Consider the following 114666-nt stretch of genomic DNA (forward strand, 5'->3'; position numbering starts at 1 on the left):
CGGCAAAGGACAGCCTGATGTACTGGTGCCCTGCAAAGGGATCAAAATCGCCGCCCGGGGTCAGGGCCACTCCCGCCTCCTGCAAGAGGACGGCGCAGTAGTCCGAGGCCGTTTCAAATTCGGCCAACACCTCCTGGGCGAGCTTCCCGTAAAGGTAGAACGCTCCGTCGGCAGGGGCCGCCTGGCTAATGCCGAGCTTGTGCAGCCCCTCCAGGACCAGGGCGCGGGTCCGGGCGAACTCCGCCACCCGTTCCTCGGCCTCCCGGTAGCTGGATTCCTCGAATGCCGCGAGCACCGCCTGCTGTGCCGTGGCCGGGGCGCACAGCGCTAGGTTTGAGGCCAGCGCATCCACGGCCTCGACCAGGTCGTCGGGCACCAGCATCCAGCCCAGCCGCCAGCCGGTCATGCCCCAGTATTTGGAGAAGGAAGAAACAACGATGGCGCTGTCCGAATACTTCCAGGCGGTCTGCGAACGACGCTCGGGGTCAAACTCGATGCCGTGGTAGATCTCGTCGCTGACCAGCCGCACCCCCTGCTCGTGGCACCAGCTGGCAAGCTGGTCCAATTCGGCTTCGGAGAACATGGTGCCGGTCGGGTTGTTCGGTGAGGCGATGATCAGCCCGTCCAGTCGTCCGTGTTCGGCCCGGGCCTTTTCCAACAGTTCGACACTGGGTTGGAAACGTTCGGCCGGCCCGGTGGGCAGATCCACGACTGTTAGCCCCAACGCCTGCAGGATGTTGGCGTAGGCCGGATATCCGGGCCGCGCCAGCGCGACCACGTCTCCCTGGTCAAAGGCGGCTAGGAACGCCAGCTGGAAGGCTCCGGAGGAGCCGGTGGTCATCACCACGTTCTCCACCGGCACCGGCACCGCGTACTGGCGGTGGTAGTGCCCGGCCACCGCTTGGCGGGTGGAGGTCAGGCCGCGGGCGGGGGTATAGCCAAATTCCTGGTGTTCGCCGTGCAATGCGGCGGCCCGGTCGTTCACGGCCCCGGGGGCGCCGCCACCGGGTTCGCCAACGCACAAGGAGATCACGTCCTGGCCGTGGGCGCGCAACACCGCCACCTGCTCGACAATCTTCATGACTTCAAAGCCCGGAACCTGGGCGCGGCGGGAAACCTTCATTTCTTGGCCTGCACCTTGAATTCGCGCGGGCGCACCGGGTGGCGGGAGAGGATGGAGATGCGGTTGAACGCATTCATGGAGATGGCCAGCCACTGGATGACGGAGAACTCCTCGTCGCTGAGCACCATTCGGGCGCTGGCCAGTGCGGCGACCCGCTCGTCATGGCACGGCAGCTCCGTCGCGGCTTCGGCGATGACCAGGGCGGCGCGTTCGCGCTCGTCAAAAAGATCCGCGTCCTCCCACACCCCCAGCAGGGCGATGCGCTGCATGCTCTCCCCGGCCTCCAGGGCGCGGCGGGTGTGCAGGTCCAGGCAGTAGGAACACCCGTTGATCTGTGAAACCCGCAGGTTCACCAGTTCTGCCAAGCGGGCGCCAATGCCGGCCTTGCGGTACGACTCCCCCAGCTGCTCGGAGAAGGCGACGATGGAGCGCCACAGCTCGGGATTGGACTTGTCCAGGAACAGCGGATCAGAAACAGCCATAAGCCGAGTCTAGTATGCGCCCCCGCTCCCCGAGCCAGCGGATGCCGGCGGGCCGTGCCGGTTCCGGCACGGCCCGCCGGCGTGAGTCCCCAATTTCCTTTCGCTCCCGGTCAGCGTGCGACTGCCCGGGTCCGAGGGGCTAGGTCAGCTGCAAGGTGGTCAGGCAGGTCGCGTCCTCATCGGAGACCGTGGAAATGTTGGTCGTTCCGCTCTTGCCCTGTGCCTCGACCGTCAGAGTCCCCTCCATGCCGCGTGGCAGCCAGAGCCCCACAAATCCGTTGTCGAAGGTTTGCATGGATTCGTCCACGAGCTTCTGCCCGGTCTTGTTGTCGGTGACGGTGACCTTCACGTCGGAGTTCTGCATCTCCCCCAGGCAGGTGGTCAGGCTGTGGAAGTGGCAGTCGTGGGTCTGCTGCTGGTAGGGGGCGAAGGACAGGTAGAACTTGTCCTCCGGCATCGGCAGGGTGACTTCCTGCTGGTCATCCATGAGAACCAGTCCCGCGGGCCGCACCGAGGCGATCAGGCTTTGGCTGCGTTCGCTCACCGGCAGGGCATCCAGCCGGTCGATGATCTGGGTGGTGTTCAATCCGTCGAGCCCCTGGGCGGTCAGGAACTGCTGCGTGGAGTCGGCGGCCTGCACGCTGGTGGTGGGGGCCGGTTCCGGGGTGCTGCTGCACCCGTTCAGGGCCAGCGCCCCCACGGCGAGCACTCCTAGGACACGGGCTGTGTGTCCGGTGGCGGTGCGGTGGCGGGTGTGCTTGGTTGTTGTCGGCTTTGCCATGGTGGTTCCTCGTGCTGGGGTGCGCGGTGGGCCAGGGGCCCACCGCGCGTGGAGTGGAGTGTTTTTTTGGGGGTCGGTTACAGGCCGGCCAGCATGTCCTTCATCTGCTGGATTTCGGCCTGCTGATCGTTGACGACCTGTTCGGCCATATCGATGGCCGGTTGGTAGGACCCGTCGCGAATCTGGTCCTCGGCCATGGTCACGGCCCCCTCGTGGTGGGCAATCATCTGCTCAAGGAACAGCTTGGAGGCGTCCACCCCTTCGGTTTCCTGCAGGGCCTGCAGGTCTTCCTCGCTCATCATCCCGTCCCCGTGGCCCATGTCGTGCATGTTGTGGGACTCTTCCACGCCCCACTCCTGCTGCCAGGACTGCAGTTTCTCGATTTCCGGGCCCTGGGCTTCCTTGATCTGCTCGGCCAGGTTGGTCACCTGCGTGTCGATGCCCTGCTTGGCCAGGACGATGTCGCTCATTTCGATGGCCTGTTCGTGGTGAACGCTCATCATCGCGGCAAAGGACTTGTCCGCGTCGTTAACGCTTGCTGCCGGGGCGGAGGTGGCGGTCTGCTCCGGGGTGGCCCCCGGGTCCTGATCCTGGGTGGCGCACCCGACCAGCACTGGGGCAAGGCCCAGGCTCAGGGCAGCAAGAACGGCAGTTGGCTTCTTCATGTGGGTTTTCTCCGTGATTTCGCATCGCTGAGGGCACGAACGGATCGAAAGTCCGCGTGCCGGGGAATGGGTTTTCGACTCCCGCCGGAAGCGCAGGAAGGCGCGCGGGAGCCTGCCGATCAGGTGCGGCTAATACACAACGCGTGCAGCGATGGGCTTGGCCGGAAGCGCCGTGCCCGGAGGCGGTACCCTGGTCCTGCCCGGCAGAAACCGATGCGGCGGGCCCAGAAGGCTGGCAGCACGCCGAGGGTGAGGAAAAGCAGCAGCAGCGCGGCGACACAGGCGGCGCTCACCACCTGCTGGTCACCGCTTTTCTGGCATTCGGCGCATCCCACGGCAGAGGTATCGGCCAACAGATGCTGGTTGTCAGTGGCCGCCGGCGTCTGTGCCACCTGCCCGGCGGCGGTGAAGGGATGGGCCTCATGGGCAGGTGCGGTGCCGTGCAGGTTCAATCCATGCATCAGCAGCAAACCCACCACGACGGCCGCGGCCAGCAGAATCCCACGCAACATGCCGGGCAGGGTGCCGGGCACCGAAGGCGCCGGCGGCTGCCGCAGGACGGGTGGGATGCTCATATTTGCAGATTCTAGCCACACGGACTGTGAGCCCCCTAAGCAGTGAAGTTCCGTCTTCACGCCGGCGCGTGGGCTGACAGGGGCCTTGTCTGTTCCTGATGATTCGCTCACCCTCAGTGGATTTAATACCCCTAGGGGGTATAATCTCGGGTGTGGTGGAGGAAAAGAAAAGCACTCAAGCCGCCACCGGCAGCTCTAACCAGGACGGGCAACCACAACCCATGGTTTCCACAGCGAACGCGAAAGGGGCATCATGAGTACCTCCGAGAACGAAGAGCACCAAGGCCGCCACGGCCACTCAAGACAACCGCAATCTTCAGCGCACGCGGAACACCGCCAAGGGCGCCAGGAACATGCCCTACATGCCGAAGCAGGGCATTCCGCCCAGCACGCGGAGCACTTGGAGCACCAGCATCCGGCGGATCACCAGGATCACGCCGGGCACGAAGACCATTCGGCACACGCCAGCCACGGCGAACATGGTGGACATGGCGGACATGGTGGCCACGGCGACCACGCCGCCGTGTTCCGCAAGATGTTCTGGATCAGCCTGGTGCTGTCCATTCCCGTGGTCTACTTCAGCCCGATGTTCGCCGACCTGCTCGGCTACCAGATTCCCCAATTTCCCGGGGTCCAGTGGATTGCCCCGATCCTGGGCACCGTCATCTACTTCTACGGCGGCTGGCCCTTCCTCTCCGGAGGTGTTTCTGAACTGAAGTCCCGCCAGCCGGGAATGATGCTGCTGATTGCCATGGCCATCACCGTGGCCCTGATCGCCTCCTGGGCCACGAGCCTGGGCATTGGCGGGCTGATGCTCGACTTCTGGTGGGAGCTGGCGCTGCTGGTGGTCATCATGCTCTTGGGACACTGGATGGAGATGCGCGCCCTGGGCGCGGCCTCCGGCGCGTTGGACGCGCTGGCCGAACTGCTACCCGATGAGGCGGAGAAGGTGACCGAGAACGGCACCGAAACCGTGACCCTGGACCAGTTGCAGGCCGGCGATACCGTCCTGGTCCGCTCCGGCGCCCGCGTTCCGGCCGACGGACGAATTGTGGATGGCGGCGCGGAGTTCGACGAATCGATGATCACCGGCGAGTCCAAGACCGTCTACCGCGACGCCGGGCAGAACGTGGTGGCCGGAACGGTGGCCACGGACAACTCGGTGCGCGTTGAGGTGCAGGCCACCGGCGAGGACACCGCGCTGGCCGGAATCCAGCGCCTGGTCTCCGAGGCCCAGCAGTCCTCTTCCCGCGCCCAGGCGCTGGCCGACCGGGCGGCCGCCTGGCTGTTCTGGTTTGCCCTGGGTGCCGGCATCCTGACCTTCATCATCTGGATGCTCATCGGCCAACCCGATGACGCGGTGGTGCGCACCGTGACGGTGCTGGTCATTGCCTGCCCGCACGCGCTGGGCCTGGCCATTCCGCTGGTGATTGCCATCTCCACCGAACGCGCCGCGCGCTCCGGGGTGCTGGTGAAGAACCGCATCGCACTGGAGCGCATGCGCAACATTGACGTGGTGCTCTTTGACAAGACCGGCACCCTGACCGAGGGCGCCCACGCGGTGACCAGCACCGCGACGGTTTCCCCGGTTTCCGAGGGCGAGCTGCTTTCCGTGGCCGCCGCGGCGGAAGCCGACAGTGAGCACCCGGTGGCCCGCGCCATCGTCGCGGCCGCCAAGGAGCACCCGCAGGCCTCGGCCCACCAGCTGCACGGCAGTGACTTCTCCTCGCAGACCGGCCGGGGCGTGCGCGCCACGGTGGACGGCGCAGAGGTGCGCGTGGGCGGACCGAACCTGCTGCGCGAGCTGGGCGTGGAATCCCCGGCGGAAATTGCCCAGGAGATCAGCACCTGGACGCAGCGCGGCGCCAGCATCCTGCACGTGCTACGCGAGGGAAAGGTGATTGGGGCACTGGCCCTGGAGGATCAGGTGCGCGAGGCCTCCCGCGACGCGGTGGCGGCCCTGCACCGGCGCGGGGTCCAGGTGGCCATGATCACCGGGGACGCCCAGCAGGTGGCGGACGCGGTCGCGGCCGAACTGCAGATCGATGAGGTGTTTGCCAACGTGCTGCCGGAGGACAAGGACAGCAAGGTGGTTGAGCTGCAGCGCCGCGGCAAGTCGGTGGCGATGGTCGGTGACGGGGTGAACGACGCCCCGGCCCTGGCCCGCGCCGAGGTGGGCATCGCCATTGGCGCCGGCACCGACGTGGCCATGGAATCGGCCGGGGTGGTGCTGGCCGGCAACGACCCGCGCGCCGTGGTCTCGATGATTGAGCTCTCCCGCGCCAGCTACCGCAAGATGCTGCAGAACCTGGCTTGGGCGACCGGCTACAACGTGGTGGCGGTGCCGCTGGCCGCCGGCGTGTTGGCCCCGATTGGCTTCGTGCTCTCCCCGGCGGTGGGTGCGGTGCTGATGTCGCTGTCCACCATTGTGGTGGCGCTGAACGCCCAGCTGCTGCGCCGCGTGGAGCTGGACCCGCATAAGCTGGCCGGGACGGCAGGCCGGACCCCGCAGCGGGAGCCGGCCACGGCCGGGCAGCGCTAGCAGCCTCGCCCCCACCGGCCCCAAGCGCCCCGGCGGCAACCCGGGCAGGGAGCCGGTCCCCCGCGAATCGAGGCGCAAGCGGCGGTGGCCGGTGTCCTGCGCCAGACACCGTCCACCGCCGCCTGGTCCCCGGTTGCCTTCCCCGTGACCGGCAACACACGAAGGGCTGCCCAACGCCCGGGCGCCCCGCAGGCCTCGCGCCGCCCGCTGGCTACACTGGCAGGGTGAGTGATCAAGCAGAACCCGCCAATCCCCCCGCCGTTTCCTCCCCGACCCCGCGCCGCGGTCGTCCCCGGGATGCCGCGCGCGATCAGCAGATCCTCACCTGCGCCCAGCAGGTGCTGGCCGAGCAGGGGTTTGCCCAATTCACCATGGATGAGGTGGCCGCGCGCATCGGCGCCTCGAAGGCCACCGTGTACCGCCGCTGGTCCTCGCGCACCGAGCTGCTGGCCGCGGCGATCAGCTCCCTGGAATGGAACACCGCGGCCCCGGACACCGGGTCGCTGCGCGAGGACCTGATCCAGCTCACCGCCATCTGGTTCGCCCAGGATCCGATGCGCGATGCGATCTTCGTGAACCTGTTGGCGGCCCTGCCCAGCGACGAGCAGCTGCACGAGCTGTACATGGCCAATATCGCCACCCCGCGGGCGCACCTGGTGCAGACCGTGGTGGAGCAGGCACGGGCCCGCGGGGAGCTGGGCGCGCAGTCCAGCACCCAGTCCACCCGGGGCATCCTGCCGGCCATGGTCTTCCACCGTCTGGTGGTCGAACGCCGCCCGGTGGACCGCGCCTATGTGGAAAGCGTGGTGGACGAGGTGATCCTGCCGGCGATGCATCACCAGAAGTAGCCCCGCCCCCTGGCTGCCGGCGGTGCCGGAGCTCACCCCGCCACCGTATTGCCATTAACGAAACTGCTCAGTATCGTTAATGGCAATGCGGTGCCCGCTGCAGTGCGCCGCCCCGTATCCACATCCCTTGGCAGGGAACAGATGGCAGGCAATGACTAAAAAACTTCTGGAGAACCGCGAGACCACTCGCACCGGCGGCTTCAAGCTCGTCTTCGCCGGACTCATCCTGGCCGTGCTGCTCAACGCACTGGACCAGACGATCGTGGCCACCGCACTGCCGACCATGGTCGGTGAACTGCACGGATTCGACCAGCTGGCCTGGGTGATCACCGCCTACGTGCTGGCCTCCACCATTGGGCTGCCGATCTACGGCAAGCTCGGCGACCAGTTCGGGCGCAAGCCGGTGTTCGTCTTCGCGATCGCGGTCTTCCTGGCCGGCTCGGTGCTCAGCGGGATGGCCGGATCCATGCCGCTGCTGATCGCCTTCCGCGCCCTGCAGGGCCTGGGCGGCGGCGGGCTGATGATCGGCGCGCAGGGCATCATCGCGGACCTGGTCCCGCCGCGGGACCGCGGCAAGTACATGGGCCTGCTGGGGGCCGCGTTCGCGGTCGCCTCGATCAGCGGGCCGCTGCTGGGCGGAATCATCACCGAGGCGTGGGGCTGGCGCTGGATCTTCTACATCAACCTGCCGTTGGGCGCGATCGCACTGGGCTTCATCCTCAAGTACCTGCACGTGCCCGGCACCCCGCGGCGCACCGGAACCCTGGACTACGCCGGCATGGTGCTGCTGAGCATCGCCTCGGTGCTGGTGGTCCTGCTGACCAGCTTCGGCGGCGAGCAGGGCTGGGGCTCCGCGCTGGTGCTGGGGTTGGGCGCGGGCCTGGCGCTGACGGTCATCGCCTTCGTACTGGTGGAGCGCCGCGCCGCGGCCCCGGTGATGCCCGGCAGCCTGTTCCGCAACGGGCAGGTGCTGCTGGCCACCACCATCGGCGTGCTGGTGGGCGTGGTCATGTTCGCCACGATTTCCTACCTGCCCACCTACTTCCAGCTGGTCAACGGCGCCAGCGCGGTGATGTCCGGGCTGATGCTGATCCCCATGACCCTGGGCAACGTGGTCGGTTCGATGGGCAGCGGCTGGCTGGTCTCCCGCACCGGACGCTACAAGGTCTTCCTGGTCTCCGGGCCGGTGCTGATGCTGGGCGGGCTCGCGTTCCTGGGCACCATGGGCGTGGACACCGGCTACCTGTTCGCCGCCACCGGCATGCTGCTGGTGGGCTTCGGAATCGGGGTGATGATGCAGAACCTGGTGGTGATTGTCCAGGCGCAGGTGCCGCATCAGCAGCTGGGGGTGGCCACCAGTGCGACCAACTACTTCCGCATGATTGGCGCCTCGACCGGCATCGCCGTATTCGGTTCGGTGTTCGTCTCCACCTTCACCGGCAACCTGAACGCCTCCGGGGTGCAGCTGGATGCCGCCGGCGGCGGGGTGGGTTCACTGACCCCCGAGCTGATCGCAGGGCTGCCGCAGCGCAGCCAGGAGTTGGTGGCCCAGGCGGTGGCCGGATCGATGCCGCAGATCTTCCTGATCGGGATGTTCCTGGCCGGGGCCGCACTGCTGCTCTCCATGATGATCCGCGAATCCCCGCTCGCCGCCCGGTAGCGGAGGATCCGCCAACACGCACAGAAGGCCGCGGGGCGTAGGCAGTGACAAAGTCACTAGCTACGCCCCGCGGCCTTCGCGGCAGGCTCGGCCCGCCGTCAAAAAATGTCGAGACGCCTAGTCGCCGTCGGCGGCCAGCTGGCCGCAGGCCCCGTCGATTTCCTTGCCGCGGGTATCGCGCAGGGTGGTGGGCACGCCCAGCTCATCCAGGCGGTGCACGAACTTGGAGGTGATGTCCGGTTCGGAGCGGGTCCAGATGGATCCGGGCACCGGGTTCAGCGGGATCGGGTTCACATGCACCCAACCGCGGCCGCGGGCGTTGAGCTTCTTGGCCAGCAGCTCGGCACGCCACTCGTGGTCGTTCATGTCCTTGATCAGCGCGTATTCAATGGAAACCCGCCGTCCGGTCTTCACGTAGTAGTCGTGCGCGGCGTCCAGCGCCTCGTCGACCTTCCAACGCGAGTTCACCGGGATCAACTCGTCACGCAGCTCGTCGTCCGGAGCGTGCAGGGACAGGGCGAAGGTGACCGGGATGTTTTCATCAGCGAGCTTGCGGATCGCCGGGACCAGCCCAACGGTGGAAACGGTGATGCCGCGCGCGCTCATGCCCAGCCCCTCCGGGGCGTCGGCCACCATGCGGTGCACCGCGTTCATGACGCGCTTGTAGTTGGCCAACGGCTCACCCATGCCCATGAAAACGATGTTGCCCACCCGTTCGTCCGGGTGCTTCTGGCCGCCCAGCCCGCCTTCGGCGATGACGCGGTTGGCCTGGACAATCTGGTCCAGGATTTCCGCGGTGGACATGTTGCGGGTCAGCCCCGCCTGGCCGGTGGCGCAGAACGGGCAGTTCATGCCGCAACCGCACTGCGAGGAGATGCACAGGGTGATGCGGTTCGGGTAGCGCATCAGCACGGACTCGACCAGCGAGCCGTCAAACAAACGCCACAGGAACTTGATGGTCTTCCCGTCATCGGTGGTCAGCCGCTTCACCTCGGTGAGCAGGGTCGGGAACATCGCCTCGGCCAGTTCCTCGCGCCCGTTCTTGGGCAGGTCGCTCATCTTGTCCGGGTCGGTGGTGTAGTGCTGGAAGTAGTGCACCGAGAGCTGCTTGGCGCGGAACGCCGGCAGCCCCAGTTCCTTCAGCTTCTCCTGGCGTTCGGCCAGGGTGAGGTCCGCCAGGTGGGTCGGCGGCTGGGAGACGCGGCGCTTGGCGGCGAACTGCAGCTGCGGGCGGCCATCGGCGCCCATCTCCTGCTTCCAGCCTTCGGGGGTGGGCACCACCTGGGTGCGGCCCTCGGCCTTGGCGCGGGACTGCGAGATGCGCAGCTGCTGGGCGCGCTGGGCCGCGGCCTGCTCCTGGCGCAGGGCCTTGCGTTCAGCCGCGGAAAGTGTGGAAGAGTCGATAGAAGTCATCGTTTCCATTGTTTCATGTCTTGCCTGGCAATGGGCGGTGAGTTGCCGCACGCCGATGGCGGGCGCTCAGCGCCCGGGTGCCCCGGTGCCCTGCGCCCAGCGCATGGTGAAGGTGCGGGCCACCGCGGTGCGGAAGCGGTCGTTGGCGGCCAGCGCCGTAAAGAGCCGGTCCCGGACCGGGACCAGGGCGGTGGGCAGCGGACGGCCAAGCAGCATGTTCAGGTGGGCCTGGTATCCGGCCCGGCGGGCGGCGCGCAGCCTCATGCTGCTGAAGTGGTTTAGCTGCTGCGTCGTGGCGCCGGTGGTCAGCAGCCGGGCCAGCTGCTGCGCGTCCCCCAGCCCCAGGGTCATACCCTGCCCGCCGATCGGGCTGACTTCATGGGCGGCGTCCCCGATCAGTACGGTGCGGCCGTGCACCATGCCGGGAACCCGCCGGTTGGCGGTGCAAAAGGTGCTGCGCATGGTGCAGGCGTGTTCCTCCAGCCGCCAGCCGGTGCGTTCGTGGACAATCCGGGGCAGGTCCCACGGCCCCTCCAGGGCGGCGTGGCGGCCCACGTGCGCCACCCAGCGGCGGCGGTGCTGGGGCAGCGGAAACGATTCGATGATGCCATGCGGGTGCAGGAAGAGGGCGGCGCTGGGCCCATAGCCGGTGGTGTCCGGGTAGTCGCCCATGGTGTAGGTGTCCGGCAGTGCCCGGCCGGACACCTGTAGGTTCAGGGCGCGGCGCACCGCAGAATTGGTGCCGTCCGCGCCGATCAGCCAGCGGGACCGCAGCTGCTGCGCGGCGCCCGGCGCACCGGGCGCGTTCTCCTGGCGTACCGTGATGCTCAGGTCTCCCTGGCCGTCCTGGCTATGCCCCAGGTAGCCGGTCCCCTCCTGCAGAGCGTGCCGGTCCAGTTCGTGCAGGCGCTGGCGCAGCAGGGTGACCGTCTGGTTTTGCGGCAGCGACAGGACGTAGCGGTGCGCTCCGCCGATGACCGAGAAATCCAGGGCCCCGATGACCTGGTTGCGGGACAGCCCGGCCCCGTCACGAATTTTCACGCCCTGGTTGCGGGCGGCCTCCCCGACCCCCAGCCGGTCCAGCACGGCCAGCCCCGGTGGGTGGATGCCGATCGCCCGGGAGTGCTCTCCCACCCCGCGACGCTCATCGAGCACCCGCACCCGCCACCCGGCCTCGGTGAGCAGGATGGCGGCGGCCAGACCGGTGGGCCCGGCCCCCACGATCAGCGCATCAAGCTTCATGGGGCGCTTCGGGCTGGTAGACGGCCAGGTTCCTGAACGGCGCGGCCGTCTCGGCGCGCCAGCCCGCAGGCAGCTGCCGCGCCAGTTCCACATGGCTGAAGCTGCGCCGGATCGAGGCGAGCCCGTCCCGGCGGATGAAGGAGCTGCCGGCCAGCGGCAGGGTGCCGGCACCGAACAGGGCCAGGGCCAGCCGGCTGCGGCGGATGTCGGCGTGCAGGGCCAAGTGCCTGGCCAGGCTGGCCGAGTCCTGCCACAGGCCCTGCAGCTGCTGCCCATCCAGGTGGTGCAGCAGGTGGTTGGAAACCACCACGTCAAAGCGGCCCGGTTCGGCCAGCAGTTCATGGCTGTAGGCCTGGCGGAATTCCAGGGCGCCCGCGGGCAGATCACGGTGCCCGGCATGCTGCGCCGCGTAGCGGTAGGCCCGTTCATCCGCGTCAATGCCCAGCACCCGGACCTGCAGCCCGTCGGCGTGGGCCCAGCGGGCCAGGGCGGTGGTGATGTCCCCGCCGCCGCATCCGATGTCCAGGATGCTCGCTGGCCCGCCGGCCGGAAGCAGTGGGCGGATCCGCTGCCGGTAGAGGGACCGCCACCCGGAGACCACCCGGTTCACCAGCCAGAATTGCCGGTAGGTGCGCTCCAGCAGCTGGGGGTCGCAGTCGGGAAGGTCCATTTGTTCCAAGGCGTCGGGTTGGCGTCTCATTCCACCTCGATTTCCCGCTCGGGCAGCAGGGTCATCAACGCGCTTTCCACGGTCAGCCCCGGGCCGAAGGCCATGGAGCACAATTTCTCCCCCGCGGGATCCGCCTGAGGCAGGTGCCGGTCCATGATGTCCTTTAGGACGAACAGCACGGTGGAACTGGACATGTTCCCGTAATCACGCAGCACGTCGCGCGCCGGGGCCAGTTGCCGGTCATCCAGACCCAGCCGTTTTTGGACCTTGTCCAGGATGGAGCGTCCACCGGGATGGATGGCCCAGTGTTCAATGTCGGTGGCCGCGGAGTCGATCTGCGGGTCGTGGGCCAGCAGCGGGGCCAGCGCGCCGGTGATGTGCTCGTCGATGATGTGCGGGACATAGGTGCCCAACACCATTTCAAACCCCTCATCGCCGATGTTCCAGGCCATGGATTCCTCCCCCACCGGGGTCAGCACGGTTTCAAAGGCATCCAGCCGCAGCCCCGGGGCGCCGGTGTCCCGGCCGGTGATCAGCGCGGCCGCCGCGCCGTCCGCGAAGAGCGCTGATCCCATGATGGTGTCCGGGTCGTTGGAGGAATGCACGTGCAGCGTGCACAGTTCCGCGCACACCACCAGCGCCACCGCGTCCGGGTTCGCCTTGCAGTAGTCGGCCGCCGCCCGCAGGCCCGGGAAGGCCGCGTAGCAGCCCATGAACCCCAGGTGGTAGCGGCGGGTGGCCGGGTTCAATCCGAGCGCCCGCACAACCTGGTAGTCCGGGCCAGGGTTGTAGAAGCCGGTGCAGGACACGGTGATCAGGTCCGTGACCTGGGAGGGATCCACGTCAGGGCAGGCTTCCAAGGCCTTGCGCGCCGCCTCAATGTACAGCGCCGGCGCCTTGGCGGCGTACACCTCGTTGCGGGTGCGGGTGCTGGGGCGGCGCAGCTCATTGGTTTGCCCGTCGTAGAACACCGCTTCACCCTCCACCGGCTTGTCCCGGTCAAACTCCTCCACCACGGTGTAGCGGGTGTCAATGGCCGCGGAGTCAAAGGAGGTGGAGATCAGCCGCTGTCCCAGCCGGGTCAGCCCGGGCTGGGCGGCAAAGACGTCACGAACCTCGGGCTGGTGCAGGACAGTGGACGGCACGGCCGTCTGAATGGTTCTAAGCATGACCGACATGGGCCGAGCCTATGCGGTGGCTTCGGGGCGGTAAAGGACGTTCAGCAATTCCCAGTGGATCCGAACCTTCACCCCACACACCTGGCAGCACCTAGCCTCTGCCTCGCCGTGCTGCCGTTGCCGACGGTTCCCGTGCTGTCCACCCCCAGGGCGTCGACCTCGGCAACTTGGCCACCGCAGCTGAACTGGCCGGTTGAACACATCTCGGCCCGCCTCGGGCACCGGCTGTCAACCGGGCTTTCACCGGCCCGCGTCCGCAGCCTCTTCCTCGGCCTGCAGCTTCTGCATGGTCACCTCCAGCAGCGCCGCCGTGGTGCGGATGAACGCACTGATCCAGCCGAACAGCACGGCCACCGCCGCCAGTTCAAAGCCGGTGAGGTTGAAGTAGTCCCAACGGGCCCAGAGCATCATGGACAGCACCAGCCCGCCCAGGGCGGCCAGGGAAAGCAGGTGGAAGATCGCCGGAAAGCCGGGGAACAGGAAGATGGAGCCGGCCAACAGCACCACCAGGGCGGCGCTGGCCGCCCACACTCCGCTGGCGTGCAGGTCCCCGAGGGTGTTCACCGGCACCACGGCGGCGAGCATCACCCCACCGGCCACGATCAGCAGGCACCAGCGCACCACCTTCGGCCGGGGCCGGAAGACCCGTGAGAGCCGCTGCCCGCGCACCCGGGCCCGCCGGTCATAGGCCTGGGCCAGCCGGCTGAGGTCCCGCAGCAGGAATTCACTGAAAGTCGCCAGCACCAGGCCGGTCACGAACAAGGTGGTGTTAAACGCCCAGAAGGAGCGCACCCCGCTGTCGAAGGTGCCCAGGGTGGAGAACATGGTTTTCCACCAGATCGGGTTCTCGGCCACCAGCATGCTGAGCATGACCCCGGAGACCATGAACCCGCCCAGCACCACCGACAGGGTATGCGAACTGGTGCGGGCGGTGGCCTCCAGGGAAATGTAGGCGCTCAGCCCCGTCCCGAGCCCCACCATGACACTGCCGGCGAACATGTCCACGGTCAGCCCGAAGAAGGAACGCTGGATCAGGTAGAAGAAGACGTTCAGGGCCATCACGGCAATCGCGGCGTGCACCAGCAGCAGGGCGAACATGGCGTTCAGCTCCCGCCAGCGCGGCAGTTCGCACAGCCAGCGCTCCCGCTGCACCAGCAGGTGCCGGAATCCCCAGACGCTGCTGCCGGCCGCGGCAACGCCCCCGGAAATGGCGCCCAACGCCCCCACAGACAGCCCGCCGTAGAGGGTGGGTCGACCACCGGCGAAGAGCAGCAGGCCCACGGCCGTGCCCAGCAGCGAGCAAATCAGTCCGGCCCAGAGTGCCTGGCGCTCAATGTCCAGTTCAACGGCAGGCGAATGGCGGGTATCCGAAGGGCTGAGGGTAGACACCCCTCTATTGTGGCTTTTTGCCGCCGCGTTTTCATTTTTGGGTCCAGCCCGGACCGCCACGGCCAGCTCCCGGACCCCTCCCCGGCCCGCCTCGGTGCCCTGCCCGCCGGGGAATGCGGGCAAAACACGGTGGCGGCATTGACATGGCGCGCGTCACACTGTTGGCTAGAAGAGTAAATGACCCTTAACTGAAAAGCGGGTCGCTTCTTACCTCCACCCGATGGGAAGTGACTGATGAGCACACCAACTCCGGACACCGCACCGAGCATGAGAGCCCTGGTCGATGAGCTGCGCGAAAAACTGGCGCGCAGCGCCCTGGGCGGCAGTGAAAAGTCCCGGGCACGTCACGTGTCCCGCGGCAAGCTGCTGCCGCGCGAACGGATCAGCCGGCTGCTGGATGAAGGCTCGGATTTCCTGGAGGTCGCCCCGCTGGCGGCCCACGGACTCTACGACGATGCGAGTCCCGGCGCCGGGATGATCACCGGCATTGGCCAGGTCGCCGGGCGCGCGGTGATGGTGGTGTGCAATGACGCCACGGTCAAGGGCGGAACCTACTTCCCGATGACCGTGAAGAAGCACCTGCGGGCCCAGCAGATTGCCCTGGAGCACCGCCTGCCGTGCATCTACCTGGTGGATTCGGGCGGGGCCTTCCTGCCCATGCAGGATGAGGTGTTCCCGGACCGCGAGCACTTCGGGCGGATCTTCTACAATCAGGCCCAGCTCTCCTCGCGCGGCATCCCCCAGCTCTCCGCGGTGCTCGGCTCCTGCACCGCCGGCGGGGCCTACGTGCCGGCGATGAGCGATGAAACCGTGATCGTGCGCGAGCAGGGCACCATATTCCTGGGCGGCCCGCCCCTGGTGAAGGCCGCCATCGGCGAGGAAGTCAGCGCGGAGGAGCTGGGCGGCGGCCAACTGCACGCCGAGGTCTCCGGGGTGGTGGACCACCTGGCCGAGAACGATGAACACGCCCTGTCGATGATCCGCGACATGGTGCGCACCCTGCCCGAACCCGCGCCGGGCCCGGAACGCGACTGGAACGAACCGGCCAAGGACCCGGCCGGGCTGCTGGAGGCGGTCCCGGTGGATGTGAACGCCTCCTACGACGTGCACGAGGTCATCGAACGCATCGTGGACGGCGGGTCGGTCAGCGAATTCAAGCCGGACTACGGCACCACGCTGGTGACCGCGTTCGCCACCATCTACGGGATGAAGGTCGGAATCCTGGCCAACAACGGGGTGCTGTTCTCCGAATCGGCGATGAAGGGCGCGCACTTCATCGAGCTGTGCGACCAGCGCGGCATCCCGCTGGTGTTCCTGCAGAACATTTCCGGGTTCATGGTCGGGCGGGATGCGGAGGCCGGGGGCATCGCCAAGCACGGGGCGAAGCTGGTCACCGCGGTGGCCACCTGCCGGGTTGCGAAGTACACGATCATCATCGGCGGCTCCTTCGGGGCCGGGAACTACGCCATGTGCGGGCGGGCCTACTCCCCCCGCTTCCTGTGGATGTGGCCCAACGCCCGGATTTCGGTGATGGGCGGATCCCAGGCCGCCGGGGTGCTGACCACCATCCGCGCCGAGGCCCGCGCCGCGGCCGGGGACCCGATGAGCCAGGCCGAACAGGATGACTACGCGGCCCCGGTGCTGGCCGACTACGACCGGATGGGCAGCCCCTACTACTCCACCGCCCGGTTGTGGGATGACGGGGTGATCGACCCGGTGGACACCCGCCGGGTGCTGGGCATGGCCCTGTCCCTGTCCGACGGTGAACAGCTGCCGGACACCAACTTCGGAATCTTCAGGATGTAGCCGTGGACCTGTTTGACAAAGTTCTTGTGGCGAACCGCGGTGAAATCGCCGTTCGCGTGATTCGTACCCTCAAGGCCCTGGGCATCCACGCGGTCGCCGTCTACTCGGCCGCGGACGCCGCCGCCCGGCACGTGCAGGAGGCCGACAGCGCGCACTACCTGGGCCCGGCTCCGGCCACCGACAGCTACCTTGACATCGACAAGGTGGTGCAGGCCGCCCGGGACAGCGGGGCGGCGGCCGTGCACCCCGGCTACGGTTTCCTCTCCGAAAATCCGGTGTTCGCCCGGGCCCTGCAGGCCGCGGGCATCACCCTGATTGGCCCGCAGGTCTCCGCGCTGGAGGCCATGGCGGACAAGATCAAGGCCAAGGAGCTGGTGGCAAGCCGCGGCGTGCCGCTGGCCGCCGGGTTTTCCGCCGCCGGACTGGATGATGAGCAGATCACCGCCCGCGCCATTGAGGTGGGCTTCCCGTTGCTGATCAAGCCCTCCGCCGGCGGCGGGGGCAAGGGCATGGTCCAGGTCCACCGGGCCGAGCAGCTGCCCGGGGCGCTCGCCGCAGCCCGCCGGGTGGCGGCCACCGCGTTCGGGGATGACACGCTGCTGCTGGAGCGGCTGATCGAAACCCCACGCCACATTGAGGTGCAGGTGCTCGGGGACACCCACGGGAACATCGTGCACCTGGGTGAACGCGAATGCTCACTGCAGCGGCGCCACCAGAAGGTCATCGAGGAGGCCCCCTCGGCGCTGCTCGGCGACCTGCCCAACGGTGAGGCGCTGCGCGCCGAACTGGGGGCCGCAGCAGTCCAGGCGGCCCGGGCGGTGGACTACGTGGGGGCCGGCACCGTGGAGTTCCTGGTCTCCGCCCAGCGCCCGGAGGAGTTCTTCTTCATGGAAATGAACACCCGCCTGCAGGTGGAGCACCCGGTCACCGAACAGGTGGTGCGGGTTCGGGGGCGCCAACTGGACCTGGTGGAACAGCAGGTGCGCATCGCCGCCGGGGCGCCGCTGGACTTCGGGCAGGAGGCGGTCAGCCTGCACGGCCACTCCATTGAGGCGCGGCTGTACGCCGAACGCCCGGAACACGACTTTGTGCCCTCCACCGGCACCATCACCGGGTACCGCGAACCCGCCGGCGCCGGGCTGCGCCTGGATTCGATGCTGGCCACCGGGGCCACCGTCTCCGCGCATTATGACCCGATGCTGGCCAAGCTGATCGCCACCGGAAGCGACCGCGCCGCCGCCCTGCAGCGCCTGCGCACGGCGCTGGATGAGCTGCTGGTCACCGGGGTGCACACCAACACCGAATTCCTGGCCGCCCTGCTCGATGACCAGCAGGTGCGCGCCGGGCAGCTGGACACCGAGCTGATCGCCCGCTTCCTTGACCGCTGGCAGCCGGCCGTCCCGGATTTCGCCGACTACGCCCAGGCCGCGGCCGCCTGGCTGGCGGCCCAGCCGGTGGGCCGCGGCCCCTGGTCCGGCACCGGGTTCAGCAGCACCGGGCCGCTCAGCCGCACCCTGCTCCTTGAACACGACGAGCACTCATGCCAGCTGCAGGTGACGGCCACGCCCGGCGGCTGGCAGCTGCGCCACGAGGACCAGCGGTGCGAGGTCAGCACCGGTGCGGGCCCGGTGCTGGTGGATGGCCGGGCGCTGCGCGCCCAGCTGGACCCCCAGGGCACCGCGTGGGTGCAGCGCGGGGCGGCGACGTTCGCGCTGCGCCGCGTGGACCGCGCCGAGCAGCTCTCCCGCTCCCTGGCCCTGCTGCAGCGTGCCGCCTCACCGCTGGATGCCCAGCTGCTCTCTCCCATGCCCGGGGCGGTGTGCGTGCTCAACGTGCAGGACGGCCAGCAGGTGCAGGCCGGCGACGTGCTGTTGGCGGTGGAGGCCATGAAGATGGAACACGAGATCACCGCACCGGCGGACGGAACCGTGAAGCTGCTGGTGGGCCTGGGTGACCAGCTCACGGCCCGGCAGCCGGTGGCGCAGATGCACTACGCCGAGGCGGCCGAGGAAGGATGAGCAGCATGGGCCCGGCATGGCTTTTCTGTCCCGCAGACCGTCCCGAACGCTACGGCAAGGCGGCCGAACGCGCCGACGTGGTGATCCTGGACCTGGAGGACGCGGTCGCGCAGGACGCAAAACACCAGGCCCGGCAGTGGGTGGGCGAATCCGCACTGGATCCGGCGCGCACCCTGGTGCGGGTCAATGCCGCCGATTCCCCGCACTTCGCCGAGGACCTGGCCATGGTGCGCACCAGCGGCTACACCCAGGTGATGCTGCCCAAGGCCGAGGACCCGCGGGTGCTCGCCGAGCTGGAGGGGCTAAGGGTGTACGCGCTGATTGAGACCGCGCGCGGGGTCTTGGCGGCCGAGGACCTGGCCGCCCATCCGGCGGTCCACGGGCTGATGTGGGGCGCCGAGGACCTGGTCGCCTCCCTGGGCGGGACTTCCTCCCGGCGCGCCGACGGCGCCTACCGGCAGGTTGCCGTGCACGCCCGCGCCCGCGTCCTGCTGGCGGCCCGCGCCTGGGACAAGCAGGCGCTGGACTCGGTCTACCTGGACATCCCCGACCTGGCCGGGCTCGCGGCCGAGGCGGAGGACGCGCAGGCCAGCGGGTTCACCGCCAAGGTGCTGATCCACCCCTCCCATGTGCCGGTGGTGCGCGAGGCGTTCGCCGGCACGCAGCGGCGGCAGTGGGCGCAGCGGGTGCTGCAGGCCGCGCAGAACGAGCGTGGAGTCTTCAGCTTTGAGGGCCAGATGGTCGACGAGCCGGTGCTGCGCCAGGCGCGGCAGATCCTGGAACGGGATTAGCCCAGCATCTCGCGCACGCCACTGGCCAGCAGGGTCAGCGCCCCGGCGAACGCGATGATCACCACGAAGGCGCGGCTGACCTTGTGCGGGATTTTTGGGGCCAGCCAGTTGCCCAGCAGGATGCCGCACACCATGGCGATGGCGCAGCCCACCCACTGGCTCCAGTGCAGCTGCGGCATCCCGCCCTTGGCGATCAGCGAGGCAATGGAGAGCACAAAGAAGTACAGCTGCACCGAGATCGCGAACTTCGCCTGCGGCCAGCGGCTGGCCACCGCGTAGGCGGCAATCGCCGGACCGGAGACCGCCGCGGTGACCGACATGAACCCGGACACCGCCCCGGCTCCAATGGCCAGTCCCTTGCTGTCGGCGGATTTCAGGTTCCGCAGCAGGAAGCTGGATCCCAGGGCCAGCATCACCATCAAGGCGATGGCGATGGAAAGTTTTGGTCCGCCCAGCTGGCTGGCGACCCAGGCGCCGGGGATGGTCATGATCACCGCCGGGACCAGCAGCAGCATGACCTTGCGGTATTCCACCTCACGGAACACCTGGGCCAGGATCAAGAAGCTGCTGCAGGTGCCCAGGAAGTTCACCAGCATGACCCCATCGAAGGGGCCGAGCACCATCACGATGAAGGGTGAGGAGACCAGGGCGAAACCCATCCCGCTCACCCGCTGGGTCGAGGCGCCCACGAAGGTGGCGGCGCTGAGTGCGAGAATTGCACCGATTGTCACCGTACCCACCGAGCGCGCCCTCCCAAAAGACATTGTCCGGGACTGAAACCAGCCCCGGACAACGCTACCTCATTGGCTGTCAGGGCGACCGGGGCCTAGTTCCCCGGCCCCGGCTCGGCCGGCGCACACTGGGCAACCGTGGTGTAGAAGCGGGGGCGGCGGTGCCGCGCCCGGATCAGGAACAGCGCCCCGGGGGCTAAGATCCCGGCGCCGACCAGGAACACCAGCCCAAACCCGCCCAGCAGCGGGGCGAGCCCGCGCAGGGTGCGGCGGAAGTACCAGACGCAGGCGAACGCGGTGATCCCGTAGTAGAAGCAGATGATCATGCCCAACGCCAGGATGGTGTCATTCAAGACGTTCAGGGAAACAAAATGCCGCTGCTTTACGCAGCATTTCGTTCTCCATCTCCAGCTCCCTGATGCGTTTGAGTGCTTGGGGCATCTCCTTGCGCTCATCGGGATCAGCAGAGGAACTCATTCCAGGGGACTGGAACCGGGCATCACGCACACAGGTCTGCAGCGCGACTCTTCTATGTCTGTCAATTCGCAACCGGAAGCTCTTCAAGGAGTGCTACTGCATCGCGCTTGAACTCTTCGAAGTAGATTTTGGGGACGATGACTCTCTACTTTTCAACACAACTTTACAAAAGTTATGCGGTCGAAGTGTCAACCAAACCTTCAGCAGGCCCGTCCATGCGTAAGGCCGGAACAGGATATGCCAGTTTCTCGGCACACCCTGCTGAGTCGTTTACCTGCTAGCGCCCCAGAGCTTCGACGGCCGCTTGGTATGCTGCTGCCCTTTCTGGATTCCGAGGCTTGCGCTTCCTTGTTGACAACGCTCGGGGATCAGTCGTTTTGCTCCCCCGCACCGCTCTCGCGATAGCTGCTGTCACTTTGTCATTAGGTTCTTCCCCGATCCAGTGCTCGAGTGCACTTTCGACATCGTTTGCCACCACGCGGTCGAACTCGGGATCAGTGCGTGTTGCGTGGAGCACGATAGCCGCACCGAGCGCTTCTCTTGCAGATCCTACTAGGAGCGGTTGCAAGACGGCTTTCACCTCGTTTCGTGTGTCAGCTTCAAGAGGAATAGTGATGAAAAGCCACTTGGTGGAGTGCTTCTCGGAAGCGCTGTCGAGCGTATCGTCGAGGATCGCTCGAATGGCGTCGGCGTACAGCCCTGGATCGGCCACTGCCAAAGCTTTCGCGAATGCAGAACGAGAAGCGTCTGGGACTGATGCCTCGGCTGTTTGATCCAGATAGGTTGCCCAGGTCGTTTTCGCTCGTTCCGATTCCAGCTCATCGCCACGGTCTGCGACGACCTTCATTGCATCCCTTGATCCGCTTTCTAGCGCAACCGTGACAGCATTGTCGAGTTCGAGGTGGTGCGTCAACGCATCAACACGCTTTATGGTGTTGCTGTCAGGACCCTCACTAGCGACTAGGTCGTCGATCCGGGTGATGAATTGGTCGGCAACCTCCATACGGAGAAGCTGAAGATCAACGAGCGCCCAGAAATCTGCGGAGTCAAACTCGTTGACATAGCGCGCGAAGTTGCTGTTGACCGACGTCATGACTGTTGCAGACCACGCGAGTTTCGCCGTTGTTGCCAATGCGCGCTGCCGATGTGTGCCCCCGTGCGCCGCGACCGAGGTGAGAGCGTTGAGCAATTCGCTTTCTGTGGTAACGGAGACGAACCCTGTCCCAATTACATCGGCCGCGGCGGTTGTCACTCCGTCTGTGAAGTCATAGTTGGTGCTGAACCAAGGCATCATTTCAGAGATCGCATCGTCAGCCCAATGTCTGAGCTCGTCGGAGGAGAATATGGATGCAGTGAGCCGACCAGCATCTTCCGGGGATCCGGAGACGCCAAACTGGGAGACCCATTTGTCGTGAATTACCTGTCGTGCGGCAGATTCGAGTCGTCCAGCCAGAGTGGCGAGGTTCAACGCAGTGTCGACAAGGTCGACACCGGCACTGTCTGTTCCGTCATTGTCCGTAGACCAAGAGGTAAAGATCGCCTCAGCGAGCTTCTTCTGCCCTTTGGCTCCATGCTCTGCCATCGCTTTGATCACGGGAAGAGCCATCGAGCTGGCAAACGTGCCTCCCGCGACCCAACCCGCGATCACATCGGCGGTGCGCCCTGTCGAATATACACGCTTTGGGCCATCGCCCGCGCCCCAACTTTGAATTCTGGATGCGGCTCGAATGGCGAGGGCTACAGCTCCACTGAAGACTCTCGCGACCGGTGCACTGTCTTCTTTTACAGCTGTGGCACTCGCGGGAAGGGAGGTGTAGGTGAGGTAGGACAGCTGCTTTTCCGTCAGCTCCAACTTCTCGATTGCAACTAACGCGATCGCACATTCGTAGGTGTCTGCAGCGCTGCCGAGTGCCGTGAACAAAAGTACTTCGTCAAGAGGTGCAGCAGGTTCAGTGATGCGGAAGGCAATGTCTTCGACCACGATAAGGTCTTCTTCATCTGCGGTGAGATCATCGTCATCGCTCGCAGCCAGTTGAACTGCTTTCGAGAGAAGGCGGCTCGCAGTGCCGGTATCTAGATCCTCATGGTTCCAGTCAGCAAAGGATTCCCACGAGTCGATGATCTCGATTCGCCGTTCCACCCACGTTTCAAACTCATCAGCACTGACTGCGGCGGAGATCAACTCACGCGCGCTCCAAACTTCCCCGTCGCTGTTTTCCTCGCTAGCATTGAGGACCGCCTTCCCAAGTAGACTGGCTGCTCCCGACGGTGCATTGCCAAGTATCGCGATTGCCCCGGCTACATCTGTAAGCGCATGCGGCCTTTGGCTGACGACGGCGCCAACTACTCTCGCGATCTCCGCGCTCCGCAGGGCTTCATTTCTCGTTGCTGCGGCAAGGAGCGCGGCCACCCCATTATCTTGTTCTGCCGGGACAAGCTCACGAAGCACTGCAACAAGAAGTTCCCTGAACGATTCAGTGGATTCCATTCCGCCAGCGCGTGCTTCCTCTGCCAACCGCGCTAGCTCCGCAGACTGGTTGTTAGCGAGAGCCTGTCGCAGCGCTCGCGCATGTACGTTTCCGAGCAGTTGACTAAATCGATCTTGTCCCAGATAGAGGAAGGGCACATAGTCTACTTCCTCGGGGCCCCACCCAGCGGTTCGGGCGAGGTACCGGAATAATGGTGCGTTCTGCAGGTCGCTGATATCGAAGCCCGCCTTCGCGAGTGTGCTGTTCTCTTCAGCAGAGGCGTCAACCGAAGATGCTCGGGATCCCAATTCAATGAGATCCACGTCATTGAGTGCAGCTCGGAAAAACGCAGGATAGTCAGTCTTGAGAACTACCACTCGCGCGAGTACCTCGAGGTTCTTTGTCACAAGCCCATCTCGGAGAGATCTGGCGCCTGTGCGTAGTTCACGAGCGTGCGCAAGTCGGTAGTCGCTGCTGAACGCATTCAGAAGTCGAACTACGTGACGGGGGTCTCTCACATCATCGTGAATCAACATCATGATCACGTCATCCATCTTCTGGCCGGCTCTTTCTGCGAGGGTGGTCGCCTGCTCATTGAGCAACGATCGGGCAAAGTCCCGCAGATCGAAAGTCTCGTGAACTGGAACTTCCTGCCTTAGGGTGAACAAGCGGTTGAGGAATTCGTGTGCGTCAGGGGTGCTCGCACCGTTGCCGTCCTCAATGGCAGACCGCACGATTTCCTCGTCAATGGAGACGATGAAGATCGGTTGTCGGTCCTTCTTACACGTAAGCTGGAAGCTCCGAATCGCGTTCAACGCGGCAAGTATCTGCTCTTTCGAGAGCCGATCGATGTCATCGACGGCCACGACGAGCCGAGTCTTGGCTTTATCAACCAGTGCTGCGAACGCTTGTTCTTGTTCGTCAGCTGCCTCGACCTTTGCTCGTTGCGTCACGCGCGCTCCGGATGCGAGTAGTCCTCCGAGGTTCACAGATCCAATGTCGATGCTGCTGCCGAGCCAGATGAATGGGGCAAAGAATGCGCCAGTCGTGACGAGCGGGATCACAAAGCTTGAGGTGGTTTTCCAGTTCTCGGGTGGCACCAGGAATGAGAGCAGCCCGATCAGCGCTGCCGCGCCGACCACTGCCAGCGCAATGTAGACGAGGAATCTGCTACGCGAAAGTCGTAGCTTCTCCTGTAGCTGGGTTGCGATTCGTCCGAGGGGCGAGAGCGCAAAGTCCGAAACGGTTATTGATTGTGCGCTTCGCAGCGGTTCCAGGATCTCGTCAGCGTCCTTCGAGGAGACTTGTTTGGACGCAACGAGGGCTTCGGCGAATGCATATACGGCTGCGCGATGGAAGCCCACTGGTTCGTGACGCTCTGCCGACATCCTAATAAGGCCAAGGTTTCTGTCGCCTAGCAGCTTCGCACGGAGCAGCTCGATGATCGTGCTCTTACCCACGCCAAACTGACCGAGTAGGCCAATCATGCGCCGATGATTAGTGGGCTCGCTCACCATACGGTGCAAGTTGTCCGCGATGTCATCGTGTCCAAATGCGTCCTGGGACACTTCACCAACCGGTGCGTCAACGACAAACCAATTCCCGCTTGGGCGCACCTTTGCGCTCATTTACACCGCACCTTTCCACACGCCAATACAACGCCATCTGTTCTCTCCACAGTAGCGATGACCCCAGCCACATGGACGGAGGTTAGGATGTGTCTGAAAATTGTCGCGCCCAGGCTATAACTGCGTTGAGGATAACTGGGGCACGGTAGTGTTAGTCTCGTTACAATTGCCGACCCTCAGCACTCCACCGAACCATTGTCAGGCACTCCCTAGTTAAGCAGGGCTGACGCGAACATGTCATGTAGTCCCTCGGGTTGAACCTAGCACGCTCAAGCGAAGCTCAGCACTAGAGTTGAACCAAGAGACTCACTACACCTGCGTTGTTCATATTCACCTGACACGCATTCATACATGAAACTATCGTTGTGCTCGACTGACCTAAACCTTTAAAGCCACGTCAGCTTTTCCTGCCCCAGCTCAACCCATCGTCAAAAGTGCTGCACGCATCAAGCCGAAAACTTCACTGGCCCGCGCCATCGGAGAAGGAGCTGCTCACCATTCCGCAACTGGCCAAGGCGCTGTCGGTGTCCGCTTCCTCGCTCTACAACCACGTCGGCGGCAAGGATGAAATCATCGAGCTGATGCGCGGTCAGGCCATGTCCCGGGTCCAGCTGCCCGAAGCGCCTGGCGGCCACTGGCGGGAAACCCTGCGGTTGATCGCGGTGTCCTACTTCGAGTCCTACTCCCGGCACCCGAGGCTAATCCCCCTGTTCACCAGCCACACCGTGCGGGACCGCACCACGCTGCGCGTCTATGACGCCCTGGCCCAAACCCTGGCCGGTGCCGGCTTCGACCCGGCGGCACGGTTGACGGCGATCACCATCATTGATTCCTTCGTCCTGGGCTCGGCGCTGGATGCGGCCGCCCCCGATGAGGTCTGGGCAGCCGATGTCGATTCCTCAGCGTCATTCACCGAAGCCCTCGAAGAGGGGCTGGGGTCGGCCGAACGCGCCGAGCAGACCTTCGGGCAGGGCCTGGACATCATCCTGGCGGGGCTCGAAGCCCGGGTTTCCGCGCGGGGGTAGCGGGCCCCTGATCCGCGCCGGGTTCAGATCAGCTGGTGGCCGGGCGCTGCGGCGCGGAGGCGAAGAGGTTCAGTCCCAGCGCGCGGGAGAGGTGGCCGATGGCCAGCTGGGAGCGCACCGAGTTGCCGGCATTGTCCAGCAGCGGCGAGAACGCGCCGATCGCGCCCTTGCCCGGGGCCATGGCCACAATGCCGCCGGAGACCCCGGACTTGGCGGGGATGCCGATTTCAAAGAGCCATTCACCGGACTTCTCGTAGAGGCCATTGGTGGCCACCACGGCCAACACGTCCCGGCACACGTCCGCGGAGATTACCCGCTCCCCGGTGACCGGGTTGACCCCGCCGTCGGCGAGCGTGGAGCCCATGATCGCCAGGTCGTGGGCAGTGACCTTCAGCGCGCACTGACGGGTGTAGATGTCCACGATTTCCAGCGGTTCGCCCTCCAGCTGCCCGTGGGCCTTCAGGAGCCGGCCCAGCGCCTTGTTGCGCTCGTTGCTTCGGGATTCGGAGCGGTAGACCTCGCCGTCCATCTTCAGGTGGCGTCCGGCGAAGGCGGAGAGGCATTCGCGGATGTTCTCCCACTTCTCGGCCGCGGTCTGCCCCGGAACCAGCGCCGCGGTGGCCAGCGCCCCGGCATTGACCATGGGGTTCATGGGATGCCCCTCGTTCAGTTCAATGGCCATCACCGAGTTGAAGGACATGCCGGTGTTGTTCACCCCGATGTAGTCGCGCACCGCGTCATGTCCCAGCTCCTGCAGGACCAGCGCGTAGACGAACATCTTGGAGATCGACTGGATGGAGAACTCGTAGTTCACGTCCCCGGCGCACAGCACGTTGCCGCCGACGTTGGACAGGGCCACGGCAAACAGGGAGGGGTCCACTTCACCGAGGATGGGAATGTAATAGGCCAGCATGCCTTCGTCGATGTCGGCGTAGCGGGCGTGCACATCCTGCAGCAGCTCCTCGATGCGAGCCTTTTCCGGCAGGGAGCCGGTGGAGACTTGCTGTTTGACATCACTGTAGTCATTTGGAATCACTGACGCCCCCTGTCCCTTGCCGTACATGGTCCGCTCCTGCCTCTACAGGCTATACCGGGGCGCCCTGCCCCGCCGCCGAGTTGAGTTCGGTGTTTCCAGTATCCGTGCCCGATCGGCGCCACCACAAACCACGGTGTGCCGCGCGCCTAGCCGCGGACCAGGGAAACGATCTGCCCGGTGGCCCGCCCGGAGGGGGCCAGCAGGTGCCCCAGGTGCTTGTGCACCCTGATCACCGTGGAGCGGTCCGCCACCCGGGCGCCGGGAATCCTGGATTCCAGGACCGCCTCCAGCCGCAGCGCGTCGGCCCGGCTGCGGCTGGTGAGCGCGACGATGAGGTTGAATTCCCCGAAGGCCACCCCGGCGAACTGGATCTCGGGCATGGCCAGCCACGCAGCGTCCCCCTCCACCAGGGAGGCGACCGGGACCTGCAGGAAGTACCAGGTCACCGCCGGCCAGTTCGAGTACTGCTGGGCAACGTGGATGCGCAGATCCAGTGCCTGCTGCATGCGCAGCGTGGCCAGTGCGTCACTGGCCCGCTGCCCGCTGATGCCCAGCTCCCGGGACAGCTCGGTGTTGCTGGCGCGCACGTCCCTTTCCAGCACCCGCACGATGCCGGTGGCCAGCTGATCGGGCACCACCTTGGCGGCGGCCGCCCGCGGCGGGCGGAAACGCGGAATGCTGTTGACCTGGGCTGCGGAAAGGGCCTGCACGGTCCAATTTGCACCGAGCTTGAGAATGGAGTTCAGGATGTAGGTGCGGGTGGAGCGCACCCCGGGCAGGGTTCCCAGCCGGGTGAGGATGTATTCGGCCAATTCGTCATCGTCGCGTGCGGTCAGCGTCATCACGATGTCCCGGCTGCCGCTGGTCAGGTCGATGGAGATGATGTCCCGGTCAAGGCTCGCCTGCCCAGCGGTGCGCAGCACCTGGCCGGGATGGCACTGCACCTCCACGATGGCGGTGCTGCCGCGGTGTCCGGCGTCCTCCATGGCCACCGACCAGGCGCAGCCGCTGGAGATGATGCGTTCCCAACGCCGGGCCAGGGTCACCGAGTCCAGCCCGAGGATCCCGGACAACGCCGTCCACGGGACGCGCGGCTCGATCTGCAGCGCATTAATAATCTGCAGGTCGATCTGCTGAAGCTCGAAATTCTTCATACTTGCCCGCCCTTGGGGAATTTTCCTTCATTTTAACCACAACCATTGCTCGGCCTGTCATTGTAATACGGGTCACGTCCGAAGGACGCACACGCAGAAGGAGAACGACATGGACACCACTGGGCACCGCTTGGGCACACGGGCGGTGGGAACGTACCGGCTACTGGTTCCCATCCTGATTGGCCTGGAGTTCTTTTCCGGGCTCGTGCAGGGATGGATTGTCCCGCTGCTCGGGGAGATTTCCCGGGTCTACAGTGTTCCGCTGGGCCTGACCAGCTGGGTGCTGGCCGTGGGCCTGCTCTCCTCGGCCGTCAGTGTCCCCCTGATCTCCATCCTCGGCGACCGCTTCGGCCCGCGCCGACTGCTGGTGGTGGCGGTGAGCCTGGCCGCAGCCGGTTCCATCCTGATCGCCCTGGCCCCGAACTTCGCCTGGCTGCTGGTGGGCACCGCGATCCAGGGCCCGGTCGCCGCGTTCCTTCCGCTGGCCATGGCGCTGCTGAAATCCCACCGCCCGCAAAGCGCAAACCGGGATGTGGGTCTGATCGTGGGCACGCTGACCTTCGGTGTTGCCGCCGGCAGTATCTTTGGCGGCATCGCCATGGACGCCATCGGCCGGCTGCACACGGTGCAGCTGATCCCGGCGATCGCCCTGGCCGTCTTCGTCCCGTTGGTGCTGTTCTTCGTCGCCGAATCCCAGGCCGATGCCACCCGCAGTGTTGACTGGCTGGGCGCCCTGTTGCTGGGCATCGGCCTGGTGGGACTGATGTACGGCCTGTCCGAAGGTTCGCAGTCCGGCTGGCTGGCAGCCGCCACCGTGCTGCCCATCGCGGTGGGCGTGGCCGCGCTGGTGCTGTTCCTGATGGTCGAACGCCGCGCGCTCTCCCCCATCGTGGACATCCCGGCGATGCGGGCGGCCGGGCTGGCCAATCCGATCTTCATCGGCTTCCTGGTGGCGCTGACCATGTTCGGCAACCAGTCCCCTCCGGTCATGTTCCTCACCGCCAATCCGGCCGAGCTGGGCTACGGCAACGCCATGCCGGCCTCCGGGGTGGGACTGGTGGTGGCCGTCTCGGCCGGCAGCCTGACCCTGGGCTCGTTCCTGTCCAGCATGATCTCCAAGAAGCTGGGCCGCACCAGCACCCTGGCCCTGTCCTGCCTGGCGGCGGCTGCCGCCCTGTTGTGCATGGCCTTCGTCCCCTCCTCCACGCTGCTCTTTGCCCTGTGGCTGGCGATCTGCGGGGTGGGCACCGGCATCGTGGTCGGCATCCTGCCCGGCATGGTCATTGAGCGTTCCCCCGAATCCGCCGCGGGCTCCGTGGCCGGGGTCTACAACACCGGACGCACCATTGGCGGTTCGCTGGCCGGCGCGTTCGTCGCCTCGGTGACCACCATGCTGGTGATCAACCCCGGCAGCGGGGCCGAAGCGGCGCCGGCACCCTCCCTGGCGGCCTTCCAGGTGGTGTGGGTCTGCTTCGCCGCCGTGAACGTGGTGGCCGCCGCCGCCTCCCTGTTCATCGGGCGCAAGGGTGCCACCGCGCCAGCGGAACCGGCCAATGTTGCGGCCCCGGACGCGGTCGCCAGCTGATCCCGCCGCAACCGTTCACCACCTGGCACCCCTGGACACCCGAACCTTTCGAACATCCCCGACCAGCCGACATCTTTGAACAAGGAGTTCCCGTGAGCAACACCGAAGAAATCCGCGACCAGATCCTGGCCACCATTGAACAGCGCCAGCAGCAGCTGTTGTCGCTGAGCCACGGCATCAGCAGCCACCCCGAATTGGCCTTCGAGGAATATTGGGCCTCCTCCGCCGTGGCCGAACTGCTGGAGAACGCCGGGTTCGCGGTCCAGCGCGCCGCCTATGGCCTGCCCACCGCCCTGGAGGCCGTCTACGGGCAGGGCGAATTCACGGTGGCGGTGGTGGGCGAATACGATGCCCTGCCGGAAATCGGACACGGCTGCGGCCACAACATCATCGCCACCGCCGGTGTCGGAGCCGCCCTGGCCTTGAAGCCCGTGGCGGACCGTCTGGGACTGCGCATCAAGTTCCTGGGCACCCCGGCCGAGGAAATTGGCGGCGGCAAGATCCTGATGCTGCAGCAGGGCGCCTGGGATGATGTGGACTTCTCCCTGATGGTCCACGGCAACACCGGGGTCCAGTACCGGTGCCTCAGCCAGGGCACCCAGGCCTATGAGCTGCTGGATGTCACCTACACCGGGCGCACCGCCCACGCCGCGGCGGCACCCCACGAGGGAATCAACGCCGGCTCGGCCGTCACGCTGGCCCAAGTCGCCTTCGGGCTGCTGCGCCAGCAGCTGAAGTCCAGTGTGGTGGTCTCCTCCTTCGTGGTCAGCGGCGGCACCGCCACCAATGTGATTCCCGGGGAGGCGAAACTGCAGGTGGAGATCCGCGCGACGCAAAGCTCGGACTGGGAAGATGCCCGGCAACGGGTGCGCGCCTGCCTGGAGGGCGCGGCGATCGCCACCGGCTGCCAGCTCTCGGTGGTGCAGCCCGAGCTGCCCTATGAGCCGATGCGCCAGGACCCGGCGCTGGCCCAGTACTGGGATCAGAACCTGGAGCGGCTGGGCTACCAGATCAGCGGGGAACAGCCGCCCACCGGCGGCTCGACCGACATGGGCAACATTTCCCAGTACCTGCCGGCCATCCACCCGATGCTGGCGGTCAGGAACAGCGACGCGGTGATGCACACCTCCGATTTCGCCAGGGACGCGGCCAGCACCGACGGTGATGAGGCGGCCCTGAACGGGGCGCGCGCCCTGGCGTTGACCGTGGCCGATGTGGCCAATGACCCCGAACTAGTGCAGCGCCTGCGCGCGGCCCGCGAGCAACGTCCCTCCGCAAAGCTGTCCAACCGGTCCGGGGACGCCGTGCCGACCCAGGTCGGCTCCCCGGCCTAGATCAAACCGTTCCCGCCCGGTGGTGGCCAGCACATCCCCGGGCGGGAGGGCAAAGCCTCAGGCGGTGGCGGGAAATGTGTAATCCCCTACACTGTTTTGCAGGTTACTGCGCGCCGGGGCGCGGGCACCTAAGGTTTAAAACATGGCTGAAGCAATTACCTTTCACACCCGCAAGTGGGTCCGCCCCGAGGACCTGAACGCCAACGGCACGCTGTTCGGCGGTTCGCTGCTGCGCTGGATCGATGAGGAAGCGGCAATCTACTCGATCATCCAGTTGGGCAACAAGCACGTGGTGACCAAGTACATGTCCGAGATCAACTTCGTGGCCTCAGCGAAGGAAGGCGACCTGATTGAGATGGGGCTGACCGCCACCGACTTTGGGCGCACCTCCATCACGCTGCGCGCCGAGGTGCGCAACATCTTCACCCAGGCCAAGATCCTGACCATCGACAAGCTGGTCTTCGTCAACATCGGTGAGGATGGCACCCCGGAACCGCACGGCTACGACCACATCACCTACACCCGGGACCGCATCCCGCTGGAGATCACCAAGTCCCTCGTCTAGCACACGCTGAAAGCCCTACCCGGCCCCTTCAGCCACCAGGTTCCCAGCAGCTGACCGGCGTGGTTTTGACGGCAACCACCGTCAAAACCACGCCTTTCTCATGCCCCCGGGCGCGCCGGGCCGCTCGCGGCGAAGAAAATCTTGCCAGCCCTTGCCGCACCACGCGGGTCTCGAGCACAGTAGTAGGTGCCCGGGCACAACAGTGCCGGACATCCATCCAGCTTGCGAGGTCCCCATGAGCCGCATGATCTTTGTCAACCTGCCCACCGCCGACCTGGCGAAGGCCGATGCCTTCTATGAGGGGCTGGGGTTTACCAAGAATGAGATGTTCTCGGATTCCAACGCCACCTCCTGGATGATCAGTGACACGATCACCGTGATGGTGCTGCACCGCGACTTTTTCGCCAGCTTCCTCATCGATGGGGACACCCCCACCGTGGGCAGCGGCACCCGTGAAGTGCTCAACGCCCTGTCCGCCGATTCACGCAGCGAAGTCGATGATTTCGTGGCCAAGGCCGTGGCCGGCGGCGGCGCGGTCTACCGGGAGGCCAGCGAACCGTTCGAGGGCATGTACCAGGCAGCCGTCAAGGACCCGGACGGGCACGTGTGGGAAATCGCGTGGATGAGCCAGGAGGCCATGCAGGACGAGGCCTGATCCATCGATCGCACCGAAGGCACCCTGCCCCAGGCAGGGTGCCTTCGGGTTTTCCATAATGAAGTTCTCCGGATCCCTCCGTGTTGCCCGGCCCGGCCAGTACCTAGGGTTGAGGTATGACTTCGACACCGTTACCTTCTCCCCCGGGCACCTGGCGCCCGCCGCTGCGGTTGGGGCTGACCCTGCTGCAGCTTGCCGTGATGGGCACCCTTGGGGTCGCCGCGATCACGCTGTTGGCCGTCTGGCTTCCGGCCAGCCTGGCCCTGGTGGTCCTGCTGGGCCTGGGCCTGCTGATGCTGGTGGGGCTGGTCTATGCGATCTTTGCCCTGTCATGGTTCGAGACCCGCAGGGTCACCGACCTGTACGAGCTGCCCGTCGCCGAGCTGCGCTGGCAGCCCAGCCAGGGTCCCGGCTTCGGGCAGTACCTGCGCAGCCTGGGCCGCAATCTGTCCAGCGGGCGGATGTGGGCGGCCTTTGGCAGCTTCGCCCTTTCCGTATTGCTGGGTGCCGCCACCCTCAACGTGGCCCAGTGGACCATTGAGTCACTGGTTCTCTCCTTCGCGCCGCTGACCGGGGCCGAGGAGGTTTCGGGTCCGTTCGGCTGGCAGCTTCCGGCCTCCCAGGCCCCGCTGATGCTGATCATTACCCTCGTTGGATGCGCGGCGCTCGTGGGCCTGGCATTCCTGCACCGGGCCATCACCACCGCCATCATCGGTTCGGTGGCCCGTGAAACCGACCTCAGTGCCCGGGCCTACACCAGCTCCGCCCAACGGGCCGGGGCGCTGCGGGCCGCGGAACTGGAACGCACCCGCATTGAACGGGACCTGCATGACGGGGTGCAGCCCCGGCTGGTGTCGGTGGGCATGGCCCTGGGCCTGGCCCACCAGCAGATCGACACCAACCCGCAGGCCGCAAAGGAACTGGTGGCCGAGGCGCACACCTCCACGAAGGCGGCCATCACCGAACTGCGCCAGCTCACCCGCGGCATCTACGCCTCCGTGTTGGAGGACCGCGGACTGGATGCGGCCCTCTCGGCCGTGGCCGGACGGTCCCACATCCCGGTGAAATTGGATGTGGACCTGCCCGGGCGCTGCGAGAAGACCGCGGAAGCGGCCGTCTATTTCTCCATCGCCGAAGCCCTGAACAATGCGGCCAAGCACTCCCGGGCCTCCGAATGCCGGGTTACCGTGCGGTTGCGTGCGGAACAGGGCCAGTCCCGGCTCTGGGCGCGGGTGGAGGACAACGGGGTGGGCGGGGCCGCGGTCCTGCCCGGCGGCGGCCTGGACGGGATCACCAACCGGGTGCTGGCCGCCGGCGGCACCGTCCACCTGGACAGCCCGCACGGCGGGCCCACCGCACTGGAGGTGAACGTGCCATGCGCGTACTGATTTGTGAGGACTCGGTGCTGCTGCGCGAAGGGCTGGTGCGGCTGCTGGAACACTCCGGCCACGAGGTGGTCGCCGCGCTGCCGGACGCCGGTGGGCTGAGCGGTTTCATGCAGCAGGCGGACCCCGCCCAGTTCCCCGAACTGTGCATCCTGGATGTGCGCCTGCCCCCGAGCTACACCGACGAGGGGATCCGCGCGGCACTGCAGCTGCGGCGCAGCTACCCGCAGCTGCCGCTGCTGGTGCTCTCGCAGTACGTGGAGGAACGCTACGCCGCCGAACTGATTGCCATGCAGTCCGGGGCCCTGGGCTACCTGCTCAAGGACCGGGTGGCGGACGTGGCCGAGTTCATTGAATCCCTGGAACAGATCCGTTCCGGCGGAACCGTGCTCGACCAGGAAGTGGTGGCACAGCTGTTGACCCGACGAAACCATGACGACCGCATGCAGCGGTTGACCGAACGCGAACGCACGGTGCTGGCCGCCCTGGCCGAGGGCAAGTCCAACCAGGCGATCGCCAGGCTTCTGCACTTGTCCGAAGCCAGCGTGGAGAAGTACATTACCTCCATTTTCCAAAAACTCGACCTGGAAGCCGATGGCACCGGCAACCGGCGCGTGCTCGCCGCCCTGGCGCATATCCAGGACACGGGCACCGGCAACACCGATAGGAGCACCCCATGACCACCCCCACCACTCCACCGCCCGTTGGGGACACCCGTCAACGCCGGCCCCTGGGCCCCGTGGGCATTGTGCTGGCCGTGCTGGGCGGACTGATCCTGCTCGGCGTGATCGCCGGAGCCGTCAACCAATCGGTTGCCACCCTCTCCCGCAGCCACACGGTGCTGACCGCCGATGCCAAGGGAACCACCGACCTGAAGGTCAACGCGGAGGCCGGACAGTTCACCCTCGAATTCGCCGACACCCCCGAGGCGGTGCTCGATGTGCGCAGCTCCCGCGGCTCCTGGTCACTGGAGCGCCGCGGCAACACGCTGGAGGTGAAGCCGCCCGGCGGATGGCAGAGCTGGTGCTTCCTGGGCTGCGACCGCTCCCGCAACGACGTAAAGCTCACCCTGCCCCGGGAGCTGGACAATGGACAGCTGAACGCCACCCTGAACCTGGAGGCCGGTGAACTGCTGGCGAACGGAAACTTCGCGCGGCTCGATCTCGACGTTGATGCCGGATACCTGCGCGCCAACGGCTCGGCCACGAGCGTGGATGTGGATCTGGGGGCCGGGCAGGCCGACGTGGTCCTGGCCGATGTCGCGGACGCCACCTACGCCGTCGCCGCCGGACGACTGAACAGCGAACTGACCGGCAAGGCACCGGCCACGGTTGACGCACAGGTCAGCGCCGGACTATTGGATCTGACGCTGCCGGACACCAGTTATTCCGTGGCCAGCGAGGTCTCCGCCGGAAGCGTGGATAACCGCTTGCAGGTCAGTTCCAATTCCAGCCACCAGGTGGGCCTGCAGGTATCGGCGGGCTCGGTGCTGCTGCACCCCGGCGCCCCGCCCACCGGGGACGGCCGGTAGGGTCCAACCACCCCGGCTCGGAAAGCCCGGATGCCGGGGATCCGAAACCGCAACGATACAGGCCTCCGCCGCTAAACCACAGGGTTTAGCGGCGGAGGCCTGTGTCGTGGTGCTCGTCGCTGGAAGCCAACGGGCTAGGAACGGTCCTTCTTCAGCGCGGCCAGCCGGGCCTCCACCTCGGAAGGCTGCGGGGCACCCGCGGCGATTTCGCCGCTGGGCGCCGGAGCCTCGTCCACGATATCCGCACTGGGCTTCAAAGCCGCCAAGCGGGCCTCCACCTCCGCGTCCTGGCCCAGATTGTCCAGTTCGGCGAACTGCGCGTCCAGCGAGGAAGCCGCCAACTCGGCGGCGCCGCGGGCCTTGGCTTCCTCCTGGCGCACCTGCGCCTCAAACCGACCCACCTCGGAGGTTGGGTCGCTCATGTCCAAGGACTTGAGAGCATCCAGCATCTGCCCCTGGGTCTTGGCGTTGCGGGCGCGGGCCACCAGTTCATCGCGTTTGGACACCAGTTCCTGGCGCTTGGACTTCATGGAGTTCAACCCGTCCTTGAGCCGGGCCACCACCTCGCGCTGGGTCTGGATGGTGGGTTCCAGTCCGGCGGCCCGCTTCTCGCAGGACATCTGGCGTTGGATGGCCACGGTCGCCAGCTGATTGAACTTCTGTGCGTTCTGCTCATCCCCGGCCGCGCTGAACTCGTCGGCCTTGTTGGAGGCCGCCAGCGCCTTCGCTCCCCAGTCCTTGGCCTCACGCAGGGCCTTGGCGTGGTCTTCTTCCTGCATGCGCAGGTTGCCGATGGTCTGGGCCACGGCGGATTCAGCTTCGGCAATGTTGTTCGTGTAGTCACGCACCGTCTGATCCAGCATCTTCTTCGGGTCCTCAACGGCGTCCAGGGCCGCGTTGGCGTTGGCCTGGCCCAGCTTGAAGATCCGCGCGAAAAATGAACGTATAGACATGGTGTTCCCTTCGATTGCCGCAGGTTTAACTCTAGGCGACGAACCCCCGCCAACTGAACTCGATTTCGGTTCCTTCAAAGGATGCGGCGATGAAAATCAGGAACGGGGCCAGGCAGACCACCTTCAACAGTTGTGCTCAATGCGGAACGCCAATTTTCCACGCGGGCAGTCCGCAGGTAACAGGAAAAGTTCCGTCGGAGCCGGCCACGATCTTATCGCCAGGTTGTAGGCTATTCGACGCGCAGATCGCACGCACGCGCACGGCGCAGGTACGCGACTTCGTCGATCACGCCGCGGGCCGCGGCGGTGAGGGGTTCGATGTCTTCGCGGCTTGGGGTCCGTCCTTCGTGCCATGCTGCAGCACGTGACTGCTGCGCAAACAGCTCTGGCCAGCGTTGCTCAACCTCGAACTTCTCAGGCACGGCTGACTGCCTTCCAAAATGGTCCTACTGCTATTTGGCCGAATCGCCCGAAAACGGTTCACAGAGCTTTTCCCGCGACTTTGGTTCCCGATACAAATTTCGGGCAGCTTTACTCCGGCTTGCCACTCGAAATAGTGAGCTCCAGCCGGAACGTCTCAAAAACGAGCGTTCTCGAGACGCTTGTCAGCGGGTAAAGCGTACTCAGTGAAGTAACCGCATGTGGTGAATCCGAGGCGTCGATAGACCGGTTCCCCGTCCTCGGACGCCTGCAGCACTGCGGTCTCATAACCGGCCCCGAGCGCAGTACGCATTGTGGCCAGGGTGATGGCTCCGCCGTATCCTTGGCGGCGTTCTGATTTAAGCGTTGAGATGTTGTAAATACCAGCGACCCCATCGCTAAAGAAAACTTCAGCCGAGCAAACGGCCCGGCCATCAACATAGCCAACCAAGTAGCGCGCCGGGGAATCAGCGGCTAAAGCCGCGTCCGAAGCGTCGGCATAGAATCGCTTCACCGTAATCGCTGGTGGATTCCAGTTGGCGGAAAGCACGGTTGCATAATCAGCAAGTTCTTCTGGCGTCCTCACTAACCGTATTTCGAGGCCATCAACCTGCACTTCCGGAAAATTCCCCCGCAAGTCCTTCCACATGCCAGACTCAGTTTCAGAAGCCTCTAAACCGGATTTCTCGAGGGAATGGGCCAGATCATCTGGAGCACTGGCGGAGCCAACCCACCATGAGAATGGGCGTTCGGTGGCACCCAGGGCCCGGAGCGTCTCTGCAACGCGAGTAGGTGCACTAGTGGCGGTGAAGCGGGCGGCCGCAACGATATTGAAAGTGTCGTCGCTGAGGCCGCTATCCGCAATCACCAAATCATCTGTTTCAGTAACAGTTGCACCGTCCAGGTGCCGGTGCAGATGGCACGCGTGCTCAGCCAAGTTCTGCTCCATAGCGAGTTGAAGACCAGGTAGATCAACTGACGACTGATTATCCAATTCCATAATGATCCATCTAAACATCCACGTTCAACGATTACTCAGGGAGCAAGTGCAAAACAAGCTGCTTTGGGGGAAATCTCATCGCTAGTAACCGGCGGCGCACTCTAGTAAGTTGCTAGTTCAACACACCAAAGATCGGCCGTTGTGGGTTTCCCACAAGAGGAAAGAGCACTGAGATGATCGCGCCAAGGAGCCGGGACAGAACACTGAGGCTCCGTTGCTCTGATTGCAACTCAGGCTCCCTGGGGTGCGATCAACTCGTCGAGAGTGAGCTCGTTCAGGCTTGGCGAGCAATCGGTCAAGGCTAGGTCCTAATCCTCCGCACCGGTGGTCAGGGCTTCCCAGATGCAACCGCCAAGCTTGCCCGGCACTCAGCAGTTCATCGCGCACAGCGCCAACGGTCACGCCGGAGGTGGCCATGACGTGAACGGCGGTCCAAGCGCTTGGCGCAACGCCGCACACTCTTCCTGAGAAAAACATGCATGATTTTGCGAGCCATTGATTGCGCCGTGCGGCGCTGGTTAGTCTCCACGTAGGTGCTGGCTTCGACCAGAAGGAACCGCCCTGCCAAGGGTGTTCATTCTGGACCGGCCTTCTGCCGCACAATGTCCGATCACGAGCGAAGGAAGAGAAATGACCCAGGAACCAACCTCGGATGATCAGCAGAACCAGAATCTGGACGAGAACGACCAGCCGGACAAGGCAACCGAACACCAAGACCAGGATGCCAAGAAGCGCAACGGCAAGGGCGAAGACGAGGGCATCGTGAAGGAATGGGAGAAGGAATCCTTCCCGGCCTCCGACCCGCCGGCCAACTACTAGGCCTCACCGCCAGGGAAACCGACTACGAACAGGAAGTGTCCCGATGACAAAGCATTCTTCATCCCGTCCGGGAAGCGACAAGGACGAGGAAAACCAGGTCGACAAGAAGCAGGCCGGCGCCACCTCGAACCCTGACCCGGTCAAGGACAACATCACCGGATTGGAACCGGGCGGCGGCGTACCGCCCGGAGAGACCCCACCGGCCGAGGGCTCCATGAGCCAGGATCAGGGGCATGACGAATAAACGGCATCCCTGAGGCCAGAGGCCCGAACAGCAGGCTGGGCACCGACAGAGGCGTAGCCTCGACCTTCCTCCTAGGGGATCTGGTCGAGGCTACGCCTCTTTTTATCCTGTGGGCAGGGCCGGTAGGGGCTACAGGTCCACGGTGCCCGAGTCGCCCGGGTGGGCGCTCTTGTCGGTGAACTTCTCCTTGACCCAGCTGGCCACCACGCTGGCTGCACCGCCGGGGTTCTCCCAGTATTCCGCGGAGTCGGAGTCCACGTGCACCAGCACCACGTTGGAGGCCTCGGGGTCCTCTCCCACGAACGTCTCGACCATGGAGTTCCACAGTTCACGCTTCTTTTCAACGTCCCGCACGATGCGGGCGTTGCCTGCCACGGAAACCCACTTCTTGTTCCCGGCAAAGGACACGTTCACTTCACTGTGCGCTTCAATCTCGCGGACCAGGTCGGTTTCGGTGACCGTGAAGAACCACAGGTCCCCGTCCTCGGTGACGTCGATGACGGTCAGCGGGCGGCTGTAGAGCCGGTCCGGTCCGTGGGTCGTCACCATGGCGACGCGAATGTCCTTCAGGATCTCAACTACCTTGCGCGTATCGTCATTGGACATGCTGGTTCTCCTTCACAGTTGGCAACCTCGGTCACCGCCCACGTTACGGATTTCCAGGACACGCGAAAGGGTTTTGAGCATCTACCCAGCGGAGGCAGGGAGCATCACCAGCGGTTGCCCCGGACCGGCAGGCTTCGCTGCCCGCCAGATGCTAATTCACGCAGGGATCAACCCGTGTTGAGACCAGCTCGTGCCGATAGAAGCCGCGCCGTTCGCAGCCCTGAACGCTAAAGGGCGGAAGGACGTGCGCGACGGCGCTGGAACTCCAATGGCTGATCCGAAAGGTGACCAGGCAGGAACGGGTGGCTTGTTCGACAAGGTCCCACACCACCATGTCCTGAGGTGTTGCCTCCACGGGCTGCAGGTCGGCGCAGGACCGGGAAATGTGCAGCATCCGCAGCGCGTCATCGTTCTTTCCCAGCACCGCAAGCAGCACCGAGCCGTCGTAGCGGGCGGTGAGGGCCAGGGCCTCTTCCAGCGGCTGGAAGGGTTGGGTGACAAGAATGGGCATCCCGTGGATCCATTCATTGGATTCCAGGTACTGGCGGCCCTCACGGGACCCAAGCAGCTCCCGAACACGGGCGTTAACAGGCGAATTTCCAGAAAATGGCGACATGATCAGGCCTTTTCGTCGTCGCGACGATAGGGGTCTCCCCCTTCTCGTCGCGCCGCAGGCTAACATGTCCCTGACGAACAAGGACCACCAGGTGGCTGGAGGCTTGTTCGATGTTGGCTAGCAGAGCTTGTTTCCAAGCGTACGGGTTTCTGGTGACTCGCGCCATGCCCGAAAGCTCATTTTTGGCTCAAGTCCGCTGGGCCAGCGCCTGCGGGACGGACTCTGGACGGCGGTCCGAAGCGCGGCTGGCCCCTATTGCTGCTTCTCAGCTGGGCTAGGCGGTGCAGGCCTCATTTGAGCAGCCGGCATCGCGTGGAATGTATTTATCCGTCCCCTCAACCTGCTCCCAGATGACGTGCCGGTGTTGGCCGCAGCGTTCGCATGACGGCGCCAGATACGTGGAGCGCTCCTGCATGGTGTACGCCCGAAATTCCCCCATCGTGACCTCCTGACGGTACCGGCCTTCCGACCAATTGTTCCCGCGCTTGCGCGGTGAGCTCACTCTAGCCTGAGCACTGCGGCAGAACCAGAGCCACCGGTCTTTGCCCGGAATGGGGGCTCAGGACTTGTCCGCCTGCGTGGCTCGAATTTCTGCGGAAAGCAGGAAGTGGCGCCCCAGCCGGCCCCATTCCACGCTTCCGTCGGCTTCACTGATCTTTTGACGCAACATCGCCAACCCCAGACCATCCACGGCGTCCTTGGCCCCGCGGCGCACACCATCATTGCGCACGGAGACCAACCAATGCTCCTGGCCCTCGGACTCTTCCAGACGCAGGAACACCACCAGGTGGGTGGTGTCGGCATGCCGCACCGCGTTGATGGCCGCTTCCCGCACCAGGCGCAACAGCAAGATCGGCAACCGGTCATCCAGGTCCACCCCGGGGGCGCTGACTTCCACCCGCAATCCGGCGTCCCGCAGCGTGGAGGCCAGTTCCTCAATGTCACCCAGGGTACCGGCGTCCCGGTCCCCCAGCCCGTCCTGGTCCATGGAGTCCACGGTGCGCCGCAGCTCCTGCAGCGCCTTGGCGGAGGAATCACGGACGTGTTCCAGGTTGACGGTGGCCGCCTCATCCCCCGACACTTCCTCCAGGGCGGCGTTGGTGTGCAGGGAGACCAACGCCAGATGGTGGGCGAGCTGGTCATGCAGCCTTCGGGAGACCCGCAGCCGCTCCCCCAGGTGCCGTTGTCCAGCCTCGGCCCGGGCCCGCAGGGTGGCCAGGCCCTTGAGTTCATGCCGGCTCTCCTGCAGCTTGTCGGCGCGGTCGGCCAGCCGGCGCCGGGTGGCGATCATTTCGCCCAGGGCGACCCCGAGCAGGCTCAGCGCCAGGATGGCGAGCAGTTCATAGCCCAGGACCACCTGGGTCTGCTCCCCGCGCACCAGCCGCACGCCCAGGGAGAGGATGATCAGCCCCAACATCACGGTCAGGGTAAAGAAGCGCAGCCCGGCGGCCGTCGCGGCGGCCGGGAACAGCAGGAGCGGCACCACCAGCCCCAACGCGGGAAGCCCCACGCTCAGGTACCCGCAGATGCCCACGGCGGCAAGGATCAGGGTCAGCCGCGAGGCGCGTTGGCCCAGCGCGGTGAGCAGGGCGAAGCCCAGGGAGAAACCGCCCAGGCCCAGCAGGTAGCCCAGGTGTCCGGCACCCCACCAGCGAGCGGGATCGGCAAGCAGCGCCAGCAGCAGGACGGCCAGGAAGACGGCCGCAGACCACAGCAGGCTGGCGATGCGAGAGCTACCTGAACCTTCCACAACCCCAGTCTATGACGCACCGCAAATCCCGGCAGGGTGCCGCGCCACAACCGGCGGCTACACCCGCACCAGCGTGCTGTCCTCCACGTAGCGCGGTTTGCCGGCCATCATCCCGGACACGGTCTGCAGCACCATCAGCGCCCCGAGCAGCAGCACCGGGGCCGTCCACGAATCGGTCATCTCATGCAGGGCACCCACGGCGAAGGGGCCGGGGAAGGCGATCAGGTAGCCCACGCTCTGCCCGAAGGCGGACAGCTTGGCCACCCCGGCGGCGGTGTGCGCCTTCAGCCCGATCATGGTCAGCGCCAGCGGGAAGTTCGCCCCGGCCACCCCCAGCAGCACCGCCCACAGCATCGCGCCCTGTGCCGGGTACGTCAGCAGCCCGACCACCGCCAGCACCCCCGCCGTCCCGGTCACCAGCACCAGGGGGCGCTGGTTGCGGAACCGTCCGGCCAGGGCCGGCATGATGAACGAGAGCGGGACCCCCACACCCAGGATCACGGCCAGCAGCACCCCGGCGTACCCGGGCGCCAACCCGTAGCCGGTAAAGATCTTCGGGGCCCACCCCATGAAGATGTAGGCGGCCGAGGCCTGGGTGCCGAAGAAGATGGCCACCCACCAGGCGGTCGCGTTGCGCCACATCGGCCCGATCCCGTTGCCCTCACTGAACGCGCCGGCCTGCTGTTGGCGTGCCGCGATCTCGTTGCGCAGCCCGAAGTACACCACCAGCCAGACGCCCAGGGCCAGGGCGGCCAGTGTGGCCCACACGCCCAGCCCCACCCGCCAGTTCCCGCCCAGCGCCTCGTTGACCGGCACCGCGATCCCCGCCACCGCCGAGGCGCCCAGCGCCACCGCGGTGGTGTAGGCCCCGGTCACCATTCCCACACGGTGCGGGAACCAGCGCTTGACCAGCACCGGCATCAGGATGTTGCCCAGCGCGATGCCGGTCAGCGCCAGGGCCGTGCACAGCAGGAACAGCCAGGTGCTCGGGGCGATGGAACGCAGCACCATGCCCAGCAGGATGGCGGCCATGGCACCGATCACCACCAGCTCCGGCCCGCGCCGCCCGGCCAGGCGCGGCGCCAACGGCCCGAGCAGCGCAAAGCACAGTGGCGGCACCCCGGTGAGCATGCCGGCCACGAACCCGTTCATTTCCAGCCCGTCAATCACCGGGTCCAGCAGGGCGCCCAGTGAGGTCACCGCCGGACGCAGGTTCAGCGCCGCCAGGATGAAGGCGATCACCAGCACGGTGGCGAAGCCGCGCGGCGGTGGGGTGGCAGTGGGTTTCATGGGCCTCGATATCAGGTGTGGCGGCGGGGGCGGGGTCTGGCTGGCTTTAGCTGTCCAGGGTGGGGCCGGGCTGTTCGGTGTGCGGCACGAAGCGCACCATCATGGCCTTGAATCCCGGAGTGTTGGATTCGCGGGCCACCAGGTCCCGGTGCACCAGGGCGTTGGCCTCGGGGAAGTACGCTGCGGCGCACCCCTTCGCGGTGGGGTAGGAGATCAGCCGGAAGCGGTTGGCGCGGCGTTCGGTGCCGCGGAACGTGGAGATCACATCCACCAGCTGGCGGTCGGTGAACCCCAGGTCCTGCAGGTCCTGCGGGTGCACCAGCACCACCCGGCGCCCGTCCTTGATGCCCCGGTAGCGGTCATCCACCCCGTAGAAGGTGGTGTTGTACTGGTCGTGGGAACGCATGGTCTGCAGGATCAGGTGGCCTTCGGGGGCGTGCAGGGCCTCGAACCCGCTGACGGTGAAGCGCCCACGCCCAATGTCGGTGGCGAAGGAGCGCGAATCGCGCGGCGGGTTGGGCAGCACGAACCCGTTCTTCTGCCGCACCCGCCGGTTGAAGTCTCCAAACCCGGGCACCACCCGGGAAATATGCTCGCGGATCACGTCATAGTCCTCGGCCATGGCCCGCCAGTTCACCGGATGGTCCTCGCCGAGGATGGCGGTGGCCATGCGTGCCACGATCACCGGTTCGGCCAGCAGGTGCTCGGAGACCGGGCTCAGCCGCCCCTGGGTGGAGTGGATGACGGACATGGAGTCCTCCACGGACAGGAACTGGGCGCCGCCGGGGTGCTTGTCGTCCTTGTCGGTGCGGCCCAGGGTGGGCAGGATCAGGGAGGTCTGCCCGTGCACCACGTGGGAGCGGTTCGGCTTGGTGGAGATGTGCACGGTGAGCTTGGCCCGCTGCATCCCGGCTTCCAACAGCTCGGTCTCCGAATTCGCCAGGGCGAAGTTCCCGCCCATGGAGACGAACACGTCCACTGCGTCGTTCTCGAACGCGTGCAGGGTTTCGGTGGAGTCATACCCGTGCTGGCGCGGGGCGTGAATCCCGAACTCGGTGTCAATGGCCCTCAGCAGCGTTTCGCTGGGCTTCTCCCAGATGCCCATGGTGCGGTCGCCCTGGACGTTGGAGTGCCCGCGCACCGGGCAGGCCCCGGCCCCGGGCTTGCCGAAGTTGCCCTGCATCAACAACAGGTTGATGATCTCCTTCAGCGTCGGCACGGAGTGCGGCTGCTGGGTCAGCCCCAGCGCCCAGCAGAAGATGGTGGCCTTGGAAGCGATCAGCAGCTGGGCGATTTCGGTGATCTGCGCCCGGCTCAGGCCCGTGGCCTGCTCGGTGGCGTCCCAGTCGATGTGCTGGCGGGCCCGGCGGTAGGCTTCAAACCCGTCGGTGGACGAGTCGATGAAGTCCCGGTCAATGACGCGGCCCGGATCCTGTTCCTCGGCCTTCAGCAGCAGGTGCCCGAACGCCTGGAACAGGGCCAGGTCCCCGCCCACCTTGATCTGCAGGAAGTCGCTGCTGACCTCCTGCGGCCTGCCCAGCATGCCGCCCACGGTCTGCGGGTCCTTGAAGCCGAAGAACCCGGCCTCCGGCAGCGGGTTGACCGCCACCACCCGGGCCCCGCGCTTGCGGGCCTCGGACAGCGCGGAGAGCATCCGCGGGTGGTTGGTGCCCGGGTTCTGGCCCACCACAAAGATCAGTTCGGCATGCTCGAAGTCCTCAAGGGACACGGTGCCCTTGCCGATGCCGATGGTCGGGTTCAGTGCCGAACCGGAGGATTCATGGCACATGTTCGAGCAGTCCGGCAGGTTGTTGGTGCCCAGCGACCGGGCCAGCAGCTGGTACATGAACGCGGTCTCGTTCGCGGTGCGCCCCGAGGTGTAGAAGACGCAGCGTTCGGCCGTGGTGGCGTTCACGTGCTCGGCGACGGTGGCAAAGGCCTGGGACCAGCTGATCGGGGTGTAGTGGGTTTCCCCGGCCCGGATGATCATGGGGGTGGTGATCCGGCCCTGGGAGCCGAGCCAGTACTCGGTTTTCTCCCGCAGCACGCTGATCGGGTGCTCGGCCCACCACTGCGGGGTGACCACCCGGGCACTGGCTTCCTCGGCGATGGCCTTGGCCCCGTTTTCACAGAATTCGGCCGGCTTGCGCCGCCCGGTGATCGATTCGGGCCAGGCGCAGCCGGGGCAGTCGAAGCCGCCGCGCTGATTCACCCGGGCCATGGAGCGCAGCGTGCGGCTCACCCCGGCTTCGGCGAAGCCGCGTTCCATGGAGACCATCACCGCCTTGGCCCCGGCGGCGCTGCGCTGGGGCTCGCTGACCTTCAGTTCCTCTTCATTGATGTCCTGGGTGGGGGCCGGACGGTGCAAGGGGTTCCTCCATGATCTGGGTGCGGGCGGTGCTGCTGGTGCGGGTGTCGGTCAGCTTCCGGTGACGCGTTCGGGGTGGGTGTACAGGTTGACGCTGCTGCCCCGGGAGAAGGCGGCGAGGGTCAGTCCGGTGTCCTCGGCCAGCCCCACCGCCAGGGAGGAGGGGGCGCTGACCGCGGTGAGCGTGGGGATGCCGGCCATGGCGGCCTTTTGCACCAGTTCGAAGGAGGCCCGCCCGGAGACCTGCAGCACAGTGTCCTGCAGGGCCAGCTTGCCGGCGCGCAGGGCGGCGCCCAGCACCTTGTCCACCGCGTTGTGCCGCCCCACGTCCTCGCGCAGCACCAGCAGCTTCCCGTCGGTGGAGAACAGTCCGGCGGCGTGCACGCCCCCGGTGTGGCTGAACAGCTTCTGGGATTCGCGCAGGGTGTCGGGCATGGCCAGCAGCACCTCCAGCTGCACCTTCCCGTCCTGTGGGCCAATGCGGAACGTGGACTTCTTGCGCACCTCGTCTATGGAGTTGGTGCCGCAGATCCCGCACGCCGAGCTGGTGACCACGTTGCGCATGGCGGCCAGTTCGGGCGGGTGCGCTCCGGGCCCGAGCTGCACCTCGATGACGTTGTAGGTCTGATTGCCCTCAGCGTCGGTGCCGGCGCAGTAGCGCATTGAGCTGAGCTGTTCACTGCCGCTGATGATGCCCTCGGCCAGCAGGAACCCGGCCACCAGGTCGAAGTCGTCCCCCGGGGTGCGCATGGAGGTGGTGTAGGCGGTGGCGCCGAACCGGATTTCCAGGGGTTCCTCCCCGGCCAGCTTCTCCTCGCGTACCTTTCGGGCACCGTCAAGGGTGGCGCGGATGACGCGCCGACGCACGATTTTGCGTCCCATGACTGTGCTCCTTTGCTGCAGACCAGACCCGGGTTCGAGGTTCGGGCTCGGGCAGAACCCCTGCCCCTAAGTTAACCCACCGGCTTCGTTGACGCGGCCCGGAACCGCAAAGTATTACGGGCGGGCAGGAAACCGGTGCCCCAGACGGGCCGGTGGCTTGAGAAGCTCAGCGTATCAAGGGCCGCGCCCCGGGGCGTAGCCGGTGCCGGCCGGGAAGCTCAGCGGGTGCGGGAGCCATGCTGGATGTCCGCTGTGTCTTGTCACCCCCGTCTTCTGGTCCCCTGGCGGCGGCGGTAGCCTCAACGGCACATGGTGAGAACGCCGGACCCGCACCGAGGAGTCCGCCACCACGAGGTTCTGGCCGATCCGTGTCGGAGAAAGGCGTGCTTTTTCCAAAGAACTGCCACCTGAGTCGGTGCTGCCCGTTTCACCCGAACCCCTCTTCAAGGAGTATCAGCCATGTCCACGAATCATCCAACAACTAGTCGCTCACGCGCCGCCGTGCAGGTCGCCGCACTGGTGGTCGGCGTGGTGTTCCTGCTGGTCGGCATCCTGGGCTTCATCCCGGGAGTGACCACGAACTATGATGCCCTCTCCGGCGCCGGCCACCATTCGGAGGCGAAGCTGCTGGGCATCTTCCAGGTCTCCTACCTGCACAACGCGGTCCACCTGCTGTTCGGCATCGCCGGTCTGGTGATGGCCCGCAGCATCGGGGCGGCCAAGGGCTACCTGATCGGCGGCGGCATCATCTACCTGCTGCTGTGGATCTACGGTCTGATCATTGACTTTGACAGCACCGCCAACTTCATTCCGCTCAACGACGCGGACAACTGGCTGCACCTGGTGCTGGGCGTGGGCATGGTGGCCCTGGGCCTGGTGCTCTCGCGCGGCCAGCACCGCATCGAATACCACTAGCCAGCCGTCCAAAAGGCGCTAACCGGTCATGGCAGTGCCCGGGGAACTCATCGTTCCCCGGGCACTGTCATGTTCCCCCAGTGTTCGCAGCTGCTGGCGGGACTTGACGCCTGGGCTGGCGGGGTGGCCGCTAGGCCGTGCGCGGCGGGAACTTGCGGTATTTGCGCACGTGGTTGACGGCGTTCAGCAGCAGGTAGAGCTTGCGCCGCGGGTTCTTCTCGGCCCGGTACTTCAGCGGATTGGAGACCTTGCCGGCCTTTAGCAGCGCGGCGGCCTTCCGGCCGGTCGGGGTGTCCAGGTACCGGCGCAGCAGGGCGTGGGGCAGCACCGTGAACAGGTGCTCCTCCCGCAGCTGGGCCATCCCGTCCTGAAGCACCACTGCCGGTTGCCGGCGCACGTCGAAAGCGTCGTACTGGGGGCCGAGGAATTCATTGACATAGAACCGGGCCGGGTTGATGCCCGCCGCGGTGAGGTAGAAGTGGTTGCGGCCCAGTCGCGGGTTGATCTCAAAGAACTTGACCTGCCCGTCACGGTGGTCGTATTTCGCGTCGATCATCGCCACCCCGTGCCAGCCGATCTCCCGCAGCATCCGGGCCCCGGCCTCGGCGACTTCACGGTGTCGTCCGGTGACAATCGCCGCCGAGTTGCCCAGCACCAGCGGGGCGTGCTCCTCGATCACCACTTCCCCGTACCCGGCAAAGACGACCTCGGTGCCCGAGTCCGGCTCAGTGGCGAAGTAGGTGCACAGGCGCATGGCGTCATCCCCGCCGGGAATGTACTCCTGCAGGATGTAGCCCGAGTCGTAGCCGCTGGCGTCGATGCGCGACAGCAGGTCGGTAAGCTGCTGGAAGTCCTTGAGCGTGTGGATCTTCTGCTTGCCGGCGAACTTCGCGGCAATCCAGTCCCCGGAACTGGAGGGCTTGCCGATCAAAGGGAAGTTCAGGCCCTCCACCACGGTGGCCACCGCGTTGCCCGGACGGTAGACCCGGGTGCGCGGGTGCGGCACGCCGAGCCGTTCGGCCAGCGCATAGAAGTTCTCCTTCAGCGCCGCCTGTTCAATGACCTCAAGTTCCGGATACGGGATCACGTACTGGGCCGAGAGCGCCTCGCGGTGCCGGGCGATCAGCATGACGTGGTAGTCCAGGGACCCGAAGAGCAGCAGCGGCCGCTCGCCCTCGCCGGCCAGTTCCTCCGCGAGCTCGCGCAGCGCCTGGACCACCCGGGCCTCATCCGCCATGGAGCCGATGGGACGCAGCTCGATGGCCACCGAATGCTCGATGACCCCGTTGCCGGCGGCGGGCATGACCACCGAACGCACCCCGTAGGCCTCATGGAATTCCCGGGCCAGGGTGTAGGTGCCGATGTCCCCGCCGAGGATGACCGGGACGAAGGGCTGGGCGGGGTCAATCGAGGGGGATGGGTTGGCCATAGTCTCTGCTTCCTTGCCTACTTCTTCGCGCGCCAGGTCATGTACTTGTCAAAGGCCCAGGCCAGCGGCTTGATCAGCGCCAGGTCCCATTCCCCGGTGGTCTGGATGATGTCACAGCCGGTGTTCGTCTTGAACTTGGTCAACCCCGCCAGGTGGTGGCCGGCCTCCAGGGTGGGGCTCACCCCGCCCTGGTCCAGGTAGCGGCTGCCGGCGGCGATGGAATCGGCGATCATGCGTTCCATGATGGCCTTGGGGGCAAAGAGCTTGCGCTGTTCGGAGGACGAGGCGCCGTAGATGTACCAGGACAGGTTGGTGGAGCGGATCACGATGGAGGCGGCCAGGTCGGTGCCCTCGTGGCTGGCCAGATACAGCGTGCAGGAGCCGGGCACCGCCCGGTTCAGCGCCAGGTACATGTTCTTGAAGTAGGACAGTGGACGGCCGGTGAACTCGTTGCGGTCCGCGGTATGCCGGTACAGGGCATGGAAGCGGTCCATGTCCTCCAGCCCGCCAACCTCCACCTCCAGCGGCCCGCGCAGGGCCTTGCGCGCCTCGTTGCGGGTGGTGGAGGAGTATTTGGCGCGCACCCCGTCCGCATCCAGCGGCTGGTCCTGCTCATCATGCAGGTCGATGCGGGCCACGTATTCGGGCTGCCCGGCGGCGAAGTCCATGCCGGTGTCCTGCTTGGCGAAGCCCATGGCCTGCAGCTCGCTGAGAACCGCATCGGCGGTGGCGCAGGTGTGCTTGGGCTCCAGGTCCGCCAGCGTGTGCATGCCCTCCTTGCCCAGCGCCTTGCGCACGGCACCCGGCGCCCAGGAACGCACCATCAGCCCGGGGCCCAGCCGCAGCTGGAAGGCCCCGTGGGCCTTGAGGTAGTCCACCAGCGGGGACAGCACCTGGCGCGGGGCGTAGGTGGAAAAGTCGATGACCGGGCCATCTGGAATGTAGGCCAGGGTCTTGCGCACCACCGGCAGCCCGCGGTGCAGCACCAGCGCGGCGCCCACCAGCTCATCCGCGGCGAACCAGCCCAGGGACTCGCCCCGCCATTCGCCCTTCACCTGGGCCCATTCGGGCCGCTGCAGGAAGCTGACCTGGCTGGTGCGCTCCAGGAAGGCGGTGTGTTCGGCGGTGGAAATCGGGCGCAGATGAAGATCTATCGTGCTCACACGCCCCAGCTTACCGTGCACGCCCCGCGATTCCCGGCAGCCCGGCGCCGCCCAGAACGCCGGGTAGGCCACACTGTTTCCGGGCTTCGGGGGTGAACGCCGGCCCGGGTTTCCACCTGCGGTTAGCGGCGCAGGTTCGGCACGAAGCGGGCCAGCGGGCCCAGGAAGTTATCCAGTTCGGCCGAGCGGATCATGCGCAGCAGCAGCAGGTAGACCATCAGCATCACCACGCCCACCACGGCCAGGGTCAGGAACGCGGCCGGGATGGAGGACCAGGCAAAGCCCCAGCTGTAGCCGCCCATGATGCCCAGCACCACGGCGCCAACCACCCCGGAGACCACGGCCATCGCCCCGATGCGGATATAGGTGTCCAGCACGTGCACGGTCCCGTAGTCCCCATAGCGGCGCACCAGCAGGAAGTGGGCGATGATGGCCGAGATGATGTTGGTGACCCCGTAGATCAGGGCCACCGCAGCGGTGATCTGCACGGCCGGCAGCGTCACGGTGGCAGTGAAGGCCAGCGCCACGCCCAGGGCGGCGATGATGCTTTGGATGATCATCGGGGTCTTGGTGTCCTCGTCGGCGAAGAACACGCGCAGCATGAAGAAGTGCGCGGACTTGAACGGCAGGCCCAGCGCGGTCAGCAGCAGCAGCTGGCCGATGGCCGCGCCCTGCAGCATCGCGGTGGAGGAGCTACCGGCGAACAGCCGGCCCAGCGGGCCGGCCAGCACGATGAAGGCGACGGTGGCGAACACCACCGGCACCGCGGAGGTGCGCAGCCCCTTGGACAGCAGCGGTCCGATCTCCTCGGTGCGCTGCTCCTGGAAGGACTTGGTGAACTCGTTGAAGTAGATGGTGGCCAGGGCCAGCACGAACACCGAATGCGGCAGCACGGTGATCAGCTGGGTGGTGTTCAGCGCGTATTCGCCGGGCACCGAGGCGCCCCCGTTGGGCATGGCCAGGCGCGCGGGGGTGGCGGCGGAGACGAAGCGGGAGTTGACCAATGAGGCGATGTTGCCCACCGTCATCGAGCCCAACGTCCAGATCGCGATCTTGCCCACGTGGCGCAGGCCCATGCCGCGCCAGGCGAAGTCCGGGCGCAGCTTCAGGCCCAGGTTGCGCAGCGGCCAGAACAGCACCACCGCCTGCAGCGCGATGCCCAGGGTGGAGCCGCCGGCCAGCAGCACGGTCTTGGCCGCGCTCCAGTTCTCCAGCTGGTTCGCATCCCCGCCGTACGCGCCGAACAGGGCGATGAAGGCACCGATCACCCCGATCTGCACCACGTTGTTCACCACCGGGGCCCACATGAACGCCGCAAAGCGCCCGTGCGCGTTGAGCACCTGGCCCACCACAGCGTAGACCCCGTAGAAGAAGATCTGCGGCAGGCACCAGAAGGCGAACGTGGTGCCCAGGGCCAGCATGGCCGGGGTCCACCCCAGGGTGAGCACCTTGATCAGCGGCCCGGCCATCAGGGTGAGCAGCACTGTTGCGGCGCCGACCACCACGATGGTCAGGGTCAGCAGCTTGGAGGTGTAGGATCGCCCGTTGTCGCTGTTCTTCGAGGCCTTGATCAGCTGCGGCACCAGCACCACGTTGAAGATGCCGCCGGCCAGCAGCATGAAGATGATGGTGGGGATGACGTTGGCTTTTTCGAAGATGTCGGCCATGGTGGTCGACGAGCCGATCGCCACCGCCAGCAACGCGGTGCGCAGGAACCCGAGCACGCGCGAGACGATGGTTCCGGAGGTCATCAGCGCATAGACCTTCGAGGAGTGCTCCCGCTTCACGCTGGCGGCAGGGGGCACCGCCTCCTGGGGGGCCTGCGTGGCCACCGCCTCGGTCTGCGGGTCCTCGATCCGGGTGTTCTCGGATCGGCTCTTGGATACCTGGGACATATTCTGGAAAGCTTCACCCTATTGTTTCGGCGCACGCCCGGCCCGGTCCCGTCCCGGCTGCCCGCGGCAGCCCCGGTGAGGGCCGCGCCCGTGCAGCGGGCCCTGTTAAAGGAATCCCGCACCACCGCCGGGGACCTGCCGGTCCCCGCTGCGCCTGTGGCACCGGCCGGTTGCCCGGTCGGCGGCCGCCGGGCACGCCGGCGACAAACACTCATTGTAACGATCCCCGCTGGTCGTCAAAGCGGAAAAACCTAGGCCACGTGCTTACCGGACCTCAGGTTGCGAGCCACACCACACGAATTCCACTTGATACCCCATACCCCCTAGGGGTATAGTCTTGATCATGGAACACGAAGCACAGAGCCATGATGCCCACGAGGGCCATGGCTATACCAGCGACAAGGCCGCGGTGCTGCGTCGCCTGAAGCGCATCGAGGGACAGGTGCGCGGGGTGGCGAAGATGGTCGATGACGAAAAGTACTGCATCGACATCCTCACCCAGATCTCCGCCATCAACGCGGCCATGCACAAGGTCAGCGTCCAGCTGATCGAGGAGCACATCGGGCACTGCGTGGTCTCCGCGGCCAACCAGTCCCGGGACACCGGCAACCCGGACATCGTCGTGGACAAGGTCACCGAAGCCAGCGCGGCCATCTCCCGGCTGCTGCGCTAGAAACCACGGACCGCCGGCAAACCACCGGTGACCAGCGGGCTCGGGGAGAACCCCGCCCCGCCGCACACCAGCGCCCCGGTGGGCGCACAACCATCACACAGGAGAACAATCATGGGTACCCAGAACGGATGCGGCTGCGGCTACTCGGGCGAGTCGGCCAACAAGACCAATGAGGGCCTGAAGATCACCAGCCGCCCCGACGGGCAGGCCGAAGCGGTCCGCACCCAGGTGCAGATCAACGGCATGACCTGCGGGCACTGCGTGGCCTCCGTGACCGAGGAGCTGGAAGAGCTCTCCTCGGTATCCGGCGTGGACGTCCAGCTGGTCGCCAACGGCACCTCCACCGCCACCATCACCTCTACCGCCGCCCTGGACGATGCCGCCATCCGCACGGCCATCGACGAAGCGGGCTACGACGTGGTAGCAATCAGCCGCTAATTGCCCCAGCAGCAGGCGGCACACCTCTCCAACACCAAGGGATTGATGATGTCCACCCAAACCGAACAGAACCTGCCAACCGCGGGTGAGCGCACCGTTGACCTGGACATCCAGGGCATGACCTGTGCCTCCTGCGTGAACCGGGTGGAGCGCAAGCTCGGCAAGCTGCCCGGGGTCACCGCCTCGGTGAACCTGCCGCTGGAAAACGCGAAGGTCACCGTCCCGGCGGACATCAGCGATGAGATGCTGATTGAAACCGTCAAGGCCGCCGGCTACCAGGCCAGCGTGCGCCAACCCCAGCACCCCACCCAACGCACCGTTGACCTGGACATCCAGGGCATGACTTGCGCCTCCTGCGTGAACCGGGTGGAGCGCAAGCTCGGCAAGCTGCCCGGGGTCACCGCCTCGGTGAACCTGCCGCTGGAAAACGCGAAGGTCACCGTCCCGGCGGACATCAGCGATGAGATGCTGATCGAGACCGTCAAGGCCGCCGGCTACGAGGCCAGCGTGCGCCAACCCGAGCACGGGCACCAGAGCGCCGCGCCGGAGGAACCGGCCGGGGCCAAGCCCACCGAGCACGGCAACCTGCGCAACCGGGTGATCTTCTCCCTGATCTTCACCATCCCGCTGTTCGTGATCTCCATGATCCCCGGCGCCCAGTTCCCGCATTGGGGCTGGGTGGCGTTCGCGCTGTCCACCCCGGTGGTGTTCTACGGCGCCTGGCCGTTCCACAAGGCCGCGGCCATCAACGCGCGGCACCTGACCAGCACCATGGACACCCTGGTCTCCCTGGGTGTGCTGGCCGCCTACTTCTTCTCGGTCTTTGAACTCTTCCGTGACCCGATGATGACCGCCCATACCGGCGGCGGGATGCACGAGCACACCCTGTACTTTGAGACCGCCGGCGTGGTGGCGACCTTCCTGCTGATCGGCCGCCACCTGGAGGCCCGCGCCAAGAACCGCGCCTCGGATGCCCTGAAGACCCTGCTGGACCTGGGGGCCAAGGAGGCGGTGGTGCTGCGCGATGGCGTGGAACACCGCATCCCGGCGAACCAGCTGCAGATCGGGGACCGGTTCGTGGTCCGCCCGGGCGAGAAGATCGCCACCGACGGCAAGGTCATTGACGGGGCCAGCGCCGTGGACACCTCCCTGCTGACCGGTGAATCGGTGCCGCAGAAGGTGGCGGCCGGGGATGAGGTCACCGGCGCCACCATCAACACCTCCGGACGCCTGGTCGTCGAGGCCACCCGCATTGGCGCGGACACCACACTGGCCCAGATGGGCCGCCTGGTCTCCGAGGCCCAGTCCGGCAAGGCGCCGATCGCCCGCCTGGCCGACCGGATCTCCGCGGTCTTCGTCCCGATCGTGCTGGGCATCGCGGTGCTCACCTTCCTGGCCTGGTGGCTGTTCAGCGGCGACGTGCTGGCCGCCTTCACCGCCGCGGTGGCGGTGCTGGTCATCGCCTGCCCGTGCGCGCTGGGTCTGGCCACCCCGATCGGCCTGCTGGTCGGCACCGGGCGCGGCGCACAGCTGGGCATCCTGATCCGCGGCCCGGAAGTGCTGGAGGACACCCGCAAGCTGAACACCATCGTGCTGGACAAGACCGGCACCGTGACCACCGGGGTGATGACCTACCTGGGCACCACCGCGGTGGAGGGGGTCAACCCGGAGCGGGCGCTGGCCGTCGCGGCCGCCGTGGAACACCACTCCGAGCACCCGATCGCCCAGGCCATCGCCACGGCCGGGGCCGAGCTGGGAGCGCTGGCCGAGGTCAGCGGCTTCGATTCGGATCCCGGCGGCGGGGTGAAGGGCATCATCGACGGGCACAAGATCGTGGTCGGACGCTACAGCTGGCTGGAGTCCGAAGGCACGGTGCTGGATGAGGCGGCCATGCAGATGCTGCACTCGGCCGAGGAGGCCGGGGCCACCGCCATCCTGGTCTCGGTGGATGACAAGTTCACCGCGGTGATCTCCGTGGCCGACAAGATCAAGGATTCCTCCGCCGAGGCCATCCGCGCCCTGCAGCAGCGCGGGCTGCGCGTCATGCTGCTGACCGGTGACAACCAGCAGGTCGCCACGAAGGTGGCCGGCAGCGTCGGCATTCAGCCGCAGGACGTGTTCGCCGGGGTCTTCCCGGCCGACAAGGCCAAGGCCATCGAGCAGCTGCAGTCCGAGGGCCAGGTCGTGGCCATGGTGGGCGACGGGGTAAACGACGCCCCGGCACTGGCCCAGGCGGACTTGGGCATCGCCATGGGCTCGGGCACCGACGTGGCCATCGAGGCCGCGGACATCACCCTGATGGGCAATGACCTGCACCAGGTCAACGACGCGATCGCGCTGTCCGAAAAGACGCTGTCAACGATCAAGACGAACCTGTTCTGGGCCTTTGCCTACAACACCGCCGGCATCCCGGTGGCGGCCCTGGGACTGCTCAGCCCAATGATCGCCGGTGCGGCCATGGCGGCCAGCTCGGTGCTGGTGGTGCTGAACTCGTTGCGGCTGCGCCGCTTCGGCAAGAAGTAGCCACCGGGCGCTGAACCCAACACCACAAGCCACGGTGTGGCTGCTCCCCCTTGCGGGACGGCAGCCACACCGTGGCTTTATGCGTTAATCCCCGGCACGGGCACTGGCCTGGAGCACGCGAAGGCATGGCAGCCGGTCTAGGCCCGACCCTGCCCGCCGGAACCGGCGACCAGCCGCTCGCCCTAGTCGTTGGGGCGGGACGATGCGCGGCGCTGCAGCACGAGCATGCGCCAGGCTCCCAGCGCCCCAAGGACCAGAAACACCGCCGCAGCGATCATGGACACCCGCGTGGCATCGGCAAACCCGGCCGCCAGCGCGTCCACGGCCGGGTTCGACTGCCCGGCGCCCTGGGCGCGCAACTGGCTGATCGTGGTACCGGCCGACTGCCGGGTCGCCTCGGCCAATTCACCGGCCTTCGCTCCCGCCACCCCGGCACCGGCCAGGCTGGAAGGCAACGTGAGCGCCAGGCTCGCGGCCAGCACGGCCCCGGAAATCGCGGTTCCCAGCGCCGAACCGACCTGGCGCACCGTGCTTTGGGTTGCCGAACCCTGGCCCGAGATCTCCACCGGCACCCCGGAGAGCACGGTTCCGGTCAGCTGGGCCGAGGCCAGGCCAAGCCCCAGCCCATACAACACCAAGGGCGCCGCAACAGCCAGCGGCGGGACGCCCGCGGAGAGCACCACGGCCAGGATCAGGACGCCAAGGGTTTCCATGCCCAGGCCCAGCAGCACTGTCCCGGCCGCGGAAATCCTGGCGGCCAGGTGACGGGCCAGAGCCCCGGAAATGAACGCGCCCACCGCCATGGCCACCAGCACCAACCCGGAGGACAGCACGGAGAGCCCCAGGGCATTGACCAAAAACAGCGGCAAGACGAACAACAGCGCGAACTCACCAATCGCCACGCTTGCGGCGGTCAGGTTTCCCCAGGAGAACGTGGGGACGGTAAACAGCTGCAGTTCCAGCAGGGCCGAGCGGCGCACCCGTGCCCGGTGCCGTTCCCAGAAGATGAACAGCACAATGGCCGCTGCCGCAATCAGCAGGGCAACCGGGACAATGGATATCGCGGCATCCGCGGGCCAGATGAAGGGGCCCACGCGCAGCTCGGACTTCGGCTTCCACCAGCCGGTCTCGGGTCCTTCGATAATGGCGAACACCAGGGCACCCATCCCCAGCGCACTGAGCAAGGCGCCGTCCACATCCACGCCGCGGGCCGGCTTTCCACCCTTGGTTTCCGGGACGAAGACCAGCGCCAGCACCAGCAGCACCGCGCCCAGGGGCAGGTTCACCAGAAAGATCCAGTGCCAAGAGGCATATTGCGTCAACAGGCCGCCGGCCAGGGGCCCCACGGCGGCGGCGCCGGAAATCACCGCACCCCAGATGCCAAACGCGGCGGCGCGCTGCTTGCCCTGAAACATGGCATTCACCGTGGACAGCGTGGCCGGCATGATGCAGGCAGCGCCCACCGCCTGGACCGCGCGGGCCGCAATCAGGGGTCCCGCCGCCCCGGCCCCCGCGGCCAGAAGAGAGCCAAGCGCAAAGAGCAGCAGTCCACTGACGAAGAGCTTCTTGCGGCCCCACCGGTCGGCCAGGCTTCCGGCGGACAGCAGCAGGGCCGCCAGCACTACCGCGTAAAGACTGTTGACCCATTGGGCATCGCCCAGGTCCAAACCGATATCGGCAATGATCTGCGGCAGGGCGACCCCGACAATGGTCCCGTCCAGGACCACAAGCCCCAGTCCGGCGGCCAGAATAGCCAAGGCTCCCCACGGGTGTGATGCCTGCGGGGAGCCCTGAGGGTTCATGGTGTCCGAAGTAGCCACCGACGCGTTCCTTTCGATACCCAAGTTTCAAGGTCGTGGTGCTGCTGCACTGCACCATCGACTCTAGGTGGACGAAAAGTTGCTGCCATCAACCAAATGGTTGATCGGTTGCCGTCGTCAAATCCAGCTCACGAATAATTCGGCGCCCGCCTGTGCCTTTCAGCGCCAGGCGGGCCGGTCTGTTCCGGTTCAGTGCTACGAAAGCGGGGTCTTCTCCATCTGGACGGCCTGCTCCTTCTCGAACGGTAGCAGCCCGGTGATTGCCGTGGCACACCGCTCACCGATCAGCACCGAGGGGGCGTTGGTGTTGCCGGTGGTCACCTGCGGCATGACCGATGCATCCGCGATGCGCAACCCCTGAACCCCATGAACCCGAAGGCTTTGAGGGTCCACCACCGCCGTTGGCCCAATACCCATGGCGCAGGTGCCCACCTGATGATGGTAGGTCGTCGTGGTGCGACGAATGTACTCGATGAGTTCCTCTTCGCTTTGCACCTCGCGCCCCGGATGCACTTCCACAGCTCCGTGTTGCCTCAGCGCCGGCTGCGCGGCAATGTCGCGGCATTGCTTGAGGGAATAGAGCATCGCCTGCAGATCGTCCTCCTGCGCGTAGGCGGCCAGATCGATGTTCACCCCATCCCCCGGGGCCGGGCCAGCCAGCGTCAGGGTGCCACGTGATTTGGGTCGGACGAGTCCGGCCAGCAGTGAAAAGCCCGTCTCCGGTCCTTCCATTAGCGGCTCAGCCGAGTTGGTGTACATCGGCAGGCTAAAGAAGATCGGCTGAGTATCGGCCACTGGCAGGTCGGGGATGGACTTTGCGAAGAAATGCACTTGTGCCGCTGCGACTTCCGGCATCGGCAGAGGGTCTTGTGTTGTGCAGACGACGGGGACGAGTAGATGGTCGTGGAGGTTCTTACCCACGGCGGGGATGTCCTTGATTACCGCAAGGCCCAGCTCCTCCAGGTGCTCCCGGGGGCCGAGACCGGAGCGCAGCATGAGCTCCGGCGATCCGATGGCTCCGGCAGTTAAGATCACTTCATCTGCTTCCACGGTGAAAATCTCTCCGTCGCGGCTGAATTCCGCTCCGGTGACGTTCAGCCCTTCCAAGAGGAGACGACGTGCCGTGGCCCCGGTAATCAGGGTGAGATCTTCGTGATCCGCGATGGGCTTGAGGTAGGCGCGCCAGGTGTTGAAGCGGACACCGTCACGAACATTCAATTGCATCCATCCGGCACCTTCCACGGAGCCGGAATTGTAGTCCGGATTCGCGGGGACGCCCGCCTGCAGGGTGGCATCGTACATGGCCTGCTGAATTGGATGGCGGGGATAGTCGTAAGTGACATCCAAAGGCCCCTGGGTGCCATGGACCTGTGGGTCGCCTCCTCCGCCGTCCTCGGCGTGAAAGTTCTCGATGGCCTTGTAAAAGGGGAGAACATCGTCCCATGACCACCCCTGGCAACCTTGCTCCGCCCAGGTGTCGAAGTCCCAGCGATCCCCGCGAACCCAAATGGTGGCGTTCAGCGCGTGGGAACCGCCCATCACCTTGCCTCGCGGCACGTGCACGCGTCGATCGTTCAGTTGCGGCTGAGGCGTGGTGAAGTAGTTCCAGTCCTCAGCACCGCCCCACAGCATACCCAACCGTGAGACGTCGTCAATGTCGGCGTTGGTGTCCTGCCCCCGGCTTCGACGAGGGTGACCTTGTTGCCGGCATCCAGTAAGCGGCGAGTGAGGACAACTCCGGCCGACCCGGCGCCGATGACCAAATAATGTGATTGCACACTTCCTCCTGGAATTCCCGTATTCTCGTGGGATTACCCTATGCGGAGTAAGCCATCTCACACTTGGCAACGCATGCAGGCTTCTTGGCATCCGATGCAGACCTGTCACGGCTGCAATTGGTCGGCGCGGCTAATGGCCGACCGGCTGACGCAGCTCATCCACGCGCACCAGCACGACCCCGCCGACGATCAGCAGGCCACCGAAGAGCTGGATCAGCCCGGGCAGTTCTCCAAGCAGCAGCCACGCCCACAACACCGCAAAGAGCACTTCGGTCAGTGAAATGAAACTGGCGACCTTGGATCCCAGGGCCCGGGCGGCCATGATCCCCGTAACATAGGCGATGACAGTAGACAGGATGATCATTCCGCCCAGGGCGACCCACCATTGCGTCTGCAGACCGGCCAGGTTCACCTCGGTGAACGTCACCTCCATGGGCAGGATGCCGAACAACCCGATCAGGGCCATCATCAGCGAACCGACCAGCAAACCACCGGCGGACAGCATGATCGGCGGCAGCGCGCCGTTGACCCGGGCGCTGACAAAGAAGTAGACGGTCAGGCCAATGGCTGCGCCGATTCCCCACATCACCCCGATGGGATCAATGGTCGTGGTTCCGGCAATATCCAGCACGGCCATGAGCCCCACCAGTGCGACCAGGGTGCCGGCGATGGTGGGAATGCGCGGGCGCTTCTGGTGCCTGATCCACAGCACCAGGACAATGAAGACCGGGGCCAGGTATTCGAGCATCAGCGCCACCCCGACATCCAGCCGCTGCACGGCCAGGAAGTAGCACAGCTGGCAGGCGGCCACCCCGAACAACCCAAAGAGCAGGATCGGCGCCCAGTTCGTGCGCAGCAGCGTCCAGCGCCCCCGCATCGCGATGATTGCGGGGATGGCCAGCACCAGCGCAGCACCGGCCATTCGCCAGGTCACCGCCGCGGCCGGAGACCATCCGGCCTCCATCAGGGCCTTGGCGAAGGACCCAGATAGGCCGAAGACCGCGGAGGACAGCAGCGCGATCCACACTCCGACCATGTTCCCGGTTTTGCGGGGCTTGGAAGCAACATGCGGAAGGGCCTCGGGGGCTGAAGATATCTCGGGCATGGGTGCTGGCTTTCGGAACGGGCTCCCGGTTCCCGCGCGCCCCTCAGAGGACGACCCGCGCACGGGAGTCAGGAGTCATTGAATGTATGATCATGACAATACGATTCTGCCGAAATGCTCGTCAATCCATGACGACTTACAGGAGTCACAATGACCTTTGCACCTGACACACAGGCTTCGCTGCGTACCGTGGTCAACCTGCTGAACACCAACTCCGGCCTGGTGGACAAGCTCGAAACCGTCGGGGACCTGGACTACTTCCTGGATACCGAACGCTTCACCGGGGCCCGGGCGAACAACCTGGCCGAGCTGCGTTCCATCCGCCAGCTGCGCTCCCAGTTGCACGACATCTGGACCGCGGATGAGGACAACGCGGTGCGCCGGGTCAATGCCATCCTGCGCAACGCGCAGGCCCTGCCCCAGTTGATCAAGCATGACGAGTGGGACTACCACCTGCACGCCACCACCCAAAGCGCCCCGCTCTATGACCGCATGGCAGTGGAGGCCGCCATGGCCGTCGCCGAGGTGATCCGCTCCAAGGGGCTTGAGCGCCTGCGCATCTGCGCCTCACCGGACTGCCGGGCGGCGCTGGTCGACCTCTCCCGCAACCGGTCGAAGCTGTACTGCGACACCGGCAACTGCGCCAACCGCGAGCATGTCCGGGCCTACCGGGCACGCAAGGCCAGGCGCGCCTGAGGGTTTCACGCACGGGATAATTCCCGTGCCGGTACTCGCCGCAAAACTGCGGCACCTTTAGGATGAAACCACGAACAGACTTGATCTGCAGATCCACTTCCCGGTGTGCAGGACCTGGCACCGGGAAGTACGTCGGAGGGATGGACCATGAACGAGCACCACGCGTCTGAGGACTATGAAGCACGGCTGGAACGCACCGATGATTCGCCCTTGAAGGCCGCAGCCCGCTGGACGGCGGCAGTGGCTTCGGCGGTCCTGGGCGATGCGGAGTTTGAACCCTCCGGTTCCAGCGTGGTGGTCTACTCGCGCACCGATGATTCCCGGGTGCTGACCCTGCCCACCTCGAACCTGGAAGAAGCCGAGCGGCTAATTGCCCTGGTGCGCCGGGATCTGGGGGAACTGAGCCCGGAGGACTTCCTCTCCGAATGGGGTCCGGCCGACGAGCCGGAGGAGTAAGCGCCGGCCCGCCGCGGGCCGCGCAAGCTGAAACCCGGCCGATGACAATGGTGGGCCGCCCCTTGCTCAAGGGGCGGCCCACCATTGTTTGTGGCTCTGCGGGTGTTTCCGGCGCCTAATCAGTCCTTCTCGTGCGGGCGATCCGAGGCGCGGTTCACGCCGGATCCCTTGCCGAGGGTCGGGTCGTTTTCCTTCGACGCCATGGTGAGCACCGAGATCACCAGCAGGCTGGCGATGAAGGCGATGCCAAAGCAGATCAGTCCGACATCGATGCGCAGGTCATTCTCGGAGCCGCCGGTCACGCTGATCATACCGACAAAGGCGGCAACGATTCCCAGCACCAGCGAAAAGACCAGTGGAGCCTTGATCGACTGACTCCATGGTTGCTTCTTGGGTGAATTATTTGACACCAGGATCTCCATTTCTATTTCCTCGTGTTGCCATCAAGTCTAGTCAGTTTCGGCCGCAGGGTTTTTGCGGGAGTCATGCAGGTGCCCAAAGGCCGCGATCAGCTCAAAGACGGCAAAGACCACGGCGCTGCCGCCGATCATTCCCAGTACCCCGTGGGTGTCCAGCTGTCCGGCGAAGGCCAGAGCCACACCGACCCCGGCGGCCACCGCACCGCTGATCAGCTGGTTGCGGAACGGTGGGAACTCATGACGGTACTTGGTGAACACGACGATTTCCGAGACGCCACCGACCAGCAGGCCGACCGCAGCCATGTAGGCGACCATGGCCGGGGTGGAGGCGAACAGCGTGGTGATGCCGGCCAGCAGCATGATGCCGGCACCAAAAGCATAGGGGGCCCGCGCCTTGGCCGGAACGGTGGCCACGGAGGCGTACTGCCACATGAACACGCCGGTAAGCACCAGCAGGCCGGCGGTGGAATAGGACAGGACCTTTAGGTCGGCGCCGATCCAGAAGATGGAAATCAGCGCGTAGGCGGCGGCAGTCAGGCCGCGCAGCAGTACGGGCCGGAAAACTTCTTGGGCTTGGATTGCAGTGGATTTTGGTGCAGGCACACGCCTATTCTACGCGGTATAGAAGACCCTGACACCTGAGCCTGGGCTGGGTGACCGGCGGCACATTTAACAACGCCGGTCACCGCGTTGACCCGCTAGCGTTTCAGTGCCGGACTGGCCGTACGCCCGGCGCGCACCCGGATGAGCTCGGGGGTCAGTTCCCGGATGGATCCGGCTCCCATCAGCTGCATGTTGACCTCGACTTCCTTGGCCAGCAGCTCGATGGCTCTTTCGACCCCCTGCTGTCCGCCGGCCATCAGCCCGTACAGGTAGGCCCTGCCGATAAGCACGAAGTCGGCGCCGGCGCACAGGGAGGCGACGATGTCCGCCCCGGACATGATGCCCGAGTCGAGGATGATTTCCATCTCCGGACCCACCTCCTGGCGCACCTGCCCCAGCGCCTCGAACGCGATCGGCGCGCGGTCCAGTTGCCGTCCTCCGTGGTTGGAGACCACCAGTCCGTCCGCCCCGGCGGCCACCGACTTGCGGGCATCCTCCACGGTGAGCACCCCCTTGACGAACAACTTGCCCGGCCACAGGTCGCGGATCCAGCGCAGGTCATCGAAGTCCAGCGAGGAGTCGAACATGGAGTTGATGATGGTGGGCAAATCAGAGGAGGTATTGGACAGTGAGGCAAACTTCAGCGAATCGGTGGTCAGAAAGTTGAACCACCATTCGGGCCGGTAGGAGGCATCCAGCACCGTCTTCAGGCTCAGTTCCGGCGGGATCTTCATCCCGTTGCGCACATCGCGCAGCCGCTGGCCGGCCACCGGGGTGTCCACCGTGACCAGCAGGGTGTCAAAGCCGGCCAACGCGGCCCGTTCCACCAGGGCCCGGGACTTCTCGCGGTCCTTCCACAGGTAGAGCTGGAACCACTTGCGGGCGTTTGGGGCGGCGCTGGCCACTTCCTCAATGGAGCGGGTGCCCATGGTGGACAGGCTGAAGGGGATCCCGGCCTTCTCCGCGGCCCGGGAACCGCCGATCTCACCCTCGGACTGCATGAAGCGGGTGAAGCCGGTCGGTGCGATCCCAAAGGGCAGTGCCGAATTCCCGCCGGCAATCGTGGTGGACAGATCCGAGTGCGCGGTGCCGTGCAGGATGCGCGGCAGCAGCTCCACCGAGTCAAAGACCTCCCGCGCCCGGTCCGCGGTGATTTCCCGGCCGGCGGCGCCGTCCACGTAGTCGAAGGCCGCGGCCGGGGTGCGGCGCTTGGCGATCTTGCGCAGGTCCCACAGGTCGGCGGCCTTCGCCAGCCGCGCCTGGCGGCGGCGCAGGGTGGGCAGGGAGAACTTCATCAGTGCGGCCAATTCCTTGACATCAGGTATTTGGCGCTGCAGGTTCGACACTGCGGGTTCCTTTCATTGACAACAAATCTGGTTCTGGGGGCCCGGCTCGCCCCGGCGTTCATCTATGCCCGGCGGGAGGCCCTGGTTCCAAGGAAAATCGCCACCGCGGAGCTCAGGCAGCACAGGGCCAGGAATCCTGCGGGCAGGGTAATCGCCCCGCCGCCCAGCTCCAGCAGGGTGGCGGCAATCAGCGGTGACATGCCGGCGACCAGCGCTCCGTTGAGTTCCCGGGCAATCGCGATCCCGGTGAAGCGCACCTGGACCGGGAACAGTTCGGTGAGAAACGCGCCCTGCGCCCCACTGGTGCAGGGGATGACCAGCGCATAGCCCAGGGCAATGGCCAGCATGCCCAGCGTGAACTGGCCGGTGGCCAGCAGCCAGAAGATGGGGAAGGCCAGTAGCAGGCCGCTGATGTTCCCGGCCGCCAGGGTGCGCGAAGTTCCCCAACGGTCGGCCAGCCGGCCACCGACCGGGGTGAGCACCACCGAGACCAGGGAACCGACGGTCACGGCCAGCAGGGCATGGCTGCGTTCCATGCCCGAACCGACCATCAGGCTGATGGAGAACACGGCCAGGATGTAGTTCACGGCGTTGTGCCCGGTGATGGCGAAGAACCCGAGCAGCACTTCGCGCCAATGCCCGGAGAAGACCTTCAACACCGGGAGCTTGCCGGTGTTGCCGTGCTCTTGCGCCCGTTGCATGACCCGAGCGTATTCGGGGGTCTCCTCCAGCCGGTTGCGGATGTACAGGGCCAGCAGGAACAGCACCGCGGAGATCAGGAAGGGGATTCGCCAGGCCCAGCCAAGCAGGGCGGCGTCCCCGAGGGCTGCCACGGCAAAGAAGCTCACGGTGGCCAAGGCGATGCCCAGCGGCGGGGTGGCCAGCACCAGTGAGGTGTACCAGCCGCGCTTCTTCGGTTCCACATATTCGGCGACCAGTGTCATGGCACCGGTCAGTTCGGCTCCGGCCCCGAAGCCCTGGATGAGGCGGAAGAGCACCAGCAGGGCCACCGCCCACACTCCCCAGGAATCGGCCGTGGGCAGAAGGCCAATGCCGACGGTGGCAATGCCCATCAGGATCACCGAGAGCAACATGGCCGGACGCCGCCCGAACTTGTCCCCCAGATGTCCAATGATGACCCCGCCGAAGGGGCGGGCCACGAAGCCCACCGCGAAGGTGGCGAAAGCGGCCAGCGCCTCACCGGTGGAACCGGCGGCCGCGAAGAACAACGGACCGATCACCACCGAGGCCGCCGCCCCATACAACGCGTAGTCGTACCATTCGATGGCGGTGCCCAGCACGGAGGCGAAGATCGCCCGACGGCGCTGCTGCGCATGGTGCTGCTGGGCGGGGCCAACGCCAACGCTTGTGTCCTGCGGTGCCATGATGCGCTCCATTGGAAGGTGGGGGAAGGTATCCGCCGATGACAGATACCTGAAATATCTTTCAGGTCAGACTAAGGTGTAGCTAGGGTCACAGTAAAGACCCGAGGACAAAGATTACGCGCCAGACACTGGCGGGAGCCGGGATGGGAGATCAGATGGCCACCTCGCTCACCGAGAAGCTCACCGCCGAACTGCGTGAGCGGATCCTGTACGGGGTGATTGCCCCGGGCACCATGGTGGTCGAGCCGCGCCTGGCCGAGGAATTCAAGGTGTCCAAGACCCCGGTGCGCGAGTCCCTGCGCCAGCTGACCAGCGAGGGACTGCTGCAGATCCTGCCCAAGAAGGGGTACCTGGTCCGTGGGGTGACCCTCAATGACGTGTACGAGACCTTGGACATGCGGATGCTGCTCGAGCCCTTTACCGCCGCCGGTGCCGCGCGGCATGCCACCGCACCGTTCATTGCGGCCCTGCGCAGCCAGCTTGACGAGCAGTCCCGGCTCGCGGCGGAGGATCCGATCGGCTCGATGCGCTGCGCCCAGCAGTTCCACCGGCAGCTGGCCGAGGGGGGACGCAATTCGCGTATTGCCGCCGCGCTGGAGCGCTGCTTCCATGACACCGCCCGCGCCCATTACGTGCTGCCCGGAATGCAGGCCTACATGTCCACTTCCCGGGAAATCCAGGAACATGAGGCCATCGTGCAGGCAATCGAAGCCGGTGAGGCCAAGGCGGCCCAGCAGGCGATGGCCGAACACCTCAAATCGATCCGCAACGCCATGCTCAACCAGTTCGAAACCGACGACATCTGGAGCTAGCGCCACTGGATTTGGCCTTTCCGGCCAGCAGGAATCCGCTCTTTGCTACTTGGTCTGCGCGGCGCGCAGGACCTCGGCGCGGTTGCTTCCGGATTCGGCATCGATTTCCCGCAACGCGGGGACCGCATGGCGCGGGATGAGCACCGCGAAGGCCACGAAGGCGCAGAAGATGACCAGCACCGTGGCCATCCACGCGTTCCATCCCAGGCTGTCGGCCACGTGCGGTGCGAAGAGCACCGAGGTGAGGATGAACAGGTTCTTGACCACGTCGTTGAAGCCGAAGGCAAAGCCGTGGCCCTCCGGATGAATTTCCTCAATGGCCTCGGAGAAGCTGGCCATCCACGGGGAGAACACCGCGCCCAGTGAGCCGCCGATGAGCACGAACAATCCCATGACCAGGATGCCCGGGGTGCTGGGCCAGGTAAACATCACAGTGACCAGGGTTGCCAGCAGCGCGGCGGCCGTCAGTCCACCGCCAATGACCATGCCGCGGCGCACCCGCAACCGGTCCGAAAGCCGGGCGAAGAACAGCGAGGCGCCCAGGTTCGCCACCCAGAAGCCCATGGCGACCACCGAAGCCATGCGCACGCTGAAGCCAAAGAATTCCACGAGCATCAGCTGCGCGTAGGCGTTCATGGTGGCCAGGAAGAAGTAGAGGCAGGAGATGGCCAGGACGTGGGTCCAGAAGGCCCGGCTGGTCAGCAGGCTGCTGCGTGACCCGGCGCCCCCGGACAGGGATTCACGCGCCGCCCCTTCGGTGTCCCGGATCTGTCGGCGCACATCCGGGTGCAGGTCGCGAAGGATCAGCGCGATGATGATGGCCCCGAGCAGCGCCACCCCGGCCATCAGGTAGATCTGCGCCCGCCACGAGTAGTCGAACAGCTGCAGCGTCAGCGCGGCAATCGCGGCGGCAAAGAAGTTGGCCCCCACCGGCCCCCAGGTCCAGAAGGCGTAGGCCTGGGCGCGTCCGGTGCGCGGGGTGAAGTCGCGGATCAACGGCGCGGTGCCGGCCATGGCGATGCCCTCGACGAAGTTCATCGAGATGCGCGCCGCCGTGAAGTGCAAGACATCCGGGGCCATGGCCATGTACAGGCAGGAGGCCGCCGAGATGAAGGCGAAGGGGATCAACACCCTTACCCGCCCAATGCGGTCCACCATTTCCCCGCCAAGGTACCCGGCCAGTGCGCCGGCGAGCAGGGAGACGGCGGTAATCGAGCCGTAGAACGCCGGGGTCATTCCAAGGTCCTTGAGCAGCAGCGGCAGCACCGGTGCCAGCTGGCCCTCGAAAGCGGAGATGAACACGGCCAGCACCACCACGCCCAGATAGACCCGGCGCCGTGCTCCGGTCGGGTATTCAAGCAAATAGCGGCGCGAGCGCATGTCGGGGCACCTTCCACTGAAAGAAGTTAGACAGAACGTCTAAGACTGATCTACCCCAAGTTACGTGATGTGAACCAGCTCACGCAAGGTCTTACGCGGAAAAACTTTTCCGTGACGCGCAGCGGGCGCCGCAGCGGCAGTATGACGATTTCTTCGCCCCGCTGGGCGCGGCTCACCGCGGGCCCCGCTGGAGCACACCCTGCCGGGGCGGGGACTGCGAAAACGTGCCCACGAGGCAAAAAGCCTGCCCCGCACGAAGCCTTTCGTACGGGGCAGGCGATGCGGCCCTGGCCGGCCGCACTATGGCGTGACGCTGAATCCCGAGGCCCAGTGGCGTCCGTAGCGCGAGAGGTCGGCCAGCGTCTGCACCACCTGGTCCAGCCCCGGACGCGGCGCCGGGGCATCCAGCCACCACAGCAGGACCGCCACCTGCTCCCCCGCCCATGCCTGGGCGATGACCCGCAGATCCACGCGCGGACGCACATCCTGCGCATGGACACGGTCGGCGAAGATCTGTTCGGCGACCGCGGCCCAGCGCTCGATGAGCAGGCGAAGGCCGCGCCCGTCCCCCTCCCCGCGCAGGATCATCCGATAGGCGTTGGGGTTCTTCGAGGCGTGCCCAAACAGCGCCCGCACCGGCTGGCCGGTGAAGCCGGCGTGCTCGCGGTCCACATCCTCCAGCAGCAGGCGCAGCTCGCCCAGGATGCTCTCCACCGTGTAGTCATACAGGGCTTCCTTCGTGGCGAAATGCGTGTAGAACGTTGCCCGCCCCACTGCGGCATGCGCCGCGACATGTTCGACTTTCACGGCGGCATAGCCCCGTTCCAGCACCAGTTCCACCAGTGAGTTGGACAGGGCGGCGCGGGTGCGCACCGTGCGCGGGTCTTCATAGCTCATGGTGCATTCATAGCAAACAAACTCCCCTCTGGACACTTCCTAGACAGTGTGTCTAAGATCATGACTGATCAATCGTTCTCTGGAGTAGGCATGAATCTTGGTACTTATCTGAATCGCTCGAAGCGCTACTGGCCCGACACCGAGGCCCTGGTCGCCGGGGACCGGCGCTGGACCTACCGCCAGCTCGACGATGACGCGAACCGCCTGGCCTCGGCCCTGGGCGGGCTGGGCGTGGAGGCCGGCACCAGCGTGGCCACCCTGGCCAGCAACCGCGGGGAACTGGTTGTCACCGAATTCGCCCTGGCCAAGTGCGGGGCGGTCCGAGTGCCGCTGAGCGTGCGCCTGGCCCCCACCGAAATCGCCCACGTGCTTTCCGACGCACAGGTGCGGGTCATCCTGGTGGATCCCGAGCAGCTGGCCACCGCCCGCGACGCGATCAGCGCCGCCGGGGCGGACTGCCAGGTCGTGGTCTTTGACCCGGTGCCCGAGGCAAGGTCCGGAATCCTGGCCTACGAGGACCTGCTGTCCTCCGGCTCCACCGAGACCGTGGAGGTGGACGTTCCGGTGGACCACCCCGCGGTCCTGAACTTCACCTCCGGGTCCACCGGCACCCTGAAGGCCGCGGTGCAGACCGTGGGCAACCGGCTGGCCAACCTGCGCAAGATGACCATGAACCCGCAGGGCTCCATGTCCGCCGGCAGCATCTACCTGGTCACCGGGCCGATCACCCACGCCTCCGGGATGGGCGTGCTGGCGTGCGTGTTCCGCGGGGTGAAGGTGGTGGTGCTGCCCAAGTTCAGCGCCGAGGAGTTCCTGGCCACCGTTGAGCGGGAACGGGTGCAGCTGACCTTCATGGTCCCGGTCATGCTCAACCGCATCCTCAGCTTCCCGGAACGCGAGAAGTACGACATCTCCAGCCTCAAGGGCATCACCCTGGGCGGTTCGGCGATCTCCCCGGCCCGCCTGCGCGAGGCCTACGAGGCCTTTGGTCCGATCGTGAACCAGGGCTACGGGCAGGGTGAAACCACCAGCGCCGTGCTGTTCCTGACCAATGACGACGTCAGGCGCGGGGTGGAGGAGGACCCGCAGATCCTGCAGTCCTGCGGCCGGGCCGTGTACGACACGGAGGTGCGGGTCATCGACGAGGACGGCCAGCAGCTGCCGCCCGGCGAGGTGGGCGAACTGGTCGCCCGCGGCGCGGACTGCGTCACCGAGTACTTCCGCAGCCCCGAATCCACCGAGCAGACCTTCCGCAACGGCTGGGTGCACACCGGGGACCTGGGCTACATGCGCGAGGACGGCTACTTCTTCATCGTGGACCGCAAGAAGGACATGATCATCTCCGGCGGCTTCAACGTGTACTGCACCGAGGTCGAAAGCGTGCTCTACGAACATCCCGACGTCTTCGAGGCCATTGTCATCGGCGCCCCGGACGAGCGCTGGGGCGAAACCGTCAAGGCGTTCGTGGCCCTGCGCCCGGGCGCCAGCCTGACCCAGGAGCAGCTGCAGGAATTCTGTGCCCGCTCCCTGGCCAAGTACAAGGTGCCGCGCCTGGTCCAGTTCGTTGACGAGCTGCCCAAGAACCGCAACGGCAAGCCCGACCGCCGTGCCCTGCGCGAAGGCGAATGGGCGGCCAGCGACCGGAAGGTGGGTTAGCGAAATGACCTTCTCACTGCGACCCAGCTACCGCGGGAACCCGGCCCTGGCCGAACTGGTGGCCAGCCTGCGTGACTACCTGAACGGGGAACTGGCCGACTACGAGGCCGAACTGGGCATCAACCACGAATCCGTGCTGCAGCGCAGCATGCTGCAGCCGGTCTGGCGGCGCAGCGGCGAACTGGGCTTCTACGGCATCCACCTGCCGGCCGAATACGGCGGACGCGGGCTGAGCTATGTGGAGCTGGCGGCCCTGAAGGAAGAGGTCGCCGCCTCCCGCCGGGTGCTGGCCACCAGCGTGCTCGGGGACATGGGCGGCCCGCTGCGGGTCGGGGCGATCTTCCAGATCGCCACCGAGCAGCAGCGCGAAAAGTACCTGCTGCCGGTGGTCGCCGGCCAGCGGGCCTGCTGCTTCTCCATGACCGAAACCGATGCCGGCAGCGACGTGAAGGCCATGAGCACCACGGCCACCGAGGTGGCCGGCGGCTACCGGATCAGCGGGCACAAGGTGTTCTCCACCGGCGGTCCGTTCGCGGACTTCAGTGTGCTGATCGCCCGGATGGCCGGCACCGAGAACGTCTACAGCGCCTTCCTGGTGGACCTGGACGCCCCCGGGGTGCGGGTGCTGCCGGGCCAGACCCCGCTCAGCGGCCAGCACATGGAGGCCGACATTGTGCTTCAGGACGCGTTCGTGCCGCAGGAGAACCTGCTGGGCGCGGAGGGTGAGGGCCTGAAGGTGGGACTGGGCCGCGTGGTGGTCAACCGGCTGCTGCACTGCCCCACCGCCCTGGGGGCGGCGCGCACCGCACTGGAAATGGCGCTGGACTTCGCCGCCACCCGGATGATCGACGGTGAGCCGCTGATCCGCAAGCAGGCCATCGGCCACGAGCTGGCGCGCATGGCCACCGACTTCCAGGCCGCCCGCGCCCTGACCTATCAAAGCCTTGAGGCGCTGGACCGCGGGGAGGTGCCGGCCATCGACTCGTTCATGTGCAAGTACCTGGTGGCGGAGAACTCGTTCAGGATCGCGGACGCCTCCCTGCAGATCCACGGCAAGGCCGGGATGGTCCAGGGTTCGCCCATTGACCAGATCTGGCGCAGCCTGCGGATGTTCCGGATGCTGACCGGTTCCTCGGAAATCCAGCTGAACGGGATCGCCCGCCAGCTGGCCAAGCAGGCCGGGCAGAAGAACCTGGAGGTGGCCAAATGAGCCCGCACACCGCCGTGGCGCACGATTCCCTGCGCGGCTTCATCGCCACCCGCAGCGATCCGCTGATCCGGGACGAGAACGGCGAGGTCGTGGTGGATCTGGCGGAATACGCGTTCCTGCAGCAGGACCCGGCGCCCAGCGCCGATGCGAAACTGTGGACGCATTCGCGGCACACCGCCGCCCACGGATTGTTTGAGATCTGCCCCGGCTTCTACCAGGTGCGCGGCTTCGACCTGGCGGCGATGACGCTGATTGAGACCACGCACGGGGTGCTGGTGCTGGATGTGCTTTCCTGCAACGCCACCGCCGCGGCCGCCCTGGAGCTCTACTTCCAGCACCGCGGACGCCGCCCGGTCACCGCGGTGGTCATCACCCACCCGCACGCCGACCACTTCGGCGGGTTCGGCGCGGTGCGCGAACACCTGGCCGAGGACGCGGCGATCATCGTGCCGCGCGGCTTCCGGGAACACGCGATCAGCGAGAACATCCAGCTGGGGCCGGCCATGAAGCGCCGGGCCGGGTACATGTACGGTTCGGCGCTTTCCGCCGGGCCCGAGGGGCACCTGGGCTGCGGCATCGGCCAGCGGGTCGCGGCCGGGCCGATGAGCCTGCCCGAACCCACCGTGCTGGCCGAGGCCACCGGCGAGCGCTTCACCGTGGACGGGCTGGAATTCGAGGTGCAGCTGACCCCGGGCACCGAGGCCCCGGCGGAAATGAACCTCTACTTCCCGGCCGGGAACGTGCTGTGCATGGCGGAGAACGCCCTGCACAGCATGCACAACATCCTGACCCTGCGCGGGGCGGAGGTGCGCGACGCGCAGGCCTGGAGCCGCTACCTGGATGAGGCGCTGCGCCGCTACGGGGCGAAGGCCCAGGTGCTGTTCGCCACCCACCACTGGCCCACCTGGGGCAACGAGCAGATCCGCGACTTCTTGAGTGTCCAGCGTGATCTGTACGGCTACCTGCACGACCAGACGGTGCGGCTGATCAACCTGGGGTGCACGCCGCGGGAAATCGCCGAGCAGCTGGTGCTGCCCCCGGCGCTGGAGGCCCGGGACTGCGCCCAGGGCTTCTACGGCTCGCTGAGCCACAACGTCAAGGGCATCTACCAGCGCTACCTGGGCTGGTACGACGCGAACCCGGCGAACCTGTGGCCGCTGCCGCCGCAGGATGAATCCCGGCGCTGGGTGCAGCTGCTGGGCGGCGCCGAGGCGGCCCTGGCCACCCTGCGCGGCCAGCTGGGCGCACTGGGTGAACCCGGCGCGCAGCCTACCGAACAGGTGGACACCGGGCAGCTGCGCTTCGCCGCGACCGTGCTGAACCACATTGTGTTCGCCGCACCCCAGCTGGGTGCGGCCCGCGAACTGCTGGCCCGGGTCTACCGGCAGCTGGGCTACAGCTGCCGCAACGCCACCTGGCGCAACATCTACCTCACCGGGGCCGGCGAACTGCTGCACGGCCCGGTGAGGGAAACCGGGGGTTCACGCATCGGCACCGGGGTGGATTTGTCCACCATGCTGGACGTGCTGGCCGTGCGCATCAACGCCCCGGAAGCCTGGGACCGGCCGCTGGGCATTGACCTGCACGCCACCGACACCGGAGCGCGGATCCACCTGCGCCTGTCCAACGGGGTGCTGCACCACCACGAGGTGGACAAAGCCGGAGACGCGGGCTGCTGCCCGCCGGCGCAGGCGGCCTTCACCGGCCCGGCCGCGGCCCTGCCCGGGGCGCTGCGCGGGAAGCTGGAGACCGTGCAGGCCAGCGGGGATGTGGCCGCCACGCTGCAGCGCCTGCAGCGCATCATCCAGGCCCCGGACCCCGGCTTCGCCATCGTCATCCCGTAGCCGGCTCCCGGCCCACGGCATTCAAACAACGTACAGAGCACCGCCAAGAAGGAGAAAACCATGAGCGTCTCAGCCGCAACCGATTCCCAGAAGGACACCAAGCCGGCGTCGAAGAAGACCGCCCAGCTGCCCGACCACGACATCTTTCTGCTCGACGAGCGCGATGACGAGCAGGTGCGCCAGGTGCGCGAAAAGATCCGCGCGTTCAACACCGAACACGTCGAGCCGATCATCAACGACTACTGGGAGCGCGCCGAGTTCCCGTTCGAGCTGATCAAGCCGCTGGCCGCGCTGAACATTGCCGGGGGCACCATCACCGGCAACGGCTGCCCGGGGCTCTCGGTGCGCGCCTCCGCGGCGGTGTCGGTGGAGCTGGCCCGCTGCGACGGGTCGATCAACACCTTCTTCGGCGTCCACTCCGGCCTGGCGATGGGCTCGATCAACATGCTGGGCAATGCGCAGCAGCGGGCCCGCTTCCTGCCGGCCATGGCTAGGCTGGAGAGGATCGGCGCCTTCGCCCTGACCGAGCCGGAGCACGGCTCGGACTCCGTGGCCCTGGAGACCAGCGCCCGGCGTGAGGGTGACAACTGGGTGCTCAACGGCGCCAAGCGCTGGATCGGCAACGCCTCCTACGCCAACATCGTCATCATCTACGCCCGCGACGAGGCCGACGGGCAGGTCAAGGCGTTCGTGCTGGAGCGCGAACCGGGCACCGAGTTCCCGGCCGGGTTCGCCCCGACCGTGATCACCGGCAAGGTCGGCAAGCGCGCCATCCTGCAGCCGGACATCGTCATCAAGGACCTGGTGATCCCCGAGGCCAACCGCCTGGAGCACTGCAACTCCTTCAAGGACGTGAACAAGGTGCTGAACGCGACCCGCGCCGGGGTGGCCTTCGAGTCCCTGGGACACGCGATCTCCGTGTACGAGGACGCGGTGAAGTACACCGCGAACCGGGTGCAGTTCGGCAAGCCGATCGCCAGCTTCCAGCTGGTGCAGAACAAGCTGGCGAACCTGCTGGCCGAAGTCAGCGCCATCAAGCTGTATGTGGACCGGATCCTGGAACTGCAGGAATCCGGGCAGATGACCGGCACCATGGCCTCACTGGCCAAGATGTACTGCTCGCGCACCGCGCTGCAGGTGGCCAGCACCGCCCGCGACCTGCTCGGCGGCAACGGCCTGCTGCTGGAAAACCATGTGGCCCGCCACCTGACCGACATGGAGGTGGTCTACACCTATGAGGGCACCGACCACATGCAGTCGCTGATTGTCGGCCGGGCCATCACCGGCATCTCCGCCTTCGCCTAACCACCACGAACCCCCAAGGACACCTCATGAACGACGCCGTCATTGTCAGTGCGGTGCGCTCCCCGATCGGGCGCGCCCACAAGGGCAGCCTGCGCGAAATGCGCTCCGATGAAATGGCCCACCAGATCACCAGCGAAGCCATCGCCCGGGTGCCGGGGCTGCAGCCCGAGCAGATCGATGACCTGATCCTGGGCTGCGGCATCCCGGAAGGGGAAAACGGGTCGAACCTGGCCCGGGTGGTGGCCGTGCGCAACGGCTGGGACACGGTGCCGGGCACCACGGTCACCCGCTTCTGCGCCTCCAGCGTGCAAAGCACCCGGATGGCCCTTCACGCCATCCGGGCCGGGGAAGGGGAAATCTTCGTCTCCGCCGGGGTGGAGTCCACCAGCTCGCTCGGACGCCACCGCCTGGACTCCGATGTGCGCAACCCCTACTTCCGCGACGCATGGCAGCGCACCGCGAAGCGGGCCCAGGGCGGCGCCCAGACCTGGAGCGACCCGCGCGGTCAGGGACTGGTCCCGGACATCTACATCGCCATGGGCCAGACCGCGGAGAACGTCGCCCAGCTGCGCTCGGTCAGCCGCGCCGACCAGGACGCCTGGGCGCTGCTCTCCCAGCAGCGGGCGCAGGCCGCGGCCGAACGCGGGTTCTGGGACAAGGACATTACCGCGCTGACCCTGCCCGACGGCAGCACCGTCAGCACCGATGACTCCCCCCGCCCGGGCACCACCGCCCAGGGGCTGGCAGAGCTTGAACCGGTGTTCCGCCCGGACGGGACGGTCACCGCCGGCAACGCCTGCCCGCTGAACGACGGGGCCGCGGCCCTGGTGATCATGAGCTCGGCCAAGGCCGCCGAACTCGGGGTGCAGCCGCTGGCGCGGATCGTGTCCACCGGTCTCAGCGCCCTGTCCCCGGAAATCATGGGCCTGGGACCGGTCACCGCCACCCGCCAGGCGCTGCAGCGCGCCGGCATGGGCATCAAGGACATTGACCTGGTGGAGCTGAACGAGGCGTTCGCCGCCCAGGTGCTGCCCAGCGCCGAGGACTTGGGCATTGACCACGACCGGCTGAACGTCAACGGCGGGGCCATTGCCCTGGGCCACCCCTGGGGGATGACCGGGGCGCGGATCACCACCACCCTGATCAACTCGCTGACCGAACGCGGCGCCGGCACCGGACTGGTGACCATGTGCGTGGGCGGCGGGCAGGGCATGGCCATGGTCATTGAACGCCTGGGCTAGCCCGCACCCTTCGCGCACCGAATCAACTTGCAACGAAAGAGAAGCCATTACATGAGCAACCAACGCACCGCCATCGTCACCGGGGCCGCCCGCGGCATCGGGGCGGCCATCGCCGCCCGCCTGGCCGCTGCCGGGATGAACATCGCCGCCGTGGACCTGCAGGAAGAGCACTGCCGGGACACCGTCGAGCAGATCAACCAGGCCGGCGGCACCGCGGCGGCCTTCGGCGCCGACGTCTCCGATGAGCAGTCCGTCGAGGAGCTGGTGCAGCGCATCGCCGAGCAGCTCGGCGCCCCCACCGTGCTGGTGAACAACGCCGGGGTGCTGCGCGACAACCTGCTGTTCAAGATGAGCGCCAGTGACTGGGACACGGTGATGAACGTGCACCTGCGCGGGCACTTCCTGATGTCCCGGGCCGTGCAGCGCCACATGACCGAGGCCGGCTGGGGGCGGATCATCAACCTGTCCTCCACCTCGGCGCTGGGCAATCGCGGGCAGGCGAACTACTCGGCCGCGAAGGCCGGGATCCAGGGCTTCACCAAGACCCTGGCCATTGAGCTGGGCCAGTTCGGCGTCACCGTCAACGCGATCGCCCCGGGGCTGATCGAGACCGCGATGACCCGGGCGACCGCCGAACGCATGAAGGTGCCCTACGAGGTGTTCACCGCCAAGGCCGCCGAACGCATCCCGGTGCGCCGCACCGGCAAGCCGCAGGACATTGCCGCCGCGGCCGCGTTCTTCGCCTCCGAGGACGCCTCCTTCATTTCCGGGCAGATCCTGTACGTGGCGGGAGGACCCCATGCCTGAGCAGAACCTGACCGACTCCCCCACCCTGTTTCCCAGCCTGCAGGCCTTCGCCCAGGCCGCCGGCCAGCACCTGGGCCACAGCCCGTGGGTGCGGGTAACCCAGGAGCAGGTGAACCTGTTCGCCGACGCCACCGATGACCACCAGTGGATCCACGTGGATCCCGAGCGTGCGGCCAACGGGCCGTTTGGGGCCACCATTGCCCACGGGTTCCTCTCCCTGTCCCTGCTGCCCTCCTTCCTGCGCCAGATCTACACCGTTCAGGGCCTGCGGATGGGGGTGAACTACGGACTGAACAAGGTGCGCTTCCCCGCCCCGGTGAAGGTCGGGGCGCAGCTGCGGGCCGGCGCCGAGCTGGTCTCGGCCGAACCCACCGAGCGCGGGCTGCTGTCCACCATCAAGGTGACAGTTGAGGCCAAGGACGTGCCCGCCCCAGTGTGCGTGGCCGAGTTCCTGACCCTGCAGGCCTAGCCGGAACCCAGCCGGGTGCGCCCCGGCACCGAATCACCGTCCACACCATGCATGAGAAGCGAAAGTAGCACCATGAAGTCCTATGCGGCATTTGAAGACCTGAGCATCCGCGAGGTCATCAGCGAAGAGAAGGACCTGGCACCGCACGAGGTGCGCCTGTCCATCACCCACTGCGGGGTCTGCCACTCCGACATCCACCTGCGCGAGGGCCACTACGACCTGGGCAGCCGCGGGAAGCTGGAGCTGGCCAAGACCGGCATCACCTACCCGATGGTGCTCGGCCACGAGATCGTGGGCACCGTGAGCGCGGTGGGCAGCGAAGTGACCGGCGTGCAGCCCGGGGACAGCCGGATGGTCTACCCGTGGCTGGGTTGCGGCAAGTGCGCCACCTGCTTGGCCGGGGATGAGAACCTGTGCGCCTACAACACCTCCATCGGCCTGGTGCGCCCCGGCGGCTACGCCGAGGCGATCACCGTTCCGCATGAGAAGTACCTGCTCGGGCACACCGGCATCGACCCGCGCTGGGCGGCCACGCTCAGCTGCTCGGGGTTGACCGCCTACTCGGCGGCGCGCAAGGTGCTGCCGCTGGACCCGCAGGCCCTGGTCGTGGTCATCGGCGTCGGCGGGGTGGGCGGCATGGCCGTGAACATCCTCTCCGCCCTGGGGCACCGCAACATCACCGCGGTGGACCTGAATCCGGAAAACCTGAAGCACGCGCAGGCGGCCGGGGCCAGCAACACCCTGCTGCTGCCGGGCAACGGCCAGCGGGCCGAGCAGCAGGGAGAACTGCGCGGCAAGGCCCGCGCGGTGATCGACTTCGTGAACAATGGGACCACCGCTGAGCTGGGCTTTGACCTGCTGGCCAAGGGCGGCACGCAGATCATGGTGGGCCTGTTCGGCGGAGAGCTGGTGGTGCCCACGGCCATCATGGCCACCAAGGCGCTGAACCTGCGCGGCAGCTATGTTGGCAGCCTGGGTGAGCTGAAGGAACTGGTGGAGCTGGCGGCCACCGGCAAGATCAAGCCGCTGCGCCTTAGCGCCGGGGAGCTCAGCGCCCCGGGCGTCAGCGCCGCCCTGCAGGACTTGTCCGATGGCAAGGTCACCGGGCGCCTGGTGCTCGAACCCGTAGGGGCCTAACCCCTCCCACGCCCCGGCCGGTCCCGGCATCCCCGCCCCTGCGGCGCGGATGTCGGGACCGGCCCGCTTTAACCCAGTTGTTTCATCGGTTGCCTGGAGACCGCTGGAACAACTGGGCTGCGACGCAGTACAGAACCTGCGCCTATCCTCGGGTTCCAAAGGAGTTAAGGGTGAAGGCCGCGCGCTACTACGACCGCAAGAATATTCAAGTTATGCACGGTCGTCCGGAACGAGGCTTCACACCGCCGGGGCGATCGCCGGAGGTCACACCACACTATGGTGCACTATTGACTCATGAGTTTCGGGCTTTAAATCGAGTCAGCTGGAAAACCACCAGAAAAAGAACAAGGGCTACTAATAGATGGACAGATGATTCATTGCTGGCTTTGAGCAACCAACCCTTTATGCCAGGCATGGTTCCATCTGCAACGCTCTGCAACGGGTCACGTCCAGGTCCACTTGAAAAGTTGATAATCAGCAAAACACCGGAAAATACAACAAAACTAGTACTCAGCGCTGATCTGACTGGCAGCGAGAAATTTCGAGGAGCATAAGCGACAATGTACGCGGTTAGTACTCCCATGCACATGATTGCAGTCATTTGGAGGGCCGGAATTTTCGGATCTTGAACCCCAACTACAATGTTGTTGAGATTAAGGACAGCGCCACTTCTGGTCGCTGTGGCCTGGACAGACAAGATGCCCACTACAGCCATATAGACGACCGATGTGAGGCACCCACCCACGGCAGCGATGAAAAGATTAGCCCACTTAATCTTTAACATTTAGTTCCTCAGAAATTTTCGCGCCCCTTAATGCACCCAACAATCTAGTTTAGCGTTTCCTCCTATATTCTAAAAAGACCAAGAACAGTTACTGCTAGCGTTTTTTGCCGCCTGGTGTCTTATATTATTAATCATTCCTGCGTTACCTGTAATGAAGGCTACAACCTGATATCCGGGATGCGGGTAATAAGTTCTGATGGTGTGGCTGCCGATGCCCAGGGCAACACTTGAAGAACCTCCAACGCCGTTAAGCCATCGCTGCGCCCGGCGCCAGCCGGATCAGAGACCCAGGCGCATCCACTTGTCGGTGCGGGCCCGCACCCCCAGGGTGATCATCCGGGCCAGCATGTATCCCCCGGCGAAGGACACCCAGATCCAGATCATGGAGCTGAGCTGGTCCTGGGCAAGGACATCCACTGCCCAGAGCATCGGCAGGTAGGCGGCCAGGTTCACCACGCCCACCAGTCCCAGGTAACGGGCGTCCCCCGCTCCCATCAGCACCCCGTCCAGCACGAACACCACGCCGCAGATCGGCTGCGAGATGGCCAGTAGCCACAGCCCCGGGGTGGCCAGTTCATGCACCGAGGAATCCGAGCTGAGCAGCACCGGCAGCACCCAGGACAGGGCGAAGATGAACAGGCCGGTGAAGATCCCGAAGTAGACGCCCCAACGGGTCATCACCCCGGTCAGCTTGGTGGCCTGCTCCTTGTCCCCGGCCCCCAGCTCCTTGCCGATCAGCGCCTGCGCGGCAATCGCCAGGGCGTCCAGGGCGAAGGCCAGGAAGGAGAAGAGGGTGAACACCAGCTGGTGGGCAGCCAGGGTCACCTCGCCGGCGTTCGTAGCCACCACCACCGTGGCCAACAAGGCAATGCGCATGGTGGCGTTGCGCAGCATCAGCCACGACCCCACGTGTCCGGTGGCCTTGAATCCCGCCCAGGTGGGAGCCAGCGGCAGCCCGGCCTGGCGGATTTGCGGAATGATCAGCCGGAAGTAGACCAGAGCCATGACCCACTGGGCGATCGAGGTGCCCAACGCCGCCCCGCTGACGGACATGTTGAACCCGTAGACCAGCGTGAAGTTCAGGACAATGTTCAACCCGAAACCGGCGGAGGCCACGATCAGCGGGGTCTTGGTGTCCTGCATGCCGCGCAGCACGCCGGTGGCGGCAAAGACCAGCAGCATGGCCGTCACCCCGGGCAGGGAGTACATGATGTAATCCACCGCGAACTGCTGCACGGCGCCCTCGGCCCCCATCAACCGCACCAATGGTTCGGCGCCAAAATACCCAATGACGGTCAGCACCAGGCCCAGGGCCAGGGCAAACCACATGCCGTCGCGCCCGGCAGCCATGGCCCGTCCAAACTGGCCGGCTCCGATGGCCCGGGCCACGGCGGGAGTGGTGGCGTAGGCCAAGAAGATCATCAGCCCCACCGCGGTCTGGATGACCGTGGTCCCCAGGCCCGCACCGGCCAGTTCGGAGACACCCAGGTGCCCGATGATCGCGGTGTCGGCCAGCAGGAATAGCGGCTCGGCGATCAGCGCGCCGAGCGCGGGAATCGCCAGCGCCAGGATCTGGCGGGCCATGGAGCGGTTGGATTCGGTGGGTGCGGTGCGAGGCTTCACGGAACTACTCTACGAAGCCGGTCCGGGCATCTCCATTTCGGCGCTGCGGGCCGCGTCATGCTCGCCCCGAATACGTCACCGTGTCTTCACAAGATATCCAGCTTCCCGTCAACTGGCGCCCCTACGATGGGCAGGATGAACACCGCTGCCTCTTCCCCGAAACCAGCTGCCCCTGCCCGGGGCCCCTGGGAAGTGTTTGCCGTGTTCCTGCGCCTGGGCCTGACCTCCTTCGGCGGCCCGGTCGCTCACCTGGGCTACTTCCACAACGAGTTTGTGGTGCGCCGCCGCTGGCTGAAGGAAAACACCTACGCCGATCTGGTGGCCCTGTGCCAGTTCCTGCCCGGGCCGGCTTCCAGCCAGGTGGGCATGGCCGTGGGGCTGCAGCGCGCCGGGCTGCCCGGGATGCTGCTGGCCTGGGTTGGCTTCACCCTGCCCTCGGCGCTGCTGCTCTTTGGGTTCGCCCTGGGAGCTCCATGGCTGTCGGACACCCTGGGCACCGGCTGGATCAGCGGCCTGAAGGCGGCGGCCGTTGCCGTGGTGGCGCACGCGGTAGTTTCGATGGCCAGGATGCTGACCCCCGATGCACGCCGCGCGACTCTTGCCGTAGCCACCATGGCCGTGGTCCTGTTGCTGCCCGGCCCGCTCACCCAGGTGTTGGCCATGCTCGGCGCTGCCCTGATCGGGCTGCTGTGGCTTCCGGTGCCGGAAGCGGCCGGCCAGCAGGAGGCGCAGCTGGAGCCGAAGGTGGCCCGGGCGATCTCGGTCACCTGTCTAGTCCTGTTTGTCCTGCTGCTGGCTTTGCTCCCGGTACTGCGCGCCCTGACCTCCACTGCCGTGGTGGCGCTGACGGATGTCTTCTACCGTACCGGCGCGCTGGTGTTTGGCGGCGGGCATGTTGTACTGCCTCTCCTGGAATCTGAAATGGTGGGCAACGGCCTGGTTGACCAGGAAGTATTCCTGGCCGGATATGGAGCAGCGCAGGCGGTTCCCGGCCCTTTGTTCACCTTCTCGTCATTCCTTGGGGCCAGTGCACAGCTGCATTTGGCGTCTTGGGCCGGGGCGTTGATTGCCCTGGTGGCGATCTTCCTGCCTTCTGCACTGCTGGTGATCGGCGTGCTGCCATTCTGGGAAGGGCTGCGGCACAATGCGATCGTGCGCCGCGCCCTGGGCGGGGTGAATGCCGCCGTGGTAGGTCTGCTCGCCGCCGCACTGTATTCGCCGGTGTTCACTCACGGTGTGCCCAATACCGCCACGTTCGTGGTCGCCGCGCTCGCCTTCGTTGCCTTGTCCGGATGGAAGGCCCCGGCCTGGGCGGTGGCAGTGGGTGCGGCGGTCCTTGGCGGCTTCCTGTTGTAGTCACCGCCGGAGCGCGCTCCGTCAGCGCGTGCGGTACAACACGGTGTAGGAGTATCCATTGCCGTTCTTGAAGCAGCAGCGATCGAGCCGAACAAAGGATCCAAAGCCGGGTTGTGCTTTGTTCAGCGCCGCCTGGCACTGTGATTGGGTGTGAAACCAGTACATGTCGGCGCCTGCCTGGTTCACAGGCGCCGACACACCCCGTGGCCAGTGGGCAGAAGGCACCCTCCGCCCTTGGGCTTTAGTACTGTGAACCAATCTTGACAGATGAGCCAGAGCGAGCTATTAATCTATATCAAACGGCACAGGTCCTTGTTAACGTTGTGATACAGAAGTTTCGCTACCGGAGGCAGGGAGGTGAGAAGAATGTCGAACACCCAGGAGCGTGTCGAGTCATGGCGGGCAGCGCCTGAAGTAGTCCCCTTCGCGGTTCTGACTGCGTCCACGCTCGACGAACATCGCGTGGCAGACTCACTCGAACGGGCCCTCACCCCAGCTGACCTTGTCTTTCTTCACCAACTGAGCCTTAAACTCGAGTACTTTGCCAAGCGCTCGGACCCCCCGGGCACTAGAGGAAGAACGAGCACCACGAATGCAGACCTACCGGATCAAGTTTTGCTGCCGAGGGCTTTGCGGGTATCTGGTACTTTAGGAGATTCGTACACTCGCGACATATTGCGCTTCAGAGCGCGCGCACCACCCCTGGCAGAAATCCACCTGGATGCAGTACAGAAAACAACGGGCAGGGGCTTCTAGAGCACCTGCCCATAAATCTGCCTCAGTAACCGCAACCCTGTGCGCCGGCTACCAAGGGTTGAAATGAATCGCGGGCATGGAATCGAGCCCAAATCATAGATGAACGCCCCCATTGCGAGTGGTCCTGCGCTTACTGCAGGGCAACCCCAAAAATTACACTTTGCCCTATCGATTCCCCTGCGACTGCTGCAGGTTCCGTGGGTCGCCATGGCATGGGGCAGTTAGCTACATGCTTCGTAGAAGTCAGTGAAACTGGGAATTTTTCCACCGTCGACCAGCGACGTTGCGAGCTGGGAACCGGAGGAGTTTACCGACTCAACAAGACATTGAATCGTGGACAGTTTGGAGCTCCAATAAGAGGAATTCCCTGCCCCTTCGAACTGATACGCGTCCTGCAACTGCTCCAGGACGTGTTCCCGGTAGAGGCACAACGCGTTCCGCAGTTCCTCCACTTGATCGTCATCAAAACGCAGGACTACCTGTGACTTACGCATTTCGGTTCTCCTTTGTCTCAGGGCTTGGGGTCAGCTCCGAAACTCGGAGCTGACCCCAAGCGGGACCAAACGGCAGAGCGCCTTTAACCGAAGATCGCTGGGGCAGGAATCATCACCACAGAGAGCTAACCGGCATCCACGGGGAAATGGCCTACTTCCTGCAAGGAATAGTCCAACAGGATCGTTTCTTCAACCCGGGATCTCTCTGGGAGCGCCCATACGATTCCGGCTTGTCGCCCACCTCAAGCCGAAGGATCGGCATTGCCTTCTAAGAGGTCAGCTCCTTTGAGCGATTACCCTTGGTGATGGCGATTCGCTTCGGCTTCGACTTCTCGGTGATCGGAATATCCAGGCGCAGCAGCCCGTCCTCGTAATGCGCGTGGATATTGTCCACATCGAGGTGATCACTGAGGATCAAGTCTCGACCGAACGCACCCCATGCCCTCTCCCGAACCAGCAACTGGTCATCAGTGGCTTGCTCTGGTCGAGTGGCGCGAATCTTCAGGACATTCCTTTCCACCGAGAGTTCAACAGCGTCCGGGTCAATCCCTGGAATCTCAAGCTCGGCATGGAAGCCTTGCTCATCCTTCCAGGCGTCCATCGGCATCAAATGTGCCCGGTCGAACCCCGGAGAACCATTGAACGCTTGTTTCACCATCCGATCAAACTCACGAAAGACGTCGTTGTCCAGCAGCATCACAGTTCTCCCTTCTCCTTTGGCTGTCTCCTTCCAGCTGCCCTAAAATCTATATCAGCTGGTACAGTTTTTATAACACCAACCACGAGTTCACGCAACCTAAAGGGAGGAAAAAATTTGGCACATAGACCACAAGCATCCGTAGTGCCAGAGAGGACATACTCGATCTCGGCGGCAGCGCAGTTGGCTGGCGCCGGTGTTCAGTCAGTGCGGCTATACGAAGCACGGGGGCTGGTGACACCCCGAAGAACTGCGGGCGGAACGCGGAAGTATTCGCCGGCGGATGTTGCCCGGATCGAAAGAATAGTCGTATTGCTCGATGCGGGACTGAATTTGGCCGGGATCGAGATGGTGTTACACCTCGAAGAAGAGAATCATAGGTTATGGTCAGCCCTCCATCCCATATCCCAAGAGCGAGGATGAACTAACGACGAACGCTGCCCAACCGGGCGACGAACCCCCAATTCCCCTTATCTTCAATACTCGCCGGCAAGCATCGCAGCAGAGTGCAGGCCGACCTTTAGTGCTGCTGCCTTTCCGGTCCGTGCCGGATGTGCCACACCTGCCTCTGGACTTCTCAGGGAATCATTTGTATCTTGTCGGCACAGACCAAAAAATCCGGGAGATCAGAGAGGTGCACCCCTAGCGAGGTTCCCAGAAGGCGTCGCCTGACTTCCGGCAATAATAGGTTCCAAACCTCAGCAGTCAGCCTCAGCACACGATGAGAGGGATGAGCGATATGACTTTCGAGCCCCTGCCTCCGGACACCGAAGTCTCCGAGGTGGATTTGGTCGACCAACGCCTAGAGGTGGATCCCGACATCGAAGATGAACAAATCCCTCCGCTGCACACAGCTAATGCACCTGTAAATGAGGCTGATTGGATTGACCAAAAGATCACCGTGCAGCTCGATGATCCCGGGGAAGAAGTTGTCTAGCCACCCCTCCCGTACCACGCTCGAAGCGGTTGGGGACCAGAAACTCAGGGCGAACGCATCATAACGGCGCCGTCGGCGAATACGGCACCCTCCATAGCTACGTGACGGCATCCAAATAAAACTTTGCAATCCCCGTAACGGCTTTGCAGTAATGGGTATCCAAACCGACGAACCAGCAACTGAAGTCGCTAGAGATCTGATGCACGGCGCCAATCTCTACAGCGGTGCTGGCTTTCCCACCGCTCCCTCCTACTAGGACCAAGCGAAGCGCCTTCTCGTCTTTTGCCACATCACCGAATTCAGAACAAACCGTACCGGGTTCTGTCGCGCAGGCAGTGTTCAAAGTAGCGTGGTGGCTAATCGACCAGGAGGACAGGGACCAACCATGAACCCAGCAGATGCACCATGGCAATGCGCAGGATGCGCAGTGGAGTTCGAACCCTCGCGCACCCTGCCCACCCATTGCCCCATTTGCGAAGACGAGCGCCAGTACATCCCCGGTGGCACTCAACGCTGGACCTGTTCCGAAACACTTGAGCGCGAGGGCCACCAGATCCAGGTGCGGGAGCTGGAGGAGGGTTTGACCGCCCTGCGGGCACCCGAGGTGGGAATCGGGCAAAGCGCACTGCTGATCCGTTCCGAAGACGGGAACCTGCTCTTTGACGTCCCCGGGATGATCAGTTCCCATGCAGTGGAGGTCATTCGGGAACTCGGTGGTATTGCGGCCATTGTGGCCAGCCACCCGCACATGTACGGCGTGCAGGTGCAGTACAGCCAAGCCTTTGATGATGCACCGATTTATGTGGCCGAGGCCGACAAGCAGTGGGTGCAGCGCAGCAGCGATGCCATCCGCTACTGGAGCGAGTCCTTTGAGGTGCTGCCGGGCATCCGGCTGCATCAAGTGGGCGGCCACTTCCCCGGAAGCACCGTGGCCGAGTGGGCCGCGGGAGCCCGGGGCGGTGGCGCGTTGCTGGCCGGGGACGCGGTCTTTCCCGTGGCCGATGGCAATGTCACCTTCCTGCGTAGCTATCCCAACCGGATCCCGCTCTCGGCGGCGGTGGTGCGGCGCATGGCCGCCCAACTGGACAGCCTGCGCTTTGACCGCCTCTACAATAATTTCGCCGCCTGCGTCCCGTCAGATGCCCACCGGGTCGTGCAGTTCTCCGCCGAACGCTACGCCAGGTGGGTTGGCGGAGACTACGACGAGCTGACCTAGCGGCATGGCGCGCTTATTTCCTGCGCGCCCTGACGATCTGCAGCACCTTTTCTTCGGCGTCTTCACCGGCCGGGATTCCGCCGGGAACCTTGACGAAGTACACGGCCCCAAGGACCCACCACAGCGCGAAGATCAGCCACGGCTCCCAGCTCAGTGAGGCGGGCATGCCGGGCATGTACAGGCTAAACAGCGCGGCGGTGAGCAGCACCGAGATCCAACCGATGACCTCGCCGAAGCGCCCCCGACCACCGATGCGCAAGGGCCGGCTCATGTTCGGCTCCCGGCGGCGCAGCAGCAGGAATGTCACGGAGACCAGGAAGTAGGCGATGATGATGCTCGGTGCCCCGGAATCCACGAGCCAGCCAAGCATTTCCGCACCGAAGAACGGGGCCAGAAGTGAAATGCCGCCAATGAATATCAACGCGTTGCTCGGAGTCTGATACTTGGGGTGGACCCTGGCAAACCATTGCGGCAGCATCCCGGAACGTGCCAGTGAGAAGACCAGCCGGGAGGCGCCCAGCAGCAGTGAGTTCCAGGAGGTCAGGATCCCCGCGATTCCGCCGGCGATCAGGATCTTCGCCATGATCTGGGAGTTAAACAGCGCGCCGAAGGCATCGGCAGTGGCGATGTCCGCGTTGGCCAGTTCGCTGGCGGGCATTGCCGATGACGTTGTCAGGACGACCATGATGTACCAAACGGTTGCCATGAGCACCGAAACCACCACCAGCTTGCCGATCTGCCGGGAGGGGATCTTCACTTCCTCCGCGGACTGCGGGATCACGTCAAAGCCGATGAAGAGGAACGGGACCGCCACCAGCACCGCGAAGAAGCCGGACATTCCGGGAGTGAACCAGGGTTCCATATTTGATGCTTCGCCGGAGGTCACCGAGCCGAAGATCATCATGGCGCCGACCGCCAGCAGGAAGAGCACTGTGAACGTCTGAACGACGCTGGCCTGCTTCACGCCGCGCACGTTGATCCAGGTGATGAAAAGCCCGGCCGCCACACCCACCAACGCCCAGGTCAGGTTCACTTCGAATCCGGCCACCGTCCATAGCGGAATCCGGCTCATGCCCGGGAAGATGTATTCCACGGTACGGGGGAAGGCAACCGCCTCGAACGCCACGATGGTCACGTATCCACCGGTGATGGCCCATGAACCGATGAAGGACGGGCGGGGGCCAAGTGCGCGGAGGATGAAGTTGTGTTCGCCCCCGGCCTTGGGCATCGATGCGGTTAGTTCCGCATAGGTCAGGCCCACCACGGCCATGATGCCGCCGCCGACCATGATGGCGACCATGGCACCCAGGGTTCCGGCGTTGGAAAGCCAGCCGCCGGTGAGGACGACCCACCCAAAACCGATCATGGCGCCAAAGCCCAGCGCCAGGGCATCCCAGTTCCCCAGGGTCTTGGCCAGGGTCGTATACCCGTGGGGTGATGTTGTATTCTGTGTCTTGCTCATCGACGCCTTCCTGCGTGATCTCCACCCTTCTCCGTTGAAGGGCCGCAGAAAATCCTGCCGGATGTGTCGGCGCCGGGACCGGCCAAGTGACGTGCATCAAACCACGAATCCGGCGAACGGCGTCAAACAAGCCGACGAACGGTTACCGCGTCATTCAGTACTACGTTCGATGACGGGCTGTGGCTGGCGCGGCGGCCTGAGGAACCAGGCTGCCGCCGCGGCCACCAGCTGCAGGCCCACCACGCACCCCACCAGGGCGGACCAGCCGAAGTGCATGAAGGGGATGCCCAGCAGCCACCCGAACAGCGAGGAGCCGATGTAGTAGCCCAGGTTGTAGAGGCTGGCAGCCTGCGCCCGGGTTTCCGGGGCCAACACCGGCACCCAGCCGCTGGCCACGGCGTGCGCGGCGAAGAACCCGGCGGTGAAGATCAGCATGCCAAGGATGATCACCCACAGAACCGCAGACAGGGTCAGCAGCAGCCCGGCCATCATCACCCCGGTGCCCAGCAGCAGTGAGGTGCGCCGGCCCACCCGGTTCACGATGCCGCCGCTGGCCATGGAGGACCAGGTCCCGGCAAGGTAGGCCAGGAACACCAGTGCGGCCAGCGCCGGGGGAATCATGAAGGGCGGGGCCTCCAGGCGGAACGCCAGATAATTGTAGGCGGCAACGAACCCGCCCATCAGCAGAAAGCCCTGAAGGTAGAGGATGGGGCGCCGCCCCTGCAGGCTGGCGCGAAAACGCCGCAGCACCGGGCGCAGGTGGACATCGGGCACGGGGGTGAAGCCCTGCGCCCGCGGTGCCTTGATAAAGAACACGATCATCGCCGCGGCCGCCAGCAGGCTGACCGCGGCAACGCCCCACCGCCAACCCAACGGCTGTGCGACCCAGGCGGCCAGCAGGCGGCCAACCAAGCCGCCGACCGTGGTGCCCGAAATGTAGATGCCGCTGGCGATGGCCACCGCCCGGGCGGAAAGCTCCTCGGCCAGATAGGCCAGGGTGGTGCCCGGAACCCCGGCGAGCGCCACGCCCTCCAGGAACCGGGCCGCCAACAACAGCTCCACGCTGGGGCTAACCGCCCCGGCCAGCCCCAGCACCACGGAGGAGACCAGCGCGATGCCGATAACCTGCCGACGACCCATCCGGTCCGAGGCAATCGCCCACGGGATCACCGCCAGGGCCAGGCCCAGGGTGGCGGCTGAAACGCTGAGCGCCGCCTGCGCCTCGCTGATGTTCAGGTTCCGGGACATCTCCGGCAGCAGGCCCTGCACCGAGTACAGCTGCGAGAAGGTGGCCAGGCCGCTGGCAAACAGCGCCAACAGCATCCCCCGGTAGCCGCGGCTGTGTGGTTCATGGCCGGTAAACGTGGCTTACACCCCCGCGGCGGGCAGCAGCGGGGCCAGCGTGTAGAGCACCAGCAGGGCCATCCCGTTGTTGGCCACGTGCAGCATGTAGGCGTAGGCCAGCGACTTGCCGGTGAGGATGTAGGCCAGGGACATCATCAGTCCCAGCATCAGGTACGGCAGGATTTCCACCACGGAGCCGATCCCCCCGCCATTGGCGAAGTGGATCGAGGCGAACAGGACCGTGGAGATCAGGGCACATACCCAGATGTTGACCTTGCGGGAGAGCTTGCCGATCAGCAGGTGCCGGAAAATGTACTCCTCCACAAACGGCCCGAACAGTGCCGTGGTCACGAACATCACCGGGAACGGCACCGACTGGGTCATATCCTGCAGGGCCTGCTGGTTCATGCTGGTCTGGGGACCGCCGAAGAACATGGTGATGAATGCGGAGATCATCACCGTCAGCAGCCAGCCGCCGGGCAGCATCAGCCATTTGAGCCACGGATAGTAGCGCATGGTGGCGAAGGATTCGAAGAACTGGGGCCCGCACTGGATCATGGCCAGGATGAAGAACACCGTGTACAGGATCATGTTCACCCCGAACAGCGCCGAGTCCTCATCCGGGAACGCGTGCATGTAGCCGGGGATCAGTGCGATCAGCATCGCCCCGCCGAGGATGAAGAACACAATGTACGCCGCGACGGTGAACAGGTCACCCTTCTTGACCGCCCCGGCCTCGAAGACGCGTTGCCGGCGCACCGGCGGCAACCCTGACTGGTGGTAATACGGCGGGGTGTGAGACATGCTCCTAGCCTATCGACCGGATCCGGTCGACGCCCGACCCCTTGCAGCGAATCGGCTGTGTCTCACATCCCAGCGTCTCCTCGGCCACTTTCGTGGGCCGTTTCCTGGGCGGCACGCCTTGGTCAACTTGCTGTTTCCAGTACCCGCCGCCGCGGATCGACAATCCACGAGCCAACCAGCCCCGCCGTGACGCCCAGCAGGTTTCCTCCGGCGCGTTCCCACAGCTGCTGGGAGCTGGTCCCGGGCGCGGCCAGATCCAGCATCAGCATGATCAGTGGGGTGAAGAAGCTCAGCGCCAGCCCGTAGTTGCGGGTCATGTACGCCTCGGTGGGGAACATCAGCAGGATTACCGCAATGCCCAGCGCCGGCTGGTTCAGGTGCAGTTCAAAGAGCACCAGCAGCACACCCAACCCGGCCACGGTTCCGGCGACGCGATGTGCCGCCCGGCGCACCCGGCCGCGCGCATTCCCGGCGGCCAGCGGCACCACGGCACCGGCCAGCACCCACTGCAGGTGTTCAAAGCCGAACAGGATCCCGGCCGCGCCCGCCAACAACACCACCAGCCCATAGCTTGAGGCGTGTCGTGCCGTGTACGTCCAGGTGGGAATCGGCACCGGAGCCTGCTGCCCGGAACACCGTCCCAGCTGACCCAGCAGCAGACTCACCAATACCGCCAGGGCGTACGCCGCCAGCCCGGCCAGGTCCGGTTGATCGTGTCCGGGCAATGTAGCCAGCGCGCCGAACGCGAACAGCGGGAAGAACGCCCCGTGCGGGCGCAGCGCGAACCGGTCGGCAATCACCAGGCTGGCCACCGCGCACCCCACGCTGACCAGCACCAGTGACCAGCTCCGCAATCCCAGGGGCGCGGCAAGAATTCCGCCGAACCCGGCACCCAAGAGCATTCCGCCAGCCAGCAGCTGGTCACGCAGCCGCTGGCCCCGGTGTGGGCTGCGACCGTACATCCCGGTCACCGAGCCAAAGACCGCGTAGATCATCAGGTCGGCCCGCCCCACCAACAGCAGGGTGGTGCCTGGAATGGCCAGTCCCATCCCCACGCGCAGCGCTGGTCGCAGATCTGGGGACCTCCGCCAGTTTCCTGGCCCAAGACGCCCGACACCGGCTGGCCCCCGGGATGAGGCGGGCAGCGTCATCGGCATAAAGCGCTTCTCACCGGTCTGCATGAGGCAAGCGTGCGGAAGTCGGTTCGCTGGACATCGAGATTCCCTCTCACGAAAAGGCTGGATGAAGGGCCGGGAAGGGCCCACTATCCAGAGTTCCGCAAGCTCTTGATTACGTCCAAGACTTATATTCAATGAATCAATAGGCAGCTCTTATAGACCTGTAGGAAACAGCAGAAAACGGCATCATGCGGGGAAGCGCCCGTGGAAGGCGCTATGAATACACTTCCCGTGCGGTGCGCAACAGGGCGCGGGACATCAGCGGCATCGGCTCACTGGCGGTCAGGACGAGGCTGATCTGCGGGGAGAGCTCCGGCTCGCTCAACGCTGTCATCCGGATTCCCGGCAACGGGCCCAGCGGGGCCAGCCATTGACGGGGCACGATGCTGGCCCACTGGCCGGTGGCCACATGGGAGAGCAGCGATACCACCGAATCGGTTTCGATGCGCGGTGAAGCGCTCATCCCGTGGCGTTCCAGCGCGGCATCCAATACCTGCCGTCCGCGCATCCTGGAATCGAGCAGGCACAGGGGCAGGTCCAGTGCCTGCCGCCACCCTGGGACCGCGGCTTCGGTGAGCATTCCCGGGCCGGTGATCAGCACGTGTTCCTCCGTGTACAGCGGGAGCACCACCAGATCCTGCGCATCCTCCGGTGCTGCGTAGATGATCCCGGCGTCCAGTTCGAAACCGCGCACCTGTTCAATGATGTGGGAGGAGTGCAGGCTGGTCTGCACCTGAATCGACACCCGCCGGTGGCTCGCGGCAAAGGGAGCGGTCAGTTCCACGACGGTGGAGCTGACCGCCGGCACGACGCCCAGGCGCAACCTTCCGCTCAGGGCCTCTTGCAGCCCCTCCACTTCCTGGCGCAATGCCTCATGGTCCAGCAGCATCCGCCGGGCCCACGGCAGCACCTTCTTCCCCTCCACAGTGAGCCCCTGGAAGGAGTGGCCGCGGCGCACCAGCGGTACGCCGAGTTCGGCCTCCAGTTTTCGGATTGCCTCGGACAACGCGGGCTGCGAGACGTAGCAGGCGGCGGCCGCGCGGGCGAAATGCTGTTCGCGGGCCAGCGCCACGAAGTATTCCAATTGCCGTAACATCACGCCCTTATTGCATCACGTGCCCGCCGCCAAAGGGCAGCTGGCGCTCGGGGACGGAAGCACTGGGGCGCCAGCCGCTGCTAGACCCCGGACGTGCGCGGGGTGCCTTCCACCGCGTCCACTGCCCGGATGAAGCCCAAATGGCTGAAGGCCTGCGGGAAGTTCCCGGCGAGCCGCCCGCCCGCCGAATCGTATTCCTCCGCAAAGAGCCCCAGGTCGGTGGCGAAGCCGGCCAGACGGTCCAGCAGCTGCCTGGCTTCGTCGCTGCGTCCGGAGCGGGCGTATTGTTCCACCAGCCAGAAGCTGCACATCAAGAACGAGTACTCGTTGCCCGGCAGCCCGTCCATGCCGGTTTGGGTGCGGTAGCGGCGCACCATGCCCGCCTCGTCAAGCAGGTCCGCCTCGATTTTCGCCACGGTGCCCAGCATCTTCGGGTCCTCGGGGTGCAGCAGCCCGGTATTGGGCAGCTGCAGCAGTGAGGCGTCGACTTCCTTGTTCGAATAGGTCTGGGTAAAGGAATTCAGCTCCGCGTCGTAGCCGCGTTCCATGATTTCTTCCCGCAGCCTCTCGCGCAGGTGCCGCCAGCGTTCCACCGGCCCGCTCAGCCCGTGCTCCTCCACCGCCCGCACCCCCTGGTCGAACGCGGCGAACATCATGGCCCTGCCGTGGGTGAAGAAGTCCGCGTTGCCGCGCATTTCCCAGATCCCGTGGCCCTTGCGTTCCATGTTGCGCTCCAGGAAGCTGAGCAGGTTGCGTTGCAGCGCCCAGGAGAACTCATCCTCCCCGTGCCCGGCATCACGCAGGGCCGCCAGGGCCAGCATCACCTCACCGACCACGTCGGACTGGTACTGCTCGAACGCGCCGTTGCCCACCCGCACCGGCCGGGACTGCTCATAGCCCTGCAGGTGGTCGAGCACTGATTCGGTCAGTTCGCGTTCCCCGGCGATCCCGTACATGATCTGGATATCGTCCGGGTCTCCGGCCACCGCACGCAGCAGCCAGTTGCGCCAGTGCAGCGCACCGTCGGTGAAATCGTGGGCCACCAGGGTGTCAATGGTCAGCGAGGCATCCCGCAGCCAGGTGTAGCGGTAGTCCCAGTTGCGTTGCCCACCGAACTCCTCGGGCAGCGAGGTGGTCGGGGCGGCCACGATCCCGCCGGTGGCCTGGTCGGTCAGGGCCCGCAGCACCATCAGCGAACGCAGCACCTGGTTGTCATAGCGGTCGGTGACCTGCACCCGGGCCGACCAGTCGCGCCAGTACCTGACGGTGGCCTGCAGCGCCTGTTCGGCATCCAGCGGCTTGGGCGGCTGCAGATGGGACTTGTGCCAGGTCAGTACCCAGTCCTGGGTCTGCCCGGCCTTCAGGGTGAACCGTCCGGTCAGCCGGTCCGGGACCGCGCCCTGGTAGTCGGTGGGCCGGCCCTGGCCACGGTCCGCGCTGTCCTGCCGCTCACGGCGTTCATGGCGCTGGTTCCAGGCATGGTCGGGCTCCAGCTGCGGACCGGTCAGCAGCAGCGCGTCCGGTCCGGCCACGGAGAGCAGGCCGGTGGCGCCCTCCTTGGTCAGCGTGACCTTCCGGGTCCAGGGTTTGGCGCGGTTGTAGTCGAAGCGGATGCGCAAGTCATGTTCGATCTCGGCCTCCCCTTCCAGGCAGGTGACCCTGCGGATGACGTCGGCCTGCTCGATGCTCGGCGGCATGAAGTCCAGCACTTCCAGCGTGCCGGTGGCAGTGCGCCAGATGGTTTCCAGGACAAAGGTGCGCGGCAGGTAGCGGCGGGAGACCACGCTTCCCTCCGGAGCCCAGAGCCGCCAGCGCCCGTCGGCGGCCGAACCGAGCAGGGCGGAGAACACGGCCGGCGAATCGAATCTGGGAAAACACAGCCAGTCAATGCTCCCGTCCCGGCTGAGCAGCAGCCCGGTGCGCAGGTCCGAAAGCAGCGCGTAGTCTTCCAGCGGCGTGGATCCAGTGTTCTCATTCTCGCTAGCCATGACCTCATTCAAACAAACTGGGCGATAGCGCGAAAGGGTACAGTTCCCTCTTCACAGGGAGTAGGGTGCGGGGCATGGACAGCATCAAGAATCTGGTAATTTTTGGCGCCACCGGCGATCTGGCATCCCGTCTGCTCCTCCCGGGCCTGGGCACCTTGCTGCGTGCCGACCCCGAGTGCCGGGTCACCGTCATCGGCGCCGACCGCAACGATGACGGCACCTGGAAGCAAACGGTGCAGCAGGCCTTTGACACTGTGGACAGCCACGGTCCCGCCGCCGAGCACACGCTGAACACCACCCGCTTCATCACCTGTGACGCCACCAGCGCGCAGGATCTGCAGTCCCTGCTTGATGGCCTGGAGGAACCGGCCTGCCTCTACTTTGCCCTGCCGCCCCAGGTGACCATGAAGTCCCTGGAGGTGCTGGACGGACTGCAGCTGCCCGAATCCCTGGTGCTGGCCCTGGAAAAGCCCATCGGCCACGACCTGGAGTCCGCCCGCAAGCTGAACCAGCTGGTGGCGCGGCTGGTTCCCGAGAAGCAGACGTTCCGGGTGGATCACTTCCTGAACCTGCCCGCGGTGCATTCCTTCGCCGGGCTGCGCTTCGCCAACCGGCTGCTGGAGCCGCTGCTGAGCCGGGAGCATGTGCAGTCCATCGAAATCACCTACGACGAGACGCTCGGGCTGGAGGGGCGCGCCGGGTTCTACGACTCCAGCGGTGCGTTCCGCGACATGATCCAGTCCCACCTGCTGCAGGTGATGTCCCTGGTGATGATGGAGCCACCGGCCCGCATTGACCATGTGGAGCTTCCGGCGCTGACCGCGCACGTGCTGCGCTCGGCCCGGTTGTGGGGCAAGGACCCGGCGTCCTCGGTGGTGCGCGGGCGGTACACGGCCGGCAGCGTGGGCGGCAAGGACCTTCCCGACTACGTGTCCGAACAGGGGGTGGACCCGGTAAAGAACACCGAAACCTTCGCCCAGGTGACCCTGGAAGTGGACAGCTGGCGCTGGAACGGTGTGCCGGTGACCCTGCGTTCGGGCAAGGCCATTGGCAAGCCGCGCAAGGAAATCACCATCAATTTCCGCCGCCCGCCCCACGAGTACCCACAGTTCCCCCACGACGGCCGGGTGCCGCCGAATGTGATGCGCCTGCGTCTGGACACCGGCCAACTGGAGTTCGAGATGAACGTGGGCGGCCCCTTCGCCGTGCAGGGCATGGAGCGGGTGACTTTCCAGACCGACACCTCGGCCCCCAGGCTTTCGGCGTACGGCAACGTGCTCAAGGGCATCCTGAGCGCCGATGCCACCTTCAGCGTGCGCGGGGACGCCTCCGAACAGGGCTGGAGGATTCTGGCGGACATCCAGAAGCTCTTCGATGACGGTTCGGTTCCGATGAGCGACTACGCCGCGGGCAGCCCAGGCCCCACGATCCCGCCGCTAAGCAGCAAATAAGACAGCACATGCATGACGGCGGATCCAGTTCGCCTCAGGATTTGGATCCGCCGTTATGAGTGCGAGTAGTCTGGCTACTGCACCACTTGGCTCAGCGCGGTATTGCTTGCAATCTGTGCACTCATGGACTTGGTCATGAGGCTCATCATGTCGAAGACCACGGTTGCTGCAGCCAAGGACGTAACATCTGCATGATCATACGCGGGAGCAACTTCGACAACGTCGGCCCCAACTATATTGATGCCGTCAAGTCCTCGCAGTAGACGAAGAAGTTCCCTCGAGTGCAGCCCACCCATCTCTGGAGTACCAGTGCCTGGGGCGAATGCAGGATCCAGCACATCAATGTCAACAGAAAGATATACCGGGGTGTCCCCCAAGCGTTGACGGACTCGTTCAATCGCCGATTCAACGCCGATACTGTCTATATCTGTGGCCCGGATGATTTGGAATCCGAATTCGTGATCCCTCAAAAAATCATCCTGATCATAAACCGGACCGCGAATGCCGATGTGCATCGACTTATCCTCCAGCAACAGCCCTTCTTCGAAGGCCCGACGGAACATGGTTCCGTGGGTGATCGGCTCTTCGAAGTAGGTATCCCAGGTATCCAAATGCGCGTCAAAATGCAGCAGCGCCACCGGCCCGTGTACTTCGGATACTGCCCGAAGCATTGGCAATGCGATCGTATGATCACCACCTATAGCAATTACGCGTTTGGCCGCATCGAGCAAAGGCCTCACCTGTGACTGGATCTGCGACACTGCCTTGCCGATATTGTAGGGCGTGCACGCTACGTCGCCCGCGTCTACGACCTGCATTTCCCTCACGGGTGTGACATCAAGTTCAACGTGGTACCCCGGACGAAGTAGACGTGATGCTTCACGCACGGCTGATGGGCCGAACCGCGCGCCTGGACGGAAGGACGTCCCTGTATCAAAAGGAACCCCCAGGATGGCGATGTCGTAATCCGGCACCTGACCGATTTGTGGGAGCCGGGCGAAAGTACCCAGACCGGCATACCGTGGAACTTCAGTTGCTTCTACAGGTCCCACCGGAACATGCGTGCTCATGTAGAGATCTCCTTGTCGTATCTGTTGGGCGTTTGTTGTTGGGGTTTCAAAGTTCTGCCGACTTAGCCGGCACGACTTGCTGGTTGGTTTCGGAATGAGAGCTCGTGTAGCCGGTCGTTTCACTCAATGAGCGGTTTGCCGTTTCAGGCGCCAAGAACAGAGTTCCTAGGAAGCCTACGAGCGAGACCAGTGCACCGATCAGCAGTGCCCCGGCAGCCCCGAAGGTGATAATTGCTAATGGCATTAGGTAAGTGCTCACAGCCGAGCCAATACGGCTTATGGCCGTCCCGAACCCGACTGCCGTGGCACGAATTTCCGTTGGAAATAGTTCGTTGGGGTATACCACCTCGAGAAAGCTGGAAGCGCCAGAGGCCAGAGCGAAAATGGCCAATGCTGTGAACAGTACGTTCGCAGTTACGCCGGGTATAAACACCGGGGCACCTAGAGCGAGCACAATGATGGCGAATGTCCACAACAGCAGCTTGCGTCTCCCGATCTTCTCCACGAGCCACAGACCTGGGATCCCACCGATAACGAATAAGAGCGAAATCAACAAGGATCCGCCATAGAGGTTCGCATCACCAGTCAGTCCGAATGAAGTTAAAAGTTCTGGCGCAAAGGTGTAAACGGCGAAAAGTGGGATCACCTGAGCCGTCCAGAAGATCGCTACGAACAGCGTGCGCTTGAAGAACTTCCTGTTGAAGATGTCCGTAAAACGAGCCGTGATTGAAGTTTCCGCGCTATTTTCGCCAAGCGATTCGATGTCATAAGCCGGCCCAAAAACCTTCTTGATGACGTCTCGTGCCTCGTTTACTTTTCCCCGAGACAGGAGCCAACGGGGAGACTCAGGCGTACCCAGCCGACATAGAAGCGTGATAATGGCGAAGATAGCCGGACTGGCCAACATGTACCGCCACGCTTCTGGGCCTACGTCTTTGAGAAGGAAACCAACCGCGAAGGCGGCAGCAGCTCCGACTGCCCATACGACAAAGGTCGCACCGAGCAGCCTGCCCCGAACCTTCCGAGGAAGAAACTCCGTCAGGAGAGAAGTGGCAATTGGGTAATCAGCACCGATTGCCACACCCAGCAAGAACCGCCAAAGCACCAATTGCCATATGTCCGTCGAAAATGCGCTGAGAATAGAAAAAGCGGCTAGCGCAATAAGGTCCAAAATGTACATCGTGTGACGGCCGACCTTGTCGGTCACCCAGCCGAAGATGCCGCCTCCAAAGAAGATGCCGATAAGGCTCGCTGCGCCGACCAAGCCAATCTCTGCAGGCTTGAGTCCTAACGCCGGTGTCATGGTGATAAAGGCAAGACCAATGATCGACAAAGCGTAGCCGTCAATGAATGGACCGCCCGAGGAGAACACCGTGAGTTTTACATGGAACTTGCTCAACGGTGCGTCATCGATGAGATTCGTACCTGTGCTCATCGCGATACCTGCCTTAATGAGGGAAACCAAGGGAAGTGATGAACTTGCACCTCCACTATGAGTGAGCTAGATCACGACACTCAATAGACATATGTGTACAATCGCATCGCCTAGATATACCGGTGTATGAAATGACCATTGCGACCAGGAGATCCACGAGGAACCAAAATGCCAATGACTGTTCGAGAGCTCTTAGATGAACCCCATTTGGGTCTGCGCTTAATTGCTGGCGAAGCAGGAGTAGAACAACCGATTACCTGGTCTCACACGTCTGATCTGCCGAATTTGTGGGAATGGGTATCCGAGGGAGTACTGCTGTTGACAAATGGGCTTTCGATTCCAGAATCAGCTGAAGGGCAAGTGACTCTAGCAGAGCGGCTGGTTTCATCGGGGGCCGTGGGATTGGCTGTCGGCGACGAAATGCACGCCCCGAAATTCACCGAGGCCTTCTTGAATGCATGCAGCGAACTTCCACTGCCCCTACTCGCCGTTCCTTACCCGCTTCCTTTTATTGCCATCTCTCGCTCAATCGCCGAAGCCTTGCTAATCGAAGAATCACGCCGAATTAAGCAAACGGCGCGGCTTTACGACATTCTGCGTCGCTCGAGTACACCCGGCAACGCGTGGGACATCTTGTTGCACGATCTTTCTACTGAACTGGGTTCCTACCTATTTGTCATCGACGACTATTGTTTGCATCCGTGGAACCATACGGACCCGATACCGGATGCGACAACCCAAATTGGCATCCTTCGCGCCCGTCAGGAAGCTGGTACAACATCGCGTCACTTTCATTGGACTAAGCACGACGGGCGCTCGATCCTCCTGATGGACATCCCTACACACGCCAACGCCTTGCTCGCAGTGGCTCCCCACTCCGAGCATCCCCATCCTGACGGAGTCGTACTGCTGCATGCAGCCACAATTATTGGGCTTGCCATGTCACAACAAGCTCTCTACATCACAGAAAATCAACGGACCGCTGAAACCTTGTTCTCACAAGTAGTCCTTGGTGGAAGTTCTGAAACAATTGGTTCCCGCTACGGTTTAGTGAGCGATGACATCCGGGTTGTCTGCTACCAACCTCCCGCTGAAGGCGCCCCCGGTGATTACGCTCAACGCCTGCGTCGCCACGGGGTTCCGACAATCGCTACCGTTCTTCACGGAACTGCGTATCTACTAGTTGCCGCCGATAGCTCTCTTGCAACCATCAGACATATTTTAGGCCCTGAAGCTGTAGGCGGAATCAGTTCAAGTATGGATAAATTTCAAATATCGCGTGCGGTACTTGAGGCACGCTGGGCATGCGGTAAAGCAAAGCAAGAATCAGCGGGACTTCTTCAATATTCCGAAGACGAATCATGGCTGGGTTTCGCCAGCCTTCAAGAAGGCGAACAATTGGTATCCCGGATGCTCGCGCCACTTCTTGAATACGACCAGCGCACAGGATCGGACCTGACCGGCACGTTGAGACTGTACCTACGCCTACAACGCTCGGCGCAAAGAGTTGCCACGACAACTTTTACCCACCGACAGACAGTGATTTCACGTCTAAAAAAGATTGGAAACCTCATCGATTCAGATCTATCTGAAACCCATGTTCTTGCGGTGCTATGGCTAGCTCTGCAGTTTCACGACGCGTTGTCCCCGGCGCAGGGGAATGCGCCGGGGCAATTCAGCGAATAGCTATTTCCCCGTGTATTCGAAGTGCCAGGCCTCGGCGTAGGGGTTCTTGGAACCATCCGACCGGTACTCCTCCAGGTTCTTGCGGTGGGTCCAGTTGTACTTGTGGGAGTTGGCTTTCAGCCACTTGTAGTACTTGCCGCGGAAGGAGTAGTCGTAGGTTTCGGGCACATCGATGGCAAGGCCCCAACCGTGGTTTGAGGTTCCGGGCTTCGCCGCAATGTAGGAACCCAGCTCGGCGTAGAGGTATTTCTGGGTATCCAGCGTCCGGTAGGCCAGGTCGATGTCCAGGTTCTTCCCGAACTGCTTCTTGAAGGCGGTGTTCAGCCGGGTCAGGTCCTTCACGGCCGGTGCGGCGATGAGGGTTTTCTCCTTGTCCCACGGCACTGCGGCCAGCATGGAGCTGGAAACCTTGCCGTTGGACTGTCTGAGCACCTGGGCGCGGGTGTATCCCTTCGAATTGGTGGTGCCCGCGTTGCTGCTGCGCTTCAGGTCGCTGGCCTTCATCCAGCCGTTCAGCCCCTGGGTGCGCACGAAGTACCAGCCGGCCACCTGCCCGCCTTCCTTCTCCCACTTCAGGTCCCGGTAGACGATGGAGTTCTTTGGAATATCCCCCACCCTCCGGGTCCCGCCGACGGCGGCATAGAGGTCGGTGCCGTTGGCCTTGGTGAAATACCGGTCGCTCAGCCCGGCCCGGTTGGTGGTGTAGTCGCCGGTATCGACCTGGCATCCCTTGGAGCAGGTCTTGACGTACTTGTTCGACACCCAGCCGGTCTTGTTCTTGTAGCTGATCTTGTACCAGCCGTTTGCGGCCCGTTCGGTCGCCTTGGCGACACTGTTCTTCGGCAGGGTACCCACTGAGGCGTGCCCGGTGCTGCTGCCCTTGCGGATATTCACGTTCGCGCTCGCCGTCACCCACAGTTTCACCGTGCTGGTGCCCTTGGGGGCCGGCTGCTTGGGCGCGGTGCTCGCTGCGACCGTGGTGTACTTGTTCGAGATCCAGCCCGTCTTGCCCGCATAGCTGACCTTGTACCAGCCGTTGGAGGCGGTCGCCGAAACGTTGACCGTCTTGCCCTTGGGAATGGTTCGGACCACCTTGTGCTTGGTGCTTGAACCGGCGCGCAGGTTCAGGTTGGCGGTGGTCGTGACCTTGGTGACGACCTTCTTGGCCGCGGCCGGGGCGGCAGCCAGGTGCGGTGTGGAGAGCGCCGGAACACCGGAGGCCGGGGCGGTGAAGCCGGCCGCCGCGGTGGCGGCGGTGGCGCCGCCGGCAAGGGCAACCGCCAGGGCGCCGGCGCTCAGGGCGCGCAGTACGCGCGTACGGGGAACAGGCATGGGGTGGGCCTTTCGTGGACACGAGGATGATAAAGCGACATGGTGCGCAGGCGAAGGCAGCACCCTCGGGGAACATGTTCTGTTTGAACAGTAGTGTCCCCTGTCCCAAAAGGTGAATTGCATCCAGTCATTTCAGAGTCTGCGCCCGTTTCCCGCACGCCCCCTGGCAGACTCCGGACAGTGCAAAGGGGCGCAAACACCCTGGTGGTGTCCGCGCCCCTTTATTCCGCCGCTAACCCGCGACTACTTCTTTTCCAGCAGCCGCTGGACGCGGGGCTTCACCTCGGTGGCCAGCAGCTCGATGGATTCGAGCAGCTGCTCCTGTGGGATGCCGCCGACGTCCATCTGCAGGAAGTGCCGCATGTGGCCCAGGTAACCGTGCAGGTGCACGATGCGTTCGGCCACTTCGTCCGGGTCACCGACGTAGTAGGCGCCCGGTGCCTCGGCCTGGATGTCGTAGGCCCGCTTGTCCGGAGCCGGCCAGCCGCGCAGGCGCCCCATTTCCAGGTTCAGGTTGTACCAGCCCGGGTAGAAGCGCTCCAACGCCTCCTTCTTGGTCGGGGCGATCAGGCCCATGGCCGCCACGGAGACCTTCAGGGTTTCCGGTGCGTGCCCGGAGGCGGCACCGGCCTTGCGGTACAGGTCCGCCAACGGGGCGAAGCGGTGCGGTGCCCCGCCGATGATGGCGTAGGACACCGGCAGGCCCAGCTGGCCGGCGCGGGCCGAGGAGCTCGCGTTGCCGCCGGTCGCCAGCCAGATCGGCAGCTTGCCTTGGGCCGGACGCGGCACCACGGCCAGGTCGTTCAGGGCCGGGCGCTTGTTCCCGGACCAGGTGACCTCCGGTGCCTGCGAATCATTGATGGTCATCAGCAGATCCAGCTTGTTGGCGTAGAGCTCGTCATACTCCTCCAGGTCATAGCCGAACAGCGGGAAGGTTTCCACCGAGGAGCCGCGGCCCGCGGTGATCTCCACACGGCCGCCGCCGGAGATGATGTCAGCGGTGGCGAACTGCTGGTAGATCCGCACCGGGTCATCGGTGCTGATGATGCTCGCCGCGCTGCCGAGCTTGATCTGCTCGGTGGCTGCGGCGGCCGCCGCGATGATGGCTCCGGGCGAGGAGGCCGGCATGCTGGTGGTGTGGTGCTCCCCCACCCCGAAGTAGTCCAGCCCGCTGCGGTCGGCCAACTTGATGGCCTCGAACAGGTTGGTGATGGCTTCCGAGGTGCTGCGCAGTGAATCGTCAGCGTTGCGCTGGGTGTCGCCGAAGCTGTAGGCGCCGAGTTCCATGTCGTAGGTTCCTTGTCTTGGTGGGTAGCGGTGATGTGGTTAGCGGGAGACGCGGGCAGCGTTGAGCTGCTCTTCCATTTCCGCCGCGGTGAAGCGTCCATTGAAGATCGGCGTTCCGGGTTCGAACAGCCGCCCGGAGCGCAGGTCCCCGGCGATCACCGGGGCGAAGCCGACGCTGCTGATGAACTCGGCGACCTCCTGGACGGCCCGGGGGTCATCCCCGGCCAGGGCCAGGGCGCGGGCCTCGCCGTCCCCGGCTCCCCCGGCTTCCGGCTCCATGTCGTGGTAGCCGATGTGGTTGAAGGACTTCACCAGGTTGGCTCCGGCCAGGTGCTGGGCGATGACCTCGCTGGAGGACTGGGTGGGGTCCTCGAATTCGGCGATCTCCCCGTCGGTGCCCGACCAGTAGTTCATGACGTCAATGACGGTCTTGTCCTGCAGCAGCGCCGGGTCCACGGTGCGGTACTTGTGCAGGGGCACGGCGACCACGATCATTTCCGCGTCGGCCAGGTCGCTGGCATTGACGGCCTCAGCGCCCGGGGTGACGATGTCCACGATCAGGCTGATCTCGCTGGCGGGCTTGGAGGTCGCGATCTTGACCCGGTAGCCGGCGTCCAGGGCCAGGCGGGCCACGGCGGTGCCGACCCGGCCGGCACCCAGAATCCCCACGGTCTTCTGGTCGCGCTGCTGAACTGAATCCATCTGACACACCCTTCAATTATGTTGTAGTACAGACTATATTGATTACAGAACATCTATGCAAGCGCATATATTCCGATAGAATGGATGACATGAACACCGCACCGGACACCGTCACCGCTCCAGCCGCCGCCAGCACCCCCAATCCCGGGGACCTGGCCTGGCATATGGGCATGATCCTGCGCGGGCACCAGTCACGGTTCGCCGAGGCGGTCGCCGGGATCCCCTGTGGGGTGCGCGGCTTCCAGCTGCTGTCCACGGTGGTGCACCATGACCCGGCCAACCAGCAGGCGCTCGGTGGGCACCTGGGAATTGACCGCACCGTGCTGACCTACCTCATTGACGACCTCGTGCAGGCAAACCTGGTCGAACGCATCCCCGCCCCCTCCGACCGGCGGGCGCGCAAGATTATCGCCACCGCGCAGGGGCTGGAAACCCTGAAGCGGCTCGAGGGCAAGGTCGCGCAGGCGGAGCAGGAACTGCTCGCCCAGCTCGATGAGAGTGAAAGCCGCCAGCTGCAGGAGCTGCTGGCCAAGCTCTCCCTGACGGTGCGCAACCTGCAGCCGGGCACCAACCCCTGCGATGCCGTGGAACAGCTGGGCTAGGAGCCAACACCCAAAAGACCCCGGGAACCGGCGGTCGGCCAGCAAGCCGATCACCCGTTCCCGGGGTCTTTGCGCGCCAGTGCCCCACCCCGTCAACGGCGGGGCACCCGGGGCAGGTGCGTGCTAGTACTGCACGGCGTCCCGCTCAATGGGGCAGGTCATGCAGTGCCCGCCGCCGCGTCCACGGCCCAGCTCGGCGCCGACAATCGGCAGCACCTCGATGCCGGCGGCACGCAGCGCATCATTGGTCTGGGTGTTGCGGTCATAGGTGTACACCACGCCGGGGCGCAGGGCCACGGCGTTGTTGCCGCTGTCCCACTGCTGGCGTTCGGAGTCATAGTTGTTCCCGGCGGTGGCCACCACCCGCAGCTTGGGCAGGTTCAACGCCTGGGCGACCACGTCGGTGAAGCTCTTGGTGCCATGGTCAATCACCCTGACCCCCGGGTCCTGATCGGAGGGACGCAGCGAGAAGGTGTGCACCTCGCCCATGATCTTGGGATACAGGGTCACCACGTCATGGTCCACGAAGGTGAACACGGTATCCAGGTGCATCGCCGCACGCAGTTTCGGCATCCCGGCCACGATCACGTGCTCGGCCACCCCCTGGCGGAACAGTGAGGAGGCCAGCTGGGTAATGCCGTGGCGGGAGGTGCGCTCGCTCATGCCAATCAGCACCACCCCGTTGCCCACCGGCATCACATCCCCGCCTTCCACGGTCACCTGGCCCCACTCCTGTTCGGGATCCCCCCACCAGATCGTCGAATCCCGGAATTCGGGATGGAACTTGTAGATCGCCTTCATCAGCAGGGTCTCATCCCGGCGAGCATCCCAGTACAGCGGGTTCAGGGTCACTCCCCCGTAGATCCAGCAGGTGGTGTCCCGGGTGTAGAGGGTGTTGGGCAGCGGCGGCATCAGGTACTCATAGATGCCGCGGGATTCGCGGGCCAGGTTCACGTAATCGGTGCGGTAGTCCTCGGGCAGGTCGCTGGTGGCCATGCCGCCCAGCAGCAGTTCGGACAGGCGGCCCTCGTCCAGCGAATCCAGGTAGGCCCGGGTACCCTCGACCAGCCCGCCGCCCACCACGTTGGGCACCACCTTACGTTCCAGCAGCCACTGCCGGGCTTCGGCCTGGGCCATGGTCTGGGTGAGCACCTCCTGCAGCTCCAGCACCTCCACCCCGTTGCCGCGCAGGTTGGAGACGAAGTCTGCGTGGTCGCGCTGGGCGCTTTCCACCCACATCACGTCGTCAAACAGCAGGTCGTCACAGTTCGACGGGGTCAGCCTGCGGTGGGCCAGCCCCGGCGCGCACACCAGCACCTTGCGCAGCTGCCCGACCTCCGAATGCACACCCTTGCCCGTGGTTTCGCTCATGGTCCGTGTTCCTTCCGTTCCTTGCGAATCGGACAGCCGCCCGACCCTGGTGGTTTCTCGTTGTGCAGTTCAGCGACTGTCGCCCTAGAAGTGGATCCACCCCGCGCCCAGGGCCACGACGCCCAGCAGGGCGCCGAGCAGGGAGAGGGCAAAGATCACCGGTTCGCGGCCTTCGAACGCCTTGCGTCCCTGCTCCCGGCGGGCCATGACGAACAGGATGGTGGCCGGGGCGTAGATGATGAAGGAGAGCAGCAAGAAGTGCCAGCCGGCGGCGAAGACCAGGAAGACGGTGTAGGCCACCGCCAGCACCGAGGTGAGAAGGTCCCGCCCGGAGGCCCGGCGCTCCCCCTGCCCGTGCCGGGCAGCGTAGGCCACCTTCACCGCCTACAGCGCGGCGAGCAGGAACGGGATCAGCGTCAGGGAGCTGGTCAAATCCAACGCCAGGTCCAGCGCGTCCTCGGCGAACAGCAGGATGACCAGCATGCCCTGTACCAGCACGGAGGTCAGCAGCACCGCGTTCACCGGCACGTCGGTGCGGTTCAGCTTGCCCAGGAAGCAGGGCATGTCCCGTTCGTTTGCGGCGACGCTGAGCACCTCGGCGGCCATCAGCGACCAGGCCAGGTAGGCGCCCAGCACCGAGATGATCAGCCCAATGCTCACAAACCAGCGGCCCCACGGGCCGACCGCGTATTCCAGGATCCCGGCCATGGAGGGCTGCTCCAGCTGGCTGATCTGCTCCATCGGCATCACCCCGTAGGAGACGATGGTGACCGAGGCAAAGATCGCGAACACGGACAGGAACCCCAGGATGGTGGCCCGTCCCACGTCCGTCCGGCGCCGGGCGTGGCGCGAATACACGCTCGCGCCCTCCACGCCCAAGAAGACAAAGACGGTGACCAGCATCGTGGAGCGGACCTGCTCAAAGAGTGATCCGGCGTAGTCCGCGCCGTACCAGTTCTGCCGCAACGCCTCCGGGTCCAGCACGAACAGGCAGATCAGGATGAAGATGATGATCGGCACCAGTTTGGCGATGGTGACAATCTGGTTGACCAGGGCCGCGCTTTGCACGCCCCGGCGGATCAGCAGGAAGAAGACCCACAACCCGATCGAGGACAGCCCCACCGCCAGCAGGGTGGCTCCGGAACCCAGCCCGGCCACCCCCAGCCCGGAGAGGGTGGACATGATGAACACCCAGTAGAAGGTGTTGCCCGCGCATGCGCTGGCCCAGTACCCGAAGGCGGCGAAGAATCCGAGGTATTCCCCGAATCCGGCCTTCGCATAGGCGTACACCCCGGCGTCCAGCTCGGGCTTGCGGTTGGCCAGCATCTGGAAGACAAAGGCGAGCATGAGCATGCCGGCCCCGGCGATGATCCAGGCGATGACCGCACCGAAGATCCCGGTTTCGCTGGCGAACCTGCCCGGCAGTGAGAAGACCCCGGCGCCCACCATGGAACCGACGACCACGCCGGTGAGGGTGAGCATGCTGAGTTTGGCTACGTGGCCCTGTGTCGCTTCCCCGGTCTCAGCTGCCATGCTTGGTTCATCTTTCCCTCGGCGTGCCACTGCGAACATGCATCCGGCCACTCATCGTGGTACCCGATGCCCGGGCCCCGGTTCGGGCCGCACGCTCCGGACGACGCAACGACGTTGGAAAACAGCCAAGTGGTCGGCGATCTGCTGTCAGTATCCAACTATCCAAAGCGGCCTGTCAACGCTCCCGGCGCGCTGCCAGGAAGCTGGATTTCCGCACGGACACCGGCATTCGCCCGTGCTGCCGAGCCCGTTCCACCCCCGGCATTACGGGGGTTGCCACCGCGGCATGGGCAACATCACTGCGCGGGGTTGGCGCCTTAAATGCGTCAGGGCCGCGATGGCGGGAAGGGGCGCTTCCCGCCGTCGCGGCCCTGCGGACAGGACTACCGTCCGGTCTCGGCCTGCTCCCCCGGGGTGGGGGAACCGGCGGCGGCCGGGGCGCCGGTCACCGGCACGGCGGCGGTGTCCGGGTTGGCGTCCACGTCCTCGGCCGGACCGGAGAACTGGGACTGGTACAGCCGGTAGTAGGCGCCCTCGGCGGCCAGCAGCTGCTCGTGGCTGCCCTGCTCCACGATCCGTCCGGCCTCCATCACCAGGATGGTGTCCGCGTCGCGGATCGTGGACAGGCGGTGGGCAATCACGAAGCTGGTGCGGTCGGTGCGCAGCGCCGCCATGGCCTGCTGCACCAGCAGCTCGGTGCGGGTGTCCACCGAGCTGGTCGCCTCATCCAGGATCAGCAGCGAGGGGTTGGCTACGAACGCGCGGGCGATGGTGATCAGCTGCTTCTCACCGGCCGAGACGTTGGTGCCCTCCTCGTCGATGACGGTTTCATAGCCCTCGGGCAGGGCGCGGACGAAGCGGTCCACGAAGGTGGCCTTCGCCGCCTCGATGACCTCGTCATCGGTGGCGTCCAGCCGGCCGTAGCGGATATTTTCCATGATGGTCCCACCGAACAGCCAGGCGTCCTGCAGCACCATGCCCACCTTGGAGCGCAGGTCCGCGCGGGACAGGTGGGTGATGTCCACGTTGTCCACCAGGATCCGCCCGGAGTTCAGCTCGTAGAAGCGCATCACCAGGTTCACCAGGGTGGTCTTGCCCGCCCCGGTCGGCCCCACGATCGCCACCGTGTGCCCGGGATCCGCGTCAAAGGACAGGTTTTCGATCAGCGGCTGGTCCGGGTTGTAGGAGAAGCTGACGTCCTGGAAGGAGACGTGCCCGTCGGTGCGGGCCGGCAGCTGGGTGCGCGCATCCTCGGCCTCCTGCTCCTCGGCGTCCAGCAGCTCGAAGGTGCGTTCGGCGGAGGCCACACCGGACTGCAGCATGTTGGCCAGCCCGGCCATCTGCCCCAGCGGCTGGGTGAACTCGCGCGAGTACTGGATGAACGCGGTCGCATCCCCCAGGCTCATCGACCCGGAGGCCACGCGCAGCCCGCCGACCACGGCGATGCCCACATAGGAGAGGTAGGAGACGAAGTTCATCACCGGCATGATCATGCCCGAGACGAACTGGGCCCCGAAGCTGGCCTTGTACAGTTCGTCGTTGCGCTGGGTGAAGCGCTCCACCATGTCGTCCTCGCGCCCGAAGACCTTCATCAGCTCGTGGCCGGAGAAGGATTCCTCGATCTGCCCGTTCAGCGCACCGGTGTTCTTCCACTGGGCGGTGAACAGCTTCTGCGCCCGGGTGCCGATGATGCCGGCGGCCACCGCGGACAGCGGCAGCGCCACCAGTGCGATCAGCGCAAGCTGCCAGGAGACCACGAACATCATGATCACAATGCCCAGCACGCTCAGCGCGGACTGCACCAGCTGGCTCAGCGCCTGCTGCAGCGCGTTTTGGATGTTGTCCACGTCGTTGGTCACCCGGGAGAGGATGTCCCCGCGCTGGCGGGTGTCGAAGTAGTTCAGCGGCAGTGCGTTGATCTTGTCCTCAACGTCCTTGCGCAGCCGGTACACCACCTTCATCACCAGGCGGTTCAGCAGCCAGCCCGAAAGCCACATGAAGATCGAGGCGATGAAGTACATCGACAGCACGATCAGGATGAAGCGGGAGAGCTGGGTGAAGTCGATGCCCTGCCCGGGCACGAAGTCCACCCGGGAGAGCATGTCGGCCTGGGTGTCATCGCCGCTGTCGCGCAGCTGCTGGATCAGCACGTCGGCCGGGGTCCCGGCCGGGATGTTCTTGCCGATCAGCCCGGCGAAGATCACGTCCATGGCCCGTCCCAGCACCCGTGGGGCGGTGACCGAGAGGACCACGTAGATGCCGATCATCGCGAAGACGATGCTCATCCCCAGCTTGTACGGGGCGAGCAGTCCGACCAGGCGTTTGGCCGAGGGCCAGAAGTGCTGGGCCTTGCGTACCGGGGCCTCGTCCCAGGTGTCGCTGCTGGCCGCGGCCGCGAATTCGTCGACCTCTTCCAGGCTCGCATCCACCTCGGGGGCCGAGGAGTTCTTCTTCTGATCCGCCATCTAGGCCACCTCCTCCGCACTGTGCTGGGACGAAACGATTTCCTGGTAGGTTTCCGAGCTTTCCAGCAGCTCCTCATGGGTGCCGCGAGCCACGATTTCCCCGTGGTCCAGCACCAGGATCTGGTCGGCCCGGGTGATCGTGGAGACGCGCTGGGCCACGATGATCACCGCGGCGTCCTTCGTCGGCTCGGCCAGGGCGGCGCGCAGCTTCGCGTCGGTGGCCACGTCCAGTGCCGAGAACGAGTCATCGAACAGGTAGGTGCGCGGCTTGGCGGCCAGGGCCCGGGCGATGCACAGGCGCTGGCGCTGCCCGCCGGAGACGTTGGTGCCGCCCTGGGAGATCTTTGAGTCCAGCTGCCCCTCGCGTTCGGCGACGAAGTCCGCCGCCTGGGCAATGTCCAGCGCCTGCCACAGCTCAGCATCGCTGGCCCTCTGCGCCCCGAAGCGCAGGTTGCTGGCGATGGTGCCGGAGAACAGGTAGGGGCGCTGCGGGACGGCGGAGATGTTGCGCGAGATCGCATCCCGGCCCAGTTCATCCACCGGCACCCCGCCGATCAGAATCTGCCCGCGGGTCACGTCGTAGAGCCGCGGGATCAGGTTCAGCAAGGTGGTCTTGCCCGAACCGGTGGACCCGATGATCGCGGTGACCTTGCCCGGCTGGGCGGTAAAGGAAATGTTGTTCAGCACCGGGGCCTCGGCACCCGGGTAGCCGAAGCTGACGTTGCGGAACTCCACGGTGCCCGGGGTGGGCAGGTGCACCTCACGGTCCTCGGCCTCGGTCATGCTCGGCTTGGTGTCCAGCACCTCGCCGATGCGGTCGGCGGAGACCATGGCGCGCGGGACCATCATGGCCATGAAGGTGCCCATCATGACCGCCATCAGGATCTGCAGCAGGTACTGCAGGAATGCGGTCAACGCCCCGACCTCCACCTGCCCGGCATCCACCCGGTGCCCGCCGAACCACAGCACGGCGGCGGTGGACAGGTGCAGGATCATCGAGATCGCCGGGAACATGAGCACGAACAGGTTGCCGACCTTGACACCCAGGTCGGTCAGCTTCTGGTTCGCGTCCGCGTAGCGCTCGGTCTCGTGCTGTTCGCGCACGAACGCGCGCACCACGCGGATGCCGGTGATCTGCTCGCGCAGCACCCCGTTGATCCCGTCAATGCGCACCTGCATCTGGCGGAAGAGCGGCATCAGCTTGATGACCAGGATGCCCACCACAATCAGCACCACCGGCACCGACACCCAGACCAGCCAGGACAGGCCCGGATCCTCGCGGATGGCCATGATGACCCCGCCAATGGACATGATCGGGGCGGTGATCATGAAGTTCAGCAGCATCAGGGTGAGCATCTGCACCTGCTGCACATCGTTGGTGCCGCGGGTGATCAAGGTGGCGGCCCCGAACTTGTTCACGTCCTGCGCGGAGAACGTGGAGACCTGCTCGAACACGGCCTGGCGGATATCCCGGCCCAGGCTCATGGCGGTCTTGGCGCCAAAGTAGACGGCGCCGATCGCGGTGATCACCTGCACGAAGGCAACGACCAGCATGATCCCGCCGGTGCGCCAGATGTAGTCAATATCGGTGTTGACGACACCCACGTCAATGATCTTGGCGTTCAGGCTGGGCAGGAACAGCGTGGCCATGGTGGTGGCCAGTTGCAGGATGAAGACCGCAACGATCCACCCGGCATAGGGTTTGGAGTGTTTTAGGATGAGCTTCAGAAGCATGTGGTTTGTCCTCGCTAGCGTCAGCCCCGAAACCGCTGGGCGCGAACCGGTTTTTCGGCGCAGGGATTTGAGGGCGAAAGCCAGTCTAGTAGTCCCCGTTGGGCTTTGGAGTCATCCTTTTGATTGAATTGTGCCAATCACTTATGGCGTTCGACACGTTCCCCACCGCGCAGGACTACCCGCCAGGGCTGAAGTTGGCAGGAATCCGCGAATCGACGCGCAACAACGGGCTCAGGGCAGCGCGTCCGCGACCGCCTTGGCGGCGCGATGGCCGGTGACGGCGGCGGCCAACAGCCAGCCGATCACCAGCAGGTAGCCCGCCCCGGCCACCGCGAAGCCAACAGGGGGCCGAAAGAGCGCCGCGCACAGCACGGAAGCCGCCAGCAACAGCCATCCACTGCGGGCTGCGCGGGCCATCTGCGGAACCGCGGCGGCGTGGCCCGTCAGCCAGGCCTCGTCCGAGGCCAGCGTGGCGCTGGTGCGAAGGCCCACCACGGCGTTGCGCCGCAGGCTGCCGCTGCGCATGGATCCAACCAGCAGCTGGCCGGTCAACGTGATGATTCCCAGTCCCGCCAGGAACGGGATCACCTCAACCCAGCCCATACCCCTGCTTCCCTTGCCGCCTCTGCCACGGTTTGCCGCGGCTGCCTCCACGGTACCGCAGATCCCCGGCGCACCCGCGCCCGGTCTTCCCTGTACGCACAAGCCGCAGGGGGTTCACTAGGGGTTTTGGCAAACGCCGCGTGACCGCCCGGCAACCAGCATGGACAAGAGGTGAACTCCGGCAGAACTTGTCCGAACAGGCCCGGTTTTTCATTGTCTGACGCCCGCCGGCGGGCCACCATGGTCATGGCCCGGCCAGTTCCGGGCGGATCATCCTTTTGAACTCTGACCATTGAGAACACCCGTGAAATCATCCTCGCGCATCCGCGCATCCGTGGCCGCTTCCGCGCTGGCGCTGGCCGTAATTGCTCGGTCGCCGCCGAACCGGCCTCGGCCCCGCAACCCCAGCTGGCCGCCAAGAAGTCCACCGCGGCCCATGAGGGGCTGCCCTCGGGCGTGCACAAGAAGAAGACCCTGGTGATTGGGCTGGATGGCGCCTCGATGGCGCAGATCAACAAGCGCAACACCCCGAACCTGGCCAAGCTGTGGGCCGAGGGCATGCTCGCCAACTCCAACCTCTACGCCAACCCCATGGCGCCCACCGTCTCCGGGGCCGGCTGGTCCACCATTGCCACCGGCGCATGGCCGGACAAGCACCAGGTGCCGGACAACTCCTTCTCCAACCCCAACTATGATCAATACCCCGATTACCTCACCCGCCTGGAGGCGGCCCGGGCCAAAAGCTCCACCCTGGTGGTGGGCACCTGGGGACCGATCCCGCAGCAGGTCTTCGCCCAGGGCGCGGACCTGTTGCTCGCCGGAGGCAATGACGCCGGCACCACCTCCACGGTGGTCGACTACCTGAAGAACGGGAACCCGGACAGCACCTTTGTGCACCTGGATGAGATCGACGGGGCCGGGCACAGCAACGGCAGCGACTCGATCTCCTACACCCGTGCCCACGCGAAGGCGGATCAGCAGATCGGGGACATGCTGCAGGCCATCGATGAGCGCAGCACCCGGCACAAGGAGGACTGGCTGGTCATTGTCACCTCGGACCACGGCCACACCCCCGGTGGCGGGCACGGCGGCAGCAGCATCCGCGAACGGGCCACCTTCGTGATTGCCAACGGCAAGAAGTACGCCCCGGGCAGCACGCGGCATGATGTGAAGCTCACCGACATCGCCCCCACCGTCCTAAGGCACCAGGGCGTACGCATCGAGGACGACTGGGCCCTGGACGGGCAGGTCATCCAATCCATCAAGCCCGATGACTTTGACTCCCTGCGTCCGCACCTGAAGAAGGCGAAGGACGAGTCGAAGCTCGGTGCGAAGACCAAGGGCTGGACCCACACCGCACCCAGCGGCTGGAGCATTGAGAACAAGGACATGCCCAAGGGCGGAGTGCGTGAATGGCGCGGCTGGTCCTTCACCACCGACGAGTTCTGGACCAATGCCGAGCTGAACCAGGGCCGGGAGACCAGCGTGCACAACCGCAACGTCTTCGCGGTGGCGGACTCCGATGAGTGGGATGACAAGTCCCACGCCGAGGGGCAGTTCGATTCGACCCTGGTCAGCCCCAGCTACAAGGTCAAGGGAGGCAAGCAGGCCACTTTGAGCTTTGCCTCGAACTACAAGGTGGACGGCCCGCAGAGCGCAGAAGTGTTCATCAGCTTCGACAATGGTGAGCCGGTACTGGTCAAGTCCTATGAAAAGGACTTCAACGGGGTGGAGAAGCTCTCCATCGACGTGCCCAAGAAAGCCAAGCGCGCCCAGGTTTCCTTCCGGTATACCGGAACGAACTCCGCGTTCTGGACCGTGGACCAGGTGTCGTTGAAGAAGTAAGCGGCCCGGCACCAAAGCCCCACGGCCGGTGGCTTAACCACCAAGGGTGGCGCACGAGAACCGTGCGCCACCCTCACCTGTCCCCGGCCTGACGGCGAGGGGGTATGGACTAGCGTCCGGAGATCTTCACCAGCTTGTGGTTGACGAACTCATCCATGCCGTACTTGCCCAACTCGCGGCCGATGCCCGAGCGCTTTACGCCACCGAAGGGCAGCTCGGCGGCGGTGCCGGAGGGCTCGTTGATGGCCACCATGCCGGTTTCCAGCTGGCGGGCAATGCGGTCGGCCCGCTCGGCGTCCTGGGTGTGGATGGAGGCACCCAGCCCGTAGTCGGTGTTGTTGGCCAGCTTCACGGCCTCCTCCTCACCGTCCACCTTGTACAGCACGGCGACCGGGCCGAACAATTCCTCGCTGAAGGCGCGCATGTCCTCGGTGACCCCGGCCAGCACGGTCGGCTCAAAGTAGGCGCCGTCCCCGTCCACCGGCTTGCCGCCGGCCAGCACGGTTGCGCCCTTGTCCACGGCGTCCTTCACCTGGGCGGCCAACCCGTCGCGGGCCGCGGCCGAGGACAGTGGGCCGACGAAGTTCTCCGCCTCGGTCGGATCGCCCATCTTGATGCCGGACACCTGGTCCACCAGCGCCTTGGAGAACTCGTCGTACACCGAGGAGTCCACGATGAAGCGCTTGGCGGCATTGCAGGCCTGGCCGGTGTTGCCGAAGCGGGCGCGCATGCCCAGCTTGGCGCTGCGGGCCACGTCCGCATCCTCCATGACCAGGAACGGATCCGAACCGCCCAGTTCCAGCACGACCTTCTTCAGGTTGCGCCCGGCGATCTCGGCCACCGCGGCACCGGCGCGCTCCGAACCGGTCAGCGAAACCCCCTGGATCCGGCGGTCGGCGATGATGTCGGCCACCTGGTCATTGGTGGCGAAGATGTTCACGTAGGCGCCTTCCGGGGCCCCGGCGTCCTTGAAGATCTGCTCCATGGCCAGCGCCGATTCCGGGCACTGCGGGGCGTGCTTAAGCAGGATGGTGTTGCCGTTCATCAGGTTCGGCGCCGCGAAGCGGGCCACCTGGTAGTAGGGGAAGTTCCACGGCATGATGCCCAACAGCACACCGACCGCTTCCTTGCGCACCAGCGCCTTGCCGCCGCTGGCGACCTCAAGCTCCTCGTCCTGCAGGAACTTCGGACCGTTCTTGGCGTAGTAGCGGTAGATGGAGGCGACAATGCTGATTTCGCCCTGGGCCTGGCGCACCGGCTTGCCCATCTCGCGGGTGATGATCGCGGCCAGTTCCTCCGCGCGTTCCTCGTAGATGTCGGCCACCCGCTCCAGCAGCGCGACGCGCTCGGAGATCTCGGAGGTGGACCAGGTGGTGAAGCCCTGGTGGGCCGCGCCAATGGCCTCCTGGATCTCGGCGTCGCTGGCGGTGGGGTAGGTTGCCTCTACGACTCCGGTAGCGGGGTTGGTCACTGCATACATGCTCATGGGATTCCTCCTCGAAAATGGCGTCTTGCCGGTAATGTGGGGTCTATGGAAACAGGATGCCCTGATCCACAATGACGTGTAGAAGGGCCGGGCGATGTTCTTTGAGCACCACATCCAGAGCACGCTGCACTGCTTCGGCGGCCTGAGCATCGCTGGTCACAGTTTCGCCGTGCCCCCCATAAGCGCGAGCCAACGCCGCAAAGTCCGGGTTTTGCAACTGGGTTCCCGAAACGCGGCCCGGGAAGTGGCCCTCTTGGTGCGCGCGAATAGTTCCGAACTGTCCGTTGTCCATTACTACGGTCAGCAACGCAGCACCGTGTTGGGTAGCACTGGCCAGTTCCTGCCCGTTCATTAAGAACTCGCCGTCACCGCAAATCGCCAGCACCAAGCGCTCCGGAGCCTCCAGGGAGGCAGCTACCGCAGCTGGAATAGAGTAACCCATGGATCCATTGCGGGTACCTAACTGGGACGGGAAAATATTGGTTGGCACGTACCTCATGGGCCACGCACAGTGGTTGCCTGCCCCCATGGTAGTCACTACATCTTCGGGAAGACGCTGAACCAGCTCAGCAATCACCGCGCTCATGTGAGCGGTACCCTCGCGGGTTGGCGACAGCTCCTCGCGCTGTGGCAGCTTCGTGTATGCTTCTCGCGCTTCGCGCCCGGCAGCCCGCCAAGGCTCCCATTGAGTTTCCCGCTCCAGGCGCAATTCTTCTAGCGCTTCGGCAAAGACACCGGGAGTGGCCAAAATGTGACGGGTTATCGCCCCAGAGCGCCCACGCAATGAGGTGTCAATGTTTACAAGATAGTTGACTGCCCGCCGGTTCTGACGCAGGGTGAATCCATCGGTGGGTACATCGGAGGGTACCGCCCCAATTGCGACCAACACATCAGCTTCTTCGAACATCTGGGCCGCCTTATCGGTGCGCCCGTACCCCAGCTCGCCCATGTTCACTGGGGAATTGAACGGCACCCGATCCGCAGCGTGCCAATCATGTACCACCGGAATGTTGTTTGCCTCCGCAAAAGCCGTCACCCCTGCGGCAGCCTTCGCGCTCCAGCGCTGGCCACCGACAAACAGCAACGGTTTCTGAGCGTTGGATAGGGCGCTTGCCAGCTCCTTGAGTTCCCCGGTTGAGACAGCGCCCTCGGCCACGGTAAGCGGCTGGTGCAATTCACCGGCGAACTCATGGGCGACCACGTCCTCGGGAAGACCCACGAT

General features: G+C 65.2%; 97 protein-coding genes and 2 pseudogenes (2 of these 99 only partly in view). 39 read left to right on the forward strand and 60 right to left on the reverse strand.

Annotated elements, in window-relative coordinates; translation table 11 throughout:
- The 5 genes from GcLGCM259_RS13105 to GcLGCM259_RS13125 form a co-directional block, all read right to left on the reverse strand.
- On the reverse strand, positions 1-1123 hold the 5' portion of the coding sequence (locus GcLGCM259_RS13105) for a pyridoxal phosphate-dependent aminotransferase (RefSeq protein WP_138926881.1). 68 nt of this gene lie to the left of the window's left edge; the window shows 1123 of its 1191 coding nt (coding positions 1-1123); the start codon lies at positions 1121-1123; its stop codon lies off the left edge, out of view.
- Positions 1120-1605: a carboxymuconolactone decarboxylase family protein gene (locus tag GcLGCM259_RS13110; RefSeq protein WP_138926882.1), complete on the reverse strand. Its 486-nt coding sequence runs from the start codon at positions 1603-1605 to the stop codon at positions 1120-1122. The genes GcLGCM259_RS13105 and GcLGCM259_RS13110 overlap by 4 nt, the downstream gene beginning before the upstream one ends.
- Positions 1606-1744: 139 nt before the next feature.
- A complete protein-coding gene (locus GcLGCM259_RS13115; RefSeq protein ID WP_175419433.1) occupies positions 1745-2386 on the reverse strand; it encodes a CueP family metal-binding protein in 642 nt (213 codons plus the stop codon).
- Positions 2387-2463: 77 nt separating this feature from the next.
- Entirely contained in the window at positions 2464-3051 is a 588-nt protein-coding gene (locus GcLGCM259_RS13120; protein ID WP_138926883.1) for a DUF305 domain-containing protein, read from the reverse strand.
- Positions 3052-3170: 119 nt separating this feature from the next.
- The gene (locus tag GcLGCM259_RS13125) at positions 3171-3626 is read right to left on the reverse strand and encodes a DUF6153 family protein (RefSeq protein ID WP_138926884.1); all 456 of its coding nucleotides are present in this window, start codon (positions 3624-3626) and stop codon (positions 3171-3173) included.
- A 253-nt stretch (positions 3627-3879) separates the two neighbouring features.
- On the opposite strand from GcLGCM259_RS13125, the gene GcLGCM259_RS13130 reads away from it, so the two are divergent.
- The 3 genes from GcLGCM259_RS13130 to GcLGCM259_RS13140 all read left to right on the forward strand — a co-directional run bounded on the left by GcLGCM259_RS13130 (position 3880) and on the right by GcLGCM259_RS13140 (position 8676).
- Positions 3880-6168 (forward strand): heavy metal translocating P-type ATPase, encoded by a 2289-nt coding sequence (locus GcLGCM259_RS13130; RefSeq protein ID WP_138926885.1) that lies wholly within the window; start codon positions 3880-3882, stop codon positions 6166-6168.
- 224 nt (positions 6169-6392) lie between these two features.
- A complete protein-coding gene (locus GcLGCM259_RS13135) occupies positions 6393-7016 on the forward strand; it encodes a TetR/AcrR family transcriptional regulator (RefSeq protein ID WP_138926886.1) in 624 nt (207 codons plus the stop codon).
- Between the two features lie 151 nt (positions 7017-7167).
- Complete coding sequence (locus tag GcLGCM259_RS13140; RefSeq protein ID WP_175419435.1) at positions 7168-8676, forward strand: MDR family MFS transporter; 1509 nt, start codon at positions 7168-7170, stop codon at positions 8674-8676.
- 117 nt (positions 8677-8793) lie between these two features.
- Here GcLGCM259_RS13140 and rlmN read toward each other — a convergent pair whose 3' ends face one another.
- From rlmN to GcLGCM259_RS13165, 5 genes are all read right to left on the reverse strand, one after another.
- The gene (gene rlmN / locus GcLGCM259_RS13145; RefSeq protein ID WP_138927265.1) at positions 8794-9924 is read right to left on the reverse strand and encodes a dual-specificity RNA methyltransferase RlmN; all 1131 of its coding nucleotides are present in this window, start codon (positions 9922-9924) and stop codon (positions 8794-8796) included.
- 231 nt (positions 9925-10155) lie between these two features.
- Positions 10156-11331: an FAD-dependent oxidoreductase gene (locus GcLGCM259_RS13150; RefSeq protein ID WP_175419436.1), complete on the reverse strand. Its 1176-nt coding sequence runs from the start codon at positions 11329-11331 to the stop codon at positions 10156-10158.
- A complete protein-coding gene (locus GcLGCM259_RS13155) occupies positions 11321-12031 on the reverse strand; it encodes a class I SAM-dependent methyltransferase (protein ID WP_138926889.1) in 711 nt (236 codons plus the stop codon). Before GcLGCM259_RS13155 ends, GcLGCM259_RS13150 begins: the two co-directional genes overlap by 11 nt.
- Entirely contained in the window at positions 12028-13179 is a 1152-nt protein-coding gene (locus GcLGCM259_RS13160; RefSeq protein ID WP_138926890.1) for a type III polyketide synthase, read from the reverse strand. The genes GcLGCM259_RS13155 and GcLGCM259_RS13160 overlap by 4 nt, the downstream gene beginning before the upstream one ends.
- 240 nt (positions 13180-13419) lie before the next feature.
- On the reverse strand, positions 13420-14568 hold the full coding sequence (locus GcLGCM259_RS13165) for a hypothetical protein (protein WP_138926891.1): 1149 nt from the start codon (positions 14566-14568) through the stop codon (positions 13420-13422).
- A 234-nt stretch (positions 14569-14802) separates the two neighbouring features.
- Between GcLGCM259_RS13165 and GcLGCM259_RS13170 the strand changes: the two genes are divergently transcribed.
- The 3 genes from GcLGCM259_RS13170 to GcLGCM259_RS13180 are packed head-to-tail and all read left to right on the forward strand — an operon-like array spanning position 14803 to position 19183.
- Positions 14803-16374, forward strand: a complete 1572-nt coding sequence (locus GcLGCM259_RS13170) for a carboxyl transferase domain-containing protein (RefSeq protein WP_138926892.1) — start codon at positions 14803-14805, stop codon at positions 16372-16374.
- A 2-nt stretch (positions 16375-16376) separates the two neighbouring features.
- A complete protein-coding gene (locus GcLGCM259_RS13175; protein WP_138926893.1) occupies positions 16377-18392 on the forward strand; it encodes an acetyl/propionyl/methylcrotonyl-CoA carboxylase subunit alpha in 2016 nt (671 codons plus the stop codon).
- Complete coding sequence (locus tag GcLGCM259_RS13180) at positions 18389-19183, forward strand: HpcH/HpaI aldolase/citrate lyase family protein (protein ID WP_175419437.1); 795 nt, start codon at positions 18389-18391, stop codon at positions 19181-19183. The genes GcLGCM259_RS13175 and GcLGCM259_RS13180 overlap by 4 nt, the downstream gene beginning before the upstream one ends.
- On the opposite strand, the gene GcLGCM259_RS13185 is transcribed toward GcLGCM259_RS13180, so the two are convergent.
- From GcLGCM259_RS13185 to GcLGCM259_RS13195, 4 genes and pseudogenes are all read right to left on the reverse strand, one after another.
- A complete protein-coding gene (locus tag GcLGCM259_RS13185; protein ID WP_217496533.1) occupies positions 19180-19923 on the reverse strand; it encodes a sulfite exporter TauE/SafE family protein in 744 nt (247 codons plus the stop codon). The two genes, GcLGCM259_RS13180 and GcLGCM259_RS13185, sit on opposite strands and share 4 nt — an antisense overlap.
- Before the next feature lie 86 nt (positions 19924-20009).
- A complete protein-coding gene (locus tag GcLGCM259_RS13190; RefSeq protein WP_425459785.1) occupies positions 20010-20267 on the reverse strand; it encodes a hypothetical protein in 258 nt (85 codons plus the stop codon).
- 16 nt (positions 20268-20283) lie between these two features.
- A pseudogene (locus tag GcLGCM259_RS15615) lies at positions 20284-20530 on the reverse strand (IS3-like element ISAar45 family transposase); the annotation flags it as partial.
- A gap of 138 nt (positions 20531-20668) precedes the next feature.
- The gene (locus tag GcLGCM259_RS13195) at positions 20669-24487 is read right to left on the reverse strand and encodes a P-loop NTPase fold protein (protein ID WP_138926896.1); all 3819 of its coding nucleotides are present in this window, start codon (positions 24485-24487) and stop codon (positions 20669-20671) included.
- A gap of 524 nt (positions 24488-25011) precedes the next feature.
- Between GcLGCM259_RS13195 and GcLGCM259_RS13200 the strand changes: the two genes are divergently transcribed.
- Positions 25012-25512, forward strand: a complete 501-nt coding sequence (locus GcLGCM259_RS13200) for a TetR/AcrR family transcriptional regulator C-terminal domain-containing protein (RefSeq protein ID WP_217496534.1) — start codon at positions 25012-25014, stop codon at positions 25510-25512.
- A gap of 28 nt (positions 25513-25540) precedes the next feature.
- On the opposite strand, the gene glsA is transcribed toward GcLGCM259_RS13200, so the two are convergent.
- Both glsA and GcLGCM259_RS13210 read right to left on the reverse strand, forming a co-directional pair.
- Complete coding sequence (gene glsA, locus GcLGCM259_RS13205; protein ID WP_171021167.1) at positions 25541-26575, reverse strand: glutaminase A; 1035 nt, start codon at positions 26573-26575, stop codon at positions 25541-25543.
- Positions 26576-26694: 119 nt separating this feature from the next.
- Positions 26695-27702, reverse strand: a complete 1008-nt coding sequence (locus tag GcLGCM259_RS13210) for an Lrp/AsnC family transcriptional regulator (RefSeq protein WP_138926897.1) — start codon at positions 27700-27702, stop codon at positions 26695-26697.
- 109 nt (positions 27703-27811) lie between these two features.
- Here GcLGCM259_RS13210 and GcLGCM259_RS13215 point away from each other — a divergent pair, with 109 nt between their 5' ends.
- The 7 genes from GcLGCM259_RS13215 (at position 27812) to GcLGCM259_RS13245 (ending at position 34757) form a co-directional block, all read left to right on the forward strand.
- Positions 27812-29287 (forward strand): MFS transporter, encoded by a 1476-nt coding sequence (locus tag GcLGCM259_RS13215; RefSeq protein ID WP_138926898.1) that lies wholly within the window; start codon positions 27812-27814, stop codon positions 29285-29287.
- Between the two features lie 92 nt (positions 29288-29379).
- Positions 29380-30621: a M20 family metallopeptidase gene (locus tag GcLGCM259_RS13220; protein ID WP_217496535.1), complete on the forward strand. Its 1242-nt coding sequence runs from the start codon at positions 29380-29382 to the stop codon at positions 30619-30621.
- A gap of 142 nt (positions 30622-30763) precedes the next feature.
- Entirely contained in the window at positions 30764-31186 is a 423-nt protein-coding gene (locus GcLGCM259_RS13225) for an acyl-CoA thioesterase (protein ID WP_138175586.1), read from the forward strand.
- Between the two features lie 235 nt (positions 31187-31421).
- Complete coding sequence (locus GcLGCM259_RS13230; RefSeq protein ID WP_138175584.1) at positions 31422-31841, forward strand: VOC family protein; 420 nt, start codon at positions 31422-31424, stop codon at positions 31839-31841.
- A 116-nt stretch (positions 31842-31957) separates the two neighbouring features.
- Entirely contained in the window at positions 31958-33229 is a 1272-nt protein-coding gene (locus tag GcLGCM259_RS13235) for a sensor histidine kinase (protein WP_138926899.1), read from the forward strand.
- The gene (locus GcLGCM259_RS13240; protein WP_054821067.1) at positions 33217-33906 is read left to right on the forward strand and encodes a response regulator transcription factor; all 690 of its coding nucleotides are present in this window, start codon (positions 33217-33219) and stop codon (positions 33904-33906) included. Before GcLGCM259_RS13235 ends, GcLGCM259_RS13240 begins: the two co-directional genes overlap by 13 nt.
- Positions 33903-34757 carry a hypothetical protein gene (locus tag GcLGCM259_RS13245; RefSeq protein WP_138926900.1) on the forward strand — a complete coding sequence of 285 codons (855 nt, stop codon included), beginning with the start codon at positions 33903-33905 and terminating at the stop codon, positions 34755-34757. Before GcLGCM259_RS13240 ends, GcLGCM259_RS13245 begins: the two co-directional genes overlap by 4 nt.
- Before the next feature lie 134 nt (positions 34758-34891).
- Here the strand turns inward: GcLGCM259_RS13245 and GcLGCM259_RS13250 are convergent, their stop codons facing one another.
- The 3 genes from GcLGCM259_RS13250 to GcLGCM259_RS13260 all read right to left on the reverse strand — a co-directional run bounded on the left by GcLGCM259_RS13250 (position 34892) and on the right by GcLGCM259_RS13260 (position 37130).
- A complete protein-coding gene (locus GcLGCM259_RS13250; RefSeq protein ID WP_138175576.1) occupies positions 34892-35710 on the reverse strand; it encodes a PspA/IM30 family protein in 819 nt (272 codons plus the stop codon).
- 230 nt (positions 35711-35940) lie between these two features.
- Positions 35941-36132: an antitoxin VbhA family protein gene (locus GcLGCM259_RS13255; protein ID WP_138926901.1), complete on the reverse strand. Its 192-nt coding sequence runs from the start codon at positions 36130-36132 to the stop codon at positions 35941-35943.
- Between the two features lie 155 nt (positions 36133-36287).
- Positions 36288-37130 (reverse strand): GNAT family N-acetyltransferase, encoded by an 843-nt coding sequence (locus GcLGCM259_RS13260; protein ID WP_217496536.1) that lies wholly within the window; start codon positions 37128-37130, stop codon positions 36288-36290.
- Positions 37131-37760: 630 nt separating this feature from the next.
- Here GcLGCM259_RS13260 and GcLGCM259_RS13265 point away from each other — a divergent pair.
- Together GcLGCM259_RS13265 and GcLGCM259_RS13270 are read left to right on the forward strand one after the other, a co-directional pair.
- On the forward strand, positions 37761-37949 hold the full coding sequence (locus GcLGCM259_RS13265) for a hypothetical protein (RefSeq protein WP_138926902.1): 189 nt from the start codon (positions 37761-37763) through the stop codon (positions 37947-37949).
- A gap of 43 nt (positions 37950-37992) precedes the next feature.
- Complete coding sequence (locus GcLGCM259_RS13270; RefSeq protein WP_054821062.1) at positions 37993-38193, forward strand: DUF6480 family protein; 201 nt, start codon at positions 37993-37995, stop codon at positions 38191-38193.
- 129 nt (positions 38194-38322) lie between these two features.
- Here the strand turns inward: GcLGCM259_RS13270 and GcLGCM259_RS13275 are convergent, their stop codons facing one another.
- From GcLGCM259_RS13275 to fdhD, 6 genes are all read right to left on the reverse strand, one after another.
- On the reverse strand, positions 38323-38799 hold the full coding sequence (locus tag GcLGCM259_RS13275; protein WP_054821061.1) for a pyridoxamine 5'-phosphate oxidase family protein: 477 nt from the start codon (positions 38797-38799) through the stop codon (positions 38323-38325).
- 151 nt (positions 38800-38950) lie between these two features.
- Positions 38951-39415 (reverse strand): hypothetical protein, encoded by a 465-nt coding sequence (locus GcLGCM259_RS13280; protein WP_138926903.1) that lies wholly within the window; start codon positions 39413-39415, stop codon positions 38951-38953.
- 559 nt (positions 39416-39974) lie between these two features.
- Positions 39975-41165 (reverse strand): sensor histidine kinase, encoded by a 1191-nt coding sequence (locus GcLGCM259_RS13285; protein ID WP_138926904.1) that lies wholly within the window; start codon positions 41163-41165, stop codon positions 39975-39977.
- Positions 41166-41222: 57 nt separating this feature from the next.
- Positions 41223-42455, reverse strand: a complete 1233-nt coding sequence (locus GcLGCM259_RS13290) for a CynX/NimT family MFS transporter (RefSeq protein ID WP_138926905.1) — start codon at positions 42453-42455, stop codon at positions 41223-41225.
- 46 nt (positions 42456-42501) lie between these two features.
- On the reverse strand, positions 42502-44823 hold the full coding sequence (locus GcLGCM259_RS13295) for an FdhF/YdeP family oxidoreductase (RefSeq protein ID WP_138926906.1): 2322 nt from the start codon (positions 44821-44823) through the stop codon (positions 42502-42504).
- Positions 44824-44874: 51 nt separating this feature from the next.
- Complete coding sequence (fdhD, locus tag GcLGCM259_RS13300) at positions 44875-45705, reverse strand: formate dehydrogenase accessory sulfurtransferase FdhD (RefSeq protein ID WP_138926907.1); 831 nt, start codon at positions 45703-45705, stop codon at positions 44875-44877.
- A gap of 459 nt (positions 45706-46164) precedes the next feature.
- On the opposite strand from fdhD, the gene GcLGCM259_RS13305 reads away from it, so the two are divergent.
- Positions 46165-46620: a DUF4383 domain-containing protein gene (locus GcLGCM259_RS13305; RefSeq protein ID WP_138175560.1), complete on the forward strand. Its 456-nt coding sequence runs from the start codon at positions 46165-46167 to the stop codon at positions 46618-46620.
- A 130-nt stretch (positions 46621-46750) separates the two neighbouring features.
- On the opposite strand, the gene GcLGCM259_RS13310 is transcribed toward GcLGCM259_RS13305, so the two are convergent.
- The 3 genes from GcLGCM259_RS13310 to murJ all read right to left on the reverse strand — a co-directional run bounded on the left by GcLGCM259_RS13310 (position 46751) and on the right by murJ (position 51107).
- The gene (locus GcLGCM259_RS13310; protein WP_138926908.1) at positions 46751-48049 is read right to left on the reverse strand and encodes a carboxylate--amine ligase; all 1299 of its coding nucleotides are present in this window, start codon (positions 48047-48049) and stop codon (positions 46751-46753) included.
- A 17-nt stretch (positions 48050-48066) separates the two neighbouring features.
- Positions 48067-49212, reverse strand: coding sequence for a lipid II:glycine glycyltransferase FemX (locus GcLGCM259_RS13315; protein WP_138175556.1), 1146 nt, complete (start codon positions 49210-49212; stop codon positions 48067-48069).
- Positions 49213-49334: 122 nt separating this feature from the next.
- Positions 49335-51107 carry a murein biosynthesis integral membrane protein MurJ gene (gene murJ / locus GcLGCM259_RS13320; protein WP_246049607.1) on the reverse strand — a complete coding sequence of 591 codons (1773 nt, stop codon included), beginning with the start codon at positions 51105-51107 and terminating at the stop codon, positions 49335-49337.
- A gap of 343 nt (positions 51108-51450) precedes the next feature.
- Here murJ and GcLGCM259_RS13325 point away from each other — a divergent pair, with 343 nt between their 5' ends.
- The 3 genes from GcLGCM259_RS13325 to GcLGCM259_RS13340 all read left to right on the forward strand — a co-directional run bounded on the left by GcLGCM259_RS13325 (position 51451) and on the right by GcLGCM259_RS13340 (position 54741).
- Complete coding sequence (locus tag GcLGCM259_RS13325) at positions 51451-51780, forward strand: metal-sensitive transcriptional regulator (protein ID WP_138175554.1); 330 nt, start codon at positions 51451-51453, stop codon at positions 51778-51780.
- Between the two features lie 111 nt (positions 51781-51891).
- The gene (locus tag GcLGCM259_RS15620; protein ID WP_138926909.1) at positions 51892-52218 is read left to right on the forward strand and encodes a heavy-metal-associated domain-containing protein; all 327 of its coding nucleotides are present in this window, start codon (positions 51892-51894) and stop codon (positions 52216-52218) included.
- Positions 52219-52266: 48 nt separating this feature from the next.
- A complete protein-coding gene (locus GcLGCM259_RS13340; RefSeq protein ID WP_175419485.1) occupies positions 52267-54741 on the forward strand; it encodes a heavy metal translocating P-type ATPase in 2475 nt (824 codons plus the stop codon).
- A 182-nt stretch (positions 54742-54923) separates the two neighbouring features.
- On the opposite strand, the gene GcLGCM259_RS13345 is transcribed toward GcLGCM259_RS13340, so the two are convergent.
- The 3 genes and pseudogenes from GcLGCM259_RS13345 to GcLGCM259_RS13355 form a co-directional block, all read right to left on the reverse strand.
- Positions 54924-56543 (reverse strand): MFS transporter, encoded by a 1620-nt coding sequence (locus GcLGCM259_RS13345; protein ID WP_138927270.1) that lies wholly within the window; start codon positions 56541-56543, stop codon positions 54924-54926.
- A gap of 213 nt (positions 56544-56756) precedes the next feature.
- A pseudogene (locus GcLGCM259_RS13350) lies at positions 56757-58339 on the reverse strand (GMC family oxidoreductase).
- A gap of 130 nt (positions 58340-58469) precedes the next feature.
- A complete protein-coding gene (locus GcLGCM259_RS13355) occupies positions 58470-59375 on the reverse strand; it encodes an EamA family transporter (RefSeq protein ID WP_138926910.1) in 906 nt (301 codons plus the stop codon).
- Between the two features lie 219 nt (positions 59376-59594).
- On the opposite strand from GcLGCM259_RS13355, the gene GcLGCM259_RS13360 reads away from it, so the two are divergent.
- Positions 59595-60140: a CGNR zinc finger domain-containing protein gene (locus tag GcLGCM259_RS13360; RefSeq protein ID WP_054821190.1), complete on the forward strand. Its 546-nt coding sequence runs from the start codon at positions 59595-59597 to the stop codon at positions 60138-60140.
- Positions 60141-60287: 147 nt separating this feature from the next.
- Positions 60288-60596 carry a hypothetical protein gene (locus GcLGCM259_RS13365; protein ID WP_054821189.1) on the forward strand — a complete coding sequence of 103 codons (309 nt, stop codon included), beginning with the start codon at positions 60288-60290 and terminating at the stop codon, positions 60594-60596.
- A gap of 119 nt (positions 60597-60715) precedes the next feature.
- On the opposite strand, the gene GcLGCM259_RS13370 is transcribed toward GcLGCM259_RS13365, so the two are convergent.
- From GcLGCM259_RS13370 to GcLGCM259_RS13385, 4 genes are all read right to left on the reverse strand, one after another.
- Positions 60716-61018, reverse strand: coding sequence for a hypothetical protein (locus GcLGCM259_RS13370; protein ID WP_246049608.1), 303 nt, complete (start codon positions 61016-61018; stop codon positions 60716-60718).
- Between the two features lie 27 nt (positions 61019-61045).
- Complete coding sequence (locus GcLGCM259_RS13375; RefSeq protein ID WP_138926911.1) at positions 61046-61618, reverse strand: DUF308 domain-containing protein; 573 nt, start codon at positions 61616-61618, stop codon at positions 61046-61048.
- 95 nt (positions 61619-61713) lie between these two features.
- Positions 61714-62955: an alpha-hydroxy acid oxidase gene (locus GcLGCM259_RS13380; protein WP_281283965.1), complete on the reverse strand. Its 1242-nt coding sequence runs from the start codon at positions 62953-62955 to the stop codon at positions 61714-61716.
- Between the two features lie 71 nt (positions 62956-63026).
- Entirely contained in the window at positions 63027-64349 is a 1323-nt protein-coding gene (locus tag GcLGCM259_RS13385; protein ID WP_138926912.1) for an MFS transporter, read from the reverse strand.
- Between the two features lie 143 nt (positions 64350-64492).
- On the opposite strand from GcLGCM259_RS13385, the gene GcLGCM259_RS13390 reads away from it, so the two are divergent.
- Positions 64493-65161, forward strand: coding sequence for a GntR family transcriptional regulator (locus tag GcLGCM259_RS13390; RefSeq protein ID WP_246049609.1), 669 nt, complete (start codon positions 64493-64495; stop codon positions 65159-65161).
- Positions 65162-65206: 45 nt separating this feature from the next.
- On the opposite strand, the gene GcLGCM259_RS13395 is transcribed toward GcLGCM259_RS13390, so the two are convergent.
- Together GcLGCM259_RS13395 and GcLGCM259_RS13400 are read right to left on the reverse strand one after the other, a co-directional pair.
- Positions 65207-66541: an MFS transporter gene (locus tag GcLGCM259_RS13395; RefSeq protein WP_138926913.1), complete on the reverse strand. Its 1335-nt coding sequence runs from the start codon at positions 66539-66541 to the stop codon at positions 65207-65209.
- A gap of 300 nt (positions 66542-66841) precedes the next feature.
- The gene (locus GcLGCM259_RS13400) at positions 66842-67438 is read right to left on the reverse strand and encodes a TetR/AcrR family transcriptional regulator (protein ID WP_138175519.1); all 597 of its coding nucleotides are present in this window, start codon (positions 67436-67438) and stop codon (positions 66842-66844) included.
- Positions 67439-67528: 90 nt separating this feature from the next.
- On the opposite strand from GcLGCM259_RS13400, the gene GcLGCM259_RS13405 reads away from it, so the two are divergent.
- From GcLGCM259_RS13405 to GcLGCM259_RS13440, 8 genes are all read left to right on the forward strand, one after another.
- A complete protein-coding gene (locus GcLGCM259_RS13405; protein ID WP_138926914.1) occupies positions 67529-69094 on the forward strand; it encodes a class I adenylate-forming enzyme family protein in 1566 nt (521 codons plus the stop codon).
- A 4-nt stretch (positions 69095-69098) separates the two neighbouring features.
- Positions 69099-70304 carry an acyl-CoA dehydrogenase family protein gene (locus GcLGCM259_RS13410; protein WP_138926915.1) on the forward strand — a complete coding sequence of 402 codons (1206 nt, stop codon included), beginning with the start codon at positions 69099-69101 and terminating at the stop codon, positions 70302-70304.
- A complete protein-coding gene (locus tag GcLGCM259_RS13415; protein ID WP_138926916.1) occupies positions 70301-72148 on the forward strand; it encodes an alkyl/aryl-sulfatase in 1848 nt (615 codons plus the stop codon). Before GcLGCM259_RS13410 ends, GcLGCM259_RS13415 begins: the two co-directional genes overlap by 4 nt.
- Positions 72149-72208: 60 nt before the next feature.
- A complete protein-coding gene (locus GcLGCM259_RS13420) occupies positions 72209-73453 on the forward strand; it encodes an acyl-CoA dehydrogenase family protein (RefSeq protein WP_138926917.1) in 1245 nt (414 codons plus the stop codon).
- Positions 73454-73479: 26 nt separating this feature from the next.
- Positions 73480-74694, forward strand: a complete 1215-nt coding sequence (locus tag GcLGCM259_RS13425) for an acetyl-CoA C-acetyltransferase (RefSeq protein WP_138926918.1) — start codon at positions 73480-73482, stop codon at positions 74692-74694.
- A 51-nt stretch (positions 74695-74745) separates the two neighbouring features.
- Complete coding sequence (gene fabG / locus GcLGCM259_RS13430; protein WP_138926919.1) at positions 74746-75501, forward strand: 3-oxoacyl-ACP reductase FabG; 756 nt, start codon at positions 74746-74748, stop codon at positions 75499-75501.
- Positions 75494-75970: a MaoC family dehydratase gene (locus GcLGCM259_RS13435; protein WP_138926920.1), complete on the forward strand. Its 477-nt coding sequence runs from the start codon at positions 75494-75496 to the stop codon at positions 75968-75970. Before fabG ends, GcLGCM259_RS13435 begins: the two co-directional genes overlap by 8 nt.
- A gap of 72 nt (positions 75971-76042) precedes the next feature.
- A complete protein-coding gene (locus GcLGCM259_RS13440; protein WP_138926921.1) occupies positions 76043-77107 on the forward strand; it encodes an alcohol dehydrogenase in 1065 nt (354 codons plus the stop codon).
- Positions 77108-77399: 292 nt separating this feature from the next.
- On the opposite strand, the gene GcLGCM259_RS13445 is transcribed toward GcLGCM259_RS13440, so the two are convergent.
- Positions 77400-77891: a hypothetical protein gene (locus tag GcLGCM259_RS13445; protein WP_138926922.1), complete on the reverse strand. Its 492-nt coding sequence runs from the start codon at positions 77889-77891 to the stop codon at positions 77400-77402.
- 279 nt (positions 77892-78170) lie between these two features.
- On the reverse strand, positions 78171-79475 hold the full coding sequence (locus GcLGCM259_RS13450) for an MATE family efflux transporter (protein WP_138927273.1): 1305 nt from the start codon (positions 79473-79475) through the stop codon (positions 78171-78173).
- 174 nt (positions 79476-79649) lie between these two features.
- On the opposite strand from GcLGCM259_RS13450, the gene chrA reads away from it, so the two are divergent.
- Positions 79650-80870 (forward strand): chromate efflux transporter, encoded by a 1221-nt coding sequence (gene chrA, locus GcLGCM259_RS13455; protein WP_217496537.1) that lies wholly within the window; start codon positions 79650-79652, stop codon positions 80868-80870.
- A gap of 977 nt (positions 80871-81847) precedes the next feature.
- On the opposite strand, the gene GcLGCM259_RS13460 is transcribed toward chrA, so the two are convergent.
- A complete protein-coding gene (locus GcLGCM259_RS13460; protein WP_138926924.1) occupies positions 81848-82120 on the reverse strand; it encodes a hypothetical protein in 273 nt (90 codons plus the stop codon).
- Between the two features lie 268 nt (positions 82121-82388).
- Positions 82389-82817, reverse strand: coding sequence for an Hsp20/alpha crystallin family protein (locus GcLGCM259_RS13465; RefSeq protein WP_246049611.1), 429 nt, complete (start codon positions 82815-82817; stop codon positions 82389-82391).
- Here GcLGCM259_RS13465 and GcLGCM259_RS13470 point away from each other — a divergent pair.
- The 3 genes from GcLGCM259_RS13470 to GcLGCM259_RS13480 all read left to right on the forward strand — a co-directional run bounded on the left by GcLGCM259_RS13470 (position 82731) and on the right by GcLGCM259_RS13480 (position 84970).
- A complete protein-coding gene (locus GcLGCM259_RS13470) occupies positions 82731-83240 on the forward strand; it encodes a MerR family transcriptional regulator (protein WP_138926925.1) in 510 nt (169 codons plus the stop codon). The genes GcLGCM259_RS13465 and GcLGCM259_RS13470 overlap by 87 nt on opposite strands.
- 307 nt (positions 83241-83547) lie before the next feature.
- A complete protein-coding gene (locus GcLGCM259_RS13475; protein WP_138175488.1) occupies positions 83548-83754 on the forward strand; it encodes an Rv3202a family protein in 207 nt (68 codons plus the stop codon).
- Positions 83755-84181: 427 nt separating this feature from the next.
- Positions 84182-84970: an MBL fold metallo-hydrolase gene (locus GcLGCM259_RS13480; RefSeq protein WP_246049613.1), complete on the forward strand. Its 789-nt coding sequence runs from the start codon at positions 84182-84184 to the stop codon at positions 84968-84970.
- A 13-nt stretch (positions 84971-84983) separates the two neighbouring features.
- Here the strand turns inward: GcLGCM259_RS13480 and GcLGCM259_RS13485 are convergent, their stop codons facing one another.
- The 6 genes from GcLGCM259_RS13485 to GcLGCM259_RS13510 form a co-directional block, all read right to left on the reverse strand.
- A complete protein-coding gene (locus GcLGCM259_RS13485) occupies positions 84984-86432 on the reverse strand; it encodes an APC family permease (RefSeq protein ID WP_138926927.1) in 1449 nt (482 codons plus the stop codon).
- Positions 86433-86582: 150 nt separating this feature from the next.
- Positions 86583-87755, reverse strand: a complete 1173-nt coding sequence (locus GcLGCM259_RS13490; protein WP_138926928.1) for an MFS transporter — start codon at positions 87753-87755, stop codon at positions 86583-86585.
- 45 nt (positions 87756-87800) lie between these two features.
- Entirely contained in the window at positions 87801-88580 is a 780-nt protein-coding gene (locus GcLGCM259_RS13495) for a CPBP family intramembrane glutamic endopeptidase (protein WP_138926929.1), read from the reverse strand.
- A 122-nt stretch (positions 88581-88702) separates the two neighbouring features.
- Positions 88703-89629 carry an FUSC family protein gene (locus GcLGCM259_RS13500; RefSeq protein WP_175419440.1) on the reverse strand — a complete coding sequence of 309 codons (927 nt, stop codon included), beginning with the start codon at positions 89627-89629 and terminating at the stop codon, positions 88703-88705.
- 343 nt (positions 89630-89972) lie between these two features.
- Positions 89973-90854 carry a LysR family transcriptional regulator gene (locus GcLGCM259_RS13505; RefSeq protein WP_246049897.1) on the reverse strand — a complete coding sequence of 294 codons (882 nt, stop codon included), beginning with the start codon at positions 90852-90854 and terminating at the stop codon, positions 89973-89975.
- Between the two features lie 80 nt (positions 90855-90934).
- Positions 90935-92842, reverse strand: coding sequence for a glycoside hydrolase family 15 protein (locus GcLGCM259_RS13510; RefSeq protein ID WP_138926932.1), 1908 nt, complete (start codon positions 92840-92842; stop codon positions 90935-90937).
- A 74-nt stretch (positions 92843-92916) separates the two neighbouring features.
- On the opposite strand from GcLGCM259_RS13510, the gene GcLGCM259_RS13515 reads away from it, so the two are divergent.
- Complete coding sequence (locus GcLGCM259_RS13515) at positions 92917-94293, forward strand: glucose-6-phosphate dehydrogenase (protein WP_138926933.1); 1377 nt, start codon at positions 92917-92919, stop codon at positions 94291-94293.
- A 74-nt stretch (positions 94294-94367) separates the two neighbouring features.
- Here the strand turns inward: GcLGCM259_RS13515 and speB are convergent, their stop codons facing one another.
- Positions 94368-95363, reverse strand: coding sequence for an agmatinase (gene speB / locus GcLGCM259_RS13520; RefSeq protein WP_138926934.1), 996 nt, complete (start codon positions 95361-95363; stop codon positions 94368-94370).
- Between the two features lie 46 nt (positions 95364-95409).
- Positions 95410-96798: an MFS transporter gene (locus GcLGCM259_RS13525; RefSeq protein WP_138926935.1), complete on the reverse strand. Its 1389-nt coding sequence runs from the start codon at positions 96796-96798 to the stop codon at positions 95410-95412.
- Positions 96799-96972: 174 nt separating this feature from the next.
- On the opposite strand from GcLGCM259_RS13525, the gene GcLGCM259_RS13530 reads away from it, so the two are divergent.
- Positions 96973-98484: a PucR family transcriptional regulator gene (locus GcLGCM259_RS13530; RefSeq protein WP_175419441.1), complete on the forward strand. Its 1512-nt coding sequence runs from the start codon at positions 96973-96975 to the stop codon at positions 98482-98484.
- Here GcLGCM259_RS13530 and GcLGCM259_RS13535 read toward each other — a convergent pair whose 3' ends face one another.
- From GcLGCM259_RS13535 to GcLGCM259_RS13545, 3 genes are all read right to left on the reverse strand, one after another.
- Entirely contained in the window at positions 98485-99816 is a 1332-nt protein-coding gene (locus tag GcLGCM259_RS13535; RefSeq protein WP_138926937.1) for an SH3 domain-containing protein, read from the reverse strand.
- Positions 99817-100059: 243 nt separating this feature from the next.
- Positions 100060-101103: an LLM class flavin-dependent oxidoreductase gene (locus GcLGCM259_RS13540; protein ID WP_138175457.1), complete on the reverse strand. Its 1044-nt coding sequence runs from the start codon at positions 101101-101103 to the stop codon at positions 100060-100062.
- A 39-nt stretch (positions 101104-101142) separates the two neighbouring features.
- Positions 101143-101805, reverse strand: a complete 663-nt coding sequence (locus GcLGCM259_RS13545) for an NADPH-dependent F420 reductase (RefSeq protein WP_138926938.1) — start codon at positions 101803-101805, stop codon at positions 101143-101145.
- An 89-nt stretch (positions 101806-101894) separates the two neighbouring features.
- Here GcLGCM259_RS13545 and GcLGCM259_RS13550 point away from each other — a divergent pair, with 89 nt between their 5' ends.
- Positions 101895-102407, forward strand: coding sequence for a MarR family winged helix-turn-helix transcriptional regulator (locus GcLGCM259_RS13550; RefSeq protein ID WP_175419442.1), 513 nt, complete (start codon positions 101895-101897; stop codon positions 102405-102407).
- A gap of 123 nt (positions 102408-102530) precedes the next feature.
- Here GcLGCM259_RS13550 and arcA read toward each other — a convergent pair whose 3' ends face one another.
- From arcA to GcLGCM259_RS13575, 6 genes are all read right to left on the reverse strand, one after another.
- A complete protein-coding gene (gene arcA, locus GcLGCM259_RS13555; protein WP_138926940.1) occupies positions 102531-103778 on the reverse strand; it encodes an arginine deiminase in 1248 nt (415 codons plus the stop codon).
- Positions 103779-103862: 84 nt separating this feature from the next.
- On the reverse strand, positions 103863-104153 hold the full coding sequence (locus tag GcLGCM259_RS15780; RefSeq protein WP_342773562.1) for a hypothetical protein: 291 nt from the start codon (positions 104151-104153) through the stop codon (positions 103863-103865).
- 9 nt (positions 104154-104162) lie between these two features.
- On the reverse strand, positions 104163-105311 hold the full coding sequence (locus GcLGCM259_RS13560) for an amino acid permease (RefSeq protein WP_342773563.1): 1149 nt from the start codon (positions 105309-105311) through the stop codon (positions 104163-104165).
- Between the two features lie 383 nt (positions 105312-105694).
- Positions 105695-107776 (reverse strand): ABC transporter ATP-binding protein, encoded by a 2082-nt coding sequence (locus tag GcLGCM259_RS13565; protein ID WP_138926941.1) that lies wholly within the window; start codon positions 107774-107776, stop codon positions 105695-105697.
- The gene (locus GcLGCM259_RS13570; protein WP_138175441.1) at positions 107777-109510 is read right to left on the reverse strand and encodes an ABC transporter ATP-binding protein; all 1734 of its coding nucleotides are present in this window, start codon (positions 109508-109510) and stop codon (positions 107777-107779) included.
- Between the two features lie 231 nt (positions 109511-109741).
- A complete protein-coding gene (locus GcLGCM259_RS13575) occupies positions 109742-110113 on the reverse strand; it encodes an SdpI family protein (protein WP_138175439.1) in 372 nt (123 codons plus the stop codon).
- Positions 110114-110569: 456 nt separating this feature from the next.
- Here GcLGCM259_RS13575 and GcLGCM259_RS13580 point away from each other — a divergent pair, with 456 nt between their 5' ends.
- Positions 110570-111958 (forward strand): alkaline phosphatase family protein, encoded by a 1389-nt coding sequence (locus GcLGCM259_RS13580; protein ID WP_138175437.1) that lies wholly within the window; start codon positions 110570-110572, stop codon positions 111956-111958.
- Between the two features lie 109 nt (positions 111959-112067).
- Here GcLGCM259_RS13580 and GcLGCM259_RS13585 read toward each other — a convergent pair whose 3' ends face one another.
- Both GcLGCM259_RS13585 and GcLGCM259_RS13590 read right to left on the reverse strand, forming a co-directional pair.
- Positions 112068-113444 (reverse strand): NAD-dependent succinate-semialdehyde dehydrogenase, encoded by a 1377-nt coding sequence (locus tag GcLGCM259_RS13585; RefSeq protein WP_138926942.1) that lies wholly within the window; start codon positions 113442-113444, stop codon positions 112068-112070.
- 43 nt (positions 113445-113487) lie between these two features.
- Positions 113488-114666: the 3' portion of a thiamine pyrophosphate-dependent enzyme gene (locus GcLGCM259_RS13590; protein ID WP_138178466.1), read on the reverse strand. The gene runs 540 nt beyond the window's last position; only the last 1179 of its 1719 coding nucleotides appear in the window; the start codon falls outside the window, past its right edge — the gene reads right to left on this strand; it ends in the stop codon at positions 113488-113490.

It is taken from the genome of Glutamicibacter creatinolyticus (assembly GCF_006094275.1).
GTDB classification, from domain to species: Bacteria; Actinomycetota; Actinomycetes; order Actinomycetales; family Micrococcaceae; genus Glutamicibacter; species Glutamicibacter creatinolyticus.

Excerpts from the sequence above, each read along its gene's own strand:
- GcLGCM259_RS13565 (WP_138926941.1), bottom strand. The coding sequence starts at position 107,776 with ATGGCGGATCAGAAGAAGAACTCCTCGGCCCCCGAGGTGGATGCGAGC.
- GcLGCM259_RS13195 (WP_138926896.1), bottom strand. The coding sequence starts at position 24,487 with ATGAGCGCAAAGGTGCGCCCAAGCGGGAATTGGTTTGTCGTTGACGCA.
- fabG (WP_138926919.1), top strand. The coding sequence starts at position 74,746 with ATGAGCAACCAACGCACCGCCATCGTCACCGGGGCCGCCCGCGGCATC.
- GcLGCM259_RS13270 (WP_054821062.1), top strand. The coding sequence starts at position 37,993 with ATGACAAAGCATTCTTCATCCCGTCCGGGAAGCGACAAGGACGAGGAA.
- GcLGCM259_RS13280 (WP_138926903.1), bottom strand. The coding sequence starts at position 39,415 with ATGTCGCCATTTTCTGGAAATTCGCCTGTTAACGCCCGTGTTCGGGAG.
- GcLGCM259_RS13125 (WP_138926884.1), bottom strand. The coding sequence starts at position 3,626 with ATGAGCATCCCACCCGTCCTGCGGCAGCCGCCGGCGCCTTCGGTGCCC.
- GcLGCM259_RS13370 (WP_246049608.1), bottom strand. The coding sequence starts at position 61,018 with ATGGAGATCCTGGTGTCAAATAATTCACCCAAGAAGCAACCATGGAGT.
- GcLGCM259_RS13530 (WP_175419441.1), top strand. The coding sequence starts at position 96,973 with ATGACTGTTCGAGAGCTCTTAGATGAACCCCATTTGGGTCTGCGCTTA.
- GcLGCM259_RS13110 (WP_138926882.1), bottom strand. The coding sequence starts at position 1,605 with ATGGCTGTTTCTGATCCGCTGTTCCTGGACAAGTCCAATCCCGAGCTG.
- GcLGCM259_RS13385 (WP_138926912.1), bottom strand. The coding sequence starts at position 64,349 with ATGGCACCGCAGGACACAAGCGTTGGCGTTGGCCCCGCCCAGCAGCAC.
- rlmN (WP_138927265.1), bottom strand. The coding sequence starts at position 9,924 with ATGGGCGCCGATGGCCGCCCGCAGCTGCAGTTCGCCGCCAAGCGCCGC.
- GcLGCM259_RS13325 (WP_138175554.1), top strand. The coding sequence starts at position 51,451 with ATGGAACACGAAGCACAGAGCCATGATGCCCACGAGGGCCATGGCTAT.
- GcLGCM259_RS15620 (WP_138926909.1), top strand. The coding sequence starts at position 51,892 with ATGGGTACCCAGAACGGATGCGGCTGCGGCTACTCGGGCGAGTCGGCC.
- GcLGCM259_RS13545 (WP_138926938.1), bottom strand. The coding sequence starts at position 101,805 with ATGGATTCAGTTCAGCAGCGCGACCAGAAGACCGTGGGGATTCTGGGT.
- GcLGCM259_RS13445 (WP_138926922.1), bottom strand. The coding sequence starts at position 77,891 with ATGTTAAAGATTAAGTGGGCTAATCTTTTCATCGCTGCCGTGGGTGGG.
- GcLGCM259_RS13240 (WP_054821067.1), top strand. The coding sequence starts at position 33,217 with ATGCGCGTACTGATTTGTGAGGACTCGGTGCTGCTGCGCGAAGGGCTG.
- GcLGCM259_RS13130 (WP_138926885.1), top strand. The coding sequence starts at position 3,880 with ATGAGTACCTCCGAGAACGAAGAGCACCAAGGCCGCCACGGCCACTCA.
- GcLGCM259_RS13510 (WP_138926932.1), bottom strand. The coding sequence starts at position 92,842 with ATGGCTAGCGAGAATGAGAACACTGGATCCACGCCGCTGGAAGACTAC.
- GcLGCM259_RS13150 (WP_175419436.1), bottom strand. The coding sequence starts at position 11,331 with ATGAAGCTTGATGCGCTGATCGTGGGGGCCGGGCCCACCGGTCTGGCC.
- GcLGCM259_RS13585 (WP_138926942.1), bottom strand. The coding sequence starts at position 113,444 with ATGAGCATGTATGCAGTGACCAACCCCGCTACCGGAGTCGTAGAGGCA.
- GcLGCM259_RS13440 (WP_138926921.1), top strand. The coding sequence starts at position 76,043 with ATGAAGTCCTATGCGGCATTTGAAGACCTGAGCATCCGCGAGGTCATC.
- GcLGCM259_RS13500 (WP_175419440.1), bottom strand. The coding sequence starts at position 89,629 with ATGGGACTGGCCATTCCAGGCACCACCCTGCTGTTGGTGGGGCGGGCC.
- glsA (WP_171021167.1), bottom strand. The coding sequence starts at position 26,575 with ATGTACGGCAAGGGACAGGGGGCGTCAGTGATTCCAAATGACTACAGT.
- GcLGCM259_RS13550 (WP_175419442.1), top strand. The coding sequence starts at position 101,895 with ATGAACACCGCACCGGACACCGTCACCGCTCCAGCCGCCGCCAGCACC.
- GcLGCM259_RS13160 (WP_138926890.1), bottom strand. The coding sequence starts at position 13,179 with ATGTCGGTCATGCTTAGAACCATTCAGACGGCCGTGCCGTCCACTGTC.
- arcA (WP_138926940.1), bottom strand. The coding sequence starts at position 103,778 with ATGAGCGAAACCACGGGCAAGGGTGTGCATTCGGAGGTCGGGCAGCTG.
- GcLGCM259_RS13435 (WP_138926920.1), top strand. The coding sequence starts at position 75,494 with ATGCCTGAGCAGAACCTGACCGACTCCCCCACCCTGTTTCCCAGCCTG.
- GcLGCM259_RS13415 (WP_138926916.1), top strand. The coding sequence starts at position 70,301 with ATGAGCCCGCACACCGCCGTGGCGCACGATTCCCTGCGCGGCTTCATC.
- GcLGCM259_RS13460 (WP_138926924.1), bottom strand. The coding sequence starts at position 82,120 with ATGCGTAAGTCACAGGTAGTCCTGCGTTTTGATGACGATCAAGTGGAG.
- GcLGCM259_RS13235 (WP_138926899.1), top strand. The coding sequence starts at position 31,958 with ATGACTTCGACACCGTTACCTTCTCCCCCGGGCACCTGGCGCCCGCCG.
- GcLGCM259_RS13475 (WP_138175488.1), top strand. The coding sequence starts at position 83,548 with ATGAGCGATATGACTTTCGAGCCCCTGCCTCCGGACACCGAAGTCTCC.
- GcLGCM259_RS13275 (WP_054821061.1), bottom strand. The coding sequence starts at position 38,799 with ATGTCCAATGACGATACGCGCAAGGTAGTTGAGATCCTGAAGGACATT.
- GcLGCM259_RS13360 (WP_054821190.1), top strand. The coding sequence starts at position 59,595 with ATGACCTTTGCACCTGACACACAGGCTTCGCTGCGTACCGTGGTCAAC.
- GcLGCM259_RS13250 (WP_138175576.1), bottom strand. The coding sequence starts at position 35,710 with ATGTCTATACGTTCATTTTTCGCGCGGATCTTCAAGCTGGGCCAGGCC.
- GcLGCM259_RS13470 (WP_138926925.1), top strand. The coding sequence starts at position 82,731 with ATGTGCCCGGTCGAACCCCGGAGAACCATTGAACGCTTGTTTCACCAT.
- GcLGCM259_RS13575 (WP_138175439.1), bottom strand. The coding sequence starts at position 110,113 with ATGGGCTGGGTTGAGGTGATCCCGTTCCTGGCGGGACTGGGAATCATC.
- GcLGCM259_RS13355 (WP_138926910.1), bottom strand. The coding sequence starts at position 59,375 with ATGGTCGGAGTGTGGATCGCGCTGCTGTCCTCCGCGGTCTTCGGCCTA.
- GcLGCM259_RS13115 (WP_175419433.1), bottom strand. The coding sequence starts at position 2,386 with ATGGCAAAGCCGACAACAACCAAGCACACCCGCCACCGCACCGCCACC.
- GcLGCM259_RS13170 (WP_138926892.1), top strand. The coding sequence starts at position 14,803 with ATGAGCACACCAACTCCGGACACCGCACCGAGCATGAGAGCCCTGGTC.
- GcLGCM259_RS13535 (WP_138926937.1), bottom strand. The coding sequence starts at position 99,816 with ATGCCTGTTCCCCGTACGCGCGTACTGCGCGCCCTGAGCGCCGGCGCC.
- GcLGCM259_RS13515 (WP_138926933.1), top strand. The coding sequence starts at position 92,917 with ATGGACAGCATCAAGAATCTGGTAATTTTTGGCGCCACCGGCGATCTG.
- GcLGCM259_RS13155 (WP_138926889.1), bottom strand. The coding sequence starts at position 12,031 with ATGAGACGCCAACCCGACGCCTTGGAACAAATGGACCTTCCCGACTGC.
- GcLGCM259_RS13245 (WP_138926900.1), top strand. The coding sequence starts at position 33,903 with ATGACCACCCCCACCACTCCACCGCCCGTTGGGGACACCCGTCAACGC.
- GcLGCM259_RS13310 (WP_138926908.1), bottom strand. The coding sequence starts at position 48,049 with ATGGCCAACCCATCCCCCTCGATTGACCCCGCCCAGCCCTTCGTCCCG.
- GcLGCM259_RS13465 (WP_246049611.1), bottom strand. The coding sequence starts at position 82,817 with ATGCTGCTGGACAACGACGTCTTTCGTGAGTTTGATCGGATGGTGAAA.
- GcLGCM259_RS13120 (WP_138926883.1), bottom strand. The coding sequence starts at position 3,051 with ATGAAGAAGCCAACTGCCGTTCTTGCTGCCCTGAGCCTGGGCCTTGCC.
- GcLGCM259_RS13305 (WP_138175560.1), top strand. The coding sequence starts at position 46,165 with ATGTCCACGAATCATCCAACAACTAGTCGCTCACGCGCCGCCGTGCAG.
- GcLGCM259_RS13340 (WP_175419485.1), top strand. The coding sequence starts at position 52,267 with ATGTCCACCCAAACCGAACAGAACCTGCCAACCGCGGGTGAGCGCACC.
- GcLGCM259_RS13345 (WP_138927270.1), bottom strand. The coding sequence starts at position 56,543 with ATGAACCCTCAGGGCTCCCCGCAGGCATCACACCCGTGGGGAGCCTTG.
- speB (WP_138926934.1), bottom strand. The coding sequence starts at position 95,363 with ATGAGCACGCATGTTCCGGTGGGACCTGTAGAAGCAACTGAAGTTCCA.
- murJ (WP_246049607.1), bottom strand. The coding sequence starts at position 51,107 with ATGTCCCAGGTATCCAAGAGCCGATCCGAGAACACCCGGATCGAGGAC.
- GcLGCM259_RS13395 (WP_138926913.1), bottom strand. The coding sequence starts at position 66,541 with ATGCGCTCGCGCCGCTATTTGCTTGAATACCCGACCGGAGCACGGCGC.
- GcLGCM259_RS13490 (WP_138926928.1), bottom strand. The coding sequence starts at position 87,755 with ATGCTGTTGGCGCTGTTTGCCAGCGGCCTGGCCACCTTCTCGCAGCTG.
- GcLGCM259_RS13365 (WP_054821189.1), top strand. The coding sequence starts at position 60,288 with ATGAACGAGCACCACGCGTCTGAGGACTATGAAGCACGGCTGGAACGC.
- GcLGCM259_RS13210 (WP_138926897.1), bottom strand. The coding sequence starts at position 27,702 with ATGAAGAATTTCGAGCTTCAGCAGATCGACCTGCAGATTATTAATGCG.
- GcLGCM259_RS13390 (WP_246049609.1), top strand. The coding sequence starts at position 64,493 with ATGGGAGATCAGATGGCCACCTCGCTCACCGAGAAGCTCACCGCCGAA.
- GcLGCM259_RS13485 (WP_138926927.1), bottom strand. The coding sequence starts at position 86,432 with ATGAGCAAGACACAGAATACAACATCACCCCACGGGTATACGACCCTG.
- GcLGCM259_RS13215 (WP_138926898.1), top strand. The coding sequence starts at position 27,812 with ATGGACACCACTGGGCACCGCTTGGGCACACGGGCGGTGGGAACGTAC.
- chrA (WP_217496537.1), top strand. The coding sequence starts at position 79,650 with ATGAACACCGCTGCCTCTTCCCCGAAACCAGCTGCCCCTGCCCGGGGC.
- GcLGCM259_RS13505 (WP_246049897.1), bottom strand. The coding sequence starts at position 90,854 with ATGTTACGGCAATTGGAATACTTCGTGGCGCTGGCCCGCGAACAGCAT.
- GcLGCM259_RS13425 (WP_138926918.1), top strand. The coding sequence starts at position 73,480 with ATGAACGACGCCGTCATTGTCAGTGCGGTGCGCTCCCCGATCGGGCGC.
- GcLGCM259_RS13230 (WP_138175584.1), top strand. The coding sequence starts at position 31,422 with ATGAGCCGCATGATCTTTGTCAACCTGCCCACCGCCGACCTGGCGAAG.
- GcLGCM259_RS13180 (WP_175419437.1), top strand. The coding sequence starts at position 18,389 with ATGAGCAGCATGGGCCCGGCATGGCTTTTCTGTCCCGCAGACCGTCCC.
- GcLGCM259_RS13400 (WP_138175519.1), bottom strand. The coding sequence starts at position 67,438 with ATGAGCTATGAAGACCCGCGCACGGTGCGCACCCGCGCCGCCCTGTCC.
- GcLGCM259_RS13405 (WP_138926914.1), top strand. The coding sequence starts at position 67,529 with ATGAATCTTGGTACTTATCTGAATCGCTCGAAGCGCTACTGGCCCGAC.
- GcLGCM259_RS13540 (WP_138175457.1), bottom strand. The coding sequence starts at position 101,103 with ATGGAACTCGGCGCCTACAGCTTCGGCGACACCCAGCGCAACGCTGAC.
- GcLGCM259_RS13225 (WP_138175586.1), top strand. The coding sequence starts at position 30,764 with ATGGCTGAAGCAATTACCTTTCACACCCGCAAGTGGGTCCGCCCCGAG.
- GcLGCM259_RS13495 (WP_138926929.1), bottom strand. The coding sequence starts at position 88,580 with ATGTCTCACACCCCGCCGTATTACCACCAGTCAGGGTTGCCGCCGGTG.
- GcLGCM259_RS13560 (WP_342773563.1), bottom strand. The coding sequence starts at position 105,311 with ATGGCAGCTGAGACCGGGGAAGCGACACAGGGCCACGTAGCCAAACTC.
- GcLGCM259_RS13525 (WP_138926935.1), bottom strand. The coding sequence starts at position 96,798 with ATGAGCACAGGTACGAATCTCATCGATGACGCACCGTTGAGCAAGTTC.
- fdhD (WP_138926907.1), bottom strand. The coding sequence starts at position 45,705 with ATGGGACGCAAAATCGTGCGTCGGCGCGTCATCCGCGCCACCCTTGAC.
- GcLGCM259_RS13420 (WP_138926917.1), top strand. The coding sequence starts at position 72,209 with ATGAGCGTCTCAGCCGCAACCGATTCCCAGAAGGACACCAAGCCGGCG.
- GcLGCM259_RS13450 (WP_138927273.1), bottom strand. The coding sequence starts at position 79,475 with ATGGCCCGCCAGATCCTGGCGCTGGCGATTCCCGCGCTCGGCGCGCTG.
- GcLGCM259_RS13140 (WP_175419435.1), top strand. The coding sequence starts at position 7,168 with ATGACTAAAAAACTTCTGGAGAACCGCGAGACCACTCGCACCGGCGGC.
- GcLGCM259_RS13570 (WP_138175441.1), bottom strand. The coding sequence starts at position 109,510 with ATGCTTCTGAAGCTCATCCTAAAACACTCCAAACCCTATGCCGGGTGG.
- GcLGCM259_RS13260 (WP_217496536.1), bottom strand. The coding sequence starts at position 37,130 with ATGGAATTGGATAATCAGTCGTCAGTTGATCTACCTGGTCTTCAACTC.
- GcLGCM259_RS13265 (WP_138926902.1), top strand. The coding sequence starts at position 37,761 with ATGACCCAGGAACCAACCTCGGATGATCAGCAGAACCAGAATCTGGAC.
- GcLGCM259_RS13410 (WP_138926915.1), top strand. The coding sequence starts at position 69,099 with ATGACCTTCTCACTGCGACCCAGCTACCGCGGGAACCCGGCCCTGGCC.
- GcLGCM259_RS13290 (WP_138926905.1), bottom strand. The coding sequence starts at position 42,455 with ATGAAACCCACTGCCACCCCACCGCCGCGCGGCTTCGCCACCGTGCTG.